This window comes from Paenibacillus sp. J31R30, from assembly GCF_059692115.1.
In genome coordinates this window covers 115,343-230,685 of the sequence record NZ_JCAUAV010000001.1, presented here as the reverse complement: position 1 = coordinate 230,685, position 115,343 = coordinate 115,343, and the positions used below count along the sequence as shown (strand labels likewise).

Genomic DNA, 115,343 nt, shown 5'->3' with positions numbered 1-115,343 from the left:
ATGCGGGCTGCGCCTTGTACGGAACTCTTCGAGCTGCTCATCTGTCATCCCCTCGCCATTATCGGAGATTATGATGTGCAAACTGCCTTCATGAATGTGTGCTTGAATGACGATTTTCCCACGGGTTTCTTTGCCGGCCATACCGTGTACGATGCTGTTTTCCAAAATCGGTTGAATGAGCAGCTTGAGTAAATACTTCGATTCTGCCTGCGGGTCGATATGCCATTCAACTTCAAATTTATTGCCGTAACGAATCTCCATGATGTAGAGATAATGCTTTAAGTTAGCGATTTCATCGGAAAAACGGATAAGTACACCGCCTCGGTTAAATGCGGAGGAGACGAGTCGCATCAGCGCATTGGTCATATTACGGATGTTGTCCGCCTTACTGATCAGCGCCATTAGCTTGATGGCATTCAATGTATTAATGAGAAAGTGCGGATTTATTTGCGACTGCAAGGCAGCGAACTCTGCTTTCCGCTTTGCTTGCTCTTGTTCCTCCCGCTGCCGTAGAAGCAGCTTAATTTGATCAAGCATATGATTGAACGTTCTGCCAAGCGCTGCCATTTCCGCTATTTTAGAAGTCCCAATCTTGGCGTTCAGCTCCCCTTCCATCACAAGGGACATTTTACGGACTAATACGTGAATAGGCCTAGTTAAACTGTGAACTAAATAAAAGGAAATCAGCAGAAATACCACGATAACCGCGATGGTTGCAAATAGGACGAACTTAAAAATACGTTCATAATTGGCCGTTACTTTACTGTAGGGGATCTCTTGAATCGCTTTCCAGCCTGTATCTCCAACGCTCGCATAGGTGACCATCATTTGACGACCACTCACCTGATCGATAAAATGGCCCTCACGCGCACCTCTGATTTGCTCTAGTTTGGCCGTCGTTAAGCTAGATTGATCCCAATTGTAGCTGGCTGTGACAACTTGACCTTCCTTGCTGACGATGACATAGGTGGAATCGTCGTTGGGCTGCTGTCTCAAGATCTTATCAAACGCTTCCTCATTCAGTGAAAAATAAATCATTTCGACATTACTTAGCGTATGGTAGTCACTGGGTGCAATTGCGGCTGTCACGGCTAACGGTTCCCTTACACCATATAAGAGCGTTTGCTGAAGACTAAGAAACTGCACATTATCTTTGTGCTGAAGTAACTTCTGATACCACTCTTCTGAACGCAGCTCCTGCTCGTCCTTGGTCAAGTTCTGCTTATACGAATACACGCCACCATCTTTATAGAAAAAGTGGATCGCCAGCAGCTGGCTGGACATGGAGTAGGTGTATCTGCTCAGCGCAAGTGTAAGGTCGTTGATATCCTTGAATCGGTTGCTCTCATCCGCTTGATGCAAGGATGTGGCTGTTGATAAAATATCTCGATCCACACCGACGGCAGCGGTAGCGTATTCAATTTTACTGATCTCCTGCTGGGCTGAATAGGTGACAGCATGGAGTGTTTGTAGGGTCCGCTCCGTTGTTTGCTGTAGTAAATCGCGTTTGTATACTTGAAGAATCATGGTACTGATAGTCACGATCGGAAAAACAACCATGACGACTAACAAGATATGGAGAGTCACTGAAAATGACCATGGTTTAGTAAATAACTTCAACACCTTCACCCCGTAATTTCAAATACGAAATAAGACTTCGTAGACATACATTCGGTCTATTTAGGGCGATGTCCTTTAATTGGCTGAACGACAGACAATATCTCCCTATTTGCCAGAAGTCCGGAGGAGCATCCCCTCACACTCCCCCAGCCAAAAGTCGCTTCAGAACAACAACCGCTTCCGCCCGGCTTGCAGGTGCCAGTGGTGCAAAGTCTGTAGTCGTTCGCCCCTCCATGAGTTTTGCTCCGACGGCAAGCTTGACAAAGGCTGCTGCCCAGTCACTCACTGCGCCATCATCTCCAAAATGGATCGATTCGTCCATCTTCATATCCTCGACTTTCGTTCCGCTTGCATATGCCTTGGCTCTAATCAGCATCGCTGTCATTTCTTCACGTGTAATGTTGGTCTCAGGAGCAAATGCCGTTGCAGAAATCCCATTAATGAGTCCAGCCGAGAAGGCCTTCTTCACTGTCCCTTCATACCAGCTGCCAGCTGCTACATCGTTGAATGGCACCTGATCTGCTTCGTGATCTTTCAGCTGCAATGCTTTAGCAAGCAGTGTCGCAAATTGCGCCCTAGTCACGCTCGTATCCGGCGCAAAATGATCGTCATCCATTCCCTCTACAATGTCTTGAATAACCATCTGCATAACATCTGTCTTGGCCCAATGCCCTGCAAGATCGCTGAATATTTTAGTGAAATCTACGGCGTCATTCCGAGTAAAGGATTGACTTTTTAAATTGTGATCTACAATTTTTAGCGTGTTCCATTTAATGTTCGTTACTCCCGCTTTCTTAGCTCGAAAGGTGATTGTGCCGATATCTAAATTCCCCTTCTCACCATCTACCTTGCCCACTTTGGTATGCGCGATCGTCAGCTCATTCCCTTTGATCAGTGGAGAGACGGAGAAGCCTTCTATATTCGTATCTGCGCTTACAACCTCCAGTTTGCTTGGATCAAAGCTAAATTTGGCCTCATAAGCGTATAAATCTTGAATATTATTACCTTTCACGGTAACGGTAAATTCACCCGTCGATTCGAGATCTGATGTCTTCATGTCAAATTGGGAAGCATTCTCCGCGAAAGCGGGAGCTGTCCCAATTAAACCCAAACAAAGATTGCAGACTACAGTAGCCAGGATTGTTTTTCGTTTCATCCTCACTCATCCTCTCGTATAAAACGACATTTTTTGCAAGCGTTTGCAAATCTGCGAATGACAAAACCACTTCCGTCTCTAAGAAAATTATAGCTACACCTATGATTACTTTTCATGATCTTTTTGGTTGTTTACATGATTATTTATGATCACCTTTCCCAGAGTACCTCCGATATCCAAAGTTATTGCCCCTTATATCCGTAAATTAATAAAACCGCGCTGCGCGCGGCTTTATTAATAGCTATAGTTTTATTTCTATATTGGCAAAATAAGATCAACAGTTGTTCCCGCATCGATCTGACTTTTTATATGGAGAGTCCCGCGGTGCGCTTCAATGATTTTATGACATACCATTAATCCTAATCCAGTCCCTTTTTCTTTTGTCGTGTAAAAGGGTTCGCCTAACATCGGCAATCGTTCTTCCGAGATTCCACAGCCTTCGTCAATAAAACGAATAATAATTTTATTGTCGTCTACCTTCATTTGAATAATGATATCTCCCCCACTTGTCATCGCCTCAATCGCATTTTTAAGAATATTAATGAATACCTGTTTTAATTGATTTTCCTCACAATTGATTAAAGGAATGTCGTCATGAATAATCTCCGTATGAATTTGTACTTTACTAAGAATTGCTTGTGTGTCTAGCAGCGATATCACATCTTGAAGCGTTTTTCTAAGATCCTTCATCTCAAAATTCACTACTTGCGGTTTGGCAATAACCATAAACTCGCTAACAATATCATTGATTCGATCCAATTCAGATAACATGATCTGAAAAAACTCTTTATAACCATCAATCCTCGTTTGTAATAATTGAACAAATCCTCTAAGTGAGGTCAACGGATTTCGAATTTCATGAGCAACACCAGCCGCAAGCTGCCCCACTACCGAAAGCTTCTCTGACTTAAGCAATAGTTCTTCTGTTCGCTTTCGTTCAGTGATATCTTTTGCAATACCGTAAACACCATCGATTTTACCGTTGACAATAATAGGAACCAGCTTCAAATTTAGTTCCACGTTTGTCCCATCTTTATGTTTGATCGCAATTTCGATGTTATTTGATTCACCTTTTACCGCCTTTTCAAACTGATGCGATGTTTTCTCTTGATCCGGAGCTACAATGAAGTGAATAAAGGATTGATTATGAAGCTCTTCCTTCTGATAACCCATTATCTTCTCAGTAACAGGATTACTATGAAGCATACCCCCGTTTAAATCTAAAGAAAAAATGGCATCAGGATTATGATCTACAAGCGATTTATAACTTTGTTCTCTTTCTTCCAGCATACGCTGGGCTTGTTTACGCTCAGATATATCCCTACATAAAAGCTGTACAGCCGGTTTACCAAGGAAGACAATAGGAACTCCTCGAACCTCTACATCAAAAACTTGACGATCCAGACGTAAAAATTGCTGATCAATGGGATCCGTTGGTTTTCCTTCCTCTGAGACTTGCCTAATACGTTTCTTCGCAATGTCTATAAAGTCTGGATGAACGAAATTAATGACTGGTTGACCCAAAATTTGATCTGGTCTAGTTGCGCCAAATATTTTAATTCCAGCAGGGTTAATAAAGACTATATTTCCTTGACTGTGAACGATTACCGGTTCAGGCGAATGTTCCACAAGTATTCGATAACGTTCTTCACTTTCGGTAAGCGCTTTTTTCAAACGTTTGACCCAAAAATAAAGAATCAAAGCCGTACTTAGAACATAAAATAGCCCCTTCGATGTATGTATAGTAATTGTCGCTGACATGTTAAGTGTGTCCATTAATCTATCAGATAGGAGTACCCATAGACAACCTATAAACACATAGACAAAAGTGATTTTAAAAGGAGTATTAAACCTTGCTGCATTTGATTTATTATGCATATGTAACTTCCTTCATTTTTCGTTTTTTTATGAACATGGGTGGAAACATTAAATGAGTAGCTAGTTGATTATACCAGTTTTTAGCCAAAATAATTATTGGATCTTTCACCCATTATTTTTATGAGGTTTTTTAGAGACTGCTAAGCCACACGATTTTCCCCTGACTTTTTCGTTCGATACATTTATACATAAAAAAAATAAACCCGCGCAATTTTGCACAGGTTTTTATAGAATAAGAACGAATTTTAATGTTCTAATGAGACTCTACTAAATAATTGGTTAAGATATACTTTCACCATTACCTACTATTGCTCATAATGCCAAAGGTAAATAAGGACTTGTTAGAGTGAAATAGAACCGAACACCATGCTTTGTATTTTCAACACCAAACTCACTTCCGTGCATCTCAAGGATATTCTTTACGATGGATAAGCCGAGTCCGGTGCCCCCTGTTTTCCGATCTCGAGATTTTTCAGCCCTGTAGAATCGATCCCAGATTAAATTTAGATCGTCATCTCCAATTGGCTTTCCGCTATTTTCCACAGAGATACAAACTGAATTTTGTATTTGTTGCACATTTATTTGAATAAATCCTTCGTAATAGGTATGTCTGATCGCATTACTCAAAATGTTTGTTACAACCTGCTCCAGTCTTCTTAAATCCCCAAAGACTTTAAGATCTTCTCCTTCATTTTCAAGCTTTAATTGAAGCTTTTTCTCGTTAATTGGGTTGGTAAGCCTATATTTCACATTATGAATAAGATCCATGATAGGAAAGCAAACTAAATCCAACTTGTAAGATTTGGATTCAAGCTCGGCCAAGTCCAGTAAATCCAGCACCAATTCATTCATATTATCAATCTCATCAAGTATTACATCAATGTAATGCTCTCTTTTATGCTCCGCTATATGATCTTTAACCCCTTCGGCAAATCCCTTGATGATTCCCAGAGGTGTTTTGAGTTCATGAGAGACACTGGCTACGAAATCTTTGCGCATGACTTCAAGCAGTTTTTCTTTTTCGATATCACGTTGGAGCTGTTCATTGGCAATCTTTAATTCATTCAGACTAGTACCGAGATTTTTAGATAAACGATTTAAGCTAACCGCCATATTTCCAAATTCATCCATAGATTTCACAGGAACCTCTTCCGAAAAATCCAAATTTGCCATTCTGGTAGCAACTTGATTCATCTTAATGAATGGCTTTGAGAGGATTTTGGAGAAAAGTAAAGCCATCACTGCAATAAATAATAAAGCAACTAAAAATGCATAAAAGTAGTAATCTTTTATCACATCAACAGCTTCTCCAACAGGCTGAAGTGAAGTTATCGCAAATACATATTCCGGCGAAGTCCCATTTTCTTTGTTTACAGGCCTAACAAACACGATATTATCCATGCCATTTGAAGGGTTCGTATAGTGAAACTGATTGGTTTTTCCAGGCTCTATTATAATTTTATTCAGCAGTTGGAGACCCTTCCAATAGTCAATCGATGACCCCAACAATCCTCTGCTATAACTGCCCATTTGTGAAATTTGAGTGGGGATATCCAAAGCAATTATTTTCCCGCTAATTTTCTTAAGAGAAAGCAACTCACTCATTTCTGCTGTATTCAGTTCTTTATTTATTAAAGTACCTTCAATTAGAGCACCTGTTGTGTCATTAGCCATCTCTAAATTAGAATTTCTCCACTTATCAGTATCATTTTTTATACTAGAAAGGTAAATGATTTGATTTAGCTTATCATGAAAAATACCCTCTACCTCTATTTGCGAACCCATAGTCAGCTTTAACTTTTGAAAACCCTCCAGATAAACAATATTGTTTAGGAGAATCTTTAGTTTCGTCTTGTCCATCGTTTCCACAACGATTCCATAAGAAGGACTAAACTTTATGTCCTCATTTTCATCCAAAATAGCGATCTGAGAATTGTTTTGGACAGCAAATTTGTTAACGTTTCGAGTACTAGCTTCGCTATCCCATTTTTCATGTTCATACATCATGCTGAATTTCTCAATACTATTTTCTAATTTCGATTTTTTCATATATAAATAAAAGCTTTTATAGAATAGAGTCTGTCCTACCATGAAAATACCTAAGAACAAGGAATAAGATAACAGTGTAATGATAAATAGTTTAAAAGTAACGCTTCGTTTTATCACCTATTTACCTCGAACTTATAGCCAGATCCTATAACGGTGGAGATGTAGATTGATTTATCCTTAAGCTTGTTCCTAAGCTTCTTTATATGGGTATCAACAGCTCTTAAATCACCTATAAAGTCGTAGCCCCAAACCCTGCTCATAATGCTTTCTCTCGTTAATACAATCCCTTTGTTCTCCAATAAATAAACTAGCAGCTCGTATTCCTTTGGTGCAAGATCGATTTTCTCATTGTCCATCTTTGCGGTACGGGAGAGTCTGTTTATTTCTATGCCTTTGTACGCAATAAAACCATCCGTTTGACCGATTGAGCCCTCCGCCCTTTTTAGAAGTGTTTTGGCCTTGGCTACCAATACCCTTGGGCTAAAGGGCTTGGTTACATAGTCATCTGCACCCAGGTCATATCCCATTAGTTTGTCCTCTTCTTCTGCTCGCGCTGTTAACATGATGATAGGTACGTCCGAAATTTTCCTTAACCTTTTACAAACCGACCAACCATCTAGCTCTGGTATCATAATGTCTAATAAGACCAAATCTATTGCCTCTATTTCAAAAAGCTCCATCGCTTCTCTACCATTCTCAGCTACAATAACTCGAAAATCTTCTTTCGAAAAATAGTCTACTACGATCTCTCTCATTCGTATATCATCCTCAACTAAAAGGATGTTTTTATTCATGTTCAACAACCTCACTTTCGTTCTCAAGAGATAACCTACGCTAATAACATACTGTTCACATAGAGTACCTCTTACTGGTGTTAAGTGCTATTCAATCAATTTCACTTCTTTTCACAATATTCATTGATCTTATTTGACGGGTGTGTATTTCTTATGTACTACTTTTAGTTAACTTCAATGTGAACAATTCATAGACGGGTTAAAGTGCGCTAAGGTTGCTAGGTCACATTAATGCGGAATATTAATTTATTATTAATAAAAAACTGGGCTACGCGGACGACTGGATCGCCCGCGGCACCGCGGAGGAAAATGCGCGCCGAGTCGGAATGTATAAGAATACCCCCGCGTCCTTGTGGATGCGGAGGTATCTTTTGATTTATAAACGGCAGCCCTCCACTGGAGAGCTGCTGTTGTTCTTGCACTCATTTGTCCTTCTTCTTAGGAACAACCACCTGCGTGGATGCGACTGTTATGTTTCCAGCCAGATCGATGGCGGTATACGTAATCGTATAAATTCGGCCGTTGCCTTTACCGGATCGTTCCGCGCGGAGGCTGAACGATGTGTCGTATGTTCCGATTGCTGCATCCTGTATGTCATTCACCGTATCGCCGTCGCCAAGACCGTTATCAGGCTCATTCGATGTTATCGAGGTAAGCACGACAGATGCGATATCGGAGCCGGTTCCATTCGCATATACGCTAATGGTGACCGTCACCATTTTATGGTTATTTCCCTCTATTATAGGCTTATCGCTCAAGAGATGCAGCGTTGGCGCGACTCGGTCGATATTGCTTACGGTCGCCACCGCGCTCCCGGTATAACCGACTGCGTCCACGAACTCAAAGGTGAAGCTGCCGTTTGCTGTGAAAGTGTAGTTGGGCGAGCCGCCGTTATTGGTAATGGTTACCGCTTTACTTGGCGTGATCGTTGCCGTCACATTCTGGTTTGTCGGACCGGTTTGGCTATAACTGACCGTCGCCGTCGGAGCAGTCTCCTTCGTAAGCTTGAACAGTTTGGATTCGGCAGGCTGAAGCATAAGCTCCTTCGTTCCGCTTACATCGGAAACATCGCCAGTCCACAAATCCTCAAGGCTATAAGTTATTCCTGACGGAAGTCCGGCACGCGCAAGATCTAATGTCTTGATAGCTGATGCGTTACCGCTATAGTTAAAGACGGCCAAATAATGATCATTGCCATCCTTCAACACGAATGTATCAGCCGCATTCGCCCATGTATTTCCTTCGACCGGTCTAAATGCTTTCCCTTTCAATGCGAGCTGAATGACTTTCGGATTCGAATACAGCTTTGACATATACTCTTGTGCTATCGGATTATTGACATTGTCCCCATCCAAGAGCACCGTACCGGAAATAACCGCTGAATTCAAGCGGCTGCGCGCTTCCGTCAAGGAACCTGCGCGAGTGAGCGAGATATGATCCGGGTCTGTAAAATTATAGATCGTCGCATTCTGCCACCAACCGTAGGTCAACGCGTTGAGCTCGTATTCGGAATCGTGAATCGAACCGAACGTATCGGTAGCGATTCGTCTGCTATTCGCGTATTGAGATGGGAAGAGCGGTGCAATCGACTGGCTTACGAAAAGCTTGCCATCCAATACCTCATTGATATATCGCATACCTTCATTATATGCTTGGATACCCGTCGTGAAGTTAGGATCCGCATGCTTGCCTTCCAATGCCCCATGCGAAAGAAAATCCATCTTCAAATAAGAATAACCAATTTGTTTGAAGTGCTCTATATTAAAAGCGAACATTCGTTTCGCCCCCGGATGTGTCACATCGATCGCATATGCACCGTCTAGTTTCGGCAGCAGATTGCCGGAACTATCCCTAAGCAGAATATCCATGTATGTATACTGGTTATTCGTGCCTTCAACCGGCTGATTCAAATTGTCTCCCCAGAAAGTGAACGGTGCCCAGTAACCGCCCGCATGCTGGCCGTTGGCGTGAATGACGGCAATCGCCTGTTCCTTTTGTTCCTCCGTCAATTGAACCCCGTGAGCATCCGTATTGATATAAACGGCGCCGTTATTATTAAATATAGGCAGATGATGTTTAAAATAGTTCGAAGTGTCTATAATGTCCTGATAAGTTAAGGTCCAACCTATTCCTCCCCAGCTATTCCAACCTACCGGCACGCCTTGCGGTAATGTGCTGTCCAACCTTCTCGCTGGGGCGATAATAGCATTTGCACGCCCATACTCTTCTAAACCTTCGCGATAATCGGCATAACCGCCAATTAGAATGGTCGGAGAGGAAATCTTTGTTCCAGTCAAGCTGCCATGCGGCTGCGAATCATGGGTAATACTGGAGGATGCTCCTCCATATACGGTCAACTGATTGAGTTGATTATTCAACCCGCTCCAACCAATGCCCGTTTTCCAATGGTCATGCGTGACAGATCCGAGAATCAGCCCCTGACGTGACGCATTGTCGTAAATCGCCGTGACCTCATAACTGGTATCGGTACGGTTCAGTGTCTGAGCTGCATAGCGAATCCACATGTCGTTATCAAACGGTACAACTAATATACGGTTATCGGCCATTTGACCGGTCGTCACGCCTCCAGCCCGTTTAACAGCTGCCGGCGCCATATAGTTGGTGCTGATCGTTTGTCCGCTGATCGCATCAAGCCTGGAGAGGAAATAATGCTTACCTTCATAGAAATCATACACTTGTCTAAGTGTCGGCTTCCCTACCTTCATATGTGTAAAGATAACCTCAATGCCTGTACCAAAATGGTCATTGAGAGGAGTAATCTGCTCTATAGCGAGCGAATGAGACTCGTAATCTATCGTATTCAATTCCTCGCCGTTCAGCTTAATTTTTCCGTACACACCTTTTAGCTGCTGGCCGTTATTCCATTGATAATCCGTATATCCGGTCCCCGAATGATAGGTAACACTGTACTGTCCATTGGAAATCAACATGCCTGCCGTATATGGGGTAACGGTTATCGTCCCAAAGTTGACGGGATTGAGCGGATTTCCAATATCACCTTCATCGTCTCCAGGATTCCCGGTTCCGTTATCTGCAGCATGCACGACGATTCGATCAAAGTCAGGCGCATACCAATTATTATCGTCGATCAAGATCGTATTACTGCCGGCGTTCAAAGGTAACATCACATCGTAGCTTCCGACTGTATTCCAATCTGTAGTTGCCGGAAAATTAAAATATTCTTTTGCCCCGTCGTTAACGCTGATATTAGCCGAACGGGTATCCCCGGAAATATAATAAACCGTTACTTTGTAATTTCCGCTCGTGATAGCGGTGACATCGTTAAACCGCAAGGAAGATCCTTGGTAAAGATTGCCTACCTTCTTTCCACCCGAGCATGATCCGCAACCACCCACGGAGGCGTTTCCGATGAGCGTGTTGCCTGCCGCCTCGGCTTCGAAGACGCTATCCAGTCCCCCCACGACGATTCGGTCGATATCAGGGGCGTACCCGTTGTTGTCGTCGAACAAAATTGTATTGCTCCCGGCGTTCAAAGCTAACGTCACATCGTAGCTTCCAATCGTATTCCAATCCGCGGTTGGCGGAAAATTGACATATTCCTTTGACCCGCCGTTAACGCTGATATTCGCCGAACGGGGATCCCCAGAAATATAATAAACGGTTACCTTGTAATTTCCACTGTCGGAAGCGCTAACATTGCTGATCTTTAAAGATGCTCCTTGGTAAAGGCCGCCTACCTTCTTTCCACCCGAGCACGCTCCGCAATCGTTCACGGAGGCGTTACCAGTGAGCGTGTTCGCTGCCGCTTCGGCTTCGTAGACGCCATCCGTCGGGTTTTGTCCTACGAGTCCTCCCACGACGATTCGATCGATATCAGGCGCGTACCAGTTGTTATCGTCGAACAGGATCGTATTGCTGCCGGCGTTCAAAGCTAACGTCACATCGTAGCTTCCGACTGTATTCCAATCCGCGGTTGCCGGAAAATTGACATATTCCTTTGACCCGCCGTTGACGCTAATATTCGCCGACCGGGGATCCCCGGAAATATAATAAACGGTTACCTTGTAATTTCCGCTGACTGGAGCGCTAACATTGCTGATTTTTAAAGATGCGCCTTGGTAAAGGCCGCCTACCTTCTTTCCACCCGAGCACGCTCCGCAATGATTCACGGATGCGTTGCCGGTGAGCGTATTTGCAGCAGCTTCAGCTTCATATATACCAGTTTCATCTGCGTAAACCCGATTTCCGACCGGCCACCCCGACGTGAACACGAGAGTCAAAAGCATAAGGCTCAGTAACAATCCCAAAAACCTTTTCGACATAAATTGCCTCCTATTATCGTATTTTTGATATGAACCCAGATAATAACGGGCCTCCAATCAAGCTTACTGATAGTGCGAATTTGTCTATTCAACCCTTCACGGCAGAACTGACCGTCAAAGCGCTTTCTACTTGTTCGGTGAAAATCAGGTATAACACGACCATCGGCAAGCTCGCGATCGTCATGACAGCGCCCATTCCGCCCCAATCGGTCGCATGAAGGCCTTGAAAGTAGATGAGCCCAATTGGCAAGGTCATTAATTGTTCTTTTGTAATCAAGATCGACGCCAAAAAAAACTCATTCCAAGTCCCCATAAACTGAAGAATAGCAATGGTTGCGACTGCCGGAGTGAGGATCGGCAAAATTATGCGAATGAAAGCGAGATAAATGGAGGCGCCATCCATACAAGCCGATTCTTCCAGCTCTTGCGGAATCCCTCGTAGGAAGCCGTAAAATACCATCGATGCAAAGGGCAGTCCGAACGCCACGTAAGGGATCAATAAAGCGCCGTACGTATTCGTCAAGTGAAAATCTTTCACGATAATCGCCAAGGGAATGATGATGACCTGAATCGGAATAAACATGCCAATAATCATGTAAATCCGTACCGCTTCTCGAAATTTCCACCGAAGCCTGGCAATGGCATATGCAAACATGACGGCGAAGAGGATAACACCGATCGTCGTAATCGTAGAGACAACTATACTATTGGCGATATAGGTAGGGACACTGAATTTATTCCAGGCATTCACGTAATTCTCGAATCTGAAGTGCGTCGGTATTCCGAAAGGATTGGTTACGAAGATTTCATCGTTGTTTTTCAACGAATAGAAGACCATCCAAATTAACGGATATACGGAAATCACGAAATAGATCCATAAAAAGGACTGTAGGACGATTCCGACGATTTTTTTCATACGATGACTCTCCTTTACCCCTGTTCCAATCCGGTTTCTCTGCTATCAAACACTTTGTTAATGATAATGGTGACGATTAGGCTAATGACAATCAACACTACCGAAATGGCACAAGCGTACCCGTATTGATTGCCCGAAAATGCGTTCCGGATGATCATGAACGTAATCGTATAGTTTGTCGTGCCTGGGCCGCCATTCGTCATAATGGCCATTTGCACATAAGCACCTATCCCCGCTGTAATGGCAATAATATAACAAAACTTGAACGTTTCCTTCATAAGTGGAAGCGTGATGTGCCAATGCGCCTTCCATTTACCCGCCCCGTCAATTCGAGCTGCTTCTGTATAATGCTCAGGAACGGATTTCACACCGGCATAAAGCAAGGCAAACTGGAATCCCATATATTGCCAGGCATTGACGAAAGCAATCGCAATAATTGATACGCTTGGTGAGTTCAGCCAGTCTTGTTGGTAATCCATCCCGAGTGCTTGAAACAACTTATTGATGAGTCCGTTAACCGGGTCATACATGGAAAGCCAAAGTTGACACACGACCGTGACCGAAAGCACAACGGGAATAAAATAAGCAGTTTTCAGCACCTTCCGGCCTTTCACCGTCGGGTCCGAGCATATAAGCGCCAACAACGTGCCTAGACCGATTTGGAAAATGACCAGAACAAGGGCGAATAAAAATCCATTCCGGAGTGAAGTGGTCAATAAATAATCTTGGGCAAGATCGATATAATTTCTGAAGCCAATAAAAGTCGCTTCGCTAAGGCCATCCCATTCAAAAAAGCTGCGGTAAACTGCCTGAAGAATTGGATAAAACACGATCACGCTATATAGAACAAGCGCAGGTAATAAAAAGATTAAGATTACCCGTTTGTTTCCTAGGTATTGTTTCATCTCCATGCTCCCTTTTTTTAAAAGACTCACACCGACTTACAAGTCGATGTGAGTCATAAGGTATTGAAAGGATTTATTTGTTCAGCGTTTTATTGAGATTCGTTACGAATTGATCCGCCGTAAATCCAGACACTATCAAGTTCTGCGAGTTATCGTCGATAGCCAGAGTAACGTTCGTATCGCTCTGCACAATCGCAAAACTCGTTGTGTTCGGAAGCACTTCTTTTCCGAGTCGCGTCAGCATAGCAGGCACTTGCGCAGTAATTGGCTTGTCGACCTTGACCGATACGATCGGCGTGCCCGTTTGCGTGTATTTATACTCGGCATATTTGTGCGCCAAGTACGCGGCTACTTTCGTTGCGACTTCTTTGTTTTTCGTTTTTGCGGAAACCGCGAAGCCCCCTGGATTACCCGCTCCATTCAAAGCAAACTTGGCTTTCTCATAGGTAGCTTCGTCTTTCGCCGGGAAGTTCATGAAATCTACGTTGTCGCCCAGATTTTTTTGCGAGCTGGCGATTTCCCATTGGCCATTCACGAACATGGCTGCCTTGCCTTGGTAAAACAGCGAGGAAGCTTGATCGTAGTTCGTCTGGGTCGCGTTTTTCGCGAACAATCCTGCGGCTGTCAGCTCTTCCACCTGCTTAGCGGCAAGCTTCAGGGCAGCCGGCGTCTCCGTTGCGCCAGTGAGGGCACCGTAGCCTTTCGGCTCCTCGCGAGTCATGAATCCTTGCAATAGTGAGTTGCCAATCCATTTTTCTTTCGAGAAGATCGCAAGCGGGATAATTCCCTTGGCATTGAATTTTTTAGCGGCATCCTTCAATTGATCGATCGTTTTGATCGGCGCCTGTACGCCTGCATCCGCAAACAGCTTCTTGTTGTAATACAAGATGATAAATTCAGTGCCTGCATATGGATAGCCGTATACATGACCGTCTGGCGCAATCAATTTGCCTTCGTTGCCTTTGTTCAAATCTTTTTTGAATTGAGCCGTTTCCGGGGCGTTATCCAACGTCAAAATATTGTTCGACTTGGCGCCGATCTGCATAATATCCCAACCGATATCGATGATATCCGGCAAGTCGCCTGTCGCCATTTGCGTTTTGATTTTCTGGCCGTTGTCTTGCAGTCCGGGCACCAAAGTTACTTCTACGTTCGGCATATCTTTTTTCAGCTCGGCGACCGCGTAATCGTAAGGCTTGGAAGTGTCATCGTCGAAATGATTGGTATAAATGCTAAGCTTAACAACAGGATCTGCTGGAGTTGCCGCTGCAGTTGCAGCAGGAGTTGCCGCTGCGGTTGCAGCAGGAGTTGTTGCTGCAGGTGCTTTTGAGCTTGCGTCATTCTTCGTTTCCGATCCACACGCTGTAAGTGAAACTGTCATGATTGATGCAAGTGCGATGCTGCTTAATTTCTTCCACATCTTCATTTTTCCAATGCCCCCCAATAATAATTTCAGGTTATAATAACGCTTACATTTAACCATAAATTCATTATAGAGCATCGAAATAGCCCATTAAATGAACGGATCGCTTCTAAATACAGTAATAATCGCGCCTGTTTCATCATCCGATTTGATTTTCATATTCACTTGGGGTAAGTCCGTAATATTTTTTGAAGCATTTGCTGAAATAGCCCGGATCGTTATATCCCACCATTTCTGAGACTGTTGCAATATTAGCTTTCTTCATTTGAATGATTTCCTTGGCTCGCTGCATACGAATATGGGTAATATAGTCGGAGATGGACATGTTTGCTTCTCTATTGAATATTTTTCGCAGATAACTGCCATTGATAAAAGCTATTTTTGTGATTTCTTCCACGTTCAGACTTGAATTTTGATAATTTTGCTCGATCAGCAGTTTAGTCTCTTCGAAAATTTGCTTTGAACGAGATTGCTTATTTTTTTCGGCATTCAATTTCAATGTTTTGTGAAAAATATCTTCAATCCAGGTATAAGTGTTATCGAGATTTTCTTGTCGTTTGATTTCCTGATAAGGCGAAAAGTCCGCTCCCAACACCGTCGCAATTTCATACCCGCTGGCCACAATATGAGACAAGCACAAGGAAGCCAATCCGATCACCATTGTATAAGTCATTTCAGCCGTTAACTTTTGCCTGCGAATAAACTGAAATACATCATCCAGATGCTTTCTGATTTCTGTGTAATCATTTAGTCGCAAAGCCAGCATCATTTTTTCGTTGATGACACTGGAGTAAAATCCTTGATACCTTGTGTCCGAAGCATTGTAGCTAATTATTCGACAGTTCCCAACGGTTATTTTGCCTTGCAGTGCAGCAAGAGCCTCCATATACGATTCTCGTATCCCGCTAAATCCATGTTTTGGTCTTCCCACACCAAGGGTGACGGTCAATTTAAAATGTTTTTTCACCATATCGCACAACCGTTGCAAACTACTGGGTTCATTCAAGAATTGATAGGTATTCGAGGATAACTGGCACAATGAAACGATACGATCTTCCGGGCCGAAAAAAACGAGGCAAGAGCTTTCCAGAGTAAGAATTTCATGCAAAATATTCGAAATAGTATTTTTCCAGAGCAATATTTCTTTATGGTTCTTCCAAAGTTGATAAATGTTATCGATCTCTGCGACAATAATGACATATCGATTGGATTCGCTGGAGAAACCCAATTGTTCAAGCTCTGCAGTAATTTCATGATGATTTAAAGTGATATCCTGGCTGATCAGCATGGAAAGAAACTGTTCTTTCAGCCACTCTGACTGCTTTCGATGAACTGTTCTATTTTCGACTATTTTTTGAATCTGATTTTTGATTTTAACAAGGGTCAAGAACAATTCGTCCAGATCGAATGGTTTCAGTATGTAATCTTCTACGCCAATTTTTAATGCATGGCGTGCGTATTCAAATTCTCCATGCCCTGTCACCATTACGACTGCAATATCCGGATAACGCTGCTTTAATTGTTTAGAAAGCGTCAATCCATCCATGATCGGCATATTAATATCCACTAAAGCAAGGTCGGGAAATGTTTCATTAGCGATTTGCAATGCTTCCTGTCCATTTTTCGCTTCGCCGCAGATCACAAATCCATAAGTCTCCCAATCTATTATTGTTCGCAAATACTCGCGAAATAAGAGTTCATCGTCAACAATCAGCACCTTAAACATGATTACTTTCCCCCTTTACATCTTTGGGAAGTTTCACTTCAATCCTCGTACCTTCCCCTAACCGGCTGTGTATGGAGATGCCATATTCATGGCCAAAAAACAATTGAATCCGTTCATGAACATTTAACATTCCGAACGATTTGTTCAAGGGATCTCTTTGTTGCGTATCCAGAAGTTGTTTGCGTGTTTCCGGACCCATCCCAACGCCATTATCCGAAACGGTAATCAGTATCTCATTTTCGTCGCGGCTGCCCTTAATATGCAGCTTCCCGCCTGAGCCATTAGGCTTCAATCCATGATAAATAGCATTCTCTACTAGAGGCTGAATCGTTAACTTCAGAATTTGATGATTCAGTATCTGCTCGTCCACTTCCAACGAAAAATCAAAAACATCCCTATAACGAATTCTTTGAATGGCTAAATAGTTACTGACATTATCAATTTCTTCGCCGATTGAAATAACCTCTTTGCCGCTGCTTAAAGCAATCCGATAAAAATCAGCCAATGCTTTGGTTGCATCCTTAGCTTCTGTAACCCTTTGCATGGAGCAAAGCACATACACTAGATCAAGTGTATTGTATAAAAAATGTGGTTTGATCTGCGACTGAAATAAAGCAAGCTCATAATGGCGCTTTTGCTTCTGCTCTTTGCTCACTTGCCCAATGAGTTCACGAATTTGCACAAGCATTTTATTGAAACCGCTCGCAAGATACCCTATTTCATCTGAGGTATTGACATCAAAAAAGATAAATAAATCCCCTTCTTTGACTTTCAGCATCGTCTTCGTCAAACGAATCAATGGGTTTGCGATAATTCTAGAAAGCTGTTCCGCTCCAAAAAACGCGAATATAATCCCGAAAATTCCCAGAGCTACGATAAGCCAGGTAACTTTACGTGAATCGTCGGTAAGAATACTGATGGGGATCTGACTGACAAGCTTCCAGTTCATTTTTTCAAACGGCACGCTGGAAATTAAAAATTTTTTGCCTTTCCAAGTAACAATATCTGTCGTCGGCTTTTCATGTAACCAAATATTTGTTACGGAGCTTATGGCTGGCTTCTTCATAAGATCGGGTTTATCCAAGGAAGAGATAACTAGCCCCCTGGAGTCGACGATCATATAGTTTCTTCCTTGGTTTTTACCACCGCTTCGATAAATAGCCGAAAACGAGCTTTCCTTAATAATTAAGATTAAGGTTCCGAGTTGGTCACCGTTGTCAATACTGAGGATTTTCTTCCCTAAGGTTAGGACAGGAGAACCCGTATTCGTTGTTAAAAAATCGCGAGCCTCCATAATAAACCAAATGTTCTCACCGCTTGTTTTGTAAATTTGTTCCAGGATCGTACTGTGGAAAGCTTTTTGAAGCCCATTTTCCATTACATTATTTGTCGTATACAGCTGGTTGTTCATATCAAGGAATGCTGCCGCCTCTATATCCGGGAAAAACATTAAATCCAAATACAGCTGATTATTAACTTGGGTAATCAGATTCTTTTTAGTTAATTCATCCTGGAACGCATTCTGATTGACCGGTACAATCTTATTTACATTTACTGTCATAATATTCGCGCAGTTTTCGGCATTCAGAATCGATTCTTGAACCCGGGTCACAATCAACTGCGATTCGCTTGCTACATTTGCGACTGTTTTTTCAATAACTGAATTTGTAAACACGTAATTGAAAGCGTAAGCCAGCACAATGAGGGGGAATGAAACCAACGGAATAAAAATGATCATGATTTTCTTTTTGATTCTTTGATTGTGAAACCATTCTCTTAGATTCCAAACATGTGTCATTGCTCCACCGCCATCCTATGACCTTAAGAAAGGGCAGAGGAGCCCTTGTTACAGGTGCCCCCCGCCCTAGCTGTATACCTTGCAATTTTACACACACGCTCTTCTTTATTGATATATTGCTAATTCCCATAATGAGTATCCGTATTGGGTATTACGTTTAATGCCGTTAATCTTTACAAACCTGGCATTGGTGGGGCTGAATTCTATTTGATCAATGCCACCATCACCTGTTGTCGAGGAATACACGGGCGTCCAGGACTCACCGTCTACGGAAACTTCGATTGAATACGCCTTTGCAGAAGCGTTTTCCCAGTTAAGAAGCACTCCACTAATCAAGACGGGTGTTCCAAGATCAACGCTGATCCATTGCGGGTCGCTAAATGCGGACTCCCATCTGGATCTCTTGTTTCCATCGACCGCATTATTGCCGCCCTGTAGTGGACCGTCGGATGTAAATGTCGGTTTGTTCAAAGCAAGATTAGCTTTCAAGTCGGTGATGACATCCTGCTGAACGGAAACATCGTTAAAGCCAGCAGCCTGGATGCTGATCGTATACGTGTTGGCTGTTTTAAACAAGGAGTCGTATAAGGTAATCATTCCGGGTGTTACACAATATTGCTCAGCGTTCAATATAGTTCCGTTTAACTTAACAGCGTTGATCGCATCTCTCCATGTCCCATCGTCTGCGAAGGTGATTTCGATCGGCTGTTCGGTTGTGTTCACCGTTGTATCAACATTTAATACAGGTGCTTTTAGTGGAACTGATGGTACTGGCGTTGGCGTTGGCGTTGGTGTTGGTATGCCTGTTGAGGTGTCGTCGTACACTTCAAACTCCCAAAGCGAGTATCCGTATTGCGTTGTCCGTGTCGTGCCACTCATCTTGACATATCTCGCGTTCTCAGGAGCAAATGTAAGATCATCGATTCCTGCGTCACCTGTCGTTGTCGAATAGACTGTCTTCCAATTTACGCCATCCAAGGAAACCTGAATCGTATAGCTCTTGGCGGCTGCATTTTCCCAGTTCAAAAGCACATGATTTACCCTGTGTTCCGAGCCCAAATCAATCGTAATAAACTGAGGATCGCTAAATGCGGATTCCCAGCGTGAACCCTTATTTCCATCCACCGCATCTTTCCCACCTCGCAGTGGGTTCTCAGAAGTAATTGTCGGTTTGTTCAAAGCAAGATTAACTGCCACGTTCGTGTTCGTGCTGACATTCTGCTGAACGGAAACTTCTTTATAGCCTGTTGCCTGAATGCTGATGATATAGCTGTTAGCCTCTGGAAATAAGGAGGCTGCCAAAGTGATTTTCCCAGGTGTTACGTTATATTGCCCAGCATGTAATGCTGTTCCATTTAACTTCACCTCGTCTATCGCATCCCTCCATGTCGCATCGTCTGCATAGGTGATCTCAATTGGCTGACCAATCGTGTTCATTGTCGTATCTGCATGCATTTCAGGTCCTATTAATGGTGTTGGTGGTACTGGTATTGTTGGTGTACCCGTTGAGGTACCGTACACTTCAAACTCCCAAAGCGAGTAGCCGTATGGCGTTGTCCGTGTCGTGCCGCTCATCATGACATATCTTGCTCTCTCAGGAGCAAAAGTAAGATCATCGATGCCTGCGTCGCCTTTCGTTGTCGAATAGACTGTCTTCCAATTTGCACCGTCCAAGGAAACCTGAATCGTATAGCTCTTGGCGGCTGCATTTTCCCAGTTCAAAAGCACATGATTTACCTTATGCTCCCACCCCAAATCAATCGTAATAAACTGAGGATCGCTAAATGCGGATTCCCAGCGTGAACCCTTATTTCCATCCACTGCTTCTTTACCACCTCGCAGTGGGTTTACGGACGTGATCGTTGGTTTGTTCAGCGCAAGGTTAACAGTCGATTTGGTGATGATATCCTGCTTCACAGTGACTTCCTCAAATCCGGTCGCCTGAACGGTAATCACGTAGCTGCTGTTTTCCTCTGTGAATAAATCAGCATTCAAGGTAATTTTACCTGGTGTTACGCTGTATTGGGCTGCGTCCACATTCATTCCATTCACCTTTACTGCATAGATCGCGTTTCTCCATGCCGCATTATCCGCATAAGTGATGTCGATTGGTTGACCAATCGTATTCATCGTTGAATCAGCCGTTAATGCCGGTGCGGGTTGCTTGCCCGAGGCACTTCCGTATACTTCAAACTCCAAGAGCGAGAATCCGTATTGCGTTGTCCGTGTTGTACCATTCATTTTCACATACCTTGCATTCTCAGCCGGGAATGTGATGTCATCGATACCAGCATGCCCTCTTGTTGTGGAATACACCGTCTTCCAAGTTACGCCATCTATAGAAACCTGGATGGTATAGCTCTTGCCAGCAGCATTTTCCCAGTTCAAATGTACATGACTTAATTTGTATTCCGAGCCTAAATCGACTGTAATAAACTGCGGATCGCTGAATTCAGATTCCCAACGTGTATCTAGCAGTCCGTCTACAGCGTAGCTTCCCGCTTTAATCGGATTTTCGGAAGTAACGGTCGCTTTATTCAGGGCAAGGTTCACCGTTGAACTCGTGATCACATTTTGCTGAATCGTAGCATCCGGGTACCCGTCCGATACGATGGTAATCGTATAGAGGTCCTCATTTGAAAATATAGCTCCATGCAAGGTGATTTTACCTGGTACTATGCTGTATTGCGAAGCATCCACTTTCGTCCCATTCACCTTAACCTCGTTGATTGCGTTTCTCCATGCTGCATGGTCCGCATAGGTCAATTCGATGGGTTGACCCGTCGTATTCTGTGTAGAATCGGGCGTTAATTGTGGAGCTATTTTTTGATTCATGTCGCTGACTTTCGTTGGATCAACTTTTACCAACATTTTCGGCCCTACGATGGCAGAGCCTGTTACTCCATTTGCGTTGCGGAAAGTGACCGTAACAGGAGCGTTCGTCGGATTCCAGATCATGGAAGAGTAGATTGAACCTTTTTTATATACCGTGGCGCTTGACCAACCGGTCGCCCATATGTCATTGGTTCGCTGCCCCAAAGTCGCCATGTTATGTACGAACCAATAGGTGTCGAATATTTCATTTTTTTGGGTTCCTTCAAGCGTCCATTTGTTAAGAACTGCTTGCGGATCGCTTAGCGACTGGATCGGCCATACGATATGATACCAAGTATCCTCAGGGCCTTTTTTGTCCGCAATCATACCGTTATACAATGTGGCGGCTTTTGCTGGATTGAAGCCATAGCTTGTCAAATATTCTCCGGTTGGCAGCCAGTGGATGCCGTACACATGAACCGGATCTCCGCTAAAGAAAGTGCCGAAGTTATACGCACTTCCGTATACTTGGCCAACCGATTTGTGCTTAAACCCTGGCAGCCAGTTGTCATTGTCATAATTGAACCAGTATTGCTCTACAGCTTTCAGTTCGGTCGTAAAGCCGAAAATGGCGATATCGCGATCAGCTGTGTTGCCGGAAAGCAGGCTCCACATGTATTCCCCGACCCAACCGAACAATGACTCTCCGGCAGCCTCTTGGTTATTCCCGCTGTTATTATCCCCATACCCACCAGCCCATGAATGTCCTTCATATGGATCGAAGTTGCGGAGGAACGGATAGAGCGGATCGTTTTTCGACGGGTTGGCGTAATCCCGAATAAGGTGCACAACCATGTCGCCGTAATTGTCCTTGAAATCCTGATCGTAAGTCGCCAGGACTGCGGAAGCAAACACAAAATAGCCGTAAGTAAAATGGTGATCCGTCAGGCCAGTATTGGCACCAAATTCACTCGATTTGTAATACATGGTGCCCCAGGTCGGATCGTAATACATAAAATATTCCGGTTCACCTTTCGTGTAGGTATACCAGTCGGTTAATATGGTTTTCATTCTGCTTAGGAAAACATTTTTATAATACGTATCGCCGATTTGATCAGCGATCAAAACGCCCATAGCTAGCGGATGAAGCACTTTTCCTTGCCAATATGCATCCCCAGCCATGATATTTTTTGAAGTCGACTCATCCAGGAAGTCCAATTGCTCTAACAAGGCTTCTCGAGAATAAGTCGGGTCTCCCGGTTCGGTAAATTGGGGAACGATCCCATAAAATCTGTCTACCGTGGTAAAGGAGTTGCCTTCATGCAGCTTCAATGCACCCCGAATGGACGGGTATGTGAGATTCGTAAGCGATGAAGTGGTAGTTTTCCATTGATGTGGTAGTAGTGCCATCAAGGTTGTGGGTGCCAGATCTGCACGCTTTTGATCAATTGTGACATTGAATTTGGTCGTGACCTCGGAGGTTTGCTCGTTAAAGCTCGGAGTGACCGTCGTATTCGTGACGAAGGCATAAGCATGTTTATAGAAGTAGTTCAAGTCGCCAGCAGTGGGCATCGTAGACAATGACAAATAATTTTGTCCGCTGCCAAGTCGGATTTTGATTTTACCACCGACTTTTGTGAAGGTGGAGCCTTCAGGCGCGAATACACCATAGTGCCTGATCACCGTTTGTGGTTTCGGAGCGCCATCCATGTTCGTCACGGTAAACCCGATATGGTCAGCCGTTACACTAGCACCTTCGGACGTTAAGATCGCATTGTTGCTGTCATCAAAAAATTGAGTAGCAGCAGGGAAATAAAGTTCCGGCGTAGTAGGATCGCTAAACTCGGAGTAAAGATACGGCGAGCCTTTGACAAAAGTCGTTTTCATCTTTTCTGTCTCGTTGTCGCTTAATATGACAGTGGCGGACCAGTCGCTATACCCGGAAATTTTGTTCTTAATGCGAGATGCACTGATGTTACCCGACATCAAGTAAAAATCAGGATCTCCGCCTGCATACTGCGAATTTCCGCTTTCGTCCACCCAGCCCGCACCGGGGTTCAAGATGCTCAGGCCTTGATTGGTATATTTGGATTTAAGCGGAAGTGTGATGAGACTGTCACTCAAATCTTTAATCAAGACGGATTGCCACCAATCGTTGGATGCAATTGGTGCAGCGATATTGTCCGTTTTGTTAACGGGAGGTCTAGGCTGCGGCATTGTAATATCACTGGTTAAGTAGCTGCCTTGACCGACGGAAACTGTAGAAGCGGTTGGCAGTGTCGGAATGGTATAGGTCGGTTTGGCATCCCCCGGCACGTAATCGTAAACGGAAAAATTGAATAGGGAGTAACCGAAGCTTGTCGTTCTGCTGATCCCTTTCACTCTCACATAACGGCCGCTGGCATAAACGGGAGTGTCCATCAAACCTTCTTTCCCGTTCATTTCTCTGTAAATCGTAGTCCAATTAACGGCATCGTCAGATACTTGGAGGTCGTAGATTCTGCCTGCTGCGTTTTCCCACAACAGTCTGATGCGACCCACGGTGTGAACACTGCCCAGGTCGACATACAACCACTCATCGCTGGTGTCTTTGGAAGACCAACGCGTCTCCTTATCCCCGTCTACGGCATATTGCGGGATTAAGAGGGGTTTATCTTTGCCGGCTATTTGGTAGGAAGAGACGACAACTGATTTATTTAGGGCGACATCCTCACCAAGAACGATTGGCTGGGGATTGCTTCCGCCTGTACCGTATACCTCGAATTCATGGAGCGAGACTCCATAATTTCCGGAACGCTCGAGAGACAACATACGGATGTAACGTCCGGATCCTGTCAGGGCAATCGTGTCCACTCCGCCGTCTCCAGTAGTAGTTGCATAAATATCTTTCCACTCTGCCTCATCGTTGGATACTTGAATCTTATACGATTTAGAATAGGCGTTCTCCCAACGGAGAATAACCTGGTCAATATGTGCGGCAGCGCCGAGGTCAATATAAATCCACTGCGGGTCTGCACTAAAGGCGCTGCCCCAGCGGGAGTCCATATCTCCATCCACCGCTTTGTCGGGCGTTAATCCTCCCTCCATCGATGAAGCGTAAGTTGCTCCCTCATAGGATAGTAAGTGAGAAGGGTTGGCGGCCTTTGCGGCTGATGCCAGTGGGCTAGGTACCATGTCAAATAAGCTAAGCACCATGGATACAGCAATGGATAAAGAAATGATCTGACCAAATTTCTTGCGAATACGTCTAGCTGGTATACCCATACTTAATTTTCCTCCTAAGTTTTTGCCCCCGAGGGGTTCAACTGTGACGAAACGTTTAGTCGTTTTTTGTCGTCCAGTTGCAAAACTGATTATATTCTGCGTTGGAAAAATAAAACAATAAGTACTTCTACCTATGGATCTCAAATCTGCTAGTTCACTATGTCTATATTTGGAAAGCACCCAATGTAATTCTAATTCGCTTATTCAAGCGACATGAGCCAGATTGTATGTATTAACAAATGGGCAAGAATACCTAATTTTATACAAAAAAGAATTATATGATATTTTTGTAAATTCAAATTCCCAAAAATACGTTAGCGCATATGCAAACAGAACCAGCTTATCCATCTGGAACCCTTTGCGCAGAATAGGAATTGTCGAAGATTGTCGGTAATGGAGAATTTGGCCTATCCAAAATTGATTTTAGTTGACGGATGTGTATTTCATGTGTACTACCCCCGTTTTCTATTATTTTAAAAATAACGATTAATACACACAAACTACATAAGGTTAATTTAAATTAAATTTAGAAGGGAGATGTTATTTTTATGTAAATTCGAGAGTTTAGACAAACTAAAATTAGCAAAGGAAGTGACCATGCTTGACTAGGAAAAATAAGAAGTATGTATTTGCCCTTTTTTCTATGATACTAACATTTGGAACTGTAACATCATCTTTTGCCACGGAAGTTCAGCAGGAGAATCCGAGAAAAAGCCAATGGACTGTTGCCCCCCCCCTCCTAGACGAAAGCATTCCAAGCGAACCGAGAATCAATCATACCCAGCAAGATTCTAGTAGACAGCCCATTTTCTCAAATATACTGCCAGAAAAGGCAGAGTTCGCTGCTGACCGAGTAATTGTCAAATACAAATCAAAATCTGCTTCGAAGCTCTCCAAATCTCTCTCAAGCCAAATTGCAGACACCCGCCAACTTCCTGTTACCAATGCCGAATTGTTGAAACTTTCAGCTGGTACTAATGTGAGCAGTGTGATCGAAGAGCTTCGTAAGGATCCAAATGTTCTCTATGCTGAGCCTGATTACAAAGTGTACTCATCGATAAATCCGCAGACGTTCCGTCCTGTAGAAACTACAGATAAAGAATCAATGTACTCTGCAGCTGCTTCCAAGACACCTGATGACCCGCTGTTCCATGAACAATGGGGGCTCCATAACACTGGACAAGTTTTAAATGACGGTACAGTGCCTGGAGGTACACCCGATATCGACATGGATTTGCCTGAAGCCTGGGAAATTACTAAAGGACGCAAAGAAGTTGTCGTAGCGGTTATTGGAAACGGGGTCAAAATTGATATTCCCGATTTAGTAGGCCAAATCTGGGAAAATAAAGATGAAAAAAATGGAAGGAATGATTTTGACGACGATGGTAATGGACTTATCGACGATGTGAATGGATGGGATTTTGCCTATGACGATAACTCCTTATTCGACACGATTGACGGGCTCAATGACTCCTACGGCACAGCAAATGCCGGCCTTATTGCCGCCTCCATGAACAATAAGGAAGGAATTGCCGGAGTTGCTCCTAATGTAACCATCCTGCCGGTTAAGGTAGTTTCTAAGAACGGCGGTTACTTCTCAGATGTTGTAGATGGAATCAAATATGCTGAAGAGCATGGCGCCAAAATTGCCTCACTTGGGCTTCTATATGGCTATAGAAGCAAGCTGATTGAAGATGCTATCAACAGCTCTAACATGTTGTTTGTTGCTGCAGCAGGAGATCAATATGACAGTACATTGAATACAGATGTTACCCCTCGATATCCAGCTTCATATCCAAGTCAGAACATGCTTTCAGCAACTGGTGTAAATATTCTTGGTGATCCGTCATTAGGTGCTGCTATCGGACAAATTTCAGTCGATGTCGCAGCTCCGTCAGAGCTCATCATTTCGACAGTAGCTGATATTAATGCAGGATACGCTGCCGAGATCGATAATGACATATACAAAGCTTACTATCATGGGATAGGCTTCGAGGAAGTACCTGATCCAGTAGAGCGGCAAGATATGTTTAACCGGGCAATGAATTTTCTAAAACCAAGTGTTAAACCGAAAATTCTACTTGTTCAAGATAGTCTCCGAACCTATTCAGACGGCGGCGGTATTGGCCCATTCGCTAATGATTCTAGCATGGAAACTTATAAAGAACTTCTTGATTCAGCAGGGTATACCTATGATGTCGTAACGACCACGGATGAAACAAAAGATGGCCCATCGTTGAGTCAAATGCAAGAATACGGGCTCGTCATCTGGTTCACTGGGTACTTAGCAACTTCTGATAACTACAAACTGATTACCGATAAAGATCAAGTCAATTTATCCAGCTATCTCAATGGCGGTGGCCATTTAATGCTGACCGGACAAGATGCTATTGACCAAATCCCAACCTCTTCTTTTGTACAAAAAGTATTAGGCCTTACGCTCGTCAAAGAAGGTGGATATGTATTCAAAACATGGGGTGTACCCGGCACCATATATCAAGACAAAGAATACAAGCTACGTGATTTTTCCTTGTTTTATGACACTGTGATAAGCAATAAGCCCGAAATGACCAAGATCAATCTGAGGAATAGCAACGGCAAATATTATTATTCTCAGGGAACATCGAATGCTGCCGCATATGCCACAGGTGTTGCTGCACTGGTGCTTAGCCAGCATCCAGACATGAGCGCCCAGGAGATCAAACAACGAGTAGTGAACAGCGGTAAATCCCTTGCTTCATTAAAAAGCAAAACGGTTAGCGGGAAATTGATTAGTGCGTATAGAGCGCTATGGAATAAAGATATTCCTGGCATGTCGTTACTTGATTCATCTATTTCTAACAGCCTCGATAACGTCAACGATCCCAATCATGTGTATTCCGTTGAGATGCATGCTGGAGAGGAAGTTACCTTCTCTCTAACAGGCAGCAAGGGATCTGACTTTGATCTCATCCTGTATGACCCTTCTGCTACGACGGTTGCAAGCAAGGACGGGGCTTTGGCTTATTCCGAAACTCCAGGTACGTCAGATGAATCTATTACTTATAGAGCAACCGAGACTGGAACTTACTACATTAATATTTTTGCTTATAAGGGAACAGGAACTTACACATTAGATGTGCATTATGGAAATACGTCAGGATTAATTGAAAATAATGATCCATCGCTCATCTACAACGGTTCTTGGTCTACGATCAAAGGCTCTGACTATTCCAACGGAAGCTTGAATCAGCTAAACGGGGAGGGTTACGTTGAATTTGGTTTTAGAGGAAACGTGTTTGAATGGATTGGTACCAAGGATGACAAGCAAGGACTGGCTGTCGTCTATATTGACGAATTGCCAATGGGGTACGCTGATTTGTACAGCAAAACTCCTTTATCGAAACAATCACTGTTCAAATATGTACTGCCTAATGGGCATCATAACGTTCGTATTGAAAGAATAGGCAGTAAAGATCAAATAGGTGACATCAACGTGGATGCATTTGTCTTTACTAGTCTAGTTTCGCCGACTCATCCTTCTGCTAACTACTCTGGCCCTTGGACAACGCGTTATGGCATGAGATATACGGATGGTGTACAGACCTACACAACAATACCGAACAGTTCTGTTGAATTTACTTTTATTGGAACAAAAGCTACGCTTTGGTCCACCACTGGCAGCAACCGTGGCAAAGTGAACATTTATATCGATGGACGATCCGTTACATCCGAACCTATTGATTTATATAGTGAAAAACTGCAATATCAAGTGCCTGTCTTCACTTCAGGAGATCTAGCAAATGGCGTTCACAAAATTAAAATTGTGCATGCAGGAGAAGCAAATGCCAAGTCTACTGACAGCATTGTTGCAATCGATGGTCTGGACGTATTGAACTTAAACTAGCATGCAAGCTTCTACTATTCTGATCTGAAATGGGGTAAATGAACGTGAACAAATCACTTCTCAAAAAATCATTATCACTCGTGACGCTCTCTGTCTTCTTAGGGGGCCTAGTCGTTCAAAGTATGCCTGCGGCAAATGCCGCTTCACGAGTGAAGACCTTCGTTGACAACGATAGACTGCAATCTATTAAGCGACTATTACAGGAATCTTCAAGTATGGTCGGAATAAATGCGAATACGGATCAAGCGTTCATCGCAAATAACATTGATACTTCTTCCTCTAAAGAGATCAATGTCATTGTTCAACTGCGCAGTCAGCCTGCAGCCGTTAGCAGGTATGCAGCTAGACTTGACAACCGCAAACTCGCTGCGGAAGCAAACGAGTTCACCGTGCAAGCTGAACAGGAATCTTTTATAAGAAGTGCACATTCAGGAAAAATCCCTTTCACAATTAACTACCAGTTCAATACCGTTCTTAATGGTATGGAAATTACCGTTAGAGCTGATCAAATACCACAGCTTGCTAAACTCGCGAATGTCAAATCGATTCATAAAAATTCAATTTACTATCCGATTGAACAGCCCGAAACTTATCAAGTCGAAGCAGGCTTGTCTACTTTTGATCAGGTGCCTCTTGCGCAAATCGGTGTCCTGGAGGCCTGGAAAAGAGGTTTTACTGGAAAAGGCTTGAAAGTAGGCGTACTAGATACAGGAATCGATTATTTACATCCGGATATCAAAGGTAATTATGTCGCAGGCGGCTATGATTCGATTAATAAAGACGATGATCCGTACGAGGATGCACCAAATCAAGATGGCTCTGGAGGATCTCACCATGGAACTCATGTATCCGGCACCATTGTCGGCACAGGCACTAATCCCTCAGCTGTCAATGTTCAGAAGGGTGTTGCCTATGAATCGAAGCTCTATTCCTATAAGGTTCTAGGTCCAGAGGGCGGAACCTCCGCTCAAGTTATCGACGGTATTGAGCATGCCGTCGAAGATGGCATGGATGTGATCAACCTATCACTAGGAAGCGGTTCAGAGAAGGATCCTAACTCGCCTGACGCCATCGCGGTTAATAACGCTGTATTGGCAGGAGTCGTTGCAGTTGTTGCGAATGGTAATGACGGCAGTGGTGAGCATTACTATTATTCCATGGGATCGCCAGCATCCTCACAATTGGCTATTTCAGTAGCTGCGGCTACGAGCACAAGTCATCCTATTTCAGCAACGGTTAACAGTTCCGTATCATCATCCGTAACATCTGTAACCTATGCAACCTATGCAGAGAAACTAAATCTTATTAGCTGGGAGACAGATACGGATGTTAGCACCGTTTTTGGAAACGGTCCTATTAAAGGCGTCTATGTCGGTCTGGGCGTTGAAAACGATTATGAAGGCCTTGAACCTGCATACTTAGCTGATAAAATTGTCTTTATCTCCCGAGGAATCGTTCCCTTTGATGAAAAAGTTAAGATTGCTGCCAAACATGGTGCAAAGGCTGCAATCTTGTTCAACGGAAATAGTAAGCGTCCTGATACTTATGAGGCGGACCTGTCAGAGCACATTGAATTCCGTGATGGTCCTATTGGCCCACCTGCATTCCTTGGTGACGGCTACGATTTAATACCAACATTTGATATGCCCGGCAAGATGGGACGCGCCCTAGCCAGAGAACTGCTGGCGAACCCCGATCGAACCTTGCAGTTCAACGTTAGCAACGACTTCGAGGTAACAACCGTTGCAGGCGACCGTATTGCAGAATTCAGTTCCAGAGGTCCCAATTCAGATGGCAACTATAGTATTAAGCCGGATTTGAGCGCTCCTGGTGTCATGATCTATTCATCCGTACCTGCCTATGGCAAATACTACGGCGATGGAGTCAGCTACGATAAAGCATATGCAAGGCTGAGCGGAACAAGTATGGCTTCCCCGCATGTTGCAGGACTTGCTTTGCTGCTCAAGCAAGCTCATCCTGAGTGGTCTCCAACTGACATTCGCGCAGCACTAGCTAATACATCGACAACGCTTAGCGATAAGGACGGTACACTCTATGATGTCTATTCGCAAGGAGCAGGTCGGGTAAACGTGATGAACGCGATTGATACACCCGCCATTGTAGAGTCATTAGACGAAATTACAATTTACGACGAGCAGATGAATCCTACTGTTATTCCTAGTGAAGCAAGCAGTGTGAGCTTTGGTATGATAGATCCAAACTCTAATGTGACTGAGAAGAAGCCTCTTCGCGTCAAGAACATGTCGGATATGCCTGTTACTTATACAACGAGAGTAACCATGCATGATAAGGTAACTACCGATCCAAGTGATACAATCCCTATCCCTACTCCTGATAGCAGTGCTATTGAAGTTGGTATTGAAGGTGTTGCCTCCAACCAAATCACATTGGGTGCAAGAGATAATTATGATTTTAAGCTAACAGCCAAATCCAAAACTCCAGAAACGAAGCATGGCGTATATGAGGGTGAAGTTGTGTTGGAAAGCACAGGACATCCGACCCTACATCTGCCATTCGTTATTCACATAGGCAAAGAGTCCACCAATAATGACTTCCCTATTCAAAACGTGGTATTAAGCAGTCAAACCGTGACAAAAGATTCACCAATCGATATTACAGCTTCACTCCCAACTGGGGAAATGAATCATTTATATGCCTTTATCACAGATATGAATGGTGAGACCGTAGGAATAATCTCTGAGATTTATGACCTTGATGAAGACAAGGAAATACTTAACACACTACCAGAGCATATTATTATCCCTGAATTTGATGGCAGCTATAACATTGGCGTCTATACGACTGATGGCAATAAAGCAAATGCTCAACTGCCTGAAGGCAGATATAAGCTGGCGTTACTTGGTACTAAATATAACGAAAAATTTGAAATGATTAAACAAGGAATAGCCTTAAAAACGTTCTACGTAAAAGGTAAATCTGATGTAACCGAGCCTAGCCCAATACCTGACGAGCCTTATGATCCGCCTGTTTCAGGACCAGGACCTGTATTGCCTAGTGAGGCTGCATATAACAAAGATGTAGCTGCCGCAGCTCTCTCAGAAGGGCAATCAAGCGTCGCGCTTACGGCAGAATCAAGTCTACAAGGATCACAATTGTCTGTTTCTATTACTGACAGTGAACTGCAAAAAGCACTTGCTGAAGCGAAACAAACGCCGACTGCTTTTGTCATCGGCGCAGCTTCCAAAGATTCAACTGATGCATCGCTGAAATTAACAGCTGCACAGGTGAAGTTGTTGAAAGCAGCTCCGGCAGGCAGTTCGATCGCCTTCTCTTGGAACGATGCATCCATTGCATCACCTCTTTCTCCACTTGAGCTAGTACCAGATGGTGCAGAGTATGTAATAACGATCAAGAAGGATGAAGGTAGCAAATCCGAATTCACGGAGCAGGTTAAAGATGCTACTATCCTTGGAACACCTTATGCCTTCGAAGCAAGCAGTTTGAGCAATGGTGTAGCAACATCGCTTAAGCTGAAGGCTGATCAGGTGTTTACAAGATCCTTCCTTGTGGGAAAAGGCATTGATACAAGCTCAGCTGGTGCTTTGTACCTCGACGGGGGTAAGGCTTACCCTATACCAGCCAAAGTTACACCAGGAAGCGATGGTGCTTCCATTGTAACCATTAGTCGACCAGGCTTCTCAACTTATGCAGCTGCAACACGACATATGACGTTCGGCGATATCGACAAGTCTTGGGCGAAAGATCAAATCCAATCGCTTGCAGACAAATTCATTCTGAACGGCACTTCGGAGCATACGTATTCGCCAGAAAACAACGTCACTCGAGCTCAATTTGCTTCAATGCTTGTAAGAGCACTAGGACTGCAAAAACAAGCATCGTTAAACCCATTCAGCGATGTGAGCAGCAGCGACTGGTTTGTGGACGAAGTGACGGCAGCTTATGATGCTGGACTTGTGATAGGCTCGGCTGGCCAATTCATGCCGAACGCCACCATTACTCGTCAGGATTTGACGGTAATGCTAGCTAGAGCGTTTAAATTAATCGACCTGCAGAAACCGAGTAAGCCAGTCCTTCGCTCCTATGCTGACGCTGCACAGTTCAGCGATTATGCACAGGAAAGCATTCAAATCGTAACAGCTGCTGGGCTTATGGAAGGTATAGAGTCTGAAGGAAGCTTCTACTTCGAACCAGCTCATGCAACAACTCGTGAAGCTGCAGCTAAAGTGCTGTATCGCCTTCTTCAAGCCGCTAAGCGTATGAACTAATGATGTGCTCCTCATGAGTAGGTGTTCCAATTACTTTCGATCGAGTTGGAGTCCAAAAGGACAATAAATACAAAGCTGCAGGAAGAGATCCTTATCCTTTAGAAGTCTGGCGAAAGCGCCTGATCAGCAGATAAATGAAAAGACAAAGCCGGACCTGGGATTCCAGGTCCGGCTTTCGTATTAACACCTCACTACTCTCTTTCCCTTGTGAATAGGAATGCCCACAATATCATAGTAAGAGAGCGCCTCACTTAATAAACCAACCGCCCGTCTTCGAATCCAGCGCCCCCGTAGGCAATCTTTTCATGTACCCTCCTTAACCCTTAATGCCGCCTAAGGTCATGCCTTTCACAAAATATTTTTGCAAAAACGGGTAAACTGCGATGATCGGCAAACTCGCCACAATCGTCATGGTTGCCCTTACGGCAAGCGGCGTAACCTGATTCGTCGTTTGTCCGGCCACATTGCTGAACACATCTGCAGCCGATTTTTGCGACATGGAAGCGTTCGAGCTTTGCAAAATTTTCATTAATTCATATTGCAAAGTACTTAAATTAATATTCGATGAATTATATAGAAACACATCGAACCAAGAATTCCACTGCCAGACCGCAACAAATAACGAGACGGTGGCAAGGACCGGTGTACACAGCGGAAGGACGATTTTCATAAATGTTGCAAATTCACCGCATCCGTCCATACGCGCACTTTCCAATATCCCCTCCGGAAGCCCCTCGATAAAGGATCGGATCACGATGACATTGAACACGCCTACCATGCCAGGAATAATGTACACCCAGAAACTATTAAGTAAATGAAGCTCCTTGATCAGCAAATAATTCGGAATCAATCCCCCATTAAAATACATCGTCAGTACAAAAGCAATCGTAACGAACTTGCGCAGCACGAACTCCTGCCTGCTGATCGTATAAGCAACCATAGCCGAACAAAATACGCATATTATAGTACCGAGCACGGTCCGCAGCACAGAAACAAGTGTCGCATGAAAAATACTCGCTTCCTTGAACACATACTCGTAGTTATACCAAGTAAACACTCTCGGAATGAGGAAGATACCGCCCCTGATCGAATCGTTGGCATCATTCAATGAAATCGCCAACGTATTAATGAAAGGATAAAGCGTAACGACGATGAGCATAATCATAAACACATAGTTGCTGAAATCAAAAATACGATCGCCTAAACGGCTATCACGTCTTTTTGTTGAAATGGATTTCGTTGACATCGTCTCCGTCCCCCCTTAGAACAGCCGTGGTTGTCCTAATTTCTTGGCCAAATGATTCGCAGAGAAGAGAAAAATAAAACTGATGACCGTCTTGAACATACCAGCAGCGGTCGCGAACGAAAATTTGCCCATCGCAATCCCGTATTTCAGAACAAATATGTCCAGATTTTCGGAATAGTCTGCTGTCAATCCGTTGCCGAGCAAGTACTGAGGCTCAAAACCCGATTCCAGGATGTTGCCTAAATTCATAATAAGCAAAATAACAATAATCGGCTTCAGTGCAGGTAAAGTGACATGCACAATTCGCCCAAAACGGCTCGCACCATCCATTTCTGCTGCTTCATACAAAGTCGGATCGATCGTCGTCATAGCCGCCAAATAAATGATCGTATTCCACCCTACATTTTTCCATACTTCGACTGCACCAAGAATGCCCCAAAAGTATTTTCCCTCTGCCAACCAAAGCAGAGGCTCGTTGATCACATGCAGCTTCATCAACAAAATATTGACGATACCGTCCTCAGTCGATAGAGCGCTAGAAACGATGCTGGCCGCCACGACCCAAGAAATAAAATGAGGCAAGTAACTAACGGTTTGCACGAACCGTTTGAACATAGCTCTGCGCAGCTCATTTAATAAAATAGCCAGAGTTATCGCAGTCACAAAGCCGAGCACCAGATTAATGGAGCTCATGACGACGGTATTGCGCATAACCCGGTAAAATCCATCGTCAAGAAACAAAAATTTAAAGTTATCGAATCCCACCCACTGCTGATCAGTCAGCTTTTTCGCCGGTTTAAAGTTTTGGAAGGCAATTGTCCAGCCCCATATGGGGACATATTTAAAAACGAGCAGCCAAATAATGAACGGCAAGGACATGGCGGCTAAAGCCTTTTGATGTCTCAATTTCATGAAAAAAAGTTTTGCCCCTGTCGGTTTAGCTGCCAGCGTCCGCTTAAGGGACGCCGGCTTTGCAATGGACTCAGCCACTCTATTCACCCCTAGTGAAAGCGTTTACCACTTACCGTTAATGCGGTCTTTTACAATTCGGGTTATCGTATTTTCATAAGTTTTGGCATCTAATTTACTAAATTCTTTGATGTAATCATCCCATAGCGACCCAAAATCGGCTGCCGAGGCTAAGATCATTTTGGGGTAATATTTGCGCTGCAGGTCACCGCTTTTTTGAACAAATATATCTTCCGGCGTCCCTTTGCCAATCCCAGCACTCCATGCCGGATACCATTTGCGCTCGTCAGGCGGCGAGAACAAATCGGAGAATACTTTTGCATGATAAGCTTTCAAAATCGCTCTGTCTCCCTCCGTATATCCTTGTTCCACAACAGTCGGCTGCAAATTCGGATTTTTCGGATTGCCGTCGGCGAATACGCTGAAGTTGCCCATCATCGGCCATAAGTAGCCGTAAATTTCGATGCCAAACTGCTGCTGAAAGTTCGGATCGCTCGTTTTCTTAATTTGTTCCGGTGTGCGGGTAAATTTACCATTGGCATCTATCTCGTAGGTTTCACCTTTAATTCCCCAGTTAATGAGCTTTTGATTATCTTCCTTCACCATGTTATCGAAATATTCAATAATGCGAACTGGATCTTTCGCTTTGACGGTAATGCCGATTCCCCGATTTTGAACAAATGTAGGCGGGTCCAAGTACTGGCTCTTCGTCCCCTTGTCAAATACGATAGGCAAAGCAATATATCTTCTGTCATCATCGCCATCTTTTAGCAAGTTTTGGCTCGCTGGCTGAAATTGCCATGCATAATCGAACATGCCAAGCACACGACCGGATGAAATTTTGGCCAAATATTGATCATAATTCGCTACTAACGATTCTTTATCGAGTAAGCCTTGATTGTTCGCTTCATTCAGTTTCTTTAAATACCTTTTGGTAATCTCATCATCACCGTAATATTGCGCTCCGTGCGTCTTCATATCAACGATAACGCCACCGTCATTTGGATAACCAGCTAGATGCATAGGCGGATTCGTAAGCGTAAAAAATCGCCAATCATGCGTCAGTGTTTCAAATCCGATCGTATCTTTCCCATTGATTTGCGGATGTTTCTCCTTATAACGCTTAATAATGTCAAAGTATTCATCCAGTGTTGTAATGGTTGGATAGCCGAATTCCTTCAGTACGCCACGCTGAATCCAGAAGCCAGAGGTCGGATTTGGGTCAGGCATATATCCCTGCGCCGCCTCGAATGGAATATGATAGATTTTCCCATCCTCAGCCTTCATCATTTCCAAGTAAGGACCATAGAGCTTCATAATGTTAGGTGCGTGTTCCTTTAAAAGATCGTTCAATGGGATGAAAGCCCCAGCATCGAGAACTTTATCCATCGCACTATCCGGAATAAGCACATCCGGGTAATCTCCGCTGGCAATCATAACCCCGATTTTTGTGTTAATGTCACCGACCAGATGTTCAATTTTAAAATTGACCCCGGTCTGCTCCTCTAATTTTTTACCGATCGTCGTTTCTTTCGTATTGACATCTTTTCCGGGACGCGCTGCATTAAAGTAAGTAAATGTCACTGGAGGCTTGGCTGAACTTGACTTAACGTCTGTCTGCGACTTAGGTTCGTTGGAAGCGGTTTCGTTTTGATTCGTAGTGTTGTCATTGGAACAACCGATCATCCAGAGCATCATTGCAAGCATTAAAGATACAAACCTGAGATTTCTCTTTTTCATTTGTTTGTTGCCCCTTCCCGCTAATTGGTTCCGGCTCATGGTCTACACTCCTTATACATGTCATGTTGGAACATATATAAAGTATATGGGGCCATTCAGACCTCGGACAATTGACGATGTGAACAACATATTGTAATTTTGGAACTTCTTTATCAGGCAGCGTGATAAAATTTACAGCGAATTGATCCGTCATGCGCTCATGTGGATACAAAGCCTTCTTTTGTACTTTTGATACTTTTGCGGTAATCCCCCGGCGTTTTCCCTACGCTTTCCTTAAATATTTTACTAAAATAGGCGGCATCGCCAAACCCGCACACCACTGCGATTCGCTCGAGTGTATTGTCTGGCTCCTCCAGCATCTGCATAGCTTTGCGCAGCCTCAGCATTTTCAGCATCTGCATGGACGACACGCCGTAAGTTTGCTTGAACACGCGGTTAAAATAGCCTGGATGCAAATGCATCAGCTGCGCCAAATCCTCTCTCATTAGCTTTTTGTCGAGATTGTCCTCCATATGCTTCACAACTTGAAGAAATCGGTCTTCGGCAGAAAGCTTTGAGGCAGGTCGGCTTGGGCTGCCGGAAACCATCCAACTCTCCAATATGTCGCCTAGCAGCTGAATCGCAACCGAAATCCCCTTATAATCGCGCAGCGGTGAAGGCGGCTCATTCCAAACATGGAGCAGCACCTCAAATGCGGCTGCATAGCTATCCGCATGAAGCAGCTTGATGACCCGGCTTACGGGAAACCGTTGAAAAAAACTAAGCTGCGGAATGACCCGTACATCGATCAGCATCCACAGATGAACCCCAGGTCCGACGGCAATTTCGGTGAAAGGCAAATTCGGAGGGTGGATCATCACATCCCCTGTCTTCGCCATATCCGCCACACCGCACGACCTTGATTCCACTTCCCCTTCCAGCACAAATGAAACCGTCCAATACGGTTTGACCATTTCCAGGTGAAACGAGTCATAGGCGGCTTTCTCGACATGATACAAAGAGAAGTCCATATTTTCACGAATACTAAGCTTTGTGTGCACCAACAGCACCCCCGTAATGTTCCAAATTTACAATAAGTAGTTCGGTTTCGCCATTGTGAGAAGATCGTGCCTGTAAGCATAATGAAATCACAAACACAATCTTCCTAAAACCAACTTGAAGGAGCGAATAACCATGCTAACCAACAAACAGCTGAAGCAGTACAAAGATCAAGGCTATATTATTTTCGATCAATTTTTTTCGAAGGCGGAGATCGCCGCAGTGACGGCACGGATTGATGAACTCGATGAGCAAGCCGAAAAAGATTTGCAAAAATTAGGTCAAAATTTCCTCAATATCCCTGGGCAAATCAATTTCAACGCGCAACTCAACAAAAAAAGCGCAGATATCCAACAGTTTTGTTGTCAGGATAAAATGGCAGCCATCGCAATGGATATTTTGGGTCCGGATGTCCAGCTCTATTTTGACCAGTCGGTGTATAAACGCCCTGAAGCAAACCGGGATTTCCCTTGGCACCAGGACAACGGCTATCAACCGATCGAACCGATGCATTATTTAACCTGCTGGATCGCCTTGGAGGACGCTACGTTAGAAAATGGCTGCATCTGGGTTATGCCAGAATCCCATAAACAAGGCTTTGTGGAACACAAGAAGACAGATATCGGATGGCAATGCTACTTTGGAGAAGACCCGGGCATTCCGGTTCCGCTGAAGAGCGGCAGTATGGTGATCTTTCATTCCCTCTTGTTCCACCGTAGCACGCCGAACCGCAGCAGCGCAACCCGCAAAGGCTTGGTGCTTCAATATTCCACAGCCGGTGCTGTGAATCCCGAGACGGGGATTGCGTTTGATAACGGGCCGGTCATGACGAAGAATGGCGAGTATGTGTACCTCCCGCAAGCCCCGCAAGCGAGGTGAGTGCAATGAAATACGCAGCATTTGCTGGTTCGGACGTACTCGTTTCGAGAATCGGCTTCGGAGCGATGGGTCTTGGCGGCTCGTTCGGCCGAGAGCAAGACGGCGACCTAATTCGGGGGGTACTTCATTCCCTCGATAAAGGCGTTAACCTGATTGATACCGCCCGCATCTACGGCCCCTCCGAATCATTGATCGGAGAGGCGCTCAAGCAATGGAAGGGTCCCCGTCCTTTTATTGCGACCAAAGCTCTTTCTCAGGAACCGCTTGGTTGGGGGACTTCGGTCCCTGTTAACCAAGCTTACCCGCAAGGCGCGATAACCAAAAGCGTAGAAGCCTCGCTGAACGCATTAGGGCTTGATGCCATTGACCTCGTTCAAATGCATCAATATTGGCCGGATTGGGATTACAGCGATTATTGGATGGAAGAATTGATAGCTTTAAAAGAACGGGGACATATACGTTTTATCGGCATTTCGCTGCCGGATCATCGTCATGATCTGGCGACGCACATCGTTCAAAGCGGTCAAATTAACAGCGTACAAACGATCGTAAACATTTTTGACCCGCTCGCCTTCGACAGCCTAGTCCCCTTATGCCAGCGAGCGAATATCGCCGTTATCGCCAGGTGCATTCTGGATGAGGGCGGCCTGACCGGTTTCTTGGCTCATGAGACTACCTTTGAGGACGGCGATTTCCGGCAGCTGTTTTTTGGCTCGATCCCACGAGATATGTATCTGCAGCGTGTTGAGCGGTTGCGGTCGTATATTCCGACTTATGCTGAAACGCTGGCGGAGCTCGCCATCAAGTTTGTCACTGCCCACCCGGGAATTACGACTGCCCTTACCTCTATGCACATCCCAGCCTATGCGGATGAGAATATCGCAGCAATGGATCGGCCGGAGCTTCCCGAATTAGTATTCGAAGACATTCGCCGGCATCATCGCTGGGTGAGAAATTTTTATGAAGCACATTACTGGTAGCGGTGTTCGTCTCCGGAGGGGAGTAATTGACATGTTAGGAGATTCTAACAACATCCTGTTCTGCCTCTCAAACGTTATCCAACATCAGCTGAGCGATGACTTGGTCAAGCTGGAGCAAGCCGGCTGCTCCATAAAAGTCGAGCGGTGTTTGAACAATTGCGGCACATGCCGCCGTTCGCCTCAATACACCTGCAACGGTGAGACATATGCCCTGACGACGATAGCGGCCGTTCAGCAATCGGTTCATGACAGTATGACTGCTCTTATTCATGAGCTGGAGGTTCAGATGGATAGCTTGCTTATGCGCCTATGTTGTGAAAATGATTTTGAGATGGCCTGCGAGTTCAATGCTCAATTCGTTCAAATCGCAAAAGAAATAAGCTATTTACGAGCTAAACTCGAATTTGCACATGAAGAACACGCTCAGTTCAACTATTATGCCTCTTCTGAAGTAATTTGAAATCAAGAGAAGCCATCCCTTCGCATTATCAGGCGGGATGGCATTTTTTAGCGATTGATTAGTAGTTATTTCCCCGCTGTGGTTAGCCTTTCTCGTATATAAATTCCGTTCTCCAAAGTCACCTGATCGGGTTCTGCTTCCGCTCTGATTGATTCCTCTTCGACCATTATCCACCCGTCGTACCCTGTTGCGTTCAAATACTGCGCAATGCGCAGGTGATCGATGGAGCCTTGCCCCAGAGCTGACCATTCTCCAGTTGACGTGTTCATATCTTTGAAATGAACATGCTTGATGAGGGAGCGGTACGTACGGAAAATCGTTTCCACATCCATTCCTCCCCTGGCAATATGTCCCGTATCCGGTGCATAGCCGCAGTAACGAGGATCGAGTCCCTCCAGCAAAATCCGGTAGTCCTGCTCGATGCGGAATATAGACCCCGCTGGCGAATTCGGATGATAGGCGCAAACGATCCCATTCTCGGATGCTCGGCGGCTAACGGCATTAATGTTGGTCAGCGCATTCTTCTGCCGTTGCTCCAAATCACTCCGGTCCTTACCAGGAAGCTGTACCAGCGTCAGAACCGTAGTCGGGAAGAGCTGCAAATATTGAATGACCCGATCCGCCTCAAATCGTTCAGCCTCCGTTTCTTCAGCTCCTCGCCAATCAAGGGCGAGACATAGGGCGCTAAGACGCAAGTTCCGGCGTGCCAGCGCTTCCTGCAAAGCAGCCGGCTCTTGCGAATAAGAGCCAAGCATGCATACCTCTGGCTCTACACCTGCGCCTCCCGCCTGCTCGATCACATCGAGAATATGGTCCAACTGATTTCCATATTTTGCAAAAGACATTTGCCAGGTATATGTTTGAAATCCGTATCGGATTGTCATCGCTTATTCAGCCTCCTTGATCTTCTCGCAGATGAAAGGAATCGCTAGACGGCCCCACTCCTCGACTTCCGCATTGAAACAGAAATCGACGCACCACCATTCCATCGGTGAAATTACCGGTTTCATGGCTGACAAAAAGCCGGTGAAATCCACTTTCCCAGCCCCAAAGGCAGCATGCGTGCTCGTTTCTTCATCATGCAGCGTACCGTCTGAATCGATAAGATGAAGATGACCGATGTGACCTTGCAGCAGCTTCGCATATTCAATGATGCCTCCCTGAAGCAGCTCCTTCTCACCGGCATGACGCGCACCAACAACTCCGCTCATATACGCATGGCTCGTATCAAACAAAACTTTGAAGCCAGGATGATTCACAGCTTCCACAAGCCGCTTAACTTCACTTGGCTTATTTAGCCAAAAGCCGGGCTCGAACTCCCAGACGATGGTCATTCCTGCCGCTACGGCAAGCTCCGCCGATGCCCGCCAAGTAGCAACGAGTCTGGCGAAATTGTCCTCATACGTGTCAACTGACAAATCAGCCGGCGGGCTGACCGTATCCACGCGTATCGTATCAATACCCAAATCTGTGCTAAACGCAATATACGTTTGCAGCAGCGCCAAATAATCCTCCTGATTGGCCTGGTCGGGAGGCACCGAGGTGAAATCCGGCGCATAACCGGATATTCCGAGTCCATAAGATTGAATTTCATCCAATAGCGCCTGACGGTCTCCCGTAGTCGGATGGCTGTAGGGGGTCGGATGAGGTGCAAATCCATTGATTTCAACACCTTCATAGCCGGAATCCCTTGCATACCGCAAAATTTGTGTAAAAGGCCACGGGGACTTAGCGAATGGACCGAAAGCGAACGCCCAAGAACCAATGGATAGTTTGGGATTCAAAAGTAATCACTCCTTAAGCTTTATTCAGATTATTAATGTCGGTTAAGAAAATCCAATGTGATCCGGTTAAAATCTTCCAGCCGATCCCAGTGATGCGTATGGCCGCTGCCTTCAAAAATACGCAGCTCAGCATGGGAAATTTCGATTGCGATCGACAACGATAGATGAACCGGTGTAAACACATCTTGGTCTCCAACAGTGATCAGTGTCGGTGCGGAGATGGTCCCGAGCTTCCCTGTCGTATGATGAGACATGCAAGCGCTGCATTGCGCTTGAAAAGCATGAACCGGCATCGGATTGTCGTTCGTCAATGCGCTGTACTGACCTTCAATAAGCCTATCTAGATGCTGTTCGTGATACGCCGGCGTAAAAATGATGAGCTGCAGCAGCTTCTGGAAATCATCGGCTCTCATGGCCTGATAAGCTGCTCCGAAGGTTTCGAAGATGCGCGTCGTGTACGCATCGCATTTTGACCATGAGCAGTTCAGCGTTAAAGACCTGACTCGCTCCGGAGCGGCCAAAGCCACCTCCTGCGCAATGGCGCTGCCCATCGATATGCCGGACAGATGCGCTTGATCGATCCCAAGCGCGTCCAGTAATCCGATTGTGTCTAAGGCCATCATCCGTGTCGTATAAGGGCCCTCCGGCTTGGCGGAGCTGCCAGCTCCCCTGTTATCGACCAATAGGCAGCGATAATGCTGCTCATAGGCGCGTACATGCTCCTCCCATACGCTGCCGTCTGCACCGAGGCCCATTAGTAAAACCAAGGGTTGGCCTTGACCTCTTTCCGTATAATGAAGCTCTATCCCGTTTGCATGAACAATTGGCATGAGCAAAACCTCCTTAACCTAATTGCTGCCGAATATATTGAATGCCCAAACGAGCGGCATCGTCCGGATGGTTCGCATATTCCCGCCACAAATGGAGGCGTGAGATCAGTCCGGGAACCTGCTGCCCGAATGCTTCTATGGTGAGCCAACCGTCATATCCGATCTCTGTAAGCACCTCAAATATCTCTTTCGGTACCGCATGACCGCTGCCAGGCACTCCGCGATCATTTTCCGAAATATGAACATGCACGATGTGCGCCGCCGCCCGTCTCCAGGCTTCAGCCACATTGCGTTCCTCGATGTTGCCATGATGTGTATCCGCTAGTAAGCCAACGTTAGGCAAGCCGATCTGCTTCACAAACCGCACTCCGTCCGCAAGTGTGTTCACCATATACATCTCGAAACGGTTAATCGGCTCCAGCGCCAGCTTCACGCCAATCGTTCCCGCATATTCGCCCGCCTCGCGCAGCGTTTCAACGGCGTAATCCCACTCGTCCTGCTGTGGAGCCTGGCCGGTAAATCGTCCCAGCCCTTGAAATAATGGCCCGCACAGCACTTCCGCCCCCAAAGATTTCGTATTGTCGATCGCCTGCTTCAGCGTATGGAGCGCTGCCTGCCGCAGCGCTCTGTCCCGGCTTGCCGGATCCGCCGAGCCTGCATCAAGTGCGGCGATTGCGGTGCAGCCGAGGTCCAGCTCCTTCAATATCATGCCAAAAACACGCGCATCCGCAGGATCCATATTGTCGGCAGCCAATTCAACCCCGTCAAAGCCCCACTGTTTGATAGATTGCAGCAATGCTAAATGCTCGGAAGGCTTGGGCTGATCCGTCCACAGCAGCAAATTCATACCGATCTTCATCAATTGCTCACTCCCATGGCTTTAAAATGATTTTGCCGCTTTGCTGTGAGGCAGACACTTCGAATGCTTCTTGAATGTGGCTCATTGGAAACGTATGTGAGATCAGCAAGCTGGTTAACGGCGACTGCTCAATCACTTTCATTAGCTGCGGAAATTCGTTCATATTGTAATGCCACGATCCAATCAGATGAATGCCCTTGCGGAGCAAATCGTCGCTAACTTTAATCGGTGTTTCCGTAAAACACTCTCCGACAAAAGCGACCTTGCCTTTGCGCTTCACCGCATCAATCTGAAGCCGATGAGCCGAGACGACGCCTGAGCAGTCCAGACCGCAGTCCGGCCCTTTGCCGCCGGTTAATGCTTTAATCTGCAGCACAGCATCGGTATCACGAGGATCGATAATACTGTCGGCTCCCATTTTTTTCGCAAGCTCTACCCGATACGGATTCATTTCGACCGCAATGACCTTTGCCCCGCGAAACTTCGCGTTGACGATCGCTCCAAGGCCAACCGGTCCGAGTCCGGTGATGAGAACCGTTGTAAACGCGTCCACTCCCATCGCTGAGAATGCGCCATGTGAGGGACCAAGACCACAGCAGGCTAGCGAAGCTTGCTCGTAAGATATACCATCTGGGATACGCGCCAGCATCCAGGACGGCTTGGAAATATACTGGCTCATCGTCGGCTCGTAATGAGCCATATTGTGCTCACAGTAGATGAAATCCCCTGCGAGGCATAGCTCGCACTCGCCGCAAGGATACTGCGGCATGACGACGACCCGGTCGCCAACTTTCACCTTGCTGCCCGGCGCCGCTTCAACCACTTCACCAGCCGCTTCATGCCCAAGGCAGTCCGATGTATGGCCATGAACGAACCCTTTATATTCCGCGCACATCGGCGCTGCATGCACTTTAACGAGCGCCCAGCCCTCCTTAAGTGCCGGCCTCTCTCTCTCTACCAACTCCGCTTGCTTTATGCCGGTAATCGCCGCAATTTTCATCCTCATTCTCCTTCCGATATCAAATGTTCGGCTCCAACAGCCCAATGGATGCCATTCAATAACAGTCTTCTAAAAGCGGGCTGCTCGAAATCCTCGGGATGCCCCATCGTCGTCGTAAAGACGCGTCCGCCTCCGAAATGTGTACGCGTCCATGCCACAGGTTGCACCCTAGGTGTATCTTCCGTATACGACCAGCCGTTATTCTCCGGATTTACCGTATGCCCATTCAGCAGCAGCGCTGCTCCTTCCGGTGGATAGGGCAGTACCTGATACAGCCATGAGCGGCATGAGAAATGCGTCGGTACGCCTTTCAGAATCGGGTGCTCGCTTGCCCCCCAGGCGAGGGAAACATCCGTCGACGACGAATGCCCAAAATGCCGTATCCATGGTGCTCCAAGCACATCGATGCCGAAGCCGTCATTCCAACGCGCCAGAGGATGTCCCTCTGGATACTGGAAGCTGTGCGTGCTGGTGCGCAAGCCGATTACCGGCTTCCCGGCCTCCAGATACGCTCGTATATAACCAAACTGCTCTTCTGGCAGCTGCCGAAACCGCAGGTAAAACACGGCGAGGTCTGCCGTTTGAAGCGCTTCCAGTCCTGGGATATTCGCAGGCTCAGCTGGTCCCGGATATGCGGATAACACCGTCACTTGAGCTCCATACTTATGTTCAGCTTCTTGAGCGATAAGCGGCATCGTGATTTCCGACGCATATTCATCTTCTCCGATTACGAATACTAAATGGCGGCCTTTTAACGTTTCATTCATCTGCTCCACGTGCATCTCTCCATTGTCAGTTTTCCGTTTCCGAATAGGTAAAATAATCAAAATCAGCATGCCTGCGGTCGCCTGACAGATCGTGGGCGCAAAGCCCAATAAACGCTCCAGTGAAGCCCCAATCCGTAAAATATCCGTCGACCAAATGCGTCGCATATTCATCTGATATCTTACTAGCATCCAGCACCGGACCGATGGTTATCCAGTCCGTCCCATTCACAGAATAATAAAATTGCAGCTCGCTGTAGTTCAGCTTCAGCTTAAGATAACATGGCTGCTGCGCTGCGATCGGAACGAGTCTATCCGCATGCTCCTGATATACACCATGATCGTTGCCAATAATACCGAGGTTTGGTCCCAGGCTCTCATCAAAACCTAACCGCAAGTAGTAGTAATTTTGCGAATTATAGTAATACATCAAGCCTGCCATCTGTTGATAAGAGTCCGGAGCAAATTCGACGACCGTCTCTGCTTCACACCGAAACGACTGCTGTCGCCGCCCGATCAGACTGTGCCTGAATCGTGAATTTGGTGATTCCATCCCTTTGAGTCTCACATAGCCGGGTCTTTCAGTGAGTGTGATCCAATCTTCGGCGAACGGTTGGCGTAAGGATTGCCAATGGATATTTAGTTTGTTGGCATTGAAGTCGTCCTTATCTAGAGAATGCGGGAACTTATGCTCTGGCAGCGATGGAGGAATCACGAAATCAAGCGGTTCGCATCCTCCCTCGGATAGCCGGAGCCACCCGTCTTCGCTCCAAACACAACGTTGAATCGCCGTTTCACGCCCCAAATTGCACCGTCTGTCTTCCGTGTCCAGAGGTCGTCCGCATAAATGGACGAGATACCATTCGTCGCTTTGCGTATGAACTAAGCTTGCATGCCCCGCCTTCTGAAGCGTCACATTCGGATTATGAACTGACGTGAGCATCGCCGTCTGCGGATCCGTCTCATAAGGACCCATCAAGTGCCTGGAGCGCGCCACCGTAACCGCATGTTCATAGCTCGTTCCGCCTTCGGCAACCATTAAATAATAATAGCCATCCTTCTTATAAATGTGGGGCCCTTCCGTCAAACCAAGCTTGGAACCTGTATAAATGAGATGTGTTGGACCTACCAGCTTCCCTTCACTCTCCGAATACTCCCGCATATATATGCCGTTAAACGGATCGTGGTCTTTGCGATAATCCCATGCCATATGAACGATCCACTTTGTCCCGTCGTCATCATGGAACATCGAAGGATCGAAGCCGCTGCTGTTCAAGTACACAGGTTCGGACCAAGGCCCCATTATATTCCTGGCGGTGACGACATAATTGTGTGTATCTTTATAAGCGCCCGCATGGCTTTTTACATCCGTAAATACGAGGTAAAACGTCCCACTGCTGTATGTCAAACATGGCGCCCACACGCCGCCGGAATCCGGATTGCCCAGCATGTTAAGCTGGCTCACCCGTTCAAGCGGTCGCGTGAGCAGTCTCCAATGAACGAGATCGCGTGAATGATGAATTTGCACACCAGGGAACCATTGGAAGGTCGATGTTGCAATATAATAATCGTCCTGCACTCGGAGGATCGACGGATCGGGATTGAAACCCCTCAGAATCGGATTCACGATTTGGGACTGCTGTTTTTGCTCCATAGACGGCACATCCTTCGCATTCTTATACAATCGGCCTGCAGCACTCTGCCGCAGGCCGTCATTTCCATACATGCTTCTAATGCGATTATTTCACTTTATTGCGATCGGCATCATAAGCATTTTGCAATATTTTCAAGTAATCATTCAGCTTCAAACCCTCAAAGCCTTTGATATAAGCATCCCAGCCACTCTCAATGTTTTTATCTCCAGTAATGAACTGCAGCATATTCGATTTCACGTAATCTTCGATGGTCGCCTTTAATTGAGCGGCCGCCTCGCCTTCCTCAGAGCTAATAAAAATATCGATCGGGAAGAAATTCTGCTCTTTCGGTTGGAGACCCTCGTATTTCTGCGTTTCCTTCACCAAACGAAGCTCATACCCTTCCGGTGAAAACATATCCTGTGAAGCCGCTTGTGATTCAAAGCGCTCGCGAGGCCGGAAGTCCGGACCGGCTTGATCCCATCCATCAGTATGAATGGTTTCACTGCGATATTTCGGGTCTACCTGATACTTCGCAGGTTTGCCATTGACATTCAGCTGGCCTTCGTCCGCTTTTTTCCACGCATGTCCTTCTACACCAAACTCTTGACCTCTGGTTGCTTCTTCGGTCCATAAATAGTCGAGCATCTTGATGGCCGCAATCTGCTTTTCTTTGCTCGCTTTATTCGTAATAACGAAACGGCCCTGGTTGCCAACGGATTTATAATAACCCGATAGCTGCACGCCATTCGGCCCCTTTAACGGAGGAACCGCTGTATAATCTTTATTCCGTGGGTCGGTAGCGCCAACAGCCATTTGCACATGGCCGATCGTGAACGAACCAAGCACGGTAGCGCCTGCTTTGTTGCCGAGCTGTTGCAAGCCTTCCTGGTTTTGCGTAAAAGCTTGAGGATCGATCAACCCTTCTTTATAAAGCGAATTCATATAACGGAGACCGTCTCTCCACTCTGACTGGCTCGCCGAGAGCTGGACTTTGCTGTCCTTCACCCGAATATAAGAATAGGGCTGTCCATCCCCAGTGTTATAAATAAACGCATTCATAAGGAAGCCAGTCAAATCGCCGTGCCATGTGTTCAATGCCCCGCTCAGAGGCACTTCATCCGCTTTGCCGTTGCCGTTCGGGTCCTTAGTCTTGAAGGCGCGAAGCACGTTCGCATATTCCTCTGTGGTTGTCGGCATTTTAAGACCAAGCTTATCTAGCCACGTTTGGTTGATCCACAGCTTCTGGGAATACCAGCAGTGATAACATTCATTCACTTCCGGCATTGCGTAGATTTTCCCGTCCGAAGACGTTACCGCCGTTTTCAGATCCGGACGATCCTTGAATACTTGTTTAATATTCGGAGCGTACTGATCGATAAGATCGTTCAATGGAAGGAAAATACCTTGCTTGCCATACTTCATCTGATCCGCAGGCGCGAAGTTACCGCTCAGAAAAATATCCGGATAATCACCGCTTGCCATCAAAACATTGCGCTTGTCGTTATTATCATTCGGCGGTCCCACAACGAAATTCAGTTTCACGTTCGTTTTCTGTTCAACTTGCTTCGTAAACGGATTATCTAAAGTTGTAAGGTTTGGAGATTGGTTAATAAACGCGCTTATCGTTAATGACTTTTGCGCTCCATCTCCTCCGTTAGGATTTGTGCTGGCTTCCTGTCCCTTGCCTCCGTTGTCGTCATTCGAACAAGCACTAAGCAATAAGGCGGCGGTTAGAGCCGTATAAGCAACTGCTTTCCATAATTTCCCCATACTGACACCCTCCTGAATGATGATTTCACATACAGTTCTATTTTAGTAATCGCATTTCCTTTATCCTTTCAACGAACCAATCATAACCCCCTTCACGAAGTATTGTTGAACGAATGGATATATAAGAAGTACCGGCAAACTGGAGACGACGATCAGCGAAAATTTCAGTAAATCCTTCATCCCTTGTCTGGCTTCCATTGTTCGCACATCTACCATCATCGTATTATCAACCGAATTCTGAATTAATATTTCCCGCAAAATAAGCTGCAGTGGAAACAAATCAGATTGCCGCAAAAAGATGAGCGCATCAAAATACGCATTCCAGTTTGCAATCGCATACATAAGCACAAGCACGGCAATGATCGGTTTCGATAACGGCAGTGCGATCGATCTTAGAAATCTGAAATCGCTGCAGCCGTCAATTTGCGCCGCTTCATTTAGTTCCTCTGGAATCGTCTCCTCAAAGAACGTCTTCGCGATAAAAACTTGCCATACGGCTACAGCTTGCGGAAGAAGCAATGCCCAGCGCGTATCGATCAATCCCAAATTTTTTACGGTCAGATAGTAAGGAATCAATCCTCCGCTGAAAATCATCGTGATCATAATCATGTACACAAGGAGCTTTCTTCCATGAAAGGTCCTTTTGGACAACGGATAGGCGAGCGCGATTGTTAAGGTTACGCTAATGAATGTCCCGATTCCCGTATAAAGCAGCGAGTTGTAATAGCCTGACCAAATGCGCGGATTATTGAGAACAGCTGTATAGCCTTTCAGCGATAACTCCACCGGAAATAACCAAACTCTGCCGGCTACTACAGCCTGCGGAGAGCTGATTGAAGAACTGACGATGTAAATTAGCGGGTACAACACAATGACAAGGATGAGGGACAGAATGACATAAATGATTGTGAGTAAAATTTTATCCGCAAGCGGTTCCTTGATTTTGATTGTTTTCTCCATGTCAGAACAACCCCGATCCCGTAATTCGTCTTGCCCCGTAGTTAGCAAAGAGAAGCAGCATTAAATTGATAAATGAGTTGAACAATCCGACCGCCGATGAAAAGCTGTAATTCGCTTGAACGAGACCGACTTTGTATACATAAGTGGAAATGATTTCTGAGGCTCCGATGTTAAGCGGATTCTGCAGCAGATACACCTTCTCAAACCCGATGTTGAGCAGATGCCCCATGTTTAAAATGAGCAGCAGCACCATAATCGGCATAATGCTGGGGATGTCGATATGAATGATTTTCTGCAGCCGAGTCGCCCCATCGATTTTTGACGCTTCATACAGGTGCGGATTCACGCCGGCAAGGGCTGCAATATAGATGATGGCACTGTAACCCATGAACTGCCACACATCGGAGAGAACGAAAATGGACGAGAACAAGGAAGGCTTGCCCATAAAGTTTATCGAAGCTAAGCCAAGCGATGTTCGGATATGATCGATAACGCCAATTCTAGGCGACAGAAACAAAATAATAATCGAGACCATAACGACAGTAGAGATAAAATAGGGAGCGTAAGTAACCATCTGTACGGTACGCTTAAACAGACCATTCTTCAACTCATTTAACATGAGCGCAAGTAAAATCGGAGCAGGGAAACCTACTGCTAACGAATACAAGCTTAAAAACAATGTGTTCTTAATAAGCAGCCAGAAATTCGGGTGTTCGAAAAACGCTTGAAAATGCTTAAACCCTACCCATGGGCTGCCCCAAATGCCTTTGATCGGATTCAAATCCTTGAAGGCGATCTGTACGCCTAGGATCGGCACATACTTAAAAAGAATGAAATAAGCAACTGGCAGTGAAACTAAAAGATAAAGCTGCCAATGCCGCCGTATCTTTTTTAGCGAACCTCCCACTAACGTGCTGCTTGAAGATCTGCTCTTTACTTTTGATGCAGCAGACAGTTTGGCTGTTTCCGCCATTTTGAACCCTCCTCCTTCCATGAGACGATTGTTGTTGATGGGGCAACTATACCCCACCCGGAAGCAGCCCTGCAATTTACATGTTTCTGGCGGTAAACAAAAATCGGATCAGGTCATTATGACCTAATCCGACGTAACGATTAACAATTTTCTGCTATTAACAATTGCGCTCTTTCCGGTAATCTCCAGGTGTCACGCCTACCAATCGCTTGAAAACGCGGTTAAATGAAATAGGACTCAAATAACCAACCTGATATCCGACCTCTTGTATGCTGGACTCCGTCTCTGTCAGGAGCTGTTTGGCAAGATCTACTCTGCGGTTGATGAGATAATCGATAAACTTAATATCGAATTGTTCCTTGAATAATGAGCTGACATTTTTGGAAGGAATGCCGAATTGCTCGCTAAGATGAACAAGAGAAAGATCCGGATTCGAGAGGTGGTCGGAGATATATTGCTTCATTTCAATCGCGATGACTTGTTCGCTCCCATTACGGGCTTTCTCCGAAATGACATATTCCAGCTTCTCCATAATTTCAAGCAGCTGCTCTTGTACATCCTCCAGCGTCTCGAATTGTTCGATAACATCCTTCATTATCGCTTTGTTCGTCTGCACGATCTCATCGTTCAGTACAAGTCCATGAATGTGGTCAAACAAATGGAAAGATAAATAATGAAGCAAATTGACAATATCATCCCGCTTCAGCCGGTTCGCAATGATTTCTGTATAAATCCGGGTATATTTGGCCCTCCAATCCGGCTCCAGCATCCGAAAAGAATACACCATACTGCGAACCCGTTCAAGATGGTAATACAGCTCGACCTCGTATTCTTTCGCCATCTCCCAATACCCTATCACTCGGTCATTGCCAAGCACAAACCTGTAATTAATCGCTTCGATGGCAGATTTATAGGAATCTTTGAGCTGAGGCACCGTTTCCGTTACTTGACCTATACCAAAAGTTACCGTGAAGGGCAGATTGTTGCGGATCCAGGCAAGCGCATGCTCCGTGAAAGGCTTGATTTTATCGAATAATTCGCTAGGAATGTCCTCTTGTGTAAAAATGAAGACGCACATTTCCTTGTCGTTCATCCACTCGGTCCAGCAGCGAAGCGACGATTTCTGGACAAGCTCCGTATACATGTTCTGAATGATGAAACGATATAAAATAAGATCTTGATCTGTGAACCGGCTGCGGATTTCCGAATATTTATCGATGGAAGCGACCAGAACCGCCGCCTTTTTGAATCCACCTTTGAACCCGTGCCTCCCCAGCTCATCAACCCATTCCTCGTTCGCTAACGATCTAGAGCCGTTCATAACCTCGAGAAAAATGGATTTTTTACGATAATTAATATTCTGATCCGACTGCGACTTAAACACATTGAATCGTTCAACAAGCGAATGAAACGTTGTCTCTATATAGTGAAATTCATTATCGTTATTCCCGCTCTGGGCTGCACCTGCTTGCGACATCTCATCCAATTTGGAAATCAGTGAGCGAAGCGGTTTATAATTCCGGTTCGTCATATAAAGAATAGATAATAACCCAATCAAAACAACAACTGCGGCAAAAACAAACCAAATTCCTGAAAAGACTTGAAGAATAGAAAATCTATTCCCATTTACCAAGCCGCTTTTATACGTCCAGCCCGTATATTCGGATACAATCGTTGACATGATCTTCTGGTTTCCTTCTTTAACCTCGCGCTCTGGAAACATATTCATGCCTTCCGAACCGGTAACCGTTACAAAACTGACCGATTGATCCAAGCTTTTAGCTATCAGCTGATTCAAGGCGTTGATCGACACATTTACGATCATGAGTCCGCTTTCTCCCGAGCTCGTTACATACTTGCGCGCCAATGAGACTACCGTTTCCATTCTGGACGTTTCAAACTCCTTGAACATCCGCTTATCCGTCCAATGGTACGAATAGGTATCCTTCATCAGTCCTTTAATAAATTCGCGATCGGCAAAAGATTGCAGCGGAGCGACCGTATTGGAGCTGAGCACATAACCATCGTTATCGCGTACGAGATAAAGGGATTGAATGAATGGATTCAGCTGCTTCATATTATTGAATTCTTGGGTCACCTGGTAGGTGAAATAGGTTGAAGGCTGGCCCTTCTGATTGAAAAAGTCCAACATATTAAAATCGGAAGGATTATTATTTCTCGTCTGTTTGATCACCATTAAATGATCGATCGCTTGCAGTGTCTGCTCCACTGTCTGAAGCGACTGATTATTGATGCTTGTGTAAACGCTGGCCGCATCCTGCTGCGCCCGCTCGCTTAATATTTGGAAAAAAATAAAAAATAAAAAAGAAATGATCAAAAGGAAGACCGGCATGTAAGAAAAAAGCAAGCGGTAATACCATGTTTTCTTCATCAACATCTTCCTTTCTATATGATTTTTATGGCAACGCTCTCATTTTATCAGTTCGTCTACTTGCTGACAATACAATGAAAAAAGCCTAACCAATTCAGGTTAAGGCATTTGTTCCAATCGAAAATCGCAACTTCGTCTTTCACTTCTTGTCTTAGACGGATAAGCTCCATTTTAAGTTCTCTTACCGTATCACGGTAAGCTGGATGATCATAAACGTTTAGCAACTCGTAAGGATCGCGCTCTAGTTGGAACAACCCTATTCGGTCGGTTTCATGTCATCGATCCTCATTCCCCCCCAAGCGCTGCCCCTTTAATCTCTTGTTCTTTAAGCAAAGTATTAATGCATCTAACATCGACATCGTCAAGGCATGGAAACAAAAAACACGCTAGACCTAAGGTCCTGCGCGTTGGCATGTCGCAGGGTAGGTAGCGCGAAAAGCGTTAACCACTCCTGACTACTAAGGAATGTGTTAACGATACTCATGATAATAAAAGTCTTTGAACAATTGGATCACCATATGTATCAATCCTCAATCACAACAATCTTATGGTTATTATTACCTCTACCTTTCATCGAAGGCAATATGATGAATTAAGTTATCCTACCCTACCATAATGAGAACGATCGATAAATAACATTTTTCACTGTCACTTGTGATAGGGTTCTCCGTATCACTCTAACTGCGAATTTTCCAGCTTACATCCATCGATCTCCGCGCTTCTTCACATAGTTTGCAAACACGAAGCGCCAAGGGATTATGAATGGAAATATGACAACCAATAAGCAGGCAATGACCGTCTCCATAGTTGTGTCGTCCATCTGACCGGAAGTCCAAATCGGTAACGCAACGACGATCAGCCAAACCGACTTCCAAGTCAATTCCCACAGGAGTACGGGGAGCATTTGCAACGGATACCTCAGCCCCAATATGCACAGCACCCAGAAGGCGACGAGCATGCATTGCACAACACCCTCCATCAGTTCCCACGATTGCGATCGGTCAAAGACGTTAGGTAACACCGTGATGCCGAGCCCTACGACGACAAGAAGGTAAAGCCCCCTGAGCAGATTAAGACGCAATAACGAGACTCCGCCTGCAAATTTTTTTTGACCATCTTCCATCATTTTCATCATTCCCTTTCCTCTAGATATAAGCCTTCTTCATCCAATCCCCGAGACGAAGACCCTCTGATTCATGCAGCTCCTCCACGTCGGTCATTTTAAGCAAGGAACCGTCCTTAAGCGCGATGAACCCGTCTATCAACGTTTCAATTTCCGCAATCTCATGGCTTGTAAGGATCAAGGTTTGAGCACTGAGGTCCACATATGAAATCATTCCTTTAACGATCGTCTCTCGCACCATAGGATCAAGACCAGACAACGGTTCGTCCATTAGAATGTAGGGGACCTCCCTAGCCAAAGTGAGCACGATTTGCAATCTGCCGAGATTTCCTTTCGATAGCGCCTTGATTTTCATGTTAGAATCCAGCTTCATAAGGTGTAAAATTTCATCCGCTTTAGCCAGATTAAAGTCCGGAAATTGCGAAGCCTGAAACGCAATTGCTTCTCTAACCGTGAAGAATGGATACAAGACGCCAATCTCGGGGGAGTAAGAAACGATTTTGCCGGATTTTCGGTTAGCCTTCTCTCCGTTTATGGTCACGCGACCGCTAGTGGGAAGCGAAAGTCCAGCCATTAACTTCAATAACGTCGACTTGCCGCTGCCATTCCCGCCTACGACGCCAATGATTTTTCCCATGGGTACCGATACAGAAATGTCCTTAAGTGCGACCTGCTTCCTATGTAGTTTGGAAACGTTCGTTAATTCAATCACTTCACTTGTCTCCTTTCTCAATGCCGCTCAAATATTCTTGCAACCCCGATAGAATCTCTGCTGCGTCAAAGCCCATTTCTTGCATGATGTGGACGAACTGTTCGATCTGTTCATGCTTCAGCTTTTCGCGCTGTCCTACCAAGCGATCTTGTTGTTCCGTAACGAACGTTCCTTGCCCTCTCCTGGTTTCCAAAACACCTTCGCGCTCCAACTCACTGTACGCACGTTGAACGGTATTGGGGTTCATACTGTATTTGACTCCCATATCGCGGACCGAAGGCAGCTTCTCGCCCGGTTTCAGTTCCTTGCTAATGATCTGTCGCTGTATCCGTTCCGCCAATTGCAAATAGATCGGCTTTGAAGCATTAAATTCATCCATCATTATACCTCAACTTTGTTATCCACGAGCCACGCGGTTAGTATGAATAATCCCGCGATAATAACGACATCAAATAGATACTCTCCTACGTAGGTTTGTAGGGGATCCTTAAATATCTTAGGTAACTTATAGGTAATGCTTCCCCATTCCGTAATGAACCGATATGGCGTGGAAGAGGTGAACCAGGCAAATATCCCTCCAGATAAGATGGCCGCGGCGGCAATAGCTGCCCGACTCCATCTTCCTAACTTCAATCTGAGGTACTGGTAAGAAGCCCAAAGTCCCATCATCCAAGCGCAAATCGCAATGGATATCCAAATAATGTGGACGAAGACGAACGTTGCCAATTTCCAAGCATCCGTCCAATAGGGTTCAATTAAGTCAAATTTAGGGATGATCAGCGCTCCGGACAACGCATATAACATGACAAGCGAAATGACGATCATCATCATACCGTTCGCGATCTTACTCATGAGCAATTTAGTGGCCGGTTGAGGATTGCTCAACCATAAAAGCAAATGATTGCTCTCCCGCTTCAAACTGAAAAATACTACGATCGGTACGTAAACGGCATGAAGAGCGACAACAATCGCCAAAGGCACGAACATAAGCAAAGTATCGCCCGCTACCCTCCCCAAATAGAGCGTCAACAGAGCCATCAATACGTTGATGACGAGTCCGATGAAGAACACCGTTCTTGATAACTTGAAATCCTTAATTAATAAAGCCAACCATTGCCTCATAATCGATTCACCCTTTATTGAAATGTAATGAATAATTGTATTAATGTAATAGTACACCAAGACATTAATACATGTAAATAGGCATTTAAAAAAGCAAACAAGATTCCCCTCCTTTGCCTTCGGATTTCGCATTATTTGTGAACGGTTCAGCAGATCACAAGTAAACTAACCTGCCCATTAGAGGGGTGAGGTTCACCTAATTGGATATACATCCCAATAACAGTTGAGTTATTCTGTCCCGTAAGGCTTGAGGAAATCTGCTCGTTACTTTAATAAACAAAAGAGGGGCTGCCGCGAAGCAAGCCCCTCAACTATCGTATACGTTTGTGAAGTAATGATTTTTTCTAGTAATTAGGTGAATAGTTTACCTTAATTATTGATCTTTATTTTTGTTATTTCTAAACATAGCGATTGCTAATCCGACTACAATTCCAAATACAATTCCAAGACCTACATTACCGAATACTGCTCCAAATGCGACACCTAAAGCGACACCTAAAGCAATTCCAACGCCGATGAAGGCACCATTTCCGACATCTTTCATTTTCAAATAATCACTCCGCTTCTTAATTTCATTCCAAAGGCTTTACTGCTGCTGTGACAGTTTCGCCTCATACAACGACTTTCCAAAAGATGTAAGTATAACTCTATACGTTGCCAACTACTTAATGTTTCGCTACGATATTCTGCCCGTTACTTCAGCAGGCTGCCGAATATTTTGCTCATATGATTTTCCAGTCATCCTCTAGGATGCCGAACACCAGTGAGTCACGCCAACCGTCTTTTATTAACAGTGCATCCCTCAATCTTCCTTCTTGTGTCATTCCTATCTTGGCAAGTACTTTAGAAGACCCTATATTTCTCGGGTCACAAGTTGCATAAATTCGATGGAGTTGAAACTCCTTAAAGCCATAATTCACTAATAATTCAGCAACTTCTGTAGCGATTCCTTTACCCCAATAATCAGGATGAACTATATAGCCTATCTCGCCATTTTTATGTGTAGAACATCTGATATTTAATTCTCCTGCACCTATCATTTTTTCCGTGCTTTTCTCAACTATTGCAAACACAAAACGTGTTCTAGTTGTTTCATTAGTGTCAATTAAGATTTGATTTACAAATGCTTCTGATTGTTCTTCAGTGTTTGGCCCCCAAGGTTGGAAACGGCAAACAATTTCCTGCGAAGCATATGCATGAACATCTAGCCAGTCAGAAGACATAAATTCGCGTAAATATATTCGATCCCCTATAAGATTGTTCATTTGCAATACTCTCCCCCTGATTTTCAAAAAACTTATACAACTAATTACCTTCTAATCAAATTATTCTGCTCTTTAGTCTGCAAAAAAATGGATCGCAAACTGCGGTGCTGCCTGCGATCCATATTTAACTCCCTCGGTTCGATTAAGTTTTCTCACGTATACTCGCTTATTCGCAGGATTTCACCCTTGTTAAAAGACAGGAGGTTTGGAATAGAGTTACCGTAATAGACCTTGGCAACATGAAGGCGCACTGAAATAGAGGGTGAGGTTAACATCCCATATATTCCCATATGCTGCACGCATTCTCCACGCCGCCCCTGGAGGTTTTCACTCCCATGTCTCAACGGGTCATCGCCCTCACATTCCTTCGTTACGCCTGTCCAAGGGGTGGAGGCCGGTCTTGCTATCGTTACGGGTCTTTGCCCTTTGGTTAAACACATCCGGTACCCCGTGCTTTCTTTTAAAATCCTGCGAATAAGCCAAAATTCGTACGACGAAACGGTTGGTTATTACTTAAGCTGCTAACTGAAGTGGCATTGTTTTTGTAGGATTGTAGGCTTCATTGCTGCGGGCCATTCCAACGAGTATTCGGGCTAATTTTCCACACAATTTCATAAGAGATCTCATTTTCTTCATCTTTTTCATCTGTACATTGAACTCATGCATTGCTTTGAATTCTGGATTGTTCCCCACCATACTCATGGTCATCATGTAGATGAAACGGCGCAGGCGAGATCGTCCGCGTTTACTTATTTTCATCTGTCCCGTCCATTTGCCTGAGCTTGCTTCTGCAAGGTTTAGACCAGCATGCCGAAGTAATGCATTGCCGTGTACAAAGCCACTTAAATCCCCTGCTTCACCAAGAATACCAGCAAGTGAAATTGCGTTAATCCCTTTAACAGCAAGCATTGATTTAGCAAATGGAATGCGGTCTAAAACGACAATAATCTCTGTCTCTACTATTTTGAGCTGTTCGCAGGCAAGATCGTATTCGGCCAGAAGCTGCTTTAAATGAAGTTTGTACGCATAAGTAGCTTGTTTAGAACCAACAGAATGACTAGCAAGAGCAATAAGTGCTCGAGCCTTTATTTCGCCAGGCTGACGTTTCATTAGGGACTTCCACCCACTTACGACATCTTGAGGCTCTAATTTCCTTAGTTCTTCAGGTGTTGAGAAAAGTCTTAATGTGGCCAATGAGCCTTTGCACATAAGGTTTTTAAAGACTTGTCGCAACTCAGGGAACACAACGTCAACCCAACGATGGATTTGATTCTTCGCACTAACGAGCCTCGTTACGACAGAGTCCCGGTTTGAGAAAAAGACTCGAAGTTCTTCAAAGGCTTCAGGTGTGTTACGAGTGAACGAGTAGTAGCCGTTCTTAACCATGTCCGCAATGACGAGAGCATCCTTTTTGTCACTCTTAGATGGCGTATTGTCACGGTTTTCCTTATTCTTTTTCACGAGATGAGGATTGACGAGAACAACTTCATATTGACGCTCAGAGAGCCATTTAGAGACGTTAAGCCAGTAATGACCGGTAGGTTCCATACCAATAATAGCCGAACTAAGGCTATGAGCTGCTTGCAGTGAATGAATCCACCGAAGAAGATTTTGAAATCCTTCTTCATCATTCGAGAAGGATATTGGATTACCGACCACAATTCCACGAAAATTAACTGCACGTGCGACATGTGCTTGTTGAGCGATGTCGATCCCGACAACTAGATGCTGAGCGGTAATTTTTTCAATGAGTTGATTTTGTTTGTTCTGCGCTTTAAACTTCATATAGAGCGTCCTCCTGGATGATGGGATTTTAAGGGCTATGACCCGTTGCGTACTCCCATCGTACCGAGGCGCTTATTTTTTTGCAAAGCTCAAAATTAACGCTCTACAGGAATGCTATCGTTACCCGTTAGCTTAATCACTTATTGTTTAGTATTTCATCAATCCGTTCTAATAGCTCTATATCTTGTTCACTATCTTTAGCTTTGAACAAAATTTCGCTAATTTCATCATCATTTATTTCACCCAAAGCAACCACAGCAGAATATCTAATATCATCTGATTTCTCATTTAATAATTGGGATAATGGAACAATCAGTCTTGGATCTGGGAAAGAAGAAGCAATCTGTACTGACCAATACCGCACTCCCAAATGTGGGCTAGATAAAGAACTTATCAAATGAGGGAGGACGTTTTCCTTAGGGAACTTAAGTAACACGTCCTCAACAAGCTGATAAATTCCATAACCACTACCGTCACCAAATGAATTCAGGAATAGAGGTACACTTACTTCATTGGGATTTGCTAAAAAGAATTTTCTAACTTCATCATAAGACTTAATGGTCGCTTGGTCCAAGTTCATGTCAGCATCTAATGGTTGGTGTTTACTTAAGAATTCAACGGCATTTTCTAAGTTCAATTGAACAACCACCTTACTGATTTCTAGACTCTTTTATAAAGCTATAATACCATGTATTGGAACTACACTTGCCGTTAGTTGAGAAAAGGCAAGCATTCCACCTGGGATGTCTGCCTTTTCGTATTGTAATTTAACTATCGTTTCTCGATAGCTTAGAGACTTGCAAGTTGGAAATTGTGCCATGATAGATAAATACATATAACTGCTCCTACAAAGAAGATTATAGAAAGTTGAAGATTTCTCCGCATTTTGATACCATAAGCACAAAGAAAAATAGCAGCAGCTAATTTGGCACAGCTTTGGTAATACGCATTATCCGAAAAAAATGAACTACTAAATATTATCGAAATAAGCAAAGTTGTAGAAATTAGAATTTTAAACCACAGTGGTTCCCTTAAGAATTGTCTATACATAAATTTAATCCTCTGTATCACGGCAATAGTCCTTCCTAAGTTGCTTTTATTACTATACTAGCATTAATAGACCGCAAAATTGCAAAGAATTTCTATTGCGTTAATCTGCCCGTTACTTGAATGAAAACAGGGAGCAACTGCTGCGTGATATGCTCCCTGTTTTTAATTGAACTATAGTTGTTAGTTCAATGAAATAGCTTCAGTTTGAATCCTGTATTTATATCTAAGTAGTCCTGGCTGTGAGAAACGCGTAATCCATTTAGCATGAATAACATTCATATCTTCAAGTTCTAATGTAACTGTTTTATTGTTAAACACTTCGTTATTAATTTTGGTGATTAACTCAATTGTGGCGTACGTTTCACCAGTGAAATTGTCCACGTGTGTTTCAATTTTATATTTGAGTATCCTAACCGTATGATTATTAATTTTTAGAAAAGGCCAAATGACCTTTATTGAGCGTTCGTTCTCTGCTAGTCCAATTTAAAAAATAACCTCTCTTTTCATATAAGAGAGGTATTTATCAATTATGGGCCTTTCCCCATTTGCAAAACAGAGAAGAACTTATATCCCTAACTTTCTCCAACCATTTCCGTATCGAATTGCATCAATCACACTTTGATATATATAACCATCGTAAAAGGTAAGATATGCACGATGTTGCTCACCTTGTATATCCGCAGTAAAATCACGATACAAAGCACTCCACATATTCTGTACCGGATCTCCTGAATCGGGCATTTCATCTAGAAGCCGCTGTGGCACACGCAAAATCTCTGGTGCATTTTCTCCCTCACACAACTTTGATACGGTGTAGCCGTTAGTAAAAAAACCAGTCAAAACTAATGTCCCAGAATCACCATAAAGAGTGATTTGAGGTGGATGAACGGAGGCGGCAATCCCGTCGTTTACCTGAATATTAACAGCAATCTCAGCTCCACTAAGAGAACTGAAACTGAGCAATGCCGTAAAAGCCCCGTCGGCGTCACAATCACGCCATTCCAGTTTTTCAGCTTCCTCTAGTGTTGGAGTTTTCTGTCTTAAAGTACGAAAATCATGTATACCTTGCAGAACAACTGGAGCACGGTCCTTAAGTACACGTGCCTCGCCTGTAACTCTTAACGGAAGTCCACCGGTAATACTCGCGAGAATCCCCAGAATGTGCGGTAGACCATTATTAAGTATGCCTCCACCAGTTTCCAATGTGCTCCACCATGTCCAAGGTCTTAGATTGCCTCCACGAAATATCCGATAGGAGCAATCAATTTCTCGAATCTTACCAATTGAACCTGATAACGCAAGTTCCGAAAACCATATTATACTCGGGTCATACTTCCAGGTAGCGGCATAAGCATGTTTGACACCCGTTTGTTGGACCAATTCCCATAGTACCCTGGCTTCTTCTTCGTTAATTGCTAGCGGCTTGTCGCATAGAATATGGCACCCCAGTTCTGTCGCCACCTCTACGACCTCCCGTCGAAGGCTTGCAGGGGTGGCTATCGCCACTATATCTGGCTTTATAGATTTCAACGTTTGACGCCAATCAACCGATGCTTCCGGTATTCCAAGTCTTTGGGCGACTTCACATACAACCTCCTGTTTTCTTGCACAAATTGCCACAACATTAACACCACAGGACTGAAGTGCTCGTGTATGCCCCTCACCAGCCCACCCTGCACCAATGATAACTGCTTTCAAATTATTCATGGTTTCTCCCCTTACGTATTAATAACTTATCCTCGTATAAAAAATACTCCTAGCGATTCAAATAAATTCCATGTTTTATTTATCTAGTAGGAACTGCTGCTCGAATTATGATTCTAGTTATCATGGTTTTCGCAATTACCACTCTTTCTATTGAAAAAATAAACAATCTGACACCTTTATAGGTGTCAGATTGTTCGATAGATCTTTTTATCAGTACCCAATGAAGATACGCTTTCTAATACATATGCCTCTACCTCAACATAGTGCAAATACTTACTTGGTTACATTGACAATCATCGTATCACTAGACGTGGCACCCGCATAGTTGACAAGCTCAGCACGATACGCATAGGTGCCCTTTGCCTTATTGGCTGCAACATTCAAAGCAGATTGGGCAGTCGGAGTGGTATTCGTCAATGCTTGTGTATAGATGAGAGTCCCATTCTCATATAAATTATATGTTGTCCCATTGACTCCCCACCACATGTTCATGTTGATGTTGAAGTTTCCGTCACCATCCCAGTTATCGTTGGATAAAACCGGTTTGGCTGGCGCTGCTTGCGTTACGTTTACAGTGTACACATTACTCTTCGTTGTACCAAACGCATTGGTAAGTTCAGCGTAGTAACGATACATGCCATTTGGCTTATAAGTAATTGAAGTAACGGTTGATTGGGCATTCGGCGTGTTATCTGAAAGAATCTTGGTATCGATTAACACATCATTTTCATAAAGCTTATAAATCTTGCCGTTTTCTCCGTACCACATATTCATCAGAATATTAAAATTACCATCCTTAAGGCCAGTATCAACCCCATTGTCATCCGAAAGAACGACTGTGCCTGGCTTAGCTTTACTTTTGGATACAATATTGTTCACAGTCGCCGTAGCTGTACCCTTTGTCCCGTAAGTATCTACAAACTCGAAAGTAAAGCTCCCATTTAAGTAGAAGGAATAGCTGTTTGAGCCACCGTTATTCGTGATGGTTACTGGCCTATTCGGTGTAATGGTTGCAACCACTTTGTCTGATGTAGAAGTAATTTGGCTGTATGTTACCATTGCAGTCAGAGCAGATTTATCAATATTGCTTACGAGATAATTGGTAACATTCGATACATTACCGACTGCATCCGTTCCTCTTGCATACACAGTGTTGTTCTCGGAGATAGCCACTGGAGCGTCGTATGCCATCCATGCGCCGTTTTCGCCTACCTTGTACTCTTTCAGCGTCGCATCGTCCGGATAGCTGATCGTTACGTTCACGTCCATATTGGTTGGTGCTGTAACGTCAGCTGATAACACAGCATCGACCGGTGCAATGGAATCGACGAACAGCACGATGGAAGCCGGCTCCGCTGAAATTCCTGCCGAATCGATCGATTCAACGGTGATCTTATTATTGCCTTGCCCAAGCTGCAGGGTGGCGGTAAATCTCAAATCTGAACCAACTGAAACTGAAGTCCCGTTTACTTTTACCGTCGCCGCCCTATTCACGGTGCCCGTAATTGAATAAGTCGCTAGAGTTATGGAGCTGCTTTGTTGATCCAATGTAAGGACAAGCGGACCTACCCATTTTTCATTGGAGAGGACAGAACTTATATAAGAATTTCCTTCCTTCTTCACAGTGAGTGTAGCGGTATAGGTTTCAAACGTGCTGCCGTATTTCGCTGTGATTACAACTGTATATACCCCTGCGTTTATTTTGCCCTTCGATTGCCAGCGGTAGAAGCCCCTTGGGTTGTTGTAATCCGGAGCCCTGAAATCTTCTAGAGTGGGCACAACCAGATTGCCATTGGAATCATAGACTTTAGCGGAAGAGGGAGTAGCGCGATCCCCGAGAACAAACCAAGATAACCAAACAGCACTGGCCGCGCCTGTTCCCGGTATCGGGTCCGCCTGGCGGATTTCAATCAATTCGCCCTCTTTAGCTTTTACAGTAACCTCACAACTGGCGCTAATGCTGCCAATCGTCGCTGTAATGGTCGCCTTCCCCTCTGAATATGCGGTTACAAGCCCGTTTTGGTCTACTGAAGCTATATCCGAGTCGCTCGATGTCCAAACAACGTTCTTATCAGTGGCATTGCCGGGTAATACATCGGCGATAAGCTGCTTGGTGTCTCCAGCGAAAATTGTAGTAGTGTCAACACTCAACACGATTTGCTGTACGGCTACTTCCGTGGTGTTTTTCACATAAACCGAGACCGGGACAGAGTTGCCATCGTCAAGCTTAATGATGAAGGCGCCTTTACCAACGGGATATTGCCAGCCCCTAAAATCTTCTTTGATCTTGGTCATGTCGCTGCTTATTGTAAGGGTCAGCACGCCTGCCGTTAAAGTGCCGGATGTATGGCCCGACGCGTTTTTAACGGTGAAGAACTCAGTTTCATTGTTCTTGAGCAGGGTATAACCCATACCACTGGGCACTGAGTCGCCTACGAAAATCTCAATGGTTTTCGTCTGGTTCCCATCAAGCTTAAGCTCATAACCATCTGCGTTCAAGTAATCGATGGGCCTGTATGGCATCAGATCCATATGGCCGTTTACGTCATACTCTAAAGCGCCTATGTCTGGCGCCTCGCCCTTATAGCCTTTGTTGAAGTTGGGAATCACCCAGCCGTCGTCTACACCAATGCTATCGGCCATAAGGCGGTAGTCGCCCCTCTCGGGGTTTACAAACGCAGCCTTGGCCGTTTCGCCGTCATAACCAGTAAACGCTGTAAAGCCGTGTTCTTCTCTAGGCTCGCCGACATATGTGTTAAGCTGTATCGCTCCGTTAGAAATATCATAGTCGAAGCTGGAGCCAGGTACAGCGTACACATGGGCCATGCCCACCAGTTGAGGGCTGGCTTGTTCAATTATGTTATTTCTGTAAAATGACCTGTTGAATATCCCGCTAGTATTCGCTATGCCACCGCGCGCGCCAACAGCGCCTTCGGGGAGTATGATTGTATTGTTGAATACATGATCCAGGCCGCGATAGTGATACCAGTGCGCGGGTTTCGAGGGGCTTGCATCGGCTGTGCCATGCTTTAAGCCGCCAACGGTATATTCAAGCTGATCCCCCTGATTGGTAATAAGATTCCTGAACACGTATATAGGTCCTAGCGCACTGCTGTCAAGGCTTATCGGCTGGCTTGCGGCTTCTATCTTATTGCCGTAAACCCTAACGTTCATGGAGCCGCCGTCAACCTCAAGCCCATCGGCGTTCGCGCCTAAAACATAGTTCCCGTAAAGGTCGGAGTCCCAGCCCATCCCTCCGTCATAAGAGGAGTTGTTATAGGTTGAAAGGCCATAGCTCCAGTATTTGTCGTTGCCCGCTACAATGTCATTATAGCGAATAACAACGCCTTCGCCGCCCCTCAAATAGAAACCGTCCACGCCAAGCGGATGTCTCTCGCTCCATCCATTAACGCCGGAGTTGCTGCCCCAGCCTGTGGCTGAGCCCTTCGGATCATGAATATAGTTTTTCTCAACAAGGATATAATCTACATCGCTGATGCGGATACCGGCATCGGTGTTGATAGGCCGTACGTTAGCATCATAGAACCAGCCCGTGCGCCTGTCCACTATAGTCCTTCCGCCGGCGTCCGCCCCAGGAAGATTATTGCCCAGATAATGCGCGCCGTACCTGCCGAAGCCTGAGACATCGCAATTCACAATGCGAATGTGTTTAGCCGAGCTGTGAACGGTTATACCGTTGCGCAAGCCGCCCCTTACAATCAATCCGTTAAGCTCAACATACTCAGAGTTGCCCAGGACGACCGCATCCCAGAACTCGTCGGTGGCATTAATCACGATTCCGTATTTGTTAGTTATTCTAATCCATGCGTCGGCGGTACCTTTCAAGCCCTGAAGCGATAATGGTTTGCCTGCCTTCCCCATCTCGGGAGTGTAGAAGTCGCTTACGTCATATTCAGTAGAAGAATAAGTGATTTTCTCACTCAAAGTTATGATTGAAGCTTCTTTTACAATGCTTTTACTTTCAATCGTTAGCCTTACTTCATATGTGGTGCCCGGTTCAAGCCCCACGATAGAACCCCTGAAGTTATTGTAACGGTCGTCATACATCATGTTCATAGCTTTTTCCCAATTGCTTTCGCCCTGTTTTCTGTACTCCAGGGTATGATCTGTGTTAAAGGGGATAGAAGCCGTTACCGATGGTACCCAACTTGCGGTGGGTTTCCAAGCAAACCGTTCGTTGTCCGGATAATCATAGTCAAAGTACACGCTTATATTTTCAAATGTGGCTCTCAACATCAGTTCATTATTGGTATAAGGAACGAATTTTCTAAAGAATTGTTCGTTATATACGTCTGAGCCGAATCCAAACCGCCCCGCCTTAGTTTTAACAGTAGTTTGGAATTCGTACGGGGCGCTGCCATCCGTAGGCTCAATCCGTACCCTAAGCAGTTGAGTCTCATTCTCGTTAAGATTCCCCACGCTTCCTACAAAACCCGCCTGTCCGGGGAAGAATATAGACAACTTATTAACAAATTGCGGTTCGGGCGCGAGTACCCATGCAAACCCTGTGTTTACAGTATCCATCTGCGGGCTGAATAACTGCTCAGGATTTTGTGACCTGCGCCAAACCGTTACTTTAGCGTCCGGGTCGTCAAGCGGGATTTCATACCACCCGTCTCTGGATAAGCCGTCGGTTTTTATTTGATCTGCTGTGGCTTGCGGGATATTGACTATATCGTACAGAGTAGCGTCAAGCGTAACAAAAGCTCTTACCGCCGAGGATGTCGCTTCTATATTCAGGCTTATAGCGTCCTCGCCAAACACCTCTTTGTAAGCCTTTACAAGGGTTTCAAGTGGTATATAGTTTAAATCGCCTTCCCTGTAAACCTGCGTGCCTGTTGGAAGATTAATTTTAGCCCCTATGCTTCCGCCACCACCGTTCGCAACGTTATTAACGGTAACAAAGCTGTCGCCATGCTTGGCTATCATTTCATAGTAGTCATTTTTCATAGCAAAGCCGCTGCCGTCAAGCAAATTGTAGGATACTGCGCGAAAGTCGTTTGCCATTGCCTCCGACGCTACCCAAAGGATTCCATTTTCGTCGTACTTATTACTGTCAAGTACGCGCACGAACAGGCCGTTAACATACACCTCAACCTTTTCGTTGCTAATGGTACTCGCGAACGCTGTAGGCGCCATAGGGCTGCCAACTGGTGATATGAACGAGGCCAGCAGCGACACCATAAGCGCCACCACCAAGAACCTCACTTTTGGAAAAAATCTCTTTGTCATTCCTAATCCCTCTTTTTCTTAATTTTTTGATATTCCCTTGACGCATTCAAACTCGATGCATCAAAACATTCAAAACATAACTTAACGAGGCCATCAATAAACAACTGCTTGAAATCTCATAACGAGGATTAGGCACATGATCCATCATAAAACGAATAGCCGACAGATCATCGCACAAGCGCTTTGGCATACAACGGATCCCGAATGCCTGTCGATTTGCCGTTTTCGAAATACCCCGGCAAGCTTGAACCGATCGGCGGCGTTATATCCAATTCGCACATTCCGCAATTAATCATTCAGTTACCTCCCATTCGTCTCTTGTCTCCTGTTGATGCTTTTCCGAACACTTCGGATAAAGCCAGTAGGAAGAATGACGCACTATTCTTTCTTTCAGGCGCAGCCTCACACTGATATAATGTGATGGATGCCAAGTGTCCGTCACAATTGTGGAACCCCGTCATGGCGAAGGGATTGCTCTCCCACGCACCTTCACGTATGAAACTGACAAGCCGGTCGACGATGCGGAATCCTCCATTACGATAGGCCGCAATCGCATGCTTGTTCTTCGTTATGACCTCCAGCAGAGCAAGGTCTACATTCTGCTCGATAAGATCCGTTCCGCTTCCATCATCATTGCTTTGGCGATACCGATTCCCCTAAATTCGGGGAATACGCCGGTTTCGCCGTTCCATGCCAAGTTGTAGTTTCCAACCTGCTTTAATTAAACTTATTAAAGAATCCACCTTTATTTATTGAAATTGCAATATTTTTTTCATCCCCCCGTTACATAGGAGCACTATTTACCACCTCCAATGCACTTGAATACGGAACTAGAAATGGAAACGTTTACAATTCACTTTGATTATATTACCGTGTTGTCATCATTTGAGTCTGTTCATTGATGAAATCGTTATTATGATTCCATTGTAGCCTCATACTTTCGTATTGTCTTTGCCCTGCATTGTGTTAAAATGTTGTTGTATTGCGATGCGTTAAAAAGGAGGTCGTCCTACTGACTCTCATTAAGGATTTTCAACTTAATACTGTACCGGTCCCACTATCGTTATCCGTTAGTTAAGCCGCTAATCTCTCATTTCCCTTGTCATAAAAGGTTTGGTAAGCTTTCTCATATTTATTTGGTTCAAAGGTTACATCTTTGTTACCAAATCCCATGTTTCAACATCCGGATGAACAGCATCTGAACAAATTGAGCAGCCCATGCATTCCGCCTCCTAAAGATTAACGATCTTACCTTTAAGAACTGGATACTTATTCCCATTCCCTTTAGTTTCGTCTATATAGATTAGTCGAGTTGTAAAAGCCAAAAACGATCACTCCCCGGCATCTAAAATGCCAGAGAGCGATCGTTTTGTACATTCATTCAAACATGTATTTCTTAATTTTTCTTTTCCATTGCTTTGAGCAACGTCGCTAGCATCTTAGCTGCTTCAGCTCTAGTTGCACTCTTAGCAGGTGCAAATTGGTTGTTCGGCAATCCGTTAATAATCCCGGCTTGTTGCGCGAATTTCACCGCTTCAACAGCATAAGAGGAAATACTCGCTTCGTCCCCGAACTGATTCGGTGTTACGTTGCTTTCCAACTTATATCCAACGAGATTGGTTAATCGGATAAGGATGACAGCCATTTGTTCCCTGGAGATTTTCGCATTTGGTGCAAAAGATTCTGTGTCGATCCCATTGACTACTTTATTTTTCTCTGCCCATGCAACGTACGGCGCATACCAATCGGTAGACTTAACATCCGCGAATGTGCTGTTCGTATAGGCGGATACATCCACACCAGCGGCACCTGCGATAAGTTTTACAAATTCGCCACGCGTAATTTCATTATTCGGAGAGAACTGATTGTCGCTTACTCCGCTGATAATGTCTTTGCCAGTCAGATAATAAATATCCGATTTTGCCCAGTGCTCATCAGCATCTTTGAAATCAAGAATTTTTTGCGACGTCAACATATACTCAGCTGCTGTTGACGTTGTGAATGGAATCGCGACTTCTCCATTTATATCCACGCTAACTTCAGAGATGAGGACAGGAGATACATCGGCAGCATTCACGGCATAGAAGAACAGCTTTTTGCCCGCTTGTTCTTTGCTCATCGGGATTTCAAGCGTCATCTTCCCCGGAAGAGCTCCGTTTTGGTTGAGAGACAAGCCCATAACGACTTTCTTTTTATTGACTTGAACAGGGGTCGAAACTTTCCCTGCGGGAGCTTGATTTATGACGTTAACACCCAAGTCTACGTTAGCGTTAGGATTCGTGATGTCCGAGCCATTGACTTTCCATTTGTAGCTGCTGCCCACGAACGTCATCGTCGCATTCTTGTCTTTCGCGAGCTCCGCGAAGACGTCGGATTTCACGACGCTGTCCTTGGTGAGATCGACGTCCGGTTTAGTTGGAGGAGCGATCAGGATTGGACCGGAATTACCCGGGTTGCCATTGTCTGGATCTGGAGGCGTAGTCGGCTTAGCAACGATTTTCGCGATGGCTGTCGCCTTCAAACCTTTAAACGTAACCGTAATTTCTTCGTCGCCTTCGGCATCTGCAATGATAACTCCAACATCTTGCATGTGTGCCTTTCCGTTCTTGAAGCTGAAGGTAACGTCCTTGTCCTTCGCGTCAAGGGCGTAAACTACGCCGTAAGCGTTGGTCGCTTTAATCGTCGGGATGAACGTGTCGCCGACTTCAGGTTCCGCAGGAACGGACAAATCGAGCTTGACAGGTTCTACGTCCGCAGGCTTAACCGTCTCGACCGAAATAGAATTGCTCTTTCCTCCTGATGTTGCCGTAATGATTGCCGTACCGGAAGACTTTGAAGTTACAACTCCATTTTCATCCACGGAAGCTACGTCTTCGTTGCTGGATTTCCAGTCAATCCCAACTAATTTGCGGTTATTGATTTGAGTTAAGTAATTTGCAGGATACTCTCTAAAGTCCCCGAACAAATCCATTTGGACTTGGGATCCAATGACAGTGTTCATTTTGCCCGAGATAATCGCGTCGTTATGAATGTAAACCTTAGTCAAGAGAGGGTCGAAGGTGTACGCCATTTTGCCGCCAGAAACCGTCATTTTACCTGTGCCTAGCAAATCTCCATCGCTATGCGGGAGGTACGTCTTGTCGGCGCCGTTACCCGTAATGATGTATTTGACTCCGCCGACTTCCCAATTTTGAAGAGAATGCAAATGTCCGAAAATGCTGTAGATATCCGTGTCCGGATGCTCGAGCTTATAATTGCTTAGAATAGACTCGTATTTAGCGGCGTCCTTCGGGTCCATTTCATGCTTGGTGCCGAATGCGTCGCGCGTGATCACGTGGTCAAGAACGATAATGTTTTTCTTTGTATTCTTCTTCAAAACTTCTTCCAACCAATGGAACTGGGTGGAATCCGACAAGGTAAGACTTTGGATGTATGCCGAGTTCAACATGATGATCAGCGTATCCCCATAGTCGAAATGCATTGTCGGAGAACCGAATTTCTTATAGTAGATATCCACGGTGTTCTGGAACGCTTCATGATTACCCGCCAATACGAAGAACGGTTTAGAACCTGGGTCCCCGAAATACTTGTTGACGAAGCCCGACGCTTGATCGTATTGCAGTTGGGAACCGTCATCCACGATATCGCCCATGTGCAGGACTAACGAAGAATCATCCGTTGCAACCTTAGCGAACAATTTATCGGTAAACGCGTTGCCTTGTGTATCTGGAATAAGCGAGATTTTGAAGTTATCTCCATCTTGCGGTTGCGGGATCGAGGCCAGAGTCAATTGATCCTTATAAGTCGGCATAGCGTTCCCGGCTTTATCCCGAGCATTGATTCTTAAGGTGTACTCGCCATTCGCCAAGCCGCTTGTCGGTTCGGCATATCCCCAACCCGTGTTGGCGTCGTAATAAGCAGGCAGCTCAATATTATTCATCCTAACGGAAATGCTCTCTGGATCCACTTGTGATTTGCTGTCCAATAGCTTGAACGTGACCCTCGGCGTCGGAATTTTGACCTTGACGTCCTTCGTAGGCGTTACATCTGTCATCGTTGGAGCTTCATCGTCTGGAGTCAAATCCACATGATACGTTTTGTCGATATAGGGAACTGATTCGTTGGGGGTTAACGCTTTGTCGTAGGCGTCTACGAATACTCTGTAATCCCCTTGAGTTAGATTTTCCAACTTGAAGCTAAGACGACCTGTGACTTTATCGTACGTGTAATTCTTATAATCCTCGTTATTGATTTTAACCGTTATTTTTTCATCGTCTACCCCGGAGAGACTATCGGTAATCGTAGTCGAGAAATCAAGGGTTTTGCTAAATAAGTCATTCGACGAAGGACTTGTCTCTGTAAACTCCGGACCGCTAGTATCCGTAACCTCGTCCGTATAAATATATTTCATATCATCGAAATAGACCGTTCCGGAATATGCCGGCTTCGATTTTGTTGTCTCAACCATATACAAATAGTTAAGCGTAATCGGTAACTTCCAGCCTTCAGGGAAAGGGACTTCTAAATACTTCCAACCAACCCAGTTAATATCATCTGTTTCCGTTGTTAGGTCAAGCGTTTTATCCGCGCCGCCGGATGAATCTTTAAATATCGCCCTTAACCAAGGAGCCTTGCCGTCCCCGTATACCCAAATTCCAAATTTTTTCGGATAAACTTCGGTCTTGTACGTGGCAAGCATTTGATCCGCAAGAGAATCGGACCATTTCGAGCCCTTATACCAGTGCGGGATCCAGTTCAGCGTTCCGTTCGAATTTTTGTTTGTCCAATTGCTAAGGTCATAATTCATTTTAAAGCTTTTGCTTCCCGAATGCTTAACCGCCGTCGAGATGTTCAAGTAAGTGCTCGTTCCTGCGCTTCCCGCATATTGGGAAACATTATTAAAACCGATTCCGCCTAGATGGTAACCTTCGATCGGGTACGTCTCGAAATTGTCGATGACCTGCTCTTTGATACCGACTGTAACTTGTGTTGTTAACGTTTTACCCGCAACCGTTACCGTAAGTGTTGCCGTTCCGTTACTATTGTTGGAAGTGACCAAACCGCTCTCGTTCACGGAAGCGATACTGCCGGAAATACTCCATTTTGCCACGGATGGGTCGATGTAAACCTGCCCCCCGGTTGCATCGGTAGCGACAAATCCGAACTGCTTTTTCGCGTTATTGTTCATAACCACGTTGGTGCTCGTTAAAGCAAGGGTAGCCACGGCACCCACGACCGACACTTTCGCGCTTCCCTTAACGTTGTCGACTGTCGCGGAGACCTCTCCCGCGCCGATTCCGGTATTCGCGATATAATGGCCGTTCGGGTCGACGCTTCCAATGGTCGACGCCCAAGTTGCGGGACTGTTGCCGCTGGAGATCGGATTGCCGAATTCATCCGCCAAACGATAGGAGAAATCGTATTTCGAGCCGGCGTAGAGCGTCACGTTCTTATCGACGACCACGTTGCCGACCGTCGTGCCTTTCGTCGCCGTGCTGACGAATAACAAGGAGCTGGAAACGAGTCTGGAGCCATTGACATCGCCAGGATGGCTTATGGTTACCGGACGATCGCTGCCTGCTTGGCGTACGATCATCTCCGTCGAACCGCCGCCGTCCAGATTAAGCGCATTGACGGCTCCCGCTTCTAATAAATATTTCCCAAGATCGGGAAGACCTGTTCCAACGCTCCCCGTATAACTAGAGCTTGGCTTGTCTACGGTTACCACGACAAGGCTTCCGTCTGCCTTCATGCCTAATGCCGTACGCGCGTTAGCGGCAGGATCGCCAGTCGTCACCGCTACACCGTTACGTACAAGCCAAGCGTTAGAGGTGATCGAAGTCACGATATTGTTGTTCAAGATATATTTGTTCTGGACGTCTTTGCCTGCGTATAAATCGTATTTAAAGCTAACCTCGGCGTTAGTCTGCAACGCCTGGACGATCGGTTTCGACGTGCCTACACCTTCCAGAACAACGTAGTCGTCGGGAATGTCGAAGCCTTCCGTCGACGTTACGTTTACGACGGTACCCGTGTAAGTTTGCCCCGGATGAACGCCGTCGAAATTGTTGTTGACGTGGATTAACGCGAACACAGACTTGCCCTTGTCCCCACTGTAGTTATGCGTCATTTTACGCGTTTTCGTAATTTTGCTCGTATGGATGACTAAAGCGTTACTGACGGCCTGGTTTCGGTTAAGCAGGTTTACGTCGTAGACGGCCCCCGTAACCGAGATTTTACCTTCAGCATGAACTTCGTTAATTCCGGGCTTATTTGCATTATCCATATAAAAACTGGTGCGATAATTAGTCGCGTTTTCCTCTGGCGCCTGGCTTATAATCAGCTCGCCGTCCTTCATCATTAACCCTAAAGGATTTCCCGATGCCGGATCGATATCGTAAAAATCTCCGTCGACTCCGGCGATGACTTGATTGCCTTTCAAAATTTCCCGGTTTGCCTGCCCGCCGATTGTTTCCACGGCACTGATGGTATCGTATGCCTTGGCAGTGATGATCCTCGTGTTCGAATCGGACGGATTAATATCCAGACGGTTAACGACTACTCGATTGTTCGGTTTATAGTAATTATTGTATTCCTCCGAGGTAAAGTGGACGCCTGAGGAAATTTTCTCGCTTTTCAGTACGTTTGCGTCGCCCAGCGGAGCGGCATTGGCCGTCAAAGCGCCAATGCTTGATAAATTCAGTACCGTCGCAAGTACCAGCAACATCGCTGGCAATTTTTTGTTTCTTATAAACCTTTTCATTATGTCTCTCCTTCTTATTTTGAATAAATGATTGCTTTCTACAATCTTCCTTAACTCAACCATTATTTTATCTATGAAATATTAGCTAAAATCGAGATTAGATGTCGTGTTGTGTTAAAATTTAATTTCATTTAGCATTTAAATTTTGATATTTATATTCACTGTGTTAAATTTTTGCTTTTATATTGTGAAAAACAGCAACCATGGACTTGAAAAAGCAGTCCTAGAAATGCCGCTATCTAATCTTCCCGCAAACAAAAAAAGCACCAAAATGGTGCTTACCGCCGCCTGTCTAAAAACTATATCTTTGTTCCCAAAAAAGAAAAAAACTATTGACCTTAAAGTAACTTCAAGGTGTATAGTAATCTCAAGTCATATTCCAGAAAATGGAGGTTACATACGTGGTGACACCTAACTTTAAGTTTGACGGCGGTTTTATTATGGTACCTTGGGAACAATTCGATGAGGCAATAGAATGGTATCGTGATAAAATGGGTTGGCAATTGATGGGTACAGGCAATGGGCCCGTCGGCAGGAAAGCATTTTTTAAGATGCCGGGGTCTGGACAAGCCAATTTGAAATCGTTTGAAAGCGAACTAGACCATTTCACGTCCAAAGATTATAACGAAGGAAATTGCAGATTTTGTTTTCGCACAGCCAATCTGGATCGGACACTGGAATACTTCGATAATCAAGACATCAAATGCACCGCGCCGCTAAAAATGCCGGATGGCACGCGGTCTGCTGACATTCTCGCATTCGGGAATGTTCGCCTGACGCTAAGCGAAGACAGGAAGCTGGAAGGTAAATTCCCTGAATCGCGCGTCATTCAATACGCTGCCAAACCACTATGGTTAGGCGTCGCCAATTTGGAGGCTTCAATCAATTGGTATGAGCGGATATGTGGTTGGGAACGTTCGAAGAAAAATCATCAAAATCGTGGATTTGGTTTGATGCGCGAAACATGGGACTTCGTCTGGCTGGAAGAATTAAATATGGAGCGATCATTGAAAAAGGCCAATCCTGGAGCCAGGTTATACTTCAGGATCAAAAAGCAAGAAGATCTGCACAAGACGCATGAATGGCTCAAAGGGCAGGAAATCGAAACATCAGAAATCGTAGGGGAGCGTTGGAAGGGATTCCATTTCTATGATCCGGACGGGAATCGATTGAATGTGTGGAGTTATTATTAATAAGTCTGGTAGGAGGAGATCTGTTGTCAACCAAAATGACCATACAAAGTTTTGCCCGGCGAACGGGTCTTCCCGCCAGCACACTTCGCTATTACGATAAAGAAGGACTGTTGAAGCCAATTTATAGGGCGGAAAATGATTATCGATTTTATCAAGAGGATCAAATTTCAAGCGCTATGAAGATTCATACGCTGCGCCAAGCAGACATCAGCCTGGTTGAGATCCGTCAATTTCTTGTTGCGGATTCTGACGAGCAGACAGTCTGGTTAAACAAATGGCGTCAGGATGTAGATACGAAGTTGTTGGCGCTTAATGTGGCCAAACAATATCTTGATGGCGTCGATTCCGTAGATGAGCATATCCGGTTAGTCAGATGGACTCATTCTTCGAGGATGCTCTGGCTCCGTCATCGCGTAAAGCGGCAGCTTCATCCGTTTGCTCAGGCTATTGAGGAAAGTGCGGCTTACTTGCAAAAGCACGGGATTTTGCTTGCGAAAGAGGCTTTTGTGCAGCAGGAACAAATCATTCGCGATGAGATGATTGGCAAAGTTGGTTTTCGGCTACCTGCAAATACGGTCTTGAAGGATGGTTGGAAGCATGAAGCGGAGTTTGAAGTCGAGTTTGAAGTTTTTCAACCTACATTGTTCGTTTCTCTGGATTGCTTATCGAATGACCCTTATGCATGTTTTAGTTTAATGCTTGTCTTGCAATCGTTCGGATTCGAGCCGGCTGGACCTAATATTGAGCGTTATCAGCTTCATGATAAGCTGCGATATCAATGGTTGATTCCTGTGGTTCATAGTCAAGGAACAGAACCTAATACAGAAGATTAATGAGATTGACAAAAGTGAGATTAGTGCTTGATTATCTGGATGCCGACCGTTGCATGGTACGAAACAAATTAGATTGCTTGAGCTAAGGCACCAAATAAATATTATTTTTTTAGTCTTCGAGCCTTTACCTCTTTCCACGCTAATCTCCCGTTAAATTCCTGTAGATGGATGAATTTCAGCCGATAACAAAAAAAGCAGATAGATTTAGGTCCAGGAATGTATCCAGCCTTCGATGCTTTTCAGATCGAAGGCTGGCTGAGCTTGAATGATGGTTTTTTCTATGACTTACTATTTTGTCTGGCTCAGCATGTGGTCCACAGTCTTACTAAGCTGGCTAAAAATAAAATTAGGCGCTATCCGGTTCATCATTTTTAAAGCATTGCTTTGGCCGGGCCGGATTTCGTATCGGTCACTCTCCATTCCTTTGATCGCAAAACTCACCATATCAGCGACTGGCATCGCCTTTGAACCTGTCATATCTGCCGGATCGAATGTATCCACCAGCGGAGTTTCTGTCAACGGCGGAGCCAGTTCAAATACTTTGACCTTGGTTTTTTTTAGCTGTGCTCTGAGCGAAAGCGTATAGGAATGAATGCCGGCCTTCGCTGCGCAATAAATGGGCGAGATCGGAAGAGGCACGAACGCAAGGCCTGATGAGACATTTAGGATCGCAGCCGATTCTTGCGTTTTCAAATGCGATAAAAATTGCTGCACCATCCAGATCGGACCACTGAGGTTCGTTTCGATCTCGCTGTTCAAATCCTCCAGGTCGTTACCCGCAGTATGAAGATTTATTCTTCGCATAAACCCTGCGTTATTGATCAAGACATTGAGCTTGGGGAATTGCTTCACCACCGCAGCATGCAATGCTGCAATCGCTTGAGGATCTCCCGCATCGCTCTGAAACGTATGTACCGTTGGCAGCCTTTTCTTAGTCGCATCAAGCCTCGCTTGATCTCGCCCCGTGATAATAACGGTATTCCCGAGATTCAGCAGCTGACTTGCAAATTCTAAGCCAATGCCGGATGAACCGCCCGTAATAAGAACAGTATTGCCACTCATTTTCATCAGATTCCACTGGTCCCCTTCCATTTCCATAAGTATGATACTTTCTACCAATAAGTGTACATGAAGTTTATATAGATAGGAAGGCATCCTAAAATTGAAAAAAAACTTTACACATTGAGTTCCCTTGTATCCACTCGACTTCAGTGCTATCTATAGACAATTATTCTACGATCGATTCCGATCTCCATCTCTAAGAGTCTTATATGGAACTAAATGTGGGTACAAGGATACAGACACTCCGTCAAAGTAGTAAGCGAACGCGTCGGATTCCCCGTCCCCTACTACTTTAGCAGGGTGTTCGAGCAAGTTACGGGCGTTATGCCGAGTAAGTTCAGGAATAAGGGTTGAACTAACAATCAAGGTCGGCTCACAAGCGATCCCTTCGCTTGCGAGCCGGCCCTTTTTGAACATGAATATGCTATCGATCTATCGCAGCCGCGTATACTATTCGACGATGAACTTGCCCCAGAAATCAACCTTCAATGATTTTGCAATCACGTCTTCTACTTTCAATTCCGGAACATGCACATTAACTACAAGATCGGCTTGCAGCGGATTAATAAACCTACGTCTAACGTGCCATGAAGTGCCTCGAAGGACGCTGACAATTCGAATTCTCCACATTCGTCCAAGGATCCTTCGATACTTGCCTGCTCTACAAGGTAAATACTTTATCGAAAGCTTCCATAACATAGTTTTCATCTGCCCATAACAGCAAACGAATCCATATAGTCTCTCCAATAAACTATTTTTCGATCTTTAACCGTTACTATTGAGCAAAATCTATTATCGTAAGGCTTACCGGAGTATGGTTCGATTCCGTGGACCTGATATTCCATAACAATAATATTCTCTCCCTGCACTTTATAAACTTTTAGATGATCGGCGCTATTTAATTTAGTACCATAATTACTGAACCAACTCATATATGTCGAGCGACCTTCCATTCTGTTTGGAAATCCTGGAATGTTGTATAAAAAATCAAATACGGCATCATCCGCAACAGCATCCCAAAAGTATTCCCCATCAACTTCACCTTTAAGTCCTTCCATAATGATGTTAAAAAATGGTTCGGCATTTTTAAATCCAATAGGCTGCTTTTCCATGTTATACTCCTTTTTAATTACTCGCGAACACCCTTGTGAGACTTGTATTTACAAACTTAAATAAGGGAAGATTGGGTCTCTCAGTTCAAACTGATTCGTGTAACCGTCGACAATTCCTACTACCTTGTCGCCATCATAGAGCTTCAGGAGCAGCTCGGCCATCTGTGCAGCGGTATGAAACTTCGGAAAGACACTCGAGTACTCGAAATGTTCAAGGTCGTAAAAACGCTTCGCAAATTCTGTCTCGGTTGTAGATGGGGCGAGAACCTTTACCTTCATGCGAGCCCCCTTACCCGCTAATTCTTGTGCCAACCCCTCGGTAAATGCACTGACATAAAATTTGCTTGCGCAGTATGTGACTGTATCGCCAATGATGGTATAACCGCCAGCCGAGGAAATATTAATCAGCTGTGTTCCTTCCACGCTGGCATAGTCATGGACAAACAGCGAGCTTAGTATCGTGAGGGCTTCTATGTTTAGATGCAGCATTTGCTGGATTTTGTCCAAATTTTGGTCTCCGACGGAAGCGCCATTTCCTAACCCCGCATTATTGATCCACGTTTCAATCTCATACGTTTTCAAACTTTCATATAGTGAGAAAACATTTGCGGCGATAGAGAGGTCTGTCGCATGAATGACGATGTCAACGTCGGTATGAAGTTGCTGAATGCGAGAGCGAAGCTCATCCAAATTCTCCTTCCTACGTGCAGTAAGTATCAAGTTCTTGCCACGCGCAGCGAAGGCGAGCGCAGTTTCATACCCAATGCCAGAACTGGCTCCTGTTATTACGGTGTATTTCATTAGTTCTCCTCCTTTTTGTTTTAACACGCTCTAAGATTATCATATATAACTGGACAACAGCGTGTCATATTAACTTCATTTTTTTCGTATTTTTATTCTTTTACCATTTGGATGAAAATCTGTTCAGCGCTTTTGTAAAATGAGTTTATGTCAGCATCCAGTTTGATTCGGTCCGGTAAATTCGTTCTCTTTGATCTATCGATTTTCGTCTATCCGATTCAGATTTTGCATGATTACCTCCATTTTGCCTATGACAGTATCTCGCAGACTTTGAGGTTCTATCGATTCAATAACCGGACCGTAAGAGAGAAGATAATTTGAAAGCCAATCCCCTCTAGGCATAGATGTAAGAACCGTAAAAGATCCATCTTCGTGTTTCGTTATTTCTTTTTCATTGAAGTCATCGTAAACTCTATACGCCCCTGCTGGTGATATTTTTAGCCGAATATCAATGAATTCAAGAATGTGATTATCTTCCGATTCAGCCGTGGACTCACCCGGTGTTCTTTGCTCGAATACATCGTCGGTGATTTCGATATTAGCCATACGAGATATTTTGAACGTTCTGTAGGCTTTTTTATCGTAGCAATACGCTTTCAAATACCATGCCTTATCCTTAAAAATTAGCTTCATCGGCTCAACCCTGCGCATGCTTTTCGTACCCGAAGTATTAAAATATTCGAGCGTAATGATCTGCTTTCTGATAATTGCCATTTTCAGCTCGTTGAATTTTTCTTTATTTCTTTCCTCGCTTCCCCACGGGGAAAAATCCACTTCAATCCAATTGAAATCGCTCTTCTGGAAAAAATTGCTCAGTCGTGAAAGCACAAAATCAATATCCGGATATTGCGCCGCCGAGAGATTTTGCAGTGCAAGCAATATTTCATCCTGCTCTTTATCTGAGAGCACCGACTTATTTAATACAAAGTGATCAAGGATAACAATGCCTCCGCCTTTGCCCTGACTCGTATAGATCGGTATACCGTTACTGCTTAATGTTTGGATATCGCGATATATGGTTCTAACCGACACTTCAAAACGGTCTGCAAGTTCTTTCCCCGTGCTTTCTTTTTTATCAAGCAAATAATAAACAATACCGAAAAGTCTACTGATCTGCATAAAAGTCACCCCATTCAAGTGCATAGCTTCTCGAAATAATTAGTCCCTTACTTGCACTAGCCTCGCGGCCTAGTGCATTTTTTCGTTTAGCCTCAACAGCTCAGAAGTCAAAGCTTTGTTACGATTATCGCGTGTATCTGCTATTCCTGGACCCATTGGTAGTGGAACTATTGTGCGGACCAAGCTCCGTTCTAAAACTTGAAGTGGTGTCAAGAAAATCCACCCATCTTAAAAGGTTGGCTAATTCGAGACATAATAAACTGTTTGAGGTATTGTCATTTGAGCGAGTTTTATGTCTTAAGAAATTGTTCCGTTAAACTGTCCGATAGTTGAGAAGGCTGCCGATCAAAAATCATCGGCAGCCTTCTCTTGATATGTCATTGAATATAGTTCTCCGTTAGCCTAACGCCGTAAGAGATTAATTATTGCCATGATATATTGATGGTGGATTTCCAAAAACATCCGTTCCCGATTTATTACTTGAGCTGCTCGCTCAACCCGACGATGATGCCTTCGGGACCGCGGATGTAGGCGAGTCGATTCGTGTCCCCGTATTGCACCACTTCGCCGACCAGTTCGGAACCATGGGCAAGCAGGCGCGCGACCACGTCATCGATGTCATCGACGGCGAACATGATGCGACGGATCCCGAGTTCATTCACTGGAGCCTTCTCGGGCCCAGTTCTGATCGCATCCGGCGTGTGGAACTTGTCCAGCTCGATCCGTCCGTGGCCGTCCGGAGTGCGCATAAACACGAGGGTGGCACGGACGTTCTGAAGGCCAATGAGACGATCTACGGAGGGGCCCTCGACGGTCGTTTCGCCCTCCAACTCGAATCCGAGTTGGAAAAAGAAGGCTTTAACGGCTTCGAGGTCGTCAACTACGATGAGGACGTTGTCCATTCGTAGTAATTTATTTTTTGTCATAGTCTTATCTCCTTATGAATTAAAAGTCATAATCTCTATTTAAAGCTTTCCTCAATTAAGCTTATGTCTAAGCGTCTCTGTCAAAGTTACGCATAACGACTTACGGACTTCGTTGGTAATCCCCGCCATTATCATTCCCTCATAATTATGGTAAATTCACCCATGAATATAATACGATACACGTTCGCTTGTAAAGAAGATATTTTAATTATCACCACGCATAACTGCCCGTTAGTGTGGAAACGTTAACCGATCCTCTTGCCCTGCTGCCACGTTTTCTTCCATATAGTTATCACTCTTATGTTCACCCTTAAAATGAAAGTGCTCATGATAAATACCATAACATGCTTACCAACTTACCGCTTTTTTTATAAAAAATAGAAAAATTTTTGTTCAAAGGTAGTTTAAGCAAATCGTAATTCAAATCTTTCGGTAACTCTTGGATTACCTCGACTGCCTTTCACGGTTTTTGTAGAATGAGCAACCCCTCAACTATCGTTTTCCGTTAGATGAATGGCCACCAATGTGAGAAGGTGTGGTAAAGGGAAATTGATGTTTTGATATCTTTGAGTTCTTACAAGAAGCCTAATGGTTTGCATAGTCTTTGAAATATGCACACGAAAATACGGAAATTCATTGTGTCACTCGACTCGCGGATACATACATTGTACAGAACAGGATTGCAAGTACACACACAAATTTATAACTCCGCAGAGAGCGAGAGATCTGCCCCCCCCCAGGTTACTTAGGAGCTCCTTACATGTAATCCTCATTTGGCAAAAAGGAGAGACTACTTATTGGGAACTACACAAATAACTAATGTTAGTTTACCTTCTCCATCAAAATGGTGGATAAACACTACTGTTGCTGGTAGACCGGACTTGTCGGGTACAATTATCATTAACTCAATTACAAATAACGGGATAGTAGCTACGATTAATATTAGGGGAACACCACTTCCAATTCACGGTTATTGGGATGAAATCAATAAACAAGTCACATTTGATTCACCCTATGCAAGTTACTCAGGCAACTTAACCATGTTTGATGACTCCTCCATCAAAACTAGGCATTATATTTTAAGAGGAAGCCTTCTGAAGAAACCTCCTTCCATACAGGCAGGTGAATATGGAACTTGGATTGCTACAACTAATATATGTATGAACCAACTTAACATTGGCGAGAAGCAATACAACAATCAATTACCTCCTGTTGGAGCCTTTGTAACATCTTACTACTTAGGAAGTAATTGCTCCTAATTTGGAAATTGCATGGCAATTTTAAGCTTTATAAACTCTAAGAAGACTTTTATCAATCTTAATCGCCGCACGCTGCTTTACCACTTTTTGTGTAACGGTTCACAGCGCTGTCTGTAACAAGCAAGTTTTGAAGAAAACTACTATCATCATTTCGTTGTATCGTACAAAAGGATCCCGACATTACTTTCCAATTAGTACAAATGGCTGCCAAAGCGTTCGCTTTTTCCACAAAAACAGGAACTATGATGGGATCATAGTTCCTTTTGAATCTTAAATCGAAAGTAAGAGATTAGTAAAGGCTGTCCTAATTTCAAATATGCCTTCGTTCTCCGCTAGACTCACTCCTCCATCCACTTATGACCTCTAAAACCATCGTTATGTTTGAGCAATTCCCAAAAAGGACAGGATGGTAAGAAGACCACAAGTAAGGATGCTGTTCCATGACTGAAACTCTCAAAACTCTTATCAAAAATCAATTAGGTTCTTCGAGTGACTTGAAATCGGATTGCATGCATGTCCAGGGTATTGAGCTGGAACTCATTTATTTAGATAGCATTTGTGATGAAAAGAACATCAAAGATGATCTTGTCCGTCCAATTTTGGCGTTTACAAGTAAAGATGAAATTGATAACTATCTCACATCACTTCCCGGTGTTGTAAAACCGGACGATGATCCGGGTGTCATAACCAAATTGATGAGCGGTCATGTCTGTGTGTTCGTTGACAATGAGCTCATTTTTTTTAGCGCGAACAAAATTGTAAATAATGAACTTGGGGATTCCAGCACAGAAACTGCCCTTTATGGATCCCAACATTCGTTCAGCGATGACTTGAAAACGAATATCAATCTGCTTCGACATCGCTATCCCTCAACTCATCTTATTTATGAAAACGCGAAGGTCGGCCAATTGCCGCAAACTGAGATTGCTCTGATTTATGACAGTCAATTTGTTGATAAGGAAGTATTGACTGATATTCGTGGAAGGCTTGCTTCTGTCAAACCAAATGTTATTCTTTCGGCTACGCATCTTCAGAAACTTCTTACGGGACGTAAATTTTCTTTATTTCCCGTGATGATGATTACAGAAAGACCGGACCGGGTCGCGTTAAATTTGACGCAAGGCAAAATCATCATACTTGTCCAGGGCTCCGGGTATGCTTTGATCGCTCCGGCTGTTTTTTACGATTTCATCTCTTCTATGGATGATGTATTTCAACTTTATTGGATAAGTGCATCTATGGTGGCCCTTCGATATATAGGCATTTTTATAACCGTGCTCCTCCCTGCCCTCTATATTTCCATGGTCTCCGTTGATCCCGAATTTTTTCGTGTACAGCTTGCCCTTACAATCGCCGGCAGCCGAGAGGGTGTCCCCTATCCATCGTATATTGAAGTTTTGATCATGATGTTCTTGACGGAGGCCTTAATTGAAGCAAGTATTCGTCTGCCTAAATCCATTAGTGCGGCAGCAACTACAGTAGGCGGATTGATTCTTGGACAAGCTGCCCAACAGGCCAATCTGGTAAGCAGCATCATGATTATCGTGACATCCGCCATTGCCATCGCCAATTTTGTCGTTCCGATCAATGCGATGAGCTTTGCGATCAGAATCATGAAATATCCTTTTGTCCTATTAGCGAGTTGCTTTGGCATTATAGGTGTTGTTGTCGGCTTATTTGGTATGATCATTTATCTGAACGATTTGAAAAGCTTCGGCAAGCCTTACTTGAAAGTATTTATCGACGAAAAGGAAAAATTCGGAAAAACGTAATAGATAGATGGGAAGAAGGATCGATTTCATGAATCGTTATGCTTTTTATGTTTTCTGGTGTAATATTCTGACCGTTGGCGCTTTATTTACCCTCACCTATTTGATTGAAAACAGATTTGATGGCAGCATATTAGCGGTAGTGCTCTGTACGATTCCAGGCTCCATTTTCCTTCTCTCCATGTGCAGGTCATTAGGTTATTTTCCAAATCAAGGTCTCCCTGTAATATTTCGGATGTATATGCCAGCTTGGGTCAGAACTCCACTCTTGCTCTTTTTTTCAATCATGACGATATCCAAAGGTTGTCTCATTCTAGGCTACACGGCTTCTTTCGTGAATCAATATCTCCTTGTACGAACAAGTCCGAGCATTTTCATTGCATTTTTCTTTCTTGCTGCAGCCTGGGGAGCCACTAGATCAAGTAAGACGGTCTTAAGTACGTTAGAAATTGTTATTTTTATGACGACACCTTTCATCTACTTTGTCACAATAAAAGCCATTTATAGTCATGGATTCGAGTGGAATGCAGTTAGAGCTATGGCTGATTATGCTTTCATACTGCCGAAATGGAATCTGGTCACCACAGCGAATATTATTTTCTCCGGATTTGTGGGCTTAACGATATTTAATCGAACAATCCCCAGCAAAATAAATGGAAAATTTTATACGCTGATCCTCTTCTTAAGCTTACATTTTGTGTGCGGTTTATTTATTATTTCAATCGGCTATCATGGTACGGTCGGGGCAGGAGATTATTTGAACCCAGGTTTGAGCGCTATTGATGACATGCCTATAGAACTTGGACTCTTCGAACGCGGTCTTCTTATTTACTTAATTACCATTGTTTTCCTTTTTATTATGTACGCGACGATTACGTTCCATGTTGGCATTGAACTGTTGAAAGGATGTTTTAAACTGGAATCGCCCAACAAGCCACGTAAGGAACAACTCATTTCCTGGGTAACAATCACCCTATATGCCCTACTTACGATGCTCCTTTATTACTTCTTCACCATAAAAGAAATTTTTAAATACACCATCACATGGCTAGATGCTAGGTTTTTTACCGAGCTGCTTCTGGTCGTAATCGTCGCGGTGTTTGCTTGGATGAAAAGGCGGCGCAGCCTATGAGCATCCCTCGGTTACTTCTCCTCCTCTCTGCATTGTCTTTACTATCGGGCTGCTCCTTCAAGGATATCGATAAACGAATTTTTGTCATGGCCATTGGCATCGATAAATCGGATGAAGAAAATAAACCTTTCCGAGTGTCTTTAAAACTGGCTTTGCCTTCCCCAAAATCGGAACCTGGCGGGAGTCACACTCAAGTTGTTAGCGTCAATGGTGAATCAATATCAAGTGCAGTCAGACTGATCATCGCTAAAGTCCCAAAGCAGCTTGATTTTAGCCATTCGTCCATCAGTATAGTTGGTCAAACCTTGGCGCTTGAGAATATTCAAGAACCTCTAGATTTCTTATCACGCAGGACAGATATTCCAAGTTTAGGGGTCATAGCTATGGGAAGTCCCAATGCGGAAGCTGTTCTGAAAATGAATATAAAATCCGAAAAATCGCCAGGAAGCGATTTGAATTTAAGCTTTTCGGAAAAAGGAACGCGATCACCGTTAACGATTAACGAATATTTATTTGATTTTTACCGGCGAACGACGGAAAAAGGCATGGATCCGTTTTTACCCGTCATTGAGCCTGAGAAAGATACACATAACATCAATAAGGTTGCAATGTTGGATAAACAGAAAGTGAAAACGATCCTTATGGACCCGGTTGAATCGCGTGTTTTTAATGAGCTGCTCAATCAGTATCCATTTTTTGATATCAATACAAAAGTAGATGAAAAACCTCTCGTTTTAGGAATTCGAAAAGTGAAAAGAAGCTTTACTATCGATACCAGCGATAAAGATAAGCCTGTGATTCGTGTCGATGTCAATATGAGAGGAAGTGTAGAGCAATCCGCAGTAGGAATATATGAAGACGATTGGAACAAATTAGAACAAACTGCTGCACAGGGTGAGATCATGAAATATACAAATTTGCTGAAAAAGTTACAAAAGAATGATGTCGACCCGCTCGGCTTCGGCTTGCTTTATAGAGCTACTAGGCATGGAAGAGAGAAGGACTGGGAAGAGTGGCAAGCTATTTATCCCAAAGCTACCTTTGATGTTCAGGTCAAAATAGATATACAAGGGACGGGAGCTCTCAAATGACCTTATATCTCGAATTGCTGATCATTTTATTAGCTACTAAGCTGGCCTCGGATCTAAGTGTACGACTTGGCCAGCCTGCTGTATTAGGGAAGCTCATCGTGGGCATTATTTTGGGACCGGCTGTACTGGGTTGGGTTGAGAGCGGAGAATTGATCGATGAGCTGAGCGAAATCGGCGTATTGCTGCTCATGTTTATCGCAGGTCTGGAAACCGATCTGCAGGAGCTGCGCCGTAACCTCACCTCCTCCTTCGCGGTTGCGTTTGGCGGGGTGCTTTTCCCGTTCGCAGGCGGCTATATCACTGGAATAAGTATTGGATTCACGACATCGCAAGCCATGTTTCTTGGTTTATTGTTAAGCGCAACGTCCGTCAGTATTTCGGTGCAGGTGCTGAAAGACTTAAACCGGCTTAATAGCAGGGAAGGTACCACTATGCTTGGCGCTGCTGTCATCGACGATGTGCTGGTTGTCGTGTTGCTCGCCGTCCTCCTAAGTATGATGGGAGGGTCAGATGTCTCGCTCTCTGCAGTCTTGCTCAAGAAAGCGCTGTTCTTTGGGGGCATACTCCTATTAGGTTGGAAAGTCGTTCCGTGGATCATGAGATGGTTAGCACCACTTCGTGCGACCGAAGCCATCATCAGCGCCGCGTTGATCATTTGCTTTTTGTTCGCTTATCTCGCCGAGTATCTGGGTGTTGCGGGGATGATCGGGGCTTTCGCGGCTGGTATCGCCGTATCACAAACGAAATATAAGCATACCGTGGAAGAAAAGCTTGAACCGATTGCCTATGCGATTTTTGTTCCCATCTTTTTCGTTAGTATCGGCTTATCTGTCACGTTGGAAGGCGTTGGCCGCCATCTCTGGTTAATTATTGCTCTGACCGTCATCTCGATTATTACCAAATTGGTTGGCGGAGGCCTTGGAGCCAAATTGACCGGTTTTAGTTGGCAATCTTCTTTCGGGATAGGCTCTGGCATGGTTTCCCGCGGCGAGGTTGCCCTCATCATTGCTGCAATCGGACTAGACTCAGGATTGCTGGATCCCTCTTACTTCACACCTTTGCTTATCGTGGTGATCTTGACCACGTTAGTGACGCCGCCTTTGCTGAAGCTGGCTTTTGGCGGGAAGAAGCCTCAAGAAGAGTGAATATCAAAATACAAAGACCAGTCTTACACGTTATTTCGTGTGGTGGACTGGTCTTTGTTTATTAATGTCGAATAATTATTTATTTCAATCTTTCTGAATACCAGCTGGAAGCCTGGACTCAATGAGTTGTTTCAGTTGTTCAAAATCTTGCTTCGTCGCTGGAACTTTATGCGGCTTCAACTTAACGGCCAGCTGACCGCCGACCTCGATAGTTGCCAATTCAGCATCATCTCGATCGGGGTTCAAAGGCTTCAACGTAAGAAATGGTTTAATCATGCTTCGGCGGTTTAAAAACCTTCCGCGGCATTCTGCTCCCCTTATTCTGAACTAACGTGTCCCGTTAGAAGGATGAGACCGATAGTCATTTAATTCATTTTTGCACCATGCGAAAGTGTAAACAACACTGCTTGCTCTGTATCCATTCGTAACCCCTTGAGTGTGAGGGATTTGAAATCCACACCATCCATTTTAGCTCCCCTTACATCGGCTCCCTGTAAATTCGCTCTAGCTAGCATTGATCTCGTAAGATTACAATTTCTTAAGTCAGCTTTTTCTAAATTTGCTTCGGTTAAGTCAGATTCATAAAATTTAATTCCTCGCAAATCTTGCTTAACCAGTCTGGCGTTTCTCATATTCGTATAAGACCAATCTCCTTGGAATATGGTGATTCCATCCATATTGGCACTGGAAAAATCTGAACCCGTCATTTTGCAGTTTTCAAACTTTGACACAAATAGATTGGCTTCGGCAAAATTACAATTCTCAAACGCAGATTCTTTATGAACGGAGCTATTTAACGAGGCACCCCGAAAATTACATTCAACGAAACGGCAGTTCCTCGTTGTAATTTCCTCTAACGATCCGTTAGCAAATGTGCAACGATGAAAAGTGCAACTTATTAGCTCACCATACCTCAAATCTTGATTACAAAAGTCTATTCCTTCATAATTTTGATTGATATGCTCAAACATGATAATCCTTCTTTCTTGATAGTTGATATATCAACTATTGGGTGTACGCAAATCATTTTTTCATATTATCTCGCATCTTAATTAGAAGCCTGCGTAATTCATTCATTTCTTCAAGTGAAAAACCAGTTTCAAGTACATTAATAGTTCCTGAAATACAAGGTATTACATTTGTAGCTAAGCTCTTACCTTTATCTGTTAATGATACTTTAAAGAAACGACGGTCATAACTATTAGTAATTCTGTGCATTAGACCTTTAGTTTCAAGGCTCACAATCATCCGAGTGATGCTTGATTTATCTTTTCTTAAAGCGAAAGCAATCTCACCCTGAGACAACCCATCTCGTTCATTGAGCAAAACAATGATAAAGGCTTGTTCAGGCGTAATATCATACGGAGCTAAACTTTTAGTCATGTGCATAGATATCTCTAATTTGGCATCATGAATTAAGACAGCAATATTATCGAGTAAATCCATTTTGTAATCACATCCCATAACAGACTATACCAAAGTAGTTGATAAGTCAACTAAACCAATGGTTATTTCCATATATTTAGTGTGAATTATTGAGCATAACTGCCCGTCCCAATAGCACAATAGGCTGCACGCGGCAGCCTATTTACGTTTGTTCATCTATAGTTCCTCGTTAGCGTAGCCATTCTACTCAATATCTATAGAAATAAACTCAGTAACTTTTTTTGGAAAATCATCAGGAAACGAACCACAAATTAAATCTTTCGTTTAATAGCAAAAAGAGACTCTCAGCAACGGGCTGAGAGTCTAAGTTTATATTTTAAAAGGGGGTCGACTTTTATTATATGCTTAATTCATTAATGTCACATGAATATAAGATTTCAATTTCGTGACAAATTACTTAACTCTCGTTCTCCATGATGGGCGTCAATAAAGGGTAAGCTCTCATCTAAAGCCTGCCCTTGATTTAACTCTTTTTACGGGAGATAGGAAACCCCCTCTGAATACGAATTATTAGCATTCCATATCAGGTATTCCCGAACCCCCGCGTCGCTCAAAGCTCTAATTTGCTCATTCACTTCGGCCTTACCGTACTTGATGTAATTGCCAGCGCCCAGCCAGCTTGCAGTGAAATCTTGAATCCACGGCCGCGAAAGAGGCGGCTTCTGCATCTCGCCGAACTTCTTCTTCTCTGCCTTCATATATTCGGCGACAAGGCGATAAGGCTCTTTATCAGGCTTAGGTATGCCGAAATATCCGTCCGACCAGTGACTTGGATAAATCATCGATGAAATGACATCCACAGAGCTTGATATGCGGTTAAAATTTTGCCCAATCCCTGGCGCTTCCGGCAGCGTAGCCGAGTAGCCGAAAATATCGACGGACACTTTGACGCCGTATGGACCCAGCTGCTCCTTCGCGTAAGCGACAAAGTCGCTGACCGCATCCACGCGAAGCTGCGTTAACCTTGATTTCTCGCTGAAATCTGGTGCTTTAGGTGCCTCTTTTTTCAGGTCTACTACGCTCTTCTGCGCATCATCCAGCCCTTTCTTGTTTGCATCCGTCTTATCTGCATTGTACGTATTCGTGGCCTCAGTCAGCTTGATTTGCAAAGCAGCCATATCCGCTTCATATATTTTCGAAGCTTCGGCATATGTTTTTTCCTCTTCCTTAAATTTTGACGGCTTCTTTTCTTTATAGTCACCCATCGAATAGGTCAATGATTTATCTCGGCTTTCGAAGCCTTCTGGGAAGCGTACGTAGTCGAATTGAATCTCTTTGAACCCAAGCTCTGCCGCAAGTTTAGCGACATCAACATTATGCTCCCACGTTTCTTTCAGAAACGGGTTAATGAACCCGTCACCATTTCCGTTACGCCAAAGGCTGCTGCCATCCACATACGAAAGATCTGGGCGTTTTTTTGCAAGAACCGTATCTTTAAAAGATACAATACGCGCAATCGGATAAATGTGATGCTCCTCCAACAATTTCATAAGTGCCCCAGGATCGCGGATGTAAGGCTGGCCGAATTCGGCAAGCTTCCCGTTCGGTTTGAACGTAATATAGCCATCATCATCCTTGATGTCGATCACCATCGCGTTGAGATCGGTGCTGTCTACAAGCGACAGCAGTTTGGGCATGCGAGCACCGCCAGCCGACCAGCCAGTTACATAAATACCGCGCACTGCATCGGGATACTCGTACTGTACAGGCGGATCAAATGCAGGTGCCTGACTAGGCGCAGGCGTGCTCGATGACGCTGGCGGCGACACCGTAGGCTCGGGCGTATGCGCCGGCGCGGCAATCGGCACTGCCTCTGTTGCGACCGGAGACGGCTGCTCCGATGGATTTGGCGACTCGACTACGACATCCGATGATGAACAAGCGGACAATGCGAGTACCAGTGAAAGCATAATCCCGCTAAGCCAATCTTTCCTCATGCTGTTCTCCCCCTCATAACGGCAATTCGGCCTTTGTAATTGAAGTATTCAGGGGGAGAGGAAACTATGCTTGATTACTAGGTACATCCAGAAGTGTTATCCCTAATATGCCACTAGACTTCCCAACCTCCTTACTAAAAATGGTTTAAATAATTCGCAATTTGCTTCTGGTCCGTCAGAGACGGCTAGAAATTGAAACAGCGACATTTAAGGACGAGAAAATTAAGTCCTAGACTGTCGCTGTTTCATTCAACTATTGTTATCCGTTAGCTTAATGAAGAACAAATCGGACCGAGGGCCGAAAGGCCCGAAGCGTGAATATGGTGTTATCTGATGCCAGGGCCTGCTTCGAAATTACTTACAAATTCTTCTTTAATAATTGAATATAACTTTACATCATGAAAACTGTTTTTTGCTTTAACATTTCTCCTTAATATCCCTTCAAATATCATCCCAGACTTCTCCATCACTTTCTGAGATCCAACATTATCAATTAAGCATCTACCTTGTATTCTTACTAAACCTAAGTTATTAAATCCAAATTCTATTAATTTTTTTAAAACTTCGGTCACTATGCCCTTATTCCAATATAAATTTGATAATATGCAACCTACTTCTGCATTGAGATTCGTATTATCCCAGTGAATAAACCCACAATCTCCAATAAGCTTTTTTGACGCCTTTTCTTCTATTCCCCAAAGCCCGATTTTCTGAGTTTCATATTGATTTAGAAAGTATTCTATCAATAACTCAGTGTCTTCCATGCTTTTATGAACATCCCAACTCGTATATTGTGATACTTCAGGAATCGAAGCATAACTATATATATCTTCAAGATCTGAATGCTTTATCTGTCTTAATATAGTCCGTTCGGTCTCGAGAATTGGGAAAGGCTCAAAGTGATCTTGAATTGCCATCATGGATTCACCCCATAGAAATTTTATCTTGAAATATTCGTGAAGTGATTAAACTATCCTGCCCGTTCACAACAGGCCACCGAGTTTATCACCGGCAGCCTGCTAGATTTTTTATATTGAGTATCGTTATCCGTTTACTCGTCAAGGCCGATTACGTGTAACATCGAGACGCATCCGTAGCAGGGGTCCGCCGTTTGAGTTGGCGACACCGATGACGACGAACCCTACCGATTCATAAAACGCCTTCGCGTGTTTGGTGGACACCTCTATACGCAAACCGCGACGTGCAATGTCAGAGATCAGCGTACTGGCAACGCCTTGTCTCCTATAGTCAGGATCAGTGAACAGATCCTCGAGTTCGAGGAAGTCGTCGACCTGACGCGTTGATGCGAAGCCGACGACCCGCCCGTTAACAACAGCAACATTCGCGAACGGCAGCATCGCGACGTCCCACACGAGCCACTCGGGATGAGCGGCGACTAGCTGGTGGTCGGCTTTGTTTGTCAGCGAAGCTCGGCGATAGACGTCACGTATCGTGTCGACGTCGCCCGTGACCGCGCTCCGAATGACGAGGTCAGACGATATGAATCGTGAGGTCGGCAACCCATCGTCAAACTGATGAATCCACTCTCCTTCTCGCTTGAGGTTTTCGATCCTGTCTCGGATCAACTCGGCGATTTCACTCTCACCCTCTCCATCAACTAAAGCTTTCTCTAATGCTTTAATCTCGATTGAAATGATAAATCGCTTAAGCTCAGCCACATTCATAGTGAACGCTCCTCGTCCGACGGTTAGACCGTCACAGTATACTTGATGTATATGTATATTATCACTGAGCAAGTTTAGTCTATCGAGCTGGCGGTAGCGCCGATCCTCTTCGGCAGCCCCATGGGTAAATCCTACTCAGTTCTATTTCATTGAGCAAATCAATTTGCTTAAACGAGTTTGGCAAAATAAGTATCACATTGATATCAATCTTCCAAGTTTCCCCATGGTATCCCCGCTTCGCTGCGGCAATATTCCATATTTCCAATCCATATTTTGCTTCAATAAACTGTTTTAACTGACTAATATAGGCATCATTACGATACTTTTCAAAAAAATAATACAACACTCCCTGCCTATTCGTTCCTCAACTAACCTTCCAAATTAAAAAGCCATCCTTTGCGGAATGGCTATTTCTTGTAAGATTAGACTAACTGTTTCAGTTTGTGTTAATCGATAACCTTAAACCACAATGACGATTGGTCCTTTGGGTCTCCATTGTAATTAATCAAAATCTCTTCACCCGCTTTAATTTCCTTATAGGCAAAGAAGTCGATAGTTAAATTATTTTTATTCGATAAATATCTCGCATTGGGAGTGAAAGAGTGATTGTATAAAGCACCGTATCCTAGAACGATAGCTTTATCCTCGCCCCATCGGAAAATATAGTTTTTGAGTACGCTTTCCCTCATTTCTTCCCATTCGTTTTTGGAGATAACGATAATCGGGGCTGACTCAATTAAATCACCTTTTTTAAAGCTTTCGGTTGCAAAAATTCCTCTTCCAGATTTCCCTGTATTTTTCATTTCAATTTTTTCCAACGTACTCCCTCCTTTATTCAAGATCCTTTAGATGCTTTCGAAGATAACCGTTGCGCTTTTCAATGAAGCGAAAGATAAATTCAGGCTCACTATTAAATAGCGAAATGGATTCTTTTTTAAATGGATCTAAAGAAATATAGGGATTTAATTGCTTATGGAGATTTGTCACCATAGGTTCTATCGCGTTAACCGTAAATTTCGTTTCTAAAACTTCTTCCATAATACGACGGTATTGCTGCCGTATTTCCTTTACATCCAAAAGGCGTGCAGTGAGTGTATTATATCCTTGAATCGGAACCGCATAATATTCCATTATTTCGCCATTCCAATTTCGTCCCCAAGTAGCGTCATAATCCCATGGGATCATCTGATATAATCTCGTCTCTTCATTTCGAAATATAGAATAGTTGTGAATAAACCCATCGTAGTTTTGTGTACAGACTGCCCCGCATAGCCACAATAAATAATTATTGATATCCATATCCTTCTTCATAGCTTCACCAAATTGGTCTCGGTTAATTGTATTTATGTTTACAATAAACCTTTCTAAATTTAGTTTATCCTTATCACTACCCATTTTTTGAAAATATCCAGACAAAAGGGAAGGTTTTGGCTTTTCCTTCGGTGTTAATAATGAAAAATTCGCATGATAGATTGTGGCATAAAAAATAGGACCTGGAGGAAGTTTTCTTTTTTGTAAAAAAAAATCATCCACCGATTCAAGTTCTAGATAAATTCCCTTTGTCTCCCCATTTAATTCAAGAAAAACATGCTTACTATTTGGAGCAAAACTCCCAATGCTCTGGAAAAAATCAAAAGAAAGCTTGTTGCGTATTAAAGATGGATCTCGGTATTCAGCATTTAAGTGTATCTCACGTCCAGCAAATTCTTCTTTATATGACCTAAAGTCGATGCTATAGGATTTTTTTCGAAATTTACGTGTATGATCGCCCCGATATGATATCCCAATCTCATAAGGAATGTTGTCTACAATTAATTTGGATGAAACAGGGTCATCTCTCCATACATCGTTATTTAGTACCTTAAGATCTTTCGGCTCAATCGTTATACCATAAGTAGGAATAGCAGTATGTTCCATTCAATCATTCCCTTGCTTTTTTTATATCTTATGAGAAAGTAAGTGGAGTTGATAATAAATCTGGACATATCACTAGAACAAATAAAAATCGATTTACATAAGATACAACACCTTGATTTACAAGGATAATTTTCCGAAAGGTGGTCAAGTCAATATGGGAGAAACACAAATATTAGATTTAATAAAACAAGCTCAAGATGTCGGGTTAGATGAGTTCTTAGTTCGAAATCCCGTGTCAAATAAAGGTACGGGTGGTACTGGAGGTACCGGTAAAGGTACGGGTGGTACTGGTAAAGGTACAGGTGGTACTGGCAAAGGTACAGGTGGTACTGGCAAAGGTACGGGTGGTACTGGCAAAGGTACGGGTGGTACTGGCAAAGGTACAGGTGGTACTGGCAAAGGTACGGGTGGTACTGGTAAAGGTACGGGCAAAGGTACGGGCAAAGGTACGGGTAAAGGTACAGGTAAGGGTACAGGCAAAGGTACAGGCAAAGGTACAGGCAAAGGTACAGGCAAAGGTACGGGCGGTACGGGTAAAGGTACGGGTGGTACTGGCAAAGGTACGGGCGGTACGGGTAAAGGTACGGGTGGTACGGGTAAAGGTACGGGTGGTACGGGTAAAGGTACGGGTGGTACGGGTAAAGGTACTGGCGGTACGGGTAAAGGTACGGGTGGTACGGGTAAAGGCACGGGTGGTACGGGTAAAGGTACCGGCAATAGTTAGATTAAGAATAAGATAAAAGTAGGCAATAAAGTTGCCTGCTTCATAACCATCTCAAGTTTCGTCACAGTTGATTGTGGTCAAACGTTGCAACTTGGGAAACTTCTCGAATAACTTGCCGTTACAGATAGTACAATTCTCCGTGTTATCTGTAACGGCAAGTTAAACCCTAACCCTAGCCCCATGCTGCTACCATAATAGAGAACACCCTTGCTTGCATTGGGCCAATAATGGCAACGTTACCGAAATTGCCTGAATACATATATGTATTCACAAAAAAATCTGAAGAACGCTTATGATTGCCTAGCACTTATATGAATATGCCTTAATAGGATGTTGTGAAGTCAACATAAAAAGGCAATGTAAACGATGCAGAAGAAAAAACTACAATAAAAATGAAAACACGGCCCTGGTGCACTTGAAGGTAGTACGAAACTGGCTGAACAAGGCGCAGACCGCCACAACCATCGCTTTGTAGGAGTTACATGTTACAGGTCAAACTACACTAAATGATGGTCATGTTCACCAAATTAACTTCGCTACATTGATTCAAGCACCTCTGGTTTAAGAAACAAATGAATGTGAAGCGAATGGTCAAGTTGATAGATCAAAAGCAGCCTTCCATTTGACGTGGAATGAACTGCTTTTTTTCTTTATCTAATGCTTTGTCAATTTCGAAGATCCAATTCAAAAATACGCTCACTGAGGCTTATAGTGGTCATCTAGGCATAAAAAAAGCACCCGCGTTGGGAGTACTTAGTTCTTGATATTGACTTCCATACCGACAGCCTCGTTTTTGTTGAGTTATAGTTACTCGTTAGCGTAACGATGATCTTGTTGTGGATAAATTATCAAGCATGATATAATTATAAAAAATGGAAAGAAGGGATAAACGATGAACGCAAAAACAAACCTTCGCCACCAACGTTTCAACACATTTCATAATAAACATAATCAACGAGTAGCAGAGTTTCATAAACGTCACGCTACTCAAATCGCGAACGGGGATAATGGAAATAGTTTATTAGCAAGATGGGAAAGATTTCTATATAACAAAGCACTAGATATTTTGAAGATATTTAAAAAATAATTTATTTGAGACTGTTCCTAAGTGATATGCTCCCCAAATAGTAGACAGGTGAAATAATAATAACCTGCTGCTATGAGTGGAGCATATCAAAGCGGAGCAGCCTCTTTCATTTTTCAAGTTAATAACCTCCAATAACTTAATGACAAAGGGAGCTGCTGCCGCGAAGCAAGCCCCTCAATCAACTGCTGAGTCCCATGCTGCCTTAAATTCAGATACACTGGAATACCTAAATCCCCTATCTTCATTCACTGCCTTTAGAGCAACCTCATAAAACCCCCTTCCAGCCTCCCATTTCGCAAATGAACGGTCAATCTTACCACCTAATAGAGCAAACGCCATCAAACCCATCGTATACACGTTGGAGCGTTCATCAATCTCAGCACCCAAAATAAATTCTTCAGGGCTCATAAAACGTGAGGTTCCAGAAGTTCGTGATTGAAACAAATTTCCCACTTTGTTGTAGAAAGGTTTCTTTTGGTATAGATCAATATCGCATATTTTAATTTCGTTTCTTACAGAATCGTATATTAGACTTCCATCAAAAAAATCGATGGCAACAAAGCCTTTACTTTCTACAAACTCATGGAACGAAAAAATACGATCTAATGCAACCAGCCTTTGTTCGACGGGTAGATGTTTAAATCTATAGAATGGGGAATTAGGATCCAAGTATTTGGCGGGAGATGGAAAAGAATAATGCGGGTTAAGCGTTTCACCATCAAACCATTTGAAAATGGTTGCGTATCCGAAGCTGACTTCAATATGATCCATCAATTCAATCAGGTAGGGATGTCTTAATTCCTGATACACTTTTACGGCAGCCCTTAGGTTTTCAATCGGAACTTGGGTATTGCCGTAGAAGTTATTGATCATTTTTGCCCCTGCGTATTTGATAAAAAGTTTCTCGCCGTTTTTTTCAACACCAAAGCTGACGTTTCCAGAATCCTGTTGGTCAAAAACTCGAAATACTGTCCCCAATTTCTTTAGCCACTCAAAGTCATGTTCCTCTTGTAATTGAAACGATACATCATCAATTTGGATTGTAACTGGACTTTTTGCCATGTGCCACCTCCGCTATAGTTAGTTGAAGCTTTAGCTCTAGTCGCCTATTCCTTCTTTCATGTCCAATGACGGATCCAGCTGGAAAATACTATGCTACACCAAATTTTATCATTATTACGAAAGATAAATATAGGTGACTTTAGTTATAACTATAACTAAGCGTTGTACATGGGGGCTCCATATTCGAAATGCCTCAGCATATAGCAGTTCCCAAGGCATCATCATATTGTTAATGACAGTTCTCCATATAATCTTCGATTAGCAGTCCAACGGGATGCAACAGTTCATACGAGGTTTACGTTTCTTTGAATATTAAGGGTTCACAGCGACACTTCTTGGATTTGATCCTACTGGAATCGTATCTACAACCGTATTGGTAATTCCGTTAATAACGGAAACATTGTTACTGCTAAAGTTCGCTACGTAAATCGCGTTTGTTAAAGGATTGACAGCGACACCGAATGGCTGTGATCCCACGCCAGGAGAAGCCATAACCGCATTCGTAGCCCCGTCTATAACGGAGACAGTGTTGCTGTTGCTGTTTGTTACGAAAATACGGTTCGTATTAGGATTGGCAGAGACACCTTCTGGATTTAAGCCTACTGGAATCGTAACTACAACCGTATTTGTTATTCCGTTAATAACGGAGACATTGTTGCTGTTAAAGTTCGCTACGTAAATCGCGTTTGTTAAAAGATTGACACCAACATCTCTTGGATTTACTCCCACAAGTGGAGAAACAATAACTGTATTCGTAGCCCCGTCTATAACGGAGACAGTGTTGCTGCCTTGGTTCGCTACGTTAATACGGTTCGTGATCGGATTGACATCGACACCAAATGGATTTCCTGCTACTGGAATCGTAGTTACAACCGCATTCGTAGCTCCATCAATAACGGAGACATTGAAGCTGTTTCTGTTTGCTACGTAAATACGGTTCGTATTGGGATTCACAGCGACACCTAATGGAAGTTGTCCTACTGGAATTGAAGCAATAACCGTATTTGTTATTCCGTTAATAACGGAGACATTGTTGCTGGTTGCGTTTGTTACGTAAATACGGTTCGTGTTAGGATTCACAGCGACGCCGACAGGCTGTAATCCAACTGGGATGTTCGTAATGATGCTATTTGTAAACCCGTTAATAACGGAGACAGTGTCGGCAAATTGGTTTGTCACATAAATTCGATTAATAGAAGTAGGAATAGTAGGACTTGCCGGTCCTGTTGCGCCAGTTGCGCCAGTTGCGCCCGTCACGCCAGTTGCTCCTGTTGCTCCTGTTGCGCCAGTTGCACCTGTTTCACCTGTTTCTCCTGTTGCGCCTGTCGCTCCTGTCACCCCAGTTACTCCTGTCGCTCCAGTTGCGCCCGTAACGCCAGTTGCTCCTGTTTCACCTGTCGCACCCATAGCTCCTGTAGCTCCTGTAGCTCCTGTCGCACCCGTCGGACCTATCGGATCTTCAGGAAATTCGATTTCAATTTTTCCTCCATTGTAAAGTTCAATTTCAATTTCCTCGACCTGAATCCAATCAATGACTTCTACAAAATCCTCAAGTTCGGATTCTCTTTCACTTGAGTCAACATCTTCTTCGAATTTCAACTTAAATTCGACACCATTAAAATACTCGATTTCAATTTTTTTGATATTAGTAATATCTACATCTATTATTACATCTATCAACTGAGCAAGTTTACTCAAAATCCCAGCACCTCCCTTAATTCATCATACGTATTCCTATCATATTTGTTTGGACTTAATGGTAATAGAATAGTAACACCCAATAAAATTCCTTTGACATAAAGTAAGATGCGGAGAATCAAAGAAAGAGTAAAACCCTGGCGTACTCCTCAAATAAAAAACGCTACCAGTAGTAGCGCGGGATCATCATATAGTCTGTATATTGCCTTCCTCAAATCCTGTTCTGTCGCTGGACAGCGCTCAATACTTAAGCAACCAAAGTAGGAGCGCAACAGGCTCCTCAACTATCGTTTTCCGTTAGTGGAACACCTTGTACGGCACGGCTATTTCTCCAACTCATAGCGGGCCGCGATAATGCCCGACTTGAGCATTCGGCTGGACAGCAGCTTGAGCCTGATTTTCTCACCGTCGCCGTGGAATGCCGATTTTCCGCCGCCCAAGATGACTGGACAAATCGTCAGCAGGAATTCGTCGATCAGGCCGAGCTCAAGCAACGTCTTCGCCGCCCCCGGACTGCCGAAGATAACGAGATTTTTGCCAGGCTGCTCCTTGAGCGCCTTGATTTCCTCTGCGATATTATCCTTGATCAGCATCGTATTGTTCCATTCGACATTTTCCATAGAGCCGGAAATGACGATCTTCTTAACATCCTGCAGCCATTTGGCATGTTCCATACCATGCCTCGACGCATTCGGATTGTCCAACACCGTGGGCCAGTAGCTCTCCATCATCCGATACGTCGTGCGTCCGTATACGGGAGATCCGACTTCGGCTACGACCTCCTCGGCGTATTTCTCTAATTCCTCGTTGTACGGAATCCAATCTAGTCCTCCGTTCGAATCCGACGCATACCCATCCAGCGACACATGCATGAACAATACGAGTTTTCTCATGTTTGATTCTCCTCCGATTTCGAATTTAGTTGTTCGTTTTTTTGGCAGTAGGCCCTTGTTTCGTCCTGCTCTTACGTTCACTATAAATCATTACGTTACGTAAGGATCAAGTGGAAATCTGAATTTTCTTCGACGACAACAATGTTGCGCAAATCAGCCCGTGTAACTGTAAGCCCACATTTCAGCTATATTTTAACCTAACTAACCTCTTTTCTTATCATCCGTTGGGGTTATACCATAAAACAAAAAAGCCGCGATTCTCGCGGCCATTAATGAGATAAGGTTCTTGTCACCCATATTTCTCAATTGAAAAGGAATACTCTCCTTAAGAATCTCCAGAAATTAACGTCCTTTAAAGAATCCATTTGCTTGCTCAGATAGTGAAGCTCCCATTGTTTTCCTGCAAGATGCTTATTTATTTCAGCTATCTCCTTATCGAGTTGGTTGAGTTCGTTATTTTGATTGATTCTGGCGGTATGTTCTTCCCTCTTTAAGAAATCATACTCCGGACTATAGGTTTGCCTTATGTTAGATATCATGTCCTGCGACTTGTTTTGATAAATTTGTTCTAAGTTATTCAATATTGATTTCCTGTCCTTAAATTTTGATTTTATGGCTGTGATATAACTGCGAGGAACGGATTGGGGGATTTTAGTCCTATACTTGCGTTCTATCTTTTTTTTCCACTCTACCAGCACTTTCGCTTGGGATGGACTCATTCCTACATGAACCGAGCCCCCGTTTTTTAATATGAAATACACCTTTTCAATTGTTTTGCGGCCATAGGACTGAAAGATATTAATGTCCAAAAAATCAGCCGGCGTACGAATTCCACTCGATCTTAAACGCCGTTTGATTTCATCGTCTATATCCGATATTTTTTCTTGGCTAATCCTATGCTTCATTAATTGATCTTCCAGCCAGGTTTTTTGGAAAGAGGCCAATGCGCCGGCAAGCTCGGTTTTTTCCTCCTGATCTATGGTTTGCCTTTCACCCACGATTTCGTTTATATGACTCCGGAGTTCCTTCTGCAATTTTTCCGTTTCATTCTTTTCTCGTTCCGACACTTCCTCTTGCCTTCGTAATATATCGTTTATCTTGTCTTCCTCCATTTGTTGGAACTTATGCTTTATATTGTTGGCTTCGTTCAATTCGCTTGTCAGAACGGAAACATCATCTTCAAGTTCCTTTATTTTTTCAGACGTAGTCCTCTTTACTGTAACCGTGGGAAGTTTCACATAACACCAGCTTAAAAAGGCCATCTCCACACTTAATCCCAAAGCCGTGCAGGATACTAAAGCTATAAACGGAGCGTTTCCATACATAACAGTTGCAGCAGATGCTGCGGTAGTTAATACCAATAATGAAATGGTTCTTTCCAACACAAATCTCTCTTTTGACAGAGGCTTGCAAGGTATTACTTCCGTTGTGAGATAATCCAGTACCCAGGACGAACCAACAGGATAGAATGGTTCTGGTTGTGATTGGACAGCGGCTGACCGCATCTTCCTAGCGAGCCAATCAGAGAAGACTGCTAGATGAGTAATTAATTTCGTTGCAGAGGCGGCTGAAATAGAGGCTACTAAAGGATGCACGGCATCAACCAGTGATTCGGGATCAGGGGGCCGAGGCACCTTCGGCATTTCTATTGCCGTAACATCACGAAAGGAGTTTACCAATACACGTAACGTTTCATCATCAACAAGTTCCAGAAATTCAAAAGCGCGAGATGCGTCTGGCGAGACAAAGTCTTTCTGTCGAAAGAGGAGATGTTCTTCACCCTCTCCCGCACCAAGCGAATTCCATAATGAAGCATCCACAGAAACGGCTGCTATTGAAATCAAAATGACCCACGCTGAAAAGTTATCGATATACGGCCCAAAATGTCCTTCGGTTCTTCCGGGGTGTTGATAATTTCTATGACCGAGCTCGTTGCTTTTCATACCGTTTATGCCTGGTACATACATACCATCATAATCGATCAGAATAATTTCATCATTGTGAATCAATATGTTGCCATGCTGCAGGTCGCCATGCGCAATATTTGCCATGTGCAGCTCAGTGATCATTTTTAGCCATTTATTTGCTAGTCCTTTCAATATTTCAACGTTATGCAAATTTCTTTGGATATAATGAAGCAACGATTCCCCCTCAACCCACTGCATTTTAACGACTGGAAACCAATTTCCGTTTATTTTTATGCCTTCAGAGAGGTACTCAAAAGGGACGATATAAAGGAGATTAACGGAGCTTAAATGCAAGCTGATGGCATCGTAGCGGACCTTTTGATCCTTCACGTTATTGGTAAAGCACCTGACCGCCCATTCCGTCTTTCCGCACTTTATTTTGTAAACACTAGCGAAACTTCCCGAAATAGGACGAGGCAGTCCAAACTTATCCAACTCCGGGAGTCCGGATTGAAGCTCCGGGTCATTGAAACAAATTTGCGGATTTTGTATCGCTTCCCTATAATCCTGTGGAGTGGGCCATAACATCACCTCACATCCCTTTACAATATATTTACCCGAATTAATGTAACATCATCATTTCTTAGATAAAATCCGCCATCGTGGCAAATTAACTTCCTTTCAGACTGAACTAAACTTATGAAGTCATGTTCACCGGCTAACCCTTGTATTTTCTTTATTACGCTTGGGTCTTCCTCGTAACGAGTTAATATCCAACATGCCAGGGCATCGGTCATTAACAAAAAGGTGTCTCCCGTTTGGGCAGTACCGGTCCATTTTTTAACGAACATTTTAAGGTGAAAGTTATTGGCTGTGTTACTCGAAATAAGAACCGGCCTATTATGAAAATCATCGACGGAGCTCAAAGGAAAAAAGGCGATAATTTTATCACCCCGAACTTGAAATATACAGCTGTCACCGATCGCTACTGCAACAAACCCCGCGGATGAGGCATCCGTCAAACAAAAAGTGATTCCAGCTAATGTAGAGAACGCCCCGCTTTTTAGCTTCTCTTCAGCGTACCAGGGAAGGTTTTTGGCATTTAGTTTTCTCTTCCAAGCCTTTGACAATTTCGAAATGGATTTATCGATATGTTTACTTTCAAAATTGCCATTGCAATAACCGCTTGCGAGCAAATCAGCCCATATGTCGGCAAACGAAGATTCACTAGCCCCATCGGCTATGGCGAATTTATAATACGCAGTATCATTACTGACAAAAATGCTGCTGCCAACGGCATCTTCATATTCATCTTTGCGGTTTCCCGCCTTTGGCAATGAAAAACATGTGTTTTCTATTTGCACCATAGCCCCCCCCTACCTAAGATTGGCGGGACGCGTTCCAATGTCAAGTGCCTGGATCACAAGGGTTAGATCGGCATTTAATACAAATCCCCTTGCTCCATCCGAAAGATTCAATTCATGTTCTTGATTGGCTACCTTGATCATAAATGGTGTCAGCATGCTTGAGCCTTCGTAGAGCATCCTGGAATATTGATCAGGCAGTCCATCCGAGGTTTCCGGAAAACGCAGCTCAACCGCACTCGGACTGCCCGATATATGCAAGTTGAACAGCAATACATTTCCATCGTCCGTAGCAAGTAGCCTTATTTGTTCCATCGCAGCAGTCGGATCACCGTCGGTGGATTCTCCGTCCGTAATATGAATGACCACCGGCGGAAAACAATGAGCGTATTCACTGATCCATTGACTCAAGATGAGATGGGCTGTATTCAACGCCTGGCACATTGGAGTACCGCCTTTCGCGACAGGATCAAACCAAACAGGAAACTTAACAAGCTGATCTACAAGCCCGCCTGCCCCATCCGGAACTTTCTTCAGACGTTTTTCCATTCTTGACGGATTATCTGCTATTTCACTAATCGGCACTAATTCCTTTCCGGCTAATAAACCGCCGAATGCCGGCCCAACGCTGGCGCCATAGCCTATCACACCAACATGATAGTAGTCGCGTATACCTTCAGACTTTGCACACTTTATTATAAGATTTTGTAATAAACGATTTATTGCATCGGAAACACTTCCGGCTTTTGAGCTAGCCCCGAACGGGTCGGACATCGATCCGGACTGGTCAATAATAAACAGAAAACAAGACGGATCTGAACGGCTGATTTCTGCTGAATACATGATTTTTCCTCCTCAAAAAATGTACATATTCCCATCATATTCCGGCAGGAACGCAGATTTGTACTTTTGAGGAAAAAAAATATGGGATGGTTCTTTAATCCGAGATTAACGGCAAGCAGTGCCCCATCTTCGAAGGAAGTAGACACTAGATCAGTTCATAATCCATACATTCTTCATATTTTTCTAACTCAAACAATGATAGACGCATCTGCCATACGGACCCTCGGCTAGTACTTTCGTTAAGCCATCGACACTTTGATCAGATGAGATAACCGAACGTATAATTGCCATTGTCCTGAATATCTAAGAAAGGGGTGCGGATTCCATTGGAGAAACGCTATAGGGATCAATTAAGCTTTCAAATTGATGCGGATCCTCAAAAAAAGATCGTCGGGGTATCGCCGTTGGATTTCCGCAACAACCAGGCCCAGTCTACGCAGGAATAACTCGCCACTGGATATGAAACATCTTTGATCGTAGGCATCTACACAGACAAATGGTCATTCACCTACATACAATGTGTAAAGATGATAGACACCTACATTTAAAGGAGTGGACGAAACAATGAGTTTGCAACAACTGCCTCCTCCGCCTGCCTATACCCCTGCAAAAGTTTACGGTTCTTATATGATTGACTGTATGAATCAGTACACCTATGTATGGCTAAAGAATGGTGATAGTTTCTGGTTTTATCCAATTCGTGTTGAGTCCTTTGGAACATCTGGTTTTAGATGGACGGGATCTTTCTGGATGTTTGATGGGATTGATTCAAGGTTTATCGATAGCGTAGCGTGTCCTCCGATTCCTACTCTATATTGATTTATCGATTAAACTAAACAAACAGCGGTTAACTCAAATGAGTTAACCGCTGTTTGTTTAGTTTGCCCTAGCATGTGTCCTGAGGTTGTGTACACGAGGCAGGGTTAAAGGATTTTCGTAATACCTTGTAGTTGGACTAAGAGCAGCCACTTGGCAGCAAAGGAAGATGTAGGGAAATATGAGGTTAAGTAATGAAAAAAGAAGCAGGTTACCCTACTTCTTTACTAAACATATTTCTCTATTTTTTTCACCCTATTTACTCTAATGCATGCATTGGCGTAAATTCCTCAGACAACATTAATAGCAAGATACCTTGACCGTAACCTTCCATCCGATCTTGCGCAATCACATTGTATTCGCCAGCATGATTCTGCACAGCAGTGCCGGCGGAAACTCCCTTGAAAACCCCATTCCCATCAACGAACGCCAATGCTCCCCGCATGGCTAATTCCCCCGTGCGGGCATATTTCATGTCTACGGCTCCCAGACGAATACCTTTGCTTATGGCATAAGAAATTCCCGCTGCCGCAGACGTTTCCAGATAGGTGCCTGAATCCGTGATAACTGTACTCCAAAGACCAGATACATCTTGATTGGCTTGTAGGCCTGCTAACTGGCGATTCAATGCGTCTCGGATGTCGCGCCTGGCTTCATGATCCTCAGGCAACATTTCCAATAGTTCTACCGAAACGATAGAAGCCCAAGCATTGCCTCTGGCCCATTGGCAGCCAATAACACGATCACGCTTCTCGTCCCACCCATGGAAAAAAAGGCCGTTCTCAGCTTGCAGCATCTCGATATGAATTCGGTATTGTCGAATCCCTTCCGCGACAGCCTCAGGCAGACCGAACATGAGACCCGACTTAATCAAGAATAGCCCTGCCATAAACAAGGTATCTACCCACATTTGTCCGCCAAATTTGGTTTCCTCCAAGGTGTGCTCATAAGCGCCATTGGACAATCTCAATGCTCGGTTCAATAGGAAATCAACGCGAGATAGAATGATCTTTTTATAACGTTCATCACCTTCTAATTCGTACAATTCCAATAGCGCAAAACACGGCGCAGTGGCGTTTACGGTCTCATATACATGACCTGCGGCCAATTGTTGATCAATCCATTGATGGATAAAGGGCATAATCCGATCTTGACGCTCTTTTTTCCACATTGTCACTAAGCCATACAGCGCAACGCCCTCACTCCAGTTCCATTCTCGAAGCGGCATTCTTAGTGTACCCTCTATCACACGTTCCATAATCGTAGCTCTGGTTCTTGACATAACGTCGGATCCCACCTTGTCAGTTATGATAGTTGATCTATACATTTAATTAGTCCATAAAAGGAAGTTCACTCACATCAAGCCCGGTAATAGAGAGCCTCCGATTTTCAGGAATGGTACCGTTGAGCTCCACATATTTAATTCCTTCACTTGCGGGACTGTATTCGCAGGCAAGTGTTACGCCTCTTCCCTGAAAAGAAGTTCGACGGAGCGTAGTCTGCCGAGAATGCACATGGGCCGAAGCCTCATCTAGAATCTGGGCTTGGCTTGCTTCCATACGGAACTTGTCAAAGCTTCCTGCCTCTGATTCACTGGCTATTTCCGTTACAAAGCCATTACCCGTAAGGACGAATTCCTCAGGATCGAAATCCCTGCTCTCGCCTTCATAATTGTAATATGAAAACAACAAATAATCGTTAGCCTTCTCTACCTTCAAAGCAAATTGGCGTCCATGATTCGTTAAAAGGAGTGGATGGAAGGCCATGTACACAGGTCCATCCTTCACATAGACGGAAATTGGTTCCACACTTTCTCCGACAAGGTCCGTAAGTTTGCGTTCACCGATCCAGACTTCTTCGGGGTCACCATACTGACATGGAAAAATAATGGATAATTTCATGCTGCTGACTTGAAGACGGCCCATTTGCTTTGGTTTATAGAGAACCATCGCCGTTCCCTTCTCCTGGATCGCCAATTTACGTCCTTCGTCCCATAACAAGCTATCTGCCGAAGTGGCTGCCATGCGCTGATACGTATTCGTTTGACCAGGCATATGCTCATTCAGCAGGTACCTGGCATAGACAGCACGCGTATCCTTTTGTGAAGTTGCCTGCGGAACTCTGCGATACATCAGGTGGAAGGAATCCGTTTGTACGCCGCTATGAAATTCGTGCGTAGAGCTACCTAGGGCATAATCTTCTTCCATATAGGTCGATATCAGCCCAGTCCCAGCAGGATATTCCCTGATATCTGCCTTCAGGAGCAGATTTCCCTCTGGTACTCCACTTGTAGCGGCATCTGTGGAGGAACTAAACTCGGTTGTACCGATTACCTGATAAGGATACGTTTTATTTAGGGCATGATGAACAAGCTCCGTCGGACAATGGTAGGTCGTATTCAATACATCTGCAGCGCTTACGTGCATGAACGCCGCACTATGATGGATCACCTCGCCGAACTCGCCACCTTTTGAAACAAACAATGTATTGTGCAGGTTAATTGGCAGTTGATCACCAAGCAGCGCATATAGCGCAAAGCGAGAATGATGCGTATGCCCAACAGAATCAACCGTATAGGCACGGGAATAGGGACCTGCCACCTGAGAAGTCGGCACATGGAGATGACTAAGTTGATCAACCCAGATACGCTCCTCGCAGGCCAAAGCAATACTTTTCAGCTCACAATCTTCCAAATAATTGGATATTTCCGCCAAGGCACGTAATTGCACTCCTGTATAGGTTGGACTGTTGAACTCTGTTGCAAAGCCGCGTCTCGACAGAAGACTCTTCAGTTGATATAATCTTTTGGCTCCGATTGCCTCTATCTCAGGAAGGTTGAGCATCCTACCGCCAATCAGAGCAATAAATGTGCTCATACATGGAAAATTATCGTTGACCCCAACAAAATCCATATCAGCGCCAGCACTGTTGTGTATGATATGTTCAAGATAGCTATAGAGTTTAGCATGTACCTGATCCGTTAGATGTTCGTTGTATTCGCTCAAAATTTGAATCGCTGTCATAGGAGCAAAGTGGCAAGGCCTAAACGGTGTGGATTCGATGATGAGGTTAGCCATCTTCCTTGCTTCCAAAGATTCCGAAGCAAGGAATGATCGAGCAAACCATAGTCGTTCCCGCATACCGCCCACACAACTAGGTCCGTGATAGGTGCCCATCTGATCAAAATCCGTTAGATGATAATTCACCAGCAGTTGATTGATTTCTTTAGCCCTAATTTTCTGCCCTTCGATATCATAATAACTACTCATCATCTATCCTTCCTTAAGCGCGTATTTTTGTTGAGAATCGCGATATTCACCTGGTGTCATGCTCTCCAGCTTCTTGAAAACGCGAATCAACTGTTGGGCATTGCTGTATCCCACTTCTTCTGAAATCTTAGCAATGCTGAGCTCAGACTCAAGCAGTAACACCTTCACACGCTCGATCCTATAGCGGATCACATAATTGATGAACGTATCTCCTACTTCCTTCTTGAACACTTGACTAAGATAGGAAGGACTCACTCTGAAATAATCAGCAACAAACTGCAGGCTCAGATCTTGGGCATACCGATCCGCAATAAATTCCTTAGTTTGCTCGATCATTCCTTTCGTACGGTTTTTACGCAATGTGCGAATAAAGGCAATGATCGGAATAATGACGCTGTTCTTGAACCAGTCTTGTATGGTTTTGGTGCTGTCCAATCCTACTAGATCTGCATAGGGATTATGATTGCCAAAAACGTGCGTGAGATTATCGTCATATTCCTGAAGCACCCTGATGATGGACACGAGAAGCTGCACATAGTAGGTTTTCATCAATTGGAACGCTATGCCCTCTTGCTCCAAATGGGCAGCAAAACGATCTAACGCTAAGCAAGTTCCCTCATCATTCCCATCTCGCAACTGCTCAAGAAGCGATTTCTCAAAAATGGATGGGTAGCTAAACGTTTCGTTCAATGGGTAGGCTGCGTCTCGATACGAAATAACCTCGTTGCCATGTTTGACCCAATTCGCTTGAATCGTCTTGAGTGCATCATTGTAAGACAACGCGACATTATGCAAACTATCCACGGTCCGGCCTATGGAGATCGTTACTGACTGCTTGAGATAGGTCTCAACAGCGTACCGGATCGCTTGGGCTAATTCCATTGGCTCCTTATCTAGCGAGGCTTCCTGCAGATTTAATAAAATGACAGCATGTCGCGCCGTAAGTACCGTCTCTCCAATAATTTGATTCTTCATTAGTTCGTTCGAAATGTTGGCTACTGAAAATAAAAACAACCGAGCATCCTCACCTGTGAACCTTGCTCCATCTGTGGGTTCATCCATTTCAATTACAAGCACGGCGAAGAATGGTGCTTCAAAGAGTGGACGGACTTTAGGGTTCTCGGGAGGCCTGCTATGTAAATCGCCGAAAAGAACGGACAATAAAAACTGCTCTCTCAGTAGCGGCAATTGCTCTTGCCACTCGGCCTTTACAACATCCACCTCATCTAAAAGTCCGGCAATACGATATTCGATCTCATCCACACGGTGTTCATATGAGAACGCTTGCGGCAAATTGGACGAAATCGTCTTTGTACCTCGCCCCTCACCGAACAACAAATTACTGATACGCCTGATCCCGCGCTGGAACACATTATAGCTAAAGAAAGAGACAAGTAGAGCAGCAAAGCATAATACGAATGTCGACAACATGACAAGCCGCTTTAAAAGCTCCACATTATGCATCGTTGCTTCCGCAGGAATGAGCATTGCATAGGTCCAACCATTCAGCTCAGACACCTCATATTGGGCATACATCTCATCGCCATGTAGTTTAAGCCACGGAGATTTAGGGTCAAGTTTTTTCGTTGCGTCAAAGATCATTTGGGATTCAGCATCTGTCATATTAGCAAGCGGTCCGCCTTGGGATATCAACGTACCGTCAGAAGAGAAGATGAGCAACTTCCCCTTAGCGCCAAAAGGATAAGAACTCACACTATTCACTAAGGATCCCGTATCAATATTAACGATGAGCGCAGCCTTCATTTCTGTATAAAAAAACGGTAACAATCTTACGTATGTGACAACCTCTTTCGAAGAACCAGGTGTTTCTGTTATCGAGCGAGGGGTAATCCAAAAGCTTAACTTTCGTTGCTCCACGGCTTCAGTAAGTGCAGGGATCCAACTTTTATCCGTAAGTTGACCATCTGTTACATTCGTAATCCGATAGGATCCTCCAAGAATAATCTGTTGCGTGGCATGGTATAAATAAACGGAATGCAGTGCCGGAACCGAGCTAGTAAAATTTGAAATATCGTTAATCAGGGTATTTGTTTGCGTCATTGATCCTAGCGATGGTGAACTGCTGACTTTCATAAAGTCCATCACATTCGATTGTTGAGAAAACTGAGAGCTGAATTTTTCAACTTGGTCTACAAGCCGATCCATCTGATCACGAACTTGTGTTATCGCCATTTGGGATGAACGGCTCACTTCTGATTCTACGATTCGGCTGCCGGTCACATACATGGTCGTTCCGAAACCAAGCACTGGAATAATAGAAATAACAAGGAGCACGACGATTAATTTCTGACTGAACATATGTCGAGCCCAAGTGAGTGCACGCATGAAATCACCATCCTTCATTATGAATCAATGGATATGCTTACCATTCAATACTCATTATAAAGGACAGCACGGACGAATGAACAGCATGAATGAACAGCATCTATGAACGCAAGGAAGGAGAAGGACGTAACATCACTTCTCCCCCCGCGCTCAACTTAGAAACTCGTTACTTTTTCATGCTAACATATAAGTCATTAGCCTCTTTTTCCAATTGCGTACCGCCCTTTTCATTCCATTGCTTCACAAAATCATCGAAATACGAGACAGGCTTGTCACCACGAACGATTGCCGCATAAGTATCTGTTTTTAGCTTAATGAGATCTCCCCAATACTTCCCTGAAGATGGCAAGCTGTCCGATTTACCGAAGATATCATTTACCGGGTGGTTATATAATTTGAACGTATCTAAAAGGGTTTTATTATAATACTTCGCAATAATATCTATATTTGCTTGAGCTGCCCAAGCCGTCGTACCGTTACTTAAATCAATGATGCCCTCCGCCAGAAGCTTAGTCCCATCATCAAAAGGTGTAATCCTTTTCAACCCAGCGCTTGGTCCTGCAGCAGCATCATTATAATCCCAGTGTTTCCCCTTCTCACCCCAAGCTAATGCCAACCAAACTTCTTCATTATTTTGAATTTCATCCATAATTTGAAGAGCCTTTTGCAATTTTTCAGGGGATTTCTCCAATTGTTTGCCAAAAGCCCATATATTCCCCGCAGTTCCCCATGCCCAAGCGCCTGATTTTCCTTGTGGACCTTTAGGGGGAGGACCGAAGGCCAAAGTACCATTAGGGTTCGCTTTTTTCAGCGTGTTGATCGCAGAGTTCGGGTTAGCTGCATCCAAGGTACTGACGTGTGCGGTATCATTGAATGCATATTTTCCTTGGGTAAATTTAGGTCCCAAATCTTGGCCAGTTACGAAGTCAGGATCAATAAAACCTGCCTTGTACCACTCAGCTAGCTTCGTAAGCGCTTCTTTCGCTTCTGGCTGAACAGCACCATTCACGACTTTGCCGTCTTTCAACATCCATTGCGTTGGCATAACGCCATAGGCGCCAAAGATTGAATGGAATTGATTATAGTAAGAATTACCACTCGTACTCATGCCATATACGCCCGTTTTTTTCAATGCAGCAAAGGCTGTTGTGAATTCGTCAATCGTCTCTGGGACTTTATCAATTCCCGCTGTCTTCAATAAATCGGTTCGCCACGCTTGCTTAGCGCTGAATTGACCCGTGAAATAGAACGTTGTTAAACCATAATTTTTCCCATTCACATTGCTGTAATACCAGCCTTGAGGTGCTTGTTTATCTAGGTTAGCTTTGGTTCTTGGCGCATATTTCTCTAAGGTCGTGAGAGGTACTTCTGCAAGCAATCCTTGAGAAGCATACTTGTTCAACTCGCCGGGATCAAACACGAACATGATATCTGGAATATCACCAGAAGACAATTGCAGTTGAAGTTTTTGTTTGTAATCAGCATAAGCTGTCGTATACACTTTATTCAATTTAACATTGAATTTCTTTTCCAAATACTGAGATGCATAATTTGATTCCGTCGAGACGCCTGGGTAATTGACCCAATTCAGTGTAATCGGTTGGGCTGGCGTTGCAGCTGCACTTGGAGGTGTGCTTGAACCTGCAGCCGTTGGTTGTGCAACTGTTTCCTCTTTACCGCAGCCTACCAGCGTCAAGCTTGCTGCTAATAGCAAAGCGCTGCCTTTCATCCAATTGACCCTTTTTTGTCTAATCATCTTTTTGGCCTCCTCATTATCTTTCATAATAATATGTCAAGTCTATTTAGACCACATACCCGCATGCTTAGGAGCATATTTTTTCAACCTTTTACAGAACCCATCATAATTCCCTTTACAAAGAACCTTTGAATAAAGGGGTACGCCAATAGAATCGGAAATGAGATCGTTAGGATCATGGCAGCTTTCAAATTTTCAGGCGTGACCTTGGTTACTTCCACCAAGTTATACTCTTGAGCTAGATTCACATTTTTATCAATAACGCGATGCCTCAAATATAACTGGAGAACTTCCCTAGACTTGCTGTTTGTATAGATCATCGCATCAAACCATGCGTTCCAGTGGCTGACGACGACCCACAGTCCAATAACGGATATAACCGGAGCCGAAAGCGGAATGACGATGCGTGCGAAAATCCCCCATTCCGATGCGCCATCCATCTTGGCAGATTCCATAAGCTCAGCGGATATGGACTGGAAGAAATTACGCATAACGATCACATTGTAAGCACTTACAGCAGACGGTAAGATGAGCACCCAAAAAGTATCTAGTAAGTGCAGCTGCTTCATCAACAAGTAAGTCGGAATCGTACCACCGCTAAACATCATACTAAAGACGAAAATCTTCATGATGGTAGAGCGGAGCGGAAATCCTGGCCTTGATATCGGATAAGCGGTCATAGCCGTTAATAAAATGGCTACAAAGCCGCCGACACCGGTTCTCAGAATCGTATTCGTGTAGGCTACAACGAGCTGGGGATCACTCAGCACCTTACGGTAAGCGATTAATGTAGGATGAAGAGGAATAATTTGAAATCCCGTTTTATAAATATCAGCAGCCTCACTAAGGGATACAGTTAACACGTATAGAAATGGATAGAGGGTGACTAACCCAAACAGGCATAAGAGCACTAAATTCACGTTCTCAAATATTCGCTCACCTTTGGTTCGATGCATAGCGTATTGGTTCTCCTTTCCTACAAACAATTACTTACCACAAACCTTGTTCTTTATCATAAAGTTTAACCAGCCAGTTTCCTGTGACAACCAGAAGTAATCCAATGACCGAAGTAAATATCCCTGCTGCAGCTCCAAGTTCATAATCCATGCTCAACAAGCGACGCAAAACATAGGTATCCAAAATATCCGCTGCTGACGAATTCGTAGGCGTGGTCAGGTTGTAGATTTGATCGAAACCGACCGAAAGGAAATGTCCGATATAAAGCAAGAGCATAATGATAACAGTCGGCATGATGGAGGGAATCGTGATGTGCCATATTTGCCTAAACCGATTGGCTCCATCCATAACAGCTGCTTCATACAGCGTCGGATCAATGGAAGACAGCGCGGCAAAGTAAATGATGGAGCCCCAGCCTACGCCATGCCAAATGGCAGAACCGATCGCTACTATATAGAATTTGTTCGCATCCAGCATCCAACCCACTCGATCCATACCCAATGCTTGCAACACTTGGTTAACGATACCGTCTGATCCAAGGACCGTGAATAGAATGCCCCCGAGAATAACCCACGAGAAAAAGTAGGGTAAATAGGAGACCGTTTGAATGACTCTTCGTGCCTTCTTTTGCCGAACTTCATTTAACAGGATAGCTAAAATAATTGGTGCTGGGAAAATGAAGACGAGCTTCAGAACCGCGATGATCAACGTGTTATAGAAGGCCTTGTTAAAGTCAGCTCCGGCGAATAACCTATGGAAATGCTCTAAGCCTGCCCATGGGCTCCCCCATATCCCTTCAAGAAGCTGGAAATTTTTGAAGGCAATCGTAACCCCATACATGGGGATATAATTGAACAAAATGAATAATGCGAAGCCAGGAATAAACATGAGAATCAGCGAACGATTCCGTATGAGGGAATGAGCGAATAAGATGAATTTACTCGTTGGTCGTGCAGTTGATCTTACTTGGTTACGATCTTTACTCATGATTACTGCTTGCCGATTTCTTAAGCTCAAACAATTCACCTCGTCCTCTTGTTGAATGGTATGACATCACTTTAGCTTTAACGTGTATTCCACTTCAATAATCACAATTTAATAGACAAGTAAGGCTGTTTAACTGTATAATGACCCACATTCCACTCGAATGATGATTAATTAAGTAGACACTGTCAGCCTTTTAGACGCCTTCCTCAGGGTATTTCAATTCTTGTTTCAACGCATTCCCCCAGTGGTCAAAACCGGTGAATCCATACTCATGACTAGGCGTATATCTACGGAAACCTTGCTCCGGTTGTGGGTCCCAATAGGCAAGCCCACCAACATCCGTATCACGTAGAAGCGATCTCGTGCTCTCCCCATTCCCGTTCCAGGCACTTACTGCATACTCGAATACGTCTTTCCCCAAGCCTTCCATTTCCGTATCAATCCATTCACCAGCTGGCCCTTCATACACGACGTTGAAAAGTTCCGTTCCCTTTACTCTTCGGTAAAGTGTATAACCCCCAACACCTAGCTGCCATCCCCAGATGACTCGGAAGGTATTCCCCCATCGCCATACCTTCAAGCCTTCCGGAGCAGCCGGGCGGTTCGCGGTTATATACACCGGATATTCATGACACCAGTTCCCCTGGCGATCAGCATTCACTGCTCGCACTCTTAGGTGAATTTTCGATTCATTTTCCAGATCAGTGAGCAAGCATTTAGTTCCCGCTTCTTGCGCGACAACTATCCAGTTTTTACCGCCATCCACACTCTGCTCGACTTGATAGGTAGTCGCTCCGAACGCAGGCAACCAGTTCACCTCCGCACATTGGGAGGAGACAACAACCGTTGTGATTTCCGTGTCTTGAGGGATCGGAGCGGTATTCACCCATTCCCAGGTATGACTGCCTTTAGGCAAATCAAAGGCAATTTCGTTCTTCTCGGACAATTCCACATCATGCACAGCCGAATTGACATACAGCCTATTTCTGCTCGCTTCAACATCGTCCTTCCATTCCACCTTAACTTGAACCCTTTGGGAACAGACCACTTTCCCCGTCAGATTTCCACCTTGAATCGTAAAAGAAAGACCATACCCCTTCACTTCCTGCTCATACGGCAATACGGTAACTTTTACGCCTAGCGCGCCGATGCTGGAGCCCTTAAACAAGGCCGCTTCGGCTTTGCTTTCACCGTATAAGCGAATGATGCCTGCGTATCCCGTAAAGCTGCACACCTCATCCGCGTACCGAATCAACCCACCGTCTCTGAAAATCCGATCTGTTCGCCCTTGCAGCTTAATCTCTACACCATAATCGGTTCTTTTCGTATACGTATTGTAATCACA

83 protein-coding genes and 1 pseudogene (2 of these 84 running past the window's edge) are annotated in these 115,343 nt (G+C 44.3%); 17 read left to right on the top strand and 67 right to left on the bottom strand.

Annotated elements, in window-relative coordinates; genetic code table 11:
• The 13 genes from AC58QO_RS00795 to AC58QO_RS00735 all read right to left on the bottom strand — a co-directional run.
• A protein-coding gene (locus AC58QO_RS00795) for a sensor histidine kinase (protein ID WP_497263146.1) crosses the window boundary here: on the bottom strand, positions 1-1,620 show its 5' portion. Its footprint begins 174 nt before the window's first position; 1,620 of the gene's 1,794 nt are visible here — the first part of the coding sequence; it begins with the start codon at positions 1,618-1,620; its stop codon lies beyond the left edge, outside the window.
• A 136-nt stretch (positions 1,621-1,756) separates the two neighbouring features.
• Positions 1,757-2,776, bottom strand: a complete 1,020-nt coding sequence (locus tag AC58QO_RS00790; protein WP_497263144.1) for an S-layer homology domain-containing protein — start codon at positions 2,774-2,776, stop codon at positions 1,757-1,759.
• A 255-nt stretch (positions 2,777-3,031) separates the two neighbouring features.
• Entirely contained in the window at positions 3,032-4,654 is a 1,623-nt protein-coding gene (locus AC58QO_RS00785; protein WP_497263142.1) for a PAS domain-containing sensor histidine kinase, read from the bottom strand.
• Between the two features lie 312 nt (positions 4,655-4,966).
• On the bottom strand, positions 4,967-6,820 hold the full coding sequence (locus tag AC58QO_RS00780) for a sensor histidine kinase (RefSeq protein ID WP_497263140.1): 1,854 nt from the start codon (positions 6,818-6,820) through the stop codon (positions 4,967-4,969).
• Positions 6,817-7,497, bottom strand: coding sequence for a response regulator transcription factor (locus tag AC58QO_RS00775; RefSeq protein ID WP_497263138.1), 681 nt, complete (start codon positions 7,495-7,497; stop codon positions 6,817-6,819). The genes AC58QO_RS00780 and AC58QO_RS00775 overlap by 4 nt, the downstream gene beginning before the upstream one ends.
• Positions 7,498-7,715: 218 nt before the next feature.
• Positions 7,716-7,919, bottom strand: a complete 204-nt coding sequence (locus AC58QO_RS00770; RefSeq protein ID WP_497263136.1) for a hypothetical protein — start codon at positions 7,917-7,919, stop codon at positions 7,716-7,718.
• Positions 7,920-11,801 carry a carbohydrate-binding protein gene (locus AC58QO_RS00765; protein WP_497263134.1) on the bottom strand — a complete coding sequence of 1,294 codons (3,882 nt, stop codon included), beginning with the start codon at positions 11,799-11,801 and terminating at the stop codon, positions 7,920-7,922.
• Between the two features lie 88 nt (positions 11,802-11,889).
• Positions 11,890-12,717, bottom strand: coding sequence for a carbohydrate ABC transporter permease (locus AC58QO_RS00760; RefSeq protein ID WP_497263132.1), 828 nt, complete (start codon positions 12,715-12,717; stop codon positions 11,890-11,892).
• 14 nt (positions 12,718-12,731) lie between these two features.
• Positions 12,732-13,622 carry a carbohydrate ABC transporter permease gene (locus AC58QO_RS00755; RefSeq protein ID WP_497263130.1) on the bottom strand — a complete coding sequence of 297 codons (891 nt, stop codon included), beginning with the start codon at positions 13,620-13,622 and terminating at the stop codon, positions 12,732-12,734.
• Positions 13,623-13,695: 73 nt separating this feature from the next.
• Positions 13,696-15,048, bottom strand: a complete 1,353-nt coding sequence (locus tag AC58QO_RS00750) for an ABC transporter substrate-binding protein (RefSeq protein ID WP_497263128.1) — start codon at positions 15,046-15,048, stop codon at positions 13,696-13,698.
• Between the two features lie 136 nt (positions 15,049-15,184).
• Positions 15,185-16,771 carry a response regulator gene (locus AC58QO_RS00745; protein ID WP_497263126.1) on the bottom strand — a complete coding sequence of 529 codons (1,587 nt, stop codon included), beginning with the start codon at positions 16,769-16,771 and terminating at the stop codon, positions 15,185-15,187.
• A complete protein-coding gene (locus AC58QO_RS00740; protein ID WP_497263124.1) occupies positions 16,764-18,569 on the bottom strand; it encodes a sensor histidine kinase in 1,806 nt (601 codons plus the stop codon). The genes AC58QO_RS00745 and AC58QO_RS00740 overlap by 8 nt, the downstream gene beginning before the upstream one ends.
• A gap of 105 nt (positions 18,570-18,674) precedes the next feature.
• On the bottom strand, positions 18,675-24,647 hold the full coding sequence (locus AC58QO_RS00735) for a galactose-binding domain-containing protein (protein WP_497263122.1): 5,973 nt from the start codon (positions 24,645-24,647) through the stop codon (positions 18,675-18,677).
• A gap of 601 nt (positions 24,648-25,248) precedes the next feature.
• On the opposite strand from AC58QO_RS00735, the gene AC58QO_RS00730 reads away from it, so the two are divergent.
• Together AC58QO_RS00730 and AC58QO_RS00725 are read left to right on the top strand one after the other, a co-directional pair.
• Positions 25,249-28,533, top strand: a complete 3,285-nt coding sequence (locus AC58QO_RS00730; protein WP_497263120.1) for a S8 family serine peptidase — start codon at positions 25,249-25,251, stop codon at positions 28,531-28,533.
• A 44-nt stretch (positions 28,534-28,577) separates the two neighbouring features.
• The gene (locus tag AC58QO_RS00725; protein ID WP_497263118.1) at positions 28,578-32,801 is read left to right on the top strand and encodes a S8 family serine peptidase; all 4,224 of its coding nucleotides are present in this window, start codon (positions 28,578-28,580) and stop codon (positions 32,799-32,801) included.
• A 316-nt stretch (positions 32,802-33,117) separates the two neighbouring features.
• Here AC58QO_RS00725 and AC58QO_RS00720 read toward each other — a convergent pair whose 3' ends face one another.
• The 4 genes from AC58QO_RS00720 to AC58QO_RS00705 form a co-directional block, all read right to left on the bottom strand.
• Positions 33,118-34,047, bottom strand: a complete 930-nt coding sequence (locus AC58QO_RS00720) for a carbohydrate ABC transporter permease (RefSeq protein ID WP_497263116.1) — start codon at positions 34,045-34,047, stop codon at positions 33,118-33,120.
• Between the two features lie 15 nt (positions 34,048-34,062).
• Positions 34,063-34,995, bottom strand: a complete 933-nt coding sequence (locus AC58QO_RS00715; protein ID WP_497264346.1) for an ABC transporter permease — start codon at positions 34,993-34,995, stop codon at positions 34,063-34,065.
• A gap of 66 nt (positions 34,996-35,061) precedes the next feature.
• On the bottom strand, positions 35,062-36,756 hold the full coding sequence (locus tag AC58QO_RS00710) for an ABC transporter substrate-binding protein (RefSeq protein ID WP_497263114.1): 1,695 nt from the start codon (positions 36,754-36,756) through the stop codon (positions 35,062-35,064).
• A 197-nt stretch (positions 36,757-36,953) separates the two neighbouring features.
• Positions 36,954-37,796 (bottom strand): helix-turn-helix domain-containing protein, encoded by an 843-nt coding sequence (locus AC58QO_RS00705; protein WP_497263113.1) that lies wholly within the window; start codon positions 37,794-37,796, stop codon positions 36,954-36,956.
• Positions 37,797-37,929: 133 nt separating this feature from the next.
• Between AC58QO_RS00705 and AC58QO_RS00700 the strand changes: the two genes are divergently transcribed.
• The 3 genes from AC58QO_RS00700 to AC58QO_RS00690 are packed head-to-tail and all read left to right on the top strand — an operon-like array spanning position 37,930 to position 40,113.
• Positions 37,930-38,673, top strand: coding sequence for a phytanoyl-CoA dioxygenase family protein (locus AC58QO_RS00700; RefSeq protein ID WP_497263111.1), 744 nt, complete (start codon positions 37,930-37,932; stop codon positions 38,671-38,673).
• Between the two features lie 5 nt (positions 38,674-38,678).
• A complete protein-coding gene (locus AC58QO_RS00695; protein ID WP_497263110.1) occupies positions 38,679-39,653 on the top strand; it encodes an aldo/keto reductase in 975 nt (324 codons plus the stop codon).
• A 31-nt stretch (positions 39,654-39,684) separates the two neighbouring features.
• Positions 39,685-40,113, top strand: coding sequence for a hypothetical protein (locus AC58QO_RS00690; protein ID WP_497263108.1), 429 nt, complete (start codon positions 39,685-39,687; stop codon positions 40,111-40,113).
• Positions 40,114-40,178: 65 nt separating this feature from the next.
• Here the strand turns inward: AC58QO_RS00690 and AC58QO_RS00685 are convergent, their stop codons facing one another.
• From AC58QO_RS00685 to AC58QO_RS00580, 22 genes are all read right to left on the bottom strand, one after another.
• A complete protein-coding gene (locus tag AC58QO_RS00685) occupies positions 40,179-40,997 on the bottom strand; it encodes a sugar phosphate isomerase/epimerase family protein (protein WP_497263107.1) in 819 nt (272 codons plus the stop codon).
• A gap of 3 nt (positions 40,998-41,000) precedes the next feature.
• The gene (locus AC58QO_RS00680; protein WP_497263105.1) at positions 41,001-41,897 is read right to left on the bottom strand and encodes a sugar phosphate isomerase/epimerase family protein; all 897 of its coding nucleotides are present in this window, start codon (positions 41,895-41,897) and stop codon (positions 41,001-41,003) included.
• Between the two features lie 32 nt (positions 41,898-41,929).
• Positions 41,930-42,727 carry an alpha/beta fold hydrolase gene (locus AC58QO_RS00675; protein WP_497263103.1) on the bottom strand — a complete coding sequence of 266 codons (798 nt, stop codon included), beginning with the start codon at positions 42,725-42,727 and terminating at the stop codon, positions 41,930-41,932.
• 13 nt (positions 42,728-42,740) lie between these two features.
• On the bottom strand, positions 42,741-43,586 hold the full coding sequence (locus AC58QO_RS00670; protein WP_497263101.1) for a sugar phosphate isomerase/epimerase family protein: 846 nt from the start codon (positions 43,584-43,586) through the stop codon (positions 42,741-42,743).
• 7 nt (positions 43,587-43,593) lie between these two features.
• Positions 43,594-44,586, bottom strand: a complete 993-nt coding sequence (locus tag AC58QO_RS00665; RefSeq protein WP_497263099.1) for a zinc-dependent alcohol dehydrogenase — start codon at positions 44,584-44,586, stop codon at positions 43,594-43,596.
• 2 nt (positions 44,587-44,588) lie between these two features.
• Complete coding sequence (locus tag AC58QO_RS00660) at positions 44,589-45,353, bottom strand: ThuA domain-containing protein (RefSeq protein WP_497264345.1); 765 nt, start codon at positions 45,351-45,353, stop codon at positions 44,589-44,591.
• A 25-nt stretch (positions 45,354-45,378) separates the two neighbouring features.
• Entirely contained in the window at positions 45,379-47,004 is a 1,626-nt protein-coding gene (locus tag AC58QO_RS00655; RefSeq protein WP_497263097.1) for a glycoside hydrolase family 43 protein, read from the bottom strand.
• Positions 47,005-47,089: 85 nt separating this feature from the next.
• Positions 47,090-48,757, bottom strand: a complete 1,668-nt coding sequence (locus tag AC58QO_RS00650; RefSeq protein WP_497263095.1) for an ABC transporter substrate-binding protein — start codon at positions 48,755-48,757, stop codon at positions 47,090-47,092.
• Between the two features lie 60 nt (positions 48,758-48,817).
• The gene (locus AC58QO_RS00645; protein ID WP_497263093.1) at positions 48,818-49,717 is read right to left on the bottom strand and encodes a carbohydrate ABC transporter permease; all 900 of its coding nucleotides are present in this window, start codon (positions 49,715-49,717) and stop codon (positions 48,818-48,820) included.
• A 1-nt stretch (position 49,718) separates the two neighbouring features.
• Complete coding sequence (locus tag AC58QO_RS00640; protein ID WP_497263091.1) at positions 49,719-50,690, bottom strand: ABC transporter permease; 972 nt, start codon at positions 50,688-50,690, stop codon at positions 49,719-49,721.
• Positions 50,691-50,847: 157 nt separating this feature from the next.
• A complete protein-coding gene (locus tag AC58QO_RS00635) occupies positions 50,848-53,082 on the bottom strand; it encodes an AraC family transcriptional regulator (RefSeq protein ID WP_497263090.1) in 2,235 nt (744 codons plus the stop codon).
• 697 nt (positions 53,083-53,779) lie between these two features.
• Positions 53,780-54,217, bottom strand: coding sequence for a hypothetical protein (locus AC58QO_RS00630; RefSeq protein WP_497263088.1), 438 nt, complete (start codon positions 54,215-54,217; stop codon positions 53,780-53,782).
• A 10-nt stretch (positions 54,218-54,227) separates the two neighbouring features.
• A complete protein-coding gene (locus AC58QO_RS00625; RefSeq protein ID WP_497263086.1) occupies positions 54,228-54,917 on the bottom strand; it encodes an ATP-binding cassette domain-containing protein in 690 nt (229 codons plus the stop codon).
• 1 nt (position 54,918) lies between these two features.
• Positions 54,919-55,296 carry a GntR family transcriptional regulator gene (locus tag AC58QO_RS00620; protein WP_497263084.1) on the bottom strand — a complete coding sequence of 126 codons (378 nt, stop codon included), beginning with the start codon at positions 55,294-55,296 and terminating at the stop codon, positions 54,919-54,921.
• Positions 55,297-55,298: 2 nt separating this feature from the next.
• Positions 55,299-56,039: a hypothetical protein gene (locus AC58QO_RS00615; RefSeq protein WP_497263082.1), complete on the bottom strand. Its 741-nt coding sequence runs from the start codon at positions 56,037-56,039 to the stop codon at positions 55,299-55,301.
• A 373-nt stretch (positions 56,040-56,412) separates the two neighbouring features.
• On the bottom strand, positions 56,413-56,583 hold the full coding sequence (locus tag AC58QO_RS00610; protein ID WP_497264344.1) for a glycine zipper domain-containing protein: 171 nt from the start codon (positions 56,581-56,583) through the stop codon (positions 56,413-56,415).
• Positions 56,584-56,761: 178 nt separating this feature from the next.
• Positions 56,762-57,304, bottom strand: a complete 543-nt coding sequence (locus AC58QO_RS00605; protein ID WP_497264343.1) for a GNAT family N-acetyltransferase — start codon at positions 57,302-57,304, stop codon at positions 56,762-56,764.
• A gap of 513 nt (positions 57,305-57,817) precedes the next feature.
• Positions 57,818-59,089 carry an IS110 family RNA-guided transposase gene (locus AC58QO_RS00600; RefSeq protein ID WP_497263080.1) on the bottom strand — a complete coding sequence of 424 codons (1,272 nt, stop codon included), beginning with the start codon at positions 59,087-59,089 and terminating at the stop codon, positions 57,818-57,820.
• Between the two features lie 136 nt (positions 59,090-59,225).
• A complete protein-coding gene (locus tag AC58QO_RS00595) occupies positions 59,226-59,726 on the bottom strand; it encodes a HEAT repeat domain-containing protein (RefSeq protein ID WP_497263078.1) in 501 nt (166 codons plus the stop codon).
• A 977-nt stretch (positions 59,727-60,703) separates the two neighbouring features.
• Complete coding sequence (locus AC58QO_RS00590) at positions 60,704-61,846, bottom strand: Gfo/Idh/MocA family protein (RefSeq protein ID WP_497263076.1); 1,143 nt, start codon at positions 61,844-61,846, stop codon at positions 60,704-60,706.
• 273 nt (positions 61,847-62,119) lie between these two features.
• A complete protein-coding gene (locus AC58QO_RS00585) occupies positions 62,120-67,099 on the bottom strand; it encodes an Ig-like domain-containing protein (RefSeq protein WP_497263074.1) in 4,980 nt (1,659 codons plus the stop codon).
• A gap of 167 nt (positions 67,100-67,266) precedes the next feature.
• The gene (locus tag AC58QO_RS00580; RefSeq protein WP_497263072.1) at positions 67,267-67,395 is read right to left on the bottom strand and encodes a hypothetical protein; all 129 of its coding nucleotides are present in this window, start codon (positions 67,393-67,395) and stop codon (positions 67,267-67,269) included.
• Positions 67,396-67,530: 135 nt separating this feature from the next.
• On the opposite strand from AC58QO_RS00580, the gene AC58QO_RS00575 reads away from it, so the two are divergent.
• Positions 67,531-67,803 carry a hypothetical protein gene (locus AC58QO_RS00575; RefSeq protein WP_497263070.1) on the top strand — a complete coding sequence of 91 codons (273 nt, stop codon included), beginning with the start codon at positions 67,531-67,533 and terminating at the stop codon, positions 67,801-67,803.
• Positions 67,804-68,495: 692 nt separating this feature from the next.
• Here AC58QO_RS00575 and AC58QO_RS00570 read toward each other — a convergent pair.
• Entirely contained in the window at positions 68,496-73,862 is a 5,367-nt protein-coding gene (locus tag AC58QO_RS00570; RefSeq protein WP_497263068.1) for an S-layer homology domain-containing protein, read from the bottom strand.
• Between the two features lie 401 nt (positions 73,863-74,263).
• On the opposite strand from AC58QO_RS00570, the gene AC58QO_RS00565 reads away from it, so the two are divergent.
• Complete coding sequence (locus AC58QO_RS00565) at positions 74,264-75,055, top strand: VOC family protein (RefSeq protein ID WP_497263066.1); 792 nt, start codon at positions 74,264-74,266, stop codon at positions 75,053-75,055.
• Positions 75,056-75,078: 23 nt separating this feature from the next.
• Positions 75,079-75,888, top strand: a complete 810-nt coding sequence (locus AC58QO_RS00560; protein WP_497263064.1) for a helix-turn-helix domain-containing protein — start codon at positions 75,079-75,081, stop codon at positions 75,886-75,888.
• A 288-nt stretch (positions 75,889-76,176) separates the two neighbouring features.
• Here AC58QO_RS00560 and AC58QO_RS00555 read toward each other — a convergent pair whose 3' ends face one another.
• The 6 genes from AC58QO_RS00555 to AC58QO_RS00530 all read right to left on the bottom strand — a co-directional run bounded on the left by AC58QO_RS00555 (position 76,177) and on the right by AC58QO_RS00530 (position 80,908).
• Positions 76,177-76,986, bottom strand: coding sequence for an SDR family oxidoreductase (locus AC58QO_RS00555; protein ID WP_497263062.1), 810 nt, complete (start codon positions 76,984-76,986; stop codon positions 76,177-76,179).
• Between the two features lie 414 nt (positions 76,987-77,400).
• Positions 77,401-77,580, bottom strand: coding sequence for a hypothetical protein (locus AC58QO_RS00550; RefSeq protein ID WP_497263060.1), 180 nt, complete (start codon positions 77,578-77,580; stop codon positions 77,401-77,403).
• A 74-nt stretch (positions 77,581-77,654) separates the two neighbouring features.
• Positions 77,655-78,062 (bottom strand): nuclear transport factor 2 family protein, encoded by a 408-nt coding sequence (locus AC58QO_RS00545; protein WP_497263058.1) that lies wholly within the window; start codon positions 78,060-78,062, stop codon positions 77,655-77,657.
• Between the two features lie 48 nt (positions 78,063-78,110).
• Positions 78,111-78,863: an SDR family NAD(P)-dependent oxidoreductase gene (locus tag AC58QO_RS00540; protein ID WP_497263056.1), complete on the bottom strand. Its 753-nt coding sequence runs from the start codon at positions 78,861-78,863 to the stop codon at positions 78,111-78,113.
• A gap of 195 nt (positions 78,864-79,058) precedes the next feature.
• A complete protein-coding gene (locus AC58QO_RS00535; RefSeq protein WP_497263054.1) occupies positions 79,059-79,982 on the bottom strand; it encodes a helix-turn-helix transcriptional regulator in 924 nt (307 codons plus the stop codon).
• Positions 79,983-80,458: 476 nt separating this feature from the next.
• Positions 80,459-80,908, bottom strand: coding sequence for a VOC family protein (locus AC58QO_RS00530; protein WP_497263052.1), 450 nt, complete (start codon positions 80,906-80,908; stop codon positions 80,459-80,461).
• Between the two features lie 797 nt (positions 80,909-81,705).
• Between AC58QO_RS00530 and AC58QO_RS00525 the strand changes: the two genes are divergently transcribed.
• The 5 genes from AC58QO_RS00525 (at position 81,706) to AC58QO_RS00505 (ending at position 87,304) form a co-directional block, all read left to right on the top strand.
• Positions 81,706-82,167, top strand: a complete 462-nt coding sequence (locus tag AC58QO_RS00525) for a hypothetical protein (protein WP_497263050.1) — start codon at positions 81,706-81,708, stop codon at positions 82,165-82,167.
• Positions 82,168-82,607: 440 nt separating this feature from the next.
• A complete protein-coding gene (locus AC58QO_RS00520; protein ID WP_497263048.1) occupies positions 82,608-83,939 on the top strand; it encodes a spore germination protein in 1,332 nt (443 codons plus the stop codon).
• A 28-nt stretch (positions 83,940-83,967) separates the two neighbouring features.
• On the top strand, positions 83,968-85,068 hold the full coding sequence (locus tag AC58QO_RS00515) for a hypothetical protein (RefSeq protein WP_497263046.1): 1,101 nt from the start codon (positions 83,968-83,970) through the stop codon (positions 85,066-85,068).
• Positions 85,065-86,159 carry a Ger(x)C family spore germination protein gene (locus AC58QO_RS00510; protein WP_497263044.1) on the top strand — a complete coding sequence of 365 codons (1,095 nt, stop codon included), beginning with the start codon at positions 85,065-85,067 and terminating at the stop codon, positions 86,157-86,159. Before AC58QO_RS00515 ends, AC58QO_RS00510 begins: the two co-directional genes overlap by 4 nt.
• On the top strand, positions 86,156-87,304 hold the full coding sequence (locus AC58QO_RS00505; RefSeq protein ID WP_497263042.1) for a cation:proton antiporter: 1,149 nt from the start codon (positions 86,156-86,158) through the stop codon (positions 87,302-87,304). The genes AC58QO_RS00510 and AC58QO_RS00505 overlap by 4 nt, the downstream gene beginning before the upstream one ends.
• 84 nt (positions 87,305-87,388) lie before the next feature.
• On the opposite strand, the gene AC58QO_RS00500 is transcribed toward AC58QO_RS00505, so the two are convergent.
• The 8 genes from AC58QO_RS00500 to AC58QO_RS00465 all read right to left on the bottom strand — a co-directional run bounded on the left by AC58QO_RS00500 (position 87,389) and on the right by AC58QO_RS00465 (position 94,289).
• A complete protein-coding gene (locus AC58QO_RS00500) occupies positions 87,389-87,580 on the bottom strand; it encodes a hypothetical protein (RefSeq protein ID WP_497263040.1) in 192 nt (63 codons plus the stop codon).
• Positions 87,581-87,669: 89 nt separating this feature from the next.
• Positions 87,670-88,275, bottom strand: a complete 606-nt coding sequence (locus AC58QO_RS00495) for a pentapeptide repeat-containing protein (RefSeq protein WP_497263038.1) — start codon at positions 88,273-88,275, stop codon at positions 87,670-87,672.
• Positions 88,276-88,327: 52 nt separating this feature from the next.
• On the bottom strand, positions 88,328-88,750 hold the full coding sequence (locus AC58QO_RS00490; RefSeq protein WP_497263036.1) for a MarR family winged helix-turn-helix transcriptional regulator: 423 nt from the start codon (positions 88,748-88,750) through the stop codon (positions 88,328-88,330).
• Between the two features lie 473 nt (positions 88,751-89,223).
• Complete coding sequence (locus tag AC58QO_RS00485; RefSeq protein WP_497263034.1) at positions 89,224-90,687, bottom strand: putative glycoside hydrolase; 1,464 nt, start codon at positions 90,685-90,687, stop codon at positions 89,224-89,226.
• A 326-nt stretch (positions 90,688-91,013) separates the two neighbouring features.
• A complete protein-coding gene (locus AC58QO_RS00480; protein ID WP_497263032.1) occupies positions 91,014-91,607 on the bottom strand; it encodes a GNAT family N-acetyltransferase in 594 nt (197 codons plus the stop codon).
• Positions 91,608-91,745: 138 nt separating this feature from the next.
• Complete coding sequence (locus tag AC58QO_RS00475) at positions 91,746-92,372, bottom strand: GNAT family N-acetyltransferase (protein ID WP_497263030.1); 627 nt, start codon at positions 92,370-92,372, stop codon at positions 91,746-91,748.
• 446 nt (positions 92,373-92,818) lie between these two features.
• The gene (locus AC58QO_RS00470) at positions 92,819-93,190 is read right to left on the bottom strand and encodes an SET domain-containing protein (protein WP_497263028.1); all 372 of its coding nucleotides are present in this window, start codon (positions 93,188-93,190) and stop codon (positions 92,819-92,821) included.
• Between the two features lie 13 nt (positions 93,191-93,203).
• Positions 93,204-94,289 (bottom strand): CotH kinase family protein, encoded by a 1,086-nt coding sequence (locus AC58QO_RS00465; protein ID WP_497263026.1) that lies wholly within the window; start codon positions 94,287-94,289, stop codon positions 93,204-93,206.
• Positions 94,290-94,443: 154 nt separating this feature from the next.
• On the opposite strand from AC58QO_RS00465, the gene AC58QO_RS00460 reads away from it, so the two are divergent.
• The 3 genes and pseudogenes from AC58QO_RS00460 (at position 94,444) to AC58QO_RS00450 (ending at position 96,100) form a co-directional block, all read left to right on the top strand.
• Entirely contained in the window at positions 94,444-95,013 is a 570-nt protein-coding gene (locus tag AC58QO_RS00460; protein WP_497263024.1) for a hypothetical protein, read from the top strand.
• A 417-nt stretch (positions 95,014-95,430) separates the two neighbouring features.
• Positions 95,431-95,578 (top strand): annotated as a pseudogene (locus tag AC58QO_RS00455) (YmaF family protein); the annotation flags it as partial.
• 327 nt (positions 95,579-95,905) lie between these two features.
• Positions 95,906-96,100 carry a hypothetical protein gene (locus AC58QO_RS00450; protein WP_497263022.1) on the top strand — a complete coding sequence of 65 codons (195 nt, stop codon included), beginning with the start codon at positions 95,906-95,908 and terminating at the stop codon, positions 96,098-96,100.
• Positions 96,101-96,274: 174 nt separating this feature from the next.
• Here AC58QO_RS00450 and AC58QO_RS00445 read toward each other — a convergent pair whose 3' ends face one another.
• The 6 genes from AC58QO_RS00445 to AC58QO_RS00420 form a co-directional block, all read right to left on the bottom strand.
• Positions 96,275-97,162, bottom strand: coding sequence for a serine/threonine-protein kinase (locus AC58QO_RS00445; protein ID WP_497263020.1), 888 nt, complete (start codon positions 97,160-97,162; stop codon positions 96,275-96,277).
• A gap of 312 nt (positions 97,163-97,474) precedes the next feature.
• Entirely contained in the window at positions 97,475-98,860 is a 1,386-nt protein-coding gene (locus AC58QO_RS00440) for a beta-propeller fold lactonase family protein (RefSeq protein ID WP_497263018.1), read from the bottom strand.
• Positions 98,861-99,183: 323 nt separating this feature from the next.
• Positions 99,184-99,753 (bottom strand): dihydrofolate reductase family protein, encoded by a 570-nt coding sequence (locus AC58QO_RS00435; RefSeq protein WP_497263016.1) that lies wholly within the window; start codon positions 99,751-99,753, stop codon positions 99,184-99,186.
• 302 nt (positions 99,754-100,055) lie between these two features.
• Positions 100,056-102,248: a hypothetical protein gene (locus tag AC58QO_RS00430; protein WP_497263014.1), complete on the bottom strand. Its 2,193-nt coding sequence runs from the start codon at positions 102,246-102,248 to the stop codon at positions 100,056-100,058.
• A 14-nt stretch (positions 102,249-102,262) separates the two neighbouring features.
• The gene (locus AC58QO_RS00425) at positions 102,263-103,027 is read right to left on the bottom strand and encodes a protein phosphatase 2C domain-containing protein (RefSeq protein ID WP_497263012.1); all 765 of its coding nucleotides are present in this window, start codon (positions 103,025-103,027) and stop codon (positions 102,263-102,265) included.
• Between the two features lie 9 nt (positions 103,028-103,036).
• The gene (locus tag AC58QO_RS00420) at positions 103,037-103,867 is read right to left on the bottom strand and encodes a vWA domain-containing protein (RefSeq protein WP_497263010.1); all 831 of its coding nucleotides are present in this window, start codon (positions 103,865-103,867) and stop codon (positions 103,037-103,039) included.
• 564 nt (positions 103,868-104,431) lie between these two features.
• Here AC58QO_RS00420 and AC58QO_RS00415 point away from each other — a divergent pair.
• Positions 104,432-104,686, top strand: a complete 255-nt coding sequence (locus AC58QO_RS00415; RefSeq protein WP_497263008.1) for a transporter — start codon at positions 104,432-104,434, stop codon at positions 104,684-104,686.
• Between the two features lie 256 nt (positions 104,687-104,942).
• Here the strand turns inward: AC58QO_RS00415 and AC58QO_RS00410 are convergent, their stop codons facing one another.
• The 7 genes from AC58QO_RS00410 to AC58QO_RS00380 all read right to left on the bottom strand — a co-directional run.
• The gene (locus tag AC58QO_RS00410) at positions 104,943-105,965 is read right to left on the bottom strand and encodes a glycoside hydrolase family 88/105 protein (protein ID WP_497263006.1); all 1,023 of its coding nucleotides are present in this window, start codon (positions 105,963-105,965) and stop codon (positions 104,943-104,945) included.
• A 49-nt stretch (positions 105,966-106,014) separates the two neighbouring features.
• Positions 106,015-107,955, bottom strand: coding sequence for a DUF8769 domain-containing protein (locus AC58QO_RS00405; protein WP_497263004.1), 1,941 nt, complete (start codon positions 107,953-107,955; stop codon positions 106,015-106,017).
• A complete protein-coding gene (locus tag AC58QO_RS00400) occupies positions 107,956-110,298 on the bottom strand; it encodes a helix-turn-helix domain-containing protein (protein WP_497263002.1) in 2,343 nt (780 codons plus the stop codon).
• Positions 110,299-110,464: 166 nt separating this feature from the next.
• Entirely contained in the window at positions 110,465-112,054 is a 1,590-nt protein-coding gene (locus AC58QO_RS00395; RefSeq protein WP_497263000.1) for an extracellular solute-binding protein, read from the bottom strand.
• 83 nt (positions 112,055-112,137) lie between these two features.
• On the bottom strand, positions 112,138-113,010 hold the full coding sequence (locus tag AC58QO_RS00390; protein WP_497262998.1) for a carbohydrate ABC transporter permease: 873 nt from the start codon (positions 113,008-113,010) through the stop codon (positions 112,138-112,140).
• 34 nt (positions 113,011-113,044) lie between these two features.
• Positions 113,045-114,028, bottom strand: a complete 984-nt coding sequence (locus AC58QO_RS00385; protein WP_497262996.1) for an ABC transporter permease — start codon at positions 114,026-114,028, stop codon at positions 113,045-113,047.
• 163 nt (positions 114,029-114,191) lie between these two features.
• A protein-coding gene (locus tag AC58QO_RS00380; RefSeq protein ID WP_497262994.1) for a hypothetical protein crosses the window boundary here: on the bottom strand, positions 114,192-115,343 show its end. Its footprint extends 2,652 nt past the window's final position; the window shows 1,152 of its 3,804 coding nt (coding positions 2,653-3,804); the start codon falls outside the window, past its right edge; it ends in the stop codon at positions 114,192-114,194.

Coding starts and splice junctions, on each gene's coding strand:
- AC58QO_RS00790 (WP_497263144.1), bottom strand. CDS start 2,776: ATGAAACGAAAAACAATCCTGGCTACTGTAGTCTGCAATCTTTGTTTG.
- AC58QO_RS00785 (WP_497263142.1), bottom strand. CDS start 4,654: ATGCATAATAAATCAAATGCAGCAAGGTTTAATACTCCTTTTAAAATC.
- AC58QO_RS00775 (WP_497263138.1), bottom strand. CDS start 7,497: ATGAATAAAAACATCCTTTTAGTTGAGGATGATATACGAATGAGAGAG.
- AC58QO_RS00765 (WP_497263134.1), bottom strand. CDS start 11,801: ATGTCGAAAAGGTTTTTGGGATTGTTACTGAGCCTTATGCTTTTGACT.
- AC58QO_RS00760 (WP_497263132.1), bottom strand. CDS start 12,717: ATGAAAAAAATCGTCGGAATCGTCCTACAGTCCTTTTTATGGATCTAT.
- AC58QO_RS00755 (WP_497263130.1), bottom strand. CDS start 13,622: ATGAAACAATACCTAGGAAACAAACGGGTAATCTTAATCTTTTTATTA.
- AC58QO_RS00750 (WP_497263128.1), bottom strand. CDS start 15,048: ATGAAGATGTGGAAGAAATTAAGCAGCATCGCACTTGCATCAATCATG.
- AC58QO_RS00745 (WP_497263126.1), bottom strand. CDS start 16,771: ATGTTTAAGGTGCTGATTGTTGACGATGAACTCTTATTTCGCGAGTAT.
- AC58QO_RS00740 (WP_497263124.1), bottom strand. CDS start 18,569: ATGACACATGTTTGGAATCTAAGAGAATGGTTTCACAATCAAAGAATC.
- AC58QO_RS00735 (WP_497263122.1), bottom strand. CDS start 24,647: ATGGGTATACCAGCTAGACGTATTCGCAAGAAATTTGGTCAGATCATT.
- AC58QO_RS00720 (WP_497263116.1), bottom strand. CDS start 34,047: ATGTCAACGAAATCCATTTCAACAAAAAGACGTGATAGCCGTTTAGGC.
- AC58QO_RS00710 (WP_497263114.1), bottom strand. CDS start 36,756: ATGAAAAAGAGAAATCTCAGGTTTGTATCTTTAATGCTTGCAATGATG.
- AC58QO_RS00700 (WP_497263111.1), top strand. CDS start 37,930: ATGCTAACCAACAAACAGCTGAAGCAGTACAAAGATCAAGGCTATATT.
- AC58QO_RS00695 (WP_497263110.1), top strand. CDS start 38,679: ATGAAATACGCAGCATTTGCTGGTTCGGACGTACTCGTTTCGAGAATC.
- AC58QO_RS00690 (WP_497263108.1), top strand. CDS start 39,685: ATGTTAGGAGATTCTAACAACATCCTGTTCTGCCTCTCAAACGTTATC.
- AC58QO_RS00685 (WP_497263107.1), bottom strand. CDS start 40,997: ATGACAATCCGATACGGATTTCAAACATATACCTGGCAAATGTCTTTT.
- AC58QO_RS00675 (WP_497263103.1), bottom strand. CDS start 42,727: ATGCCAATTGTTCATGCAAACGGGATAGAGCTTCATTATACGGAAAGA.
- AC58QO_RS00670 (WP_497263101.1), bottom strand. CDS start 43,586: ATGAAGATCGGTATGAATTTGCTGCTGTGGACGGATCAGCCCAAGCCT.
- AC58QO_RS00665 (WP_497263099.1), bottom strand. CDS start 44,586: ATGAAAATTGCGGCGATTACCGGCATAAAGCAAGCGGAGTTGGTAGAG.
- AC58QO_RS00660 (WP_497264345.1), bottom strand. CDS start 45,353: ATGAATGAAACGTTAAAAGGCCGCCATTTAGTATTCGTAATCGGAGAA.
- AC58QO_RS00655 (WP_497263097.1), bottom strand. CDS start 47,004: ATGGAGCAAAAACAGCAGTCCCAAATCGTGAATCCGATTCTGAGGGGT.
- AC58QO_RS00650 (WP_497263095.1), bottom strand. CDS start 48,757: ATGGGGAAATTATGGAAAGCAGTTGCTTATACGGCTCTAACCGCCGCC.
- AC58QO_RS00645 (WP_497263093.1), bottom strand. CDS start 49,717: ATGGAGAAAACAATCAAAATCAAGGAACCGCTTGCGGATAAAATTTTA.
- AC58QO_RS00640 (WP_497263091.1), bottom strand. CDS start 50,690: ATGGCGGAAACAGCCAAACTGTCTGCTGCATCAAAAGTAAAGAGCAGA.
- AC58QO_RS00635 (WP_497263090.1), bottom strand. CDS start 53,082: ATGAAGAAAACATGGTATTACCGCTTGCTTTTTTCTTACATGCCGGTC.
- AC58QO_RS00630 (WP_497263088.1), bottom strand. CDS start 54,217: ATGATGAAAATGATGGAAGATGGTCAAAAAAAATTTGCAGGCGGAGTC.
- AC58QO_RS00620 (WP_497263084.1), bottom strand. CDS start 55,296: ATGGATGAATTTAATGCTTCAAAGCCGATCTATTTGCAATTGGCGGAA.
- AC58QO_RS00615 (WP_497263082.1), bottom strand. CDS start 56,039: ATGAGGCAATGGTTGGCTTTATTAATTAAGGATTTCAAGTTATCAAGA.
- AC58QO_RS00610 (WP_497264344.1), bottom strand. CDS start 56,583: ATGAAAGATGTCGGAAATGGTGCCTTCATCGGCGTTGGAATTGCTTTA.
- AC58QO_RS00605 (WP_497264343.1), bottom strand. CDS start 57,304: ATGAACAATCTTATAGGGGATCGAATATATTTACGCGAATTTATGTCT.
- AC58QO_RS00600 (WP_497263080.1), bottom strand. CDS start 59,089: ATGAAGTTTAAAGCGCAGAACAAACAAAATCAACTCATTGAAAAAATT.
- AC58QO_RS00590 (WP_497263076.1), bottom strand. CDS start 61,846: ATGAATAATTTGAAAGCAGTTATCATTGGTGCAGGGTGGGCTGGTGAG.
- AC58QO_RS00585 (WP_497263074.1), bottom strand. CDS start 67,099: ATGACAAAGAGATTTTTTCCAAAAGTGAGGTTCTTGGTGGTGGCGCTT.
- AC58QO_RS00580 (WP_497263072.1), bottom strand. CDS start 67,395: ATGATTAATTGCGGAATGTGCGAATTGGATATAACGCCGCCGATCGGT.
- AC58QO_RS00570 (WP_497263068.1), bottom strand. CDS start 73,862: ATGAAAAGGTTTATAAGAAACAAAAAATTGCCAGCGATGTTGCTGGTA.
- AC58QO_RS00555 (WP_497263062.1), bottom strand. CDS start 76,986: ATGGAAATGGAAGGGGACCAGTGGAATCTGATGAAAATGAGTGGCAAT.
- AC58QO_RS00550 (WP_497263060.1), bottom strand. CDS start 77,580: ATGTGGAGAATTCGAATTGTCAGCGTCCTTCGAGGCACTTCATGGCAC.
- AC58QO_RS00545 (WP_497263058.1), bottom strand. CDS start 78,062: ATGGAAAAGCAGCCTATTGGATTTAAAAATGCCGAACCATTTTTTAAC.
- AC58QO_RS00540 (WP_497263056.1), bottom strand. CDS start 78,863: ATGAAATACACCGTAATAACAGGAGCCAGTTCTGGCATTGGGTATGAA.
- AC58QO_RS00535 (WP_497263054.1), bottom strand. CDS start 79,982: ATGCAGATCAGTAGACTTTTCGGTATTGTTTATTATTTGCTTGATAAA.
- AC58QO_RS00530 (WP_497263052.1), bottom strand. CDS start 80,908: ATGACAAAAAATAAATTACTACGAATGGACAACGTCCTCATCGTAGTT.
- AC58QO_RS00520 (WP_497263048.1), top strand. CDS start 82,608: ATGACTGAAACTCTCAAAACTCTTATCAAAAATCAATTAGGTTCTTCG.
- AC58QO_RS00515 (WP_497263046.1), top strand. CDS start 83,968: ATGAATCGTTATGCTTTTTATGTTTTCTGGTGTAATATTCTGACCGTT.
- AC58QO_RS00510 (WP_497263044.1), top strand. CDS start 85,065: ATGAGCATCCCTCGGTTACTTCTCCTCCTCTCTGCATTGTCTTTACTA.
- AC58QO_RS00505 (WP_497263042.1), top strand. CDS start 86,156: ATGACCTTATATCTCGAATTGCTGATCATTTTATTAGCTACTAAGCTG.
- AC58QO_RS00500 (WP_497263040.1), bottom strand. CDS start 87,580: ATGATTAAACCATTTCTTACGTTGAAGCCTTTGAACCCCGATCGAGAT.
- AC58QO_RS00495 (WP_497263038.1), bottom strand. CDS start 88,275: ATGTTTGAGCATATCAATCAAAATTATGAAGGAATAGACTTTTGTAAT.
- AC58QO_RS00490 (WP_497263036.1), bottom strand. CDS start 88,750: ATGGATTTACTCGATAATATTGCTGTCTTAATTCATGATGCCAAATTA.
- AC58QO_RS00485 (WP_497263034.1), bottom strand. CDS start 90,687: ATGAGGAAAGATTGGCTTAGCGGGATTATGCTTTCACTGGTACTCGCA.
- AC58QO_RS00480 (WP_497263032.1), bottom strand. CDS start 91,607: ATGATGGCAATTCAAGATCACTTTGAGCCTTTCCCAATTCTCGAGACC.
- AC58QO_RS00475 (WP_497263030.1), bottom strand. CDS start 92,372: ATGAATGTGGCTGAGCTTAAGCGATTTATCATTTCAATCGAGATTAAA.
- AC58QO_RS00465 (WP_497263026.1), bottom strand. CDS start 94,289: ATGGAACATACTGCTATTCCTACTTATGGTATAACGATTGAGCCGAAA.
- AC58QO_RS00460 (WP_497263024.1), top strand. CDS start 94,444: ATGGGAGAAACACAAATATTAGATTTAATAAAACAAGCTCAAGATGTC.
- AC58QO_RS00450 (WP_497263022.1), top strand. CDS start 95,906: ATGAACGCAAAAACAAACCTTCGCCACCAACGTTTCAACACATTTCAT.
- AC58QO_RS00445 (WP_497263020.1), bottom strand. CDS start 97,162: ATGGCAAAAAGTCCAGTTACAATCCAAATTGATGATGTATCGTTTCAA.
- AC58QO_RS00435 (WP_497263016.1), bottom strand. CDS start 99,753: ATGAGAAAACTCGTATTGTTCATGCATGTGTCGCTGGATGGGTATGCG.
- AC58QO_RS00430 (WP_497263014.1), bottom strand. CDS start 102,248: ATGTTATGGCCCACTCCACAGGATTATAGGGAAGCGATACAAAATCCG.
- AC58QO_RS00425 (WP_497263012.1), bottom strand. CDS start 103,027: ATGGTGCAAATAGAAAACACATGTTTTTCATTGCCAAAGGCGGGAAAC.
- AC58QO_RS00420 (WP_497263010.1), bottom strand. CDS start 103,867: ATGTATTCAGCAGAAATCAGCCGTTCAGATCCGTCTTGTTTTCTGTTT.
- AC58QO_RS00415 (WP_497263008.1), top strand. CDS start 104,432: ATGAGTTTGCAACAACTGCCTCCTCCGCCTGCCTATACCCCTGCAAAA.
- AC58QO_RS00410 (WP_497263006.1), bottom strand. CDS start 105,965: ATGTCAAGAACCAGAGCTACGATTATGGAACGTGTGATAGAGGGTACA.
- AC58QO_RS00405 (WP_497263004.1), bottom strand. CDS start 107,955: ATGATGAGTAGTTATTATGATATCGAAGGGCAGAAAATTAGGGCTAAA.
- AC58QO_RS00400 (WP_497263002.1), bottom strand. CDS start 110,298: ATGCGTGCACTCACTTGGGCTCGACATATGTTCAGTCAGAAATTAATC.
- AC58QO_RS00395 (WP_497263000.1), bottom strand. CDS start 112,054: ATGATTAGACAAAAAAGGGTCAATTGGATGAAAGGCAGCGCTTTGCTA.
- AC58QO_RS00390 (WP_497262998.1), bottom strand. CDS start 113,010: ATGCATCGAACCAAAGGTGAGCGAATATTTGAGAACGTGAATTTAGTG.